Genomic DNA, 114,648 nt, shown 5'->3' with positions numbered 1-114,648 from the left:
CCCATCTGAGCACACTGGACAACTGGGGGGCGAACCCGGTGGATAACCAGCCTGTGGATAAACGCCGTTTCCACCCACAGGTTATCCGATAGCGCAGCACAGGCTGAACACGGTTTTCCACTGTAGTTGTCATTCTCTGTACAGTGCTGAAAACAAGGCCTCGAGTCAGTTATCCACAGATGAGGCCGGGCCTAGCTTTTATAAGCTTTACAGAAAAGCTTTAAATACTTCGCTTCTTTATTTTTATATCTGGCAGGACGGAATTCACGAGCTGACAGCTCTGGAGATCTATTTATAAGGAAACGTTGGTTGGAAATTGACCTATTGGCTTGCTTTCTCTAGAATCCCCGGTCTCTTAAAACGGGGGCCATTCCGGCCCGTTGTGGACGAACCAGGTAACACGACATGAAACGTACTTTCCAACCAAGCACTATCAAACGCGCTCGTACCCACGGTTTCCGTGCTCGCATGGCTACCAAGAACGGTCGTGCAGTACTGTCGCGTCGTCGCGCCAAAGGCCGCGCACGTCTGGCAGTTTGATAATCCGGCACTGGAGGTGAGTCAGGACTTCAGTCGGGAAAAGCGTCTGCTTACTCCCCGGCATTTCAAGGCAGTCTTTGACTCCCCTACCGGCAAGGTTCCGGGGAAAAATCTCCTGCTCCTTGCGCGCAACAACGATCTCGATCACCCCCGTCTCGGGCTGGTTATCGGGAAAAAGAGCGTAAAGCTCTCCGTCGAGCGCAATCGCCTCAAACGTCTGATGCGCGAATCGTTTCGCCTGCACCAGGATTCACTGGTCGGCTGGGACATCGTTATCGTCGCGCGCAAAGGTTTGGGTGACGTAGAAAACCCCGAATTGATTCAGCATTTCGGCAAACTCTGGAAACGTCTGGCACGCAACAAGCCGGTACCAGCAGTCAAAACCGAAACTGTAGGGGTAGACAGTCCAGATGCGTAAACTGGCACTCGTTCCGATCCAGTTTTATCGCTACGCCATTAGTCCCTTGATGGCCAGTCACTGTCGTTTCTACCCCAGTTGTTCTTGCTACGCGTATGAAGCCATCGAAAATCATGGCCTTCTGCGCGGTGGCTGGCTGACCTTTCGTCGTTTAGGTCGCTGTCATCCGTGGAATCCCGGTGGTTATGACCCGGTTCCACCTATCCCTACCTCCCGTTCTTCTTCGATGGCCGAGTAATCATGGATATCAAACGCACGATCCTGATCGTCGCCCTGGCAATCGTGTCCTACGTCATGGTTCTTAAATGGAACCAGGACTATGGTCAGGCTGCCCTGCCGACTCAGAATGTTGCTTCCAGTACGACTACATCCGGTTTGCCGGACACCGCCACTGGCAATAACGCTGCCGCCAGTGACGATATTCCGCGCGCCGCAAGCGATACCAGCGCACCTGCCGAAACGCCGGTCGCCGCCAGCAAGGATCTGATCCAGATCAAAACCGACGTGCTCGATCTGTCGATCGATCCACAGGGTGGCGATGTTGCTCAACTGACCTTGCCTCTGTATCCACGTCGTCAGGATCGTCCGGACGTTCCGTTCCAGCTGTTCGACAACGGCGGCGAGCGTACTTATCTGGCGCAAAGCGGTCTGATCGGCACCAACGGTCCGGACGCAAGCCCGGCCGGTCGCCCGATCTACTCCTCGGAGAAGAAGACTTATCAACTGGCTGACGGTCAGGACCAATTGGTCGTCGACCTGAAGTTCAGCAAGGACGGCGTCAACTACATCAAGCGTTTCACCCTGAAACGTGGCCTGTATGACGTGACCGTCACTTATCTGATCGACAACCAGAGCGCTCAGCCTTGGTCCGGTTCGATGTTTGCCCAGCTGAAACGCGATGCAAGCGCCGATCCATCGTCGACCACTGCTACCGGCACCGCGACTTACCTGGGCGCCGCCCTGTGGACAAGTTCCGAGCCGTACAAGAAAGTGTCCATGAAGGACATGGACAAAGGTCAGCTCAAGGAAACCGTCACCGGTGGCTGGGTAGCTTGGCTGCAACACTACTTCGTGACTGCATGGGTTGCTCCGAAAGGCGAAAACAACGTCGTTCAGACCCGTAAAGACAGCAAAGGCAACTACATCATCGGTTACACCGGTCCTTCGTTGACCGCTGCACCGGGTGCAAAAGTCGAGACCAGCGCTGTTCTGTACGCCGGTCCGAAAAGCCAGGCAGTGCTGAAAGAGTTGTCCCCAGGTCTGGAACTGACCGTCGACTACGGCATTCTGTGGTTCATTGCCCAGCCAATCTTCTGGCTGCTGCAACATATCCACGCCATCGTCGGCAACTGGGGCTGGTCGATCATCTTCCTGACCATGCTGATCAAGGGGATTTTCTTCCCTCTGTCGGCCGCCAGCTACAAATCGATGGCCCGCATGCGTGCGGTGGCTCCGAAACTGGCTGCACTGAAAGAGCAACATGGCGATGACCGGCAGAAAATGTCGCAAGCCATGATGGAGCTGTACAAGAAAGAGAAGATCAATCCGCTGGGTGGCTGCTTGCCGATCCTGGTGCAGATGCCGGTTTTCCTTTCGCTGTACTGGGTTCTGCTGGAAAGCGTGGAAATGCGCCAGGCGCCGTTCATGCTGTGGATTACCGACCTGTCGATCAAGGATCCGTTCTTCATCCTGCCGATCATCATGGGCGCGACCATGTTCATCCAGCAGCGTCTGAACCCGACTCCTCCGGATCCGATGCAGGCCAAGGTCATGAAAATGATGCCAATCATCTTCACGTTCTTCTTCCTGTGGTTCCCGGCTGGTCTGGTGCTGTACTGGGTTGTGAACAACTGCCTGTCGATTGCTCAACAGTGGTACATCACGCGTAAGATCGAAGCGGCGACGAAAAAAGCCGAGGCGTAACTTACTCTGTGGATAACACCACTCAAAACGCCCCCTAGTGGGGCGTTTTGCTATCTGCCACTTTTGTCTGGATACCGGTTTATGAGCGCACCTCGTGAAACCATCGCAGCCGTCGCCACCGCTCAGGGCCGTGGCGGCGTGGGCATCGTTCGAATTTCCGGGCCGCTGGCCAGCGTTGCGGCCAAAGCCATCAGCGGCCGCGAACTGAAACCGCGGTTTGCCCACTACGGCCCGTTCTTCAGTGACGATCAACAGGTGCTGGATGAAGGTCTGGCGCTGTATTTCCCCGGGCCGAACTCGTTCACCGGCGAGGATGTGCTGGAACTGCAGGGCCACGGTGGTCCGATCGTCCTCGACATGTTGCTCAAGCGCTGCCTGGAACTGGGCTGTCGCCTGGCCCGTCCCGGTGAATTCAGTGAACGCGCCTTCCTCAATGACAAACTCGACCTGGCCCAGGCCGAGGCCATCGCCGACCTGATCGAAGCCAGTTCTGCACAGGCTGCACGCAACGCGTTGCGTTCCTTACAGGGTGCGTTTTCCCAGCGTGTGCATAACCTCACCGAACAACTGATCGGCTTGAGGATTTATGTCGAGGCAGCCATCGATTTCCCGGAAGAAGAAATCGACTTCCTCGCCGATGGCCACGTGCTGAGCATGCTCGACAAGGTTCGTGACGAGTTATCCACCGTCTTGCGCGAAGCCGGACAGGGTGCATTGCTGCGTGACGGCATGACCGTGGTGATCGCCGGTCGTCCGAATGCCGGCAAATCCAGTCTGCTCAACGCATTGGCCGGTCGAGAAGCCGCCATCGTGACTGAAATCGCCGGCACCACCCGGGATATCCTGCGCGAACATATCCACATCGACGGCATGCCACTGCATGTCGTGGACACCGCCGGTTTGCGTGATACCGACGACCATGTGGAAAAGATTGGTGTCGAGCGAGCGTTGAAGGCCATCGGCGAAGCCGATCGAGTGCTGTTGGTGGTCGATGCTACGGCCCCGGAAGCTGCGGATCCGTTCGCGTTGTGGCCAGAATTCCTTGAAACCCGACCAGATCCGGCGAAGGTCACCCTGATTCGCAACAAGGCCGATCTCACCGGTGAAGCCATTGCCCTGGAAGTCAGTGAAGATGGCCACGTGACCATCAGCCTGAGCGCCAAGTCTGCCGGTGAAGGCCTGGACCTGCTGCGTGATCACCTGAAGGCCTGCATGGGTTACGAGCAGACCTCGGAAAGCAGCTTCAGCGCACGCCGTCGTCACCTTGAAGCCTTGCGTCATGCTAGTGCGGCTCTTGAACACGGTCGCGCGCAGCTGACTCTGGCGGGTGCCGGCGAACTGTTGGCAGAAGATCTGCGCCAGGCTCAGCATTCCCTCGGGGAAATTACCGGGGCGTTCAGCTCTGATGATCTGCTGGGACGGATCTTTTCCAGCTTCTGCATCGGTAAATAGCCCTTCCGTTGTCCACAGACAGGTCCATTCGCGACCTGTCTGTCTCTCCTCTTTGACTTCCCTTCCTCCAGTGCCGGACAGATTTTCTGTTCCTGAGCGGATTTTCCGCGTCCGCGATTCCTTCATTCGTCCGATTTCTGTGGATTAAGCCCTGTGAATAACTGCTGCTGAGGGCAGTTGATAACAGGGCCTGAAAACTGAACATAACTGCCTCTGTGGATAACCACCTCATTCATCCACAGGCTTACACCGGTTATCCAAGGGCCTCCTGACCACATGGGCACAGGGTTTTGAATCGCTGTACATATTGAATATTAAGGCCTGTAGCAATCTATCCACAGAAATGTTGGGCAGTAAGAATAAGCTTTAAAACAAAGGTTTTATAAATTTCTCTCTTTTTTATTCTTTTAACCGCGAGTTCTCCACAGCTGGTTAATTTTTGTGCAAAGGGTTCTTTAGGAAGGGCGAAGTCCCTATACTTATCGACCAGGTCCAGAAACCTGATCTCAAACTATTCCTGAATTACCTACTTAAGCAGGCACGAGGTGCGTGGTGGATTTCCCTTCCCGTTTTGAAGTGATCGTCATCGGCGGCGGTCATGCCGGTACCGAGGCAGCACTGGCCTCAGCACGCATGGGTGCAAAAACCCTTCTGCTGACGCATAACGTGGAAACCCTCGGAGCCATGAGTTGCAACCCGGCCATCGGTGGCATCGGCAAAAGCCATCTGGTCAAGGAAATCGACGCCCTCGGCGGCGCGATGGCCATGGCCACCGATAAGGGCGGCATCCAGTTTCGCGTGTTGAACAGCCGCAAAGGCCCGGCCGTACGAGCGACCCGTGCGCAAGCCGACCGGATTTTGTACAAAGCCGCTGTCCGCGAAATTCTGGAAAACCAACCGAACCTGTGGATATTTCAACAAGCCGCTGACGACCTGATCGTCGAGCAGGAACAAGTACGCGGTGTTGTCACGCAAATGGGTCTGCGTTTCTTCGCTGATTCCGTTGTGCTGACTACTGGTACGTTCCTGGGCGGACTTATCCACATCGGTTTGCAGAATTTCTCTGGCGGTCGCGCCGGTGATCCGCCGTCGATCGCCCTGGCGCACCGTCTGCGTGAACTGCCGCTGCGTGTCGGTCGCCTGAAAACCGGTACGCCTCCGCGTATCGACGGCAAGTCTGTGGATTTCTCGGTGATGACCGAGCAACCGGGTGATACGCCGATCCCGGTGATGTCGTTCATGGGCAACAAGGAACAGCATCCACGTCAGGTCAGCTGCTGGATTACTCACACCAACGCCCGCACCCACGAAATCATCGCCGCGAACCTCGATCGTTCGCCGATGTATTCCGCGGCCGGCGAGATTGAAGGCATTGGTCCGCGTTATTGCCCTTCGATTGAAGACAAGATCCACCGCTTTGCCGACAAGGAAAGCCATCAGGTGTTCATCGAACCGGAAGGTCTGACCACCCATGAGCTGTATCCGAACGGGATATCCACAAGCCTGCCGTTCGACGTGCAATTGCAGATCGTGCAATCGATCCGCGGCATGGAAAACGCGCACATCGTGCGTCCGGGTTATGCGATCGAATACGACTACTTCGATCCGCGCGACCTGAAGTACAGCCTGGAAACCAAAGTTATCGGCGGTCTGTTCTTCGCTGGCCAGATCAACGGCACCACCGGTTACGAAGAAGCCGGCGCCCAGGGTTTGCTGGCCGGCGCGAACGCCGCGTTGCGTGCGAAAGGCAAAGAAGCCTGGTGCCCGCGTCGCGATGAAGCGTACATCGGAGTATTGGTCGACGACCTGATCACCCTCGGTACCCAAGAGCCGTACCGCATGTTCACTTCCCGTGCCGAATACCGCCTGATCCTGCGTGAGGACAACGCCGACCTGCGTCTGACCGAAAAAGGTCGCGAACTGGGTCTGGTCGATGACGCGCGTTGGGCAGCGTTCTGCAAGAAACGCGAAAGCATCGAACTCGAAGAACAGCGCCTGAAAAGCACTTGGGTTCGCCCGAATACGCAGCAGGGCGATGCGATTGCCGAGAAATTCGGCACGCCGCTGACTCACGAATACAACTTGCTCAACCTCTTGAGTCGTCCGGAAATCGACTACGCTGGTCTGGTCGAAGTGACCGGGCAGGGCGCCGAAGATCCACAGGTCGCCGAACAGGTCGAAATCAAGACCAAATACGCCGGTTACATCGACCGTCAACAGGACGAAATCGCCCGTCTGCGTGCAAGCGAAGACACGAAACTGCCTGTGGATATCGATTACACCAACATTTCCGGTCTCTCCAAGGAGATCCAGAGCAAGCTTGGCGCGACTCGTCCCGAGACGCTGGGCCAGGCTTCGCGGATCCCGGGTGTGACCCCGGCAGCGATTTCGCTGTTGATGATTCATTTGAAAAAACGCGGCGCGGGCCGTCAGTTGGAGCAAAGCGCTTGAGTTCTAAGGTCACTTCGCAACACGCCGAAGAGTTATCCACAGGAGCCCGCGAGCTCGGTGTCAATCTCACTGAAACCCAGCACGAATTGCTGCTGGGTTATCTGGCCCTGTTGATCAAATGGAACCAGGCCTACAACCTGACCGCCGTCCGCGATCCGGACGAAATGGTTTCCCGTCACTTGCTCGATAGCCTCAGCGTGATGTCGTTCATCGAAAACGGCCGCTGGCTGGACGTCGGTAGCGGCGGCGGCATGCCGGGGATCCCTTTGGCGATCCTGTATCCGGACTCGCAAGTGACCTGCCTGGACAGCAACGGCAAGAAAACCCGCTTCCTGACCCAGGTCAAACTCGAACTCAAACTGGATAACCTGCAAGTTATCCACAGTCGCGTCGAAGCGTTCCAGCCTGCACAGCCGTTCAACGGGATCATTTCCCGGGCGTTCAGCAGCATGGAGAACTTCACCAACTGGACTCGCCACCTTGGCGACGCCGATACACGCTGGCTGGCAATGAAGGGCGTCCATCCGGCCGATGAGCTGGTAGCATTGCCGGCAGACTTCAAACTCGATAGCGAACACGCCCTGGCCGTACCCGGTTGCCAAGGCCAACGCCATCTGCTGATACTGCGCCGCACGGCATGATTGGGAACACAAGCAAGAATGGCTAAGGTATTCGCGATAGCGAACCAGAAGGGTGGTGTGGGCAAGACCACCACCTGCATCAACCTCGCAGCATCCCTGGTCGCGACCAAGCGCCGGGTGCTGTTGATCGATCTCGATCCACAGGGCAACGCCACCATGGGTAGCGGTGTGGATAAACATGGCCTGGAAAACTCGGTCTACGACCTGCTGATCGGCGAATGCGATCTGGCCCAGGCCATGCACTACTCCGAACACGGTGGTTATCAACTGTTGCCGGCCAACCGCGATCTGACGGCGGCCGAAGTGGTGCTGCTGGAAATGCAGATGAAGGAAAGTCGTCTGCGCAGCGCGCTGGCGCCGATCCGTGAAAACTACGATTACATTCTGATCGACTGCCCGCCGTCGCTGTCGATGCTCACGCTGAACGCACTGGTCGCCGCTGACGGGGTGATTATCCCCATGCAGTGCGAGTACTTTGCGCTCGAAGGTTTGAGCGACCTTGTGGATAACATCAAGCGCATTGCCGAACTGCTGAACCCGAACCTGAAAGTCGAAGGCCTGCTGCGGACCATGTACGACCCGCGCCTGAGCCTGATGAACGATGTATCGGCCCAGCTCAAGGAACACTTCGGCGATCAGCTGTACGACACGGTGATCCCGCGCAACATCCGCCTGGCCGAAGCCCCGAGCTACGGTATGCCGGCGCTGGCCTACGACAAGCAATCGCGTGGCGCGCTGGCCTATCTGGCCCTGGCGGGCGAGATGGTTCGCCGTCAGCGCAAAAATTCACGCATCGCCGCTGCTCAGCCAACTTAAGGAATCCCCATGGCCGTCAAGAAACGAGGTCTCGGACGAGGACTGGATGCACTGCTGAGCGGTCCGACTGTCAGCTCGCTGGAAGAACAAGCGGCGCAGGCTGACAGCCGTGAGTTGCAGCACCTGCCACTGGACCTGTTGCAGCGCGGCAAGTATCAGCCACGCCGGGACATGGATCCGCAGGCGCTGGAAGAGCTGGCGCAGTCGATCAAGGCCCAGGGCGTGATGCAGCCGATCGTGGTTCGCCCGATTGGTGGTGGCCGCTTTGAAATCATCGCCGGTGAACGTCGCTGGCGTGCAAGCCAGCAGGCCGGGCAGGAAACCATCCCGGCCATGGTCCGTGATGTGCCGGATGAAACCGCGATCGCCATTGCGCTGATCGAGAACATCCAGCGCGAAGACCTGAATCCGATCGAAGAAGCGGTGGCCCTGCAGCGCTTGCAGCAGGAATTCCAGCTCACCCAGCAACAGGTCGCCGAGGCTGTGGGTAAGTCCCGCGTCACGGTGGCCAACCTGCTGCGCCTGATTGCGCTGCCGGAAGTCATCAAGACCATGCTGTCCCACGGCGACCTGGAAATGGGCCATGCCCGTGCATTGCTCGGTCTGCCGGACAATCAGCAGGTGGAAGGGGCGCGACATGTTGTCGCACGCGGTCTTACCGTGCGCCAGACTGAAGCACTGGTTCGTCAGTGGTTAAGTGGCAAACCCGAGCCCGTCGAACCCTCCAAACCCGACCCGGATATCGCTCGCCTCGAGCAACGTCTGGCCGAGCGCCTAGGCTCTGCGGTGCAGATCCGCCACGGGAAGAAGGGAAAGGGTCAGTTGGTGATCGGTTACAACTCTCTCGATGAGCTTCAGGGTGTGCTCGCACACATCCGCTGAAACAATTCCTCTTGTAGCGCGCAGTCGGAAATCACTACCTGACAGTTGAATAGGGGCAGAACCGCCCCTATACTCTGCGCGCATTTTGTCGGCACAAATTATGCCAAGTTATTGAATTTCGGCAGCCGACCATTGGAGAGCAATAGTGATGGAAACCCGCAAGCCAAACCGCCTGCCGTTCCATCGCCTGGCGGTTTTTCCGGTGTTAATGGCTCAATTTGTCATTTTGCTCATTGCCGCTTTGGCGCTCTGGCAATGGCACGGAGTCGTTGCCGGATACTCGGGACTTTGCGGAGGCCTGATAGCCTTGCTGCCCAATGTTTATTTCGCTCACAAGGCATTTCGGTTTTCCGGCGCCCGAGCAGCCCAGTCCATCGTCCGGTCGTTCTACGCCGGCGAGGCAGGCAAACTGATTTTGACGGCAGTGCTGTTTGCACTGGTGTTTGCAGGTGTGAAGCCACTGGCGCCGATTGCTGTATTCGGCGCCTTCGTGCTGACTCAGTCGGTCAGCTGGTTCGCTCCCCTGCTGATGAGAACAAGACTTTCGAGACCTTAGGGCGTTTGAGGCAACCATGGCAGAAACAACCGCTTCGGGCTATATCCAGCACCACTTGCAGAACCTGACCTTTGGTCAGCTACCCAACGGCGGCTGGGGCTTTGCCCACACCGCAGCAGAAGCCAAGGAAATGGGCTTCTGGGCTTTCCACGTCGATACCCTCGGCTGGTCGGTCGCGCTGGGTCTGATTTTCGTTCTTCTTTTCCGCATGGCGGCCAAGAAGGCGACTTCCGGTCAGCCAGGTGCACTGCAGAACTTCGTTGAAGTGCTGGTCGAATTCGTCGATGGCAGCGTGAAAGACAGCTTCCATGGCCGTAGCCCGGTGATTGCACCGCTGGCACTGACCATCTTCGTCTGGGTGTTCCTGATGAACGCCGTCGACCTGGTACCGGTCGACTGGATTCCTCAGCTGGCCATCCTGATTTCCGGCGATCACCACATCCCGTTCCGCGCCGTGTCGACTACCGACCCGAACGCGACCCTGGGCATGGCGTTCTCGGTTTTCGCACTGATCATTTTCTATAGCATCAAGGTCAAGGGCCTCGGCGGCTTCATCGGCGAGCTGACCCTGCACCCGTTCGGCAGCAAGAACATCTTCGTTCAGGCGCTGCTGATCCCGGTGAACTTCCTGCTGGAATTCGTGACCCTGATCGCCAAACCGATCTCTCTGGCTCTGCGTCTGTTCGGCAACATGTATGCCGGCGAGCTGGTGTTCATCCTGATCGCTGTGATGTTCGGCAGCGGCCTGCTCTGGCTCAGCGGCCTGGGCGTTGTTCTGCAGTGGGCGTGGGCTGTGTTCCACATCCTGATCATCACCCTGCAGGCGTTCATCTTCATGATGCTGACCATCGTCTACCTGTCGATGGCGCACGAAGAAAACCATTAAGACCAGTCTCGACTAGTCTGATGTCCTTCCCGGTAAAACGGGAAGGGGCTCCTCACGGGGCACCATGAAACGATTTGTTTTACCGCTTTAATCTAAAAAACCTAAACCATACGACGTAAAAGTCGGGAGGAAAGATGGAAACTGTAGTTGGTCTAACCGCTATCGCTGTTGCACTGTTGATCGGCCTGGGCGCACTGGGTACCGCAATTGGTTTCGGCCTGCTGGGCGGCAAGTTCCTGGAAGGCGCAGCGCGTCAGCCAGAAATGGTTCCAATGCTGCAAGTTAAAATGTTCATCGTTGCCGGTCTGCTCGACGCCGTAACCATGATCGGTGTTGGTATCGCTCTGTTCTTCACCTTTGCGAACCCGTTCGTTGGTCAAATCGCTGGCTAATCATTCGGATTTTCCGAGTGATTTGGTGTGATGGACAACGTAACTGCGAGGTGTTGGCGTGAACATTAATGCGACCCTGATTGGCCAGTCCGTTGCGTTCCTGATTTTTGTACTGTTCTGCATGAAGTTCGTATGGCCTCCGGTCATCGCAGCTCTGCACGAACGTCAAAAGAAGATCGCTGATGGTCTGGACGCTGCCAGCCGAGCAGCTCGCGACCTGGAGTTGGCCCAAGAGAAAGCGGGTCAGCAACTGCGCGAAGCGAAAGCTCAGGCAGCTGAAATCATCGAGCAAGCCAAGAAACGCGGTAACCAGATTGTCGAAGAGGCCGTTGAAAAGGCCCGCGTCGACGCTGACCGTGTGAAGGTTCAGGCTCAAGCCGAGATCGAACAGGAACTGAACAGTGTCAAAGACAAGCTGCGCGCCCAAGTGGGCTTGCTGGCTGTCGGCGGCGCCGAGAAGATCCTGGGTGCCACAATCGATCAAAACGCGCACGCAGAGCTGGTTAACCAACTGGCTGCTGAAATCTAAGCGAGGGCGATCATGGCAGAACTGACCACGTTGGCCCGACCTTACGCTAAGGCGGCCTTCGAGCACGCTCAGGCCCACCAGCAACTGGCCAATTGGTCAGCCATGCTCGGCCTGGCTGCAGCGGTGTCGCAAGACGACACCATGCAGCGCGTGCTCAAGGCCCCGCGACTGACGAGCGCAGAAAAGGCCGCCACGTTCATTGACGTGTGCGGCGACAAGTTTGATGCCAAGGCACAGAACTTCATCAATGTCGTTGCCGAAAACGACCGTCTCCCGCTTCTGCCGGAGATTGCTGCTCTGTTCGACCTGTACAAGGCCGAACAAGAGAAATCGGTAGACGTTGAAGTGACCAGTGCTTTTGCATTGAACCAAGAACAGCAAGACAAACTCGCCAAGGTTCTCAGTGCACGACTCAACCGGGAAGTGCGCCTGCAAGTTGCGGAGGATGCTGCCCTTATAGGTGGTGTCGTTATCCGCGCCGGCGACCTGGTTATCGATGGCTCGATTCGCGGCAAAATCGCGAAACTTGCCGAAGCATTGAAATCTTGAGTTTGAAGGGGCAGCAGAGCAATGCAGCAACTCAATCCTTCCGAAATAAGTGAAATTATCAAGGGCCGCATCGACAAGCTCGATGTGACCTCCCAAGCCCGTAACGAAGGCACTGTCGTCAGCGTATCTGACGGCATCGTGCGGATTCACGGTCTGGCCGACGTCATGTACGGCGAGATGATCGAGTTTCCGGGCGGCGTCTACGGTATGGCCCTCAACCTGGAGCAAGACTCCGTAGGTGCCGTTGTATTGGGCTCCTACCAGTCTCTGGCTGAAGGCATGAGCGCCAAGTGCACCGGCCGCATCCTCGAAGTTCCGGTTGGTAAGGAACTGCTGGGTCGCGTTGTCGACGCACTGGGTAACCCTGTTGACGGCAAAGGTCCGCTGAACAACACCTTGACCGACGCGGTCGAGAAAGTTGCTCCAGGCGTGATCTGGCGTAAGTCGGTAGACCAGCCTGTACAGACTGGCTACAAGGCTGTCGATGCCATGATCCCTGTCGGCCGTGGCCAGCGTGAGCTGATCATCGGTGACCGTCAGATCGGTAAGACCGCTCTGGCGATCGACGCGATCATCAACCAGAAAGACAGCGGCATTTTCTGCGTCTACGTTGCAATCGGTCAGAAACAATCGACCATCGCCAACGTGGTTCGCAAGCTGGAAGAAAACGGCGCCCTGGCCAACACGATCATCGTGGCTGCCAGTGCTTCGGAATCTCCTGCGCTGCAATTCCTGGCACCGTACTCCGGTTGCACCATGGGTGAATTCTTCCGCGACCGCGGTGAAGACGCGCTGATCGTTTATGACGATCTGTCCAAGCAAGCAGTGGCTTACCGCCAGATTTCCCTGCTGCTGCGCCGTCCACCAGGCCGTGAAGCTTACCCAGGCGACGTGTTCTATCTCCACTCCCGTCTGCTGGAGCGCGCATCCCGCGTTTCGGAAGAATACGTAGAGAAGTTCACCAACGGCGCAGTGACCGGCAAAACCGGTTCCCTGACCGCACTGCCGATCATCGAAACCCAGGCTGGCGACGTTTCCGCGTTCGTTCCGACCAACGTGATTTCCATCACCGACGGTCAGATCTTCCTGGAATCGGCCATGTTCAACTCGGGCATCCGCCCTGCAGTGAACGCCGGTGTTTCGGTATCCCGTGTGGGTGGTGCCGCTCAGACCAAGATCATCAAGAAGCTGTCCGGTGGTATCCGTACCGCTCTGGCTCAGTACCGTGAACTGGCGGCATTCGCCCAGTTCGCTTCTGACCTGGACGAAGCGACCCGTAAGCAACTTGAGCATGGTCAGCGCGTTACCGAGCTGATGAAGCAGAAGCAATACGCACCAATGTCGATCGCTGACATGGCGCTGTCGCTGTATGCCGCTGAGCGTGGGTTCCTGACTGACGTTGAAATCGCCAAGATCGGCAGCTTCGAACAAGCGCTGATTGCTTTCTTCAACCGCGATCACGCCGATTTGATGGCGAAGATCAACGTGAAGGGTGACTTCAATGACGAAATCGACGCTGGCATGAAAGCCGGTATCGAGAAGTTCAAGGCCACCCAAACCTGGTAAGCCGCAGCGGGAGCCGCAAGGCTCCCGCTTGCTAACCTGATAGGTGTTACATGGCAGGCGCAAAAGAGATTCGCAGTAAGATTGCGAGCATCAAAAGCACGCAAAAGATTACCAGCGCCATGGAAAAAGTGGCGGTCAGCAAAATGCGCAAGGCACAAATGCGCATGGCTGCTAGCCGTCCTTATGCGGAGCGTATCCGCCAGGTAATTGGGCATCTGGCCAACGCCAACCCGGAATACCGCCACCCGTTCATGATCGACCGCGCCATCAAGCGCGTTGGTTATGTCGTAGTGAGCAGTGACCGTGGTCTGTGCGGCGGCTTGAACACCAACCTGTTCAAGGCCCTGGTCAAGGACATGGCGGTAAACCGCGAAAACGGCGTCGAGATTGATCTGTGTGTCGTTGGTAGCAAGGGTGCGGCCTTTTTCCGCAACTTCGGCGGTAACGTCGTTGCAGCTATCAGCCACCTGGGTGAAGAGCCGTCGATCAATGATCTGATCGGCAGCGTCAAGGTGATGCTGGATGCTTATCTGGACGGCCGTATTGACCGCCTGTCCGTGGTATCCAACAAGTTCATCAACACCATGACGCAACAGCCTACCGTGGAGCAGTTGATTCCACTGGTGGCAACCCCGGATCAAGAACTCAAGCACCACTGGGACTATCTCTACGAACCGGATGCCAAGGAGCTGCTGGACGGCTTGATGGTCCGTTACGTGGAGTCGCAGGTCTACCAGGCGGTGGTCGAGAACAACGCGGCTGAACAAGCTGCGCGGATGATCGCGATGAAGAACGCTACCGACAACGCCGGTGATTTGATCAGCGATTTGCAGCTGATCTACAACAAGGCGCGTCAGGCTGCGATCACCCAAGAGATCTCGGAAATCGTCGGCGGCGCTGCCGCGGTTTAACGGTTCAAATATTCAGAGGATCCAGCTATGAGTAGCGGACGTATCGTTCAAATCATCGGCGCCGTTATCGACGTGGAATTTCCACGCGACAGCGTACCGAGCATCTACAACGCGCTGACAGTTCAAAGCGCGGCCGCAACCACTCTGGAAGTTCAGCAACAGCTGGGCGACGGCGTGGTTCGCACCATTGCGATGGGTTCCACCGAGGGCTTGAAGCGCGGTCTGGAAGTTACCGATTCTGGCGCAGCCATCTCCGTACCGGTCGGTAAAGCGACCCTGGGCCGGATCATGGACGTCCTCGGTAACCCGATCGACGAAGCTGGCCCGATTGACACCGACGAGCGTTGGGGCATTCACCGTCCAGCGCCTTCGTTCGCTGAACAGGCAGGCGGCAACGACCTGCTGGAAACCGGCATCAAGGTTATCGACCTGGTTTGCCCGTTTGCCAAAGGCGGTAAAGTCGGTCTGTTCGGTGGTGCCGGTGTAGGCAAAACCGTAAACATGATGGAACTGATCCGTAACATCGCCATCGAGCACAGCGGTTATTCCGTGTTCGCCGGTGTGGGTGAGCGTACTCGTGAGGGTAACGACTTCTACCACGAGATGAAGGACTCCAACGTTCTGGACAAAGTGGCACTGGTTTACGGTCAGATGAACGAGCCGCCGGGAAACCGTCTGCGCGTAGCACTGACCGGCCTGACCATGGCCGAGAAGTTCCGTGACGAAGGTAACGACGTTCTGCTGTTCGTCGACAACATCTATCGTTACACCCTGGCCGGTACTGAAGTATCCGCACTGCTGGGCCGTATGCCTTCGGCAGTAGGTTACCAGCCGACCCTGGCTGAAGAGATGGGCGTTCTGCAAGAACGTATCACTTCGACCAAGGAAGGTTCGATCACTTCGATCCAAGCGGTATACGTACCTGCGGACGACTTGACTGACCCGTCGCCAGCGACCACGTTTGCTCACTTGGACGCCACCGTCGTTCTGTCCCGTGACATCGCTTCCCTGGGTATCTACCCAGCGGTAGACCCACTGGACTCGACTTCGCGTCAGCTGGACCCGAACGTGATCGGCAACGATCACTACGAGACCGCTCGTGGTGTTCAGTACGTGCTGCAGCGTTACAAAGAACTGAAGGACATCATCGCGATCCTGGGTATGGACGAGCTGTCGGAAGCCGACAAGCAGTTGGTAAACCGTGCTCGTAAGATCCAGCGTTTCTTGTCGCAGCCGTTCTTCGTGGCTGAAGTCTTCACCGGTGCTTCGGGTAAATACGTTTCCCTGAAAGACACCATTGCTGGCTTCAAAGGCATCCTCAACGGTGACTACGACCACCTGCCAGAACAAGCGTTCTACATGGTTGGCGGCATCGAAGAAGCGATCGAGAAAGCCAAGAAACTGTAATCCCGGCGCCCGGCAACGGGCGCTCATTTAGGTTGAGGCAATCAGATGGCTATGACAGTCCATTGCGATATCGTCAGCGCGGAAGGAGAAATCTTTTCCGGCCTGGTCGAGATGGTGATTGCGCACGGTGCTCTGGGTGATCTTGGTATCGCTCTGGGCCACGCGCCGCTGATCACGAATCTCAAGCCGGGTCCGATCCGCCTGATCAAGCAAGGCGGGGAAGCCGAGGTGTTCTACATCTCCGGTGGTTTCCTCGAGGTTCAGCCGAACATGGTCAAGGTGCTTGCCGATACCGTGCAACGTGCCGCCGACCTGGATGAAGCTCAGGCTCAAGCAGCTCTCAAGGCTGCCGAAGCTGCTCTGCATGAGAAGAGCGCAGATTTCGACTACGGAGCTGCGTCCGCACGTCTGGCCGAGGCTGCAGCTCAGCTGCGCACCGTCCAGCAGATCCGCAAGAAGTTTGGCGGTTAATCCGTCAGCCACTTGTTGTGCGATTGATAAAAAAGGGTAGCCTCGGCTACCCTTTTTTCTTTTCCGACTTTCAAAAACCCGGTCGCAGTTGCTGACCACCCAGGATTGGTAGCCAGTCATGTCTCTTGAAATCGTTATCCTCGCGGCCGGTCAAGGCACCCGTATGCGTTCGGCACTGCCGAAAGTGCTGCACCCGATTGCCGGTGACTCGATGCTCGGCCATGTTATCCACAGTGCCCGTCAACTTGATCCCCAGCGCATTCACGTAGTTATCGGCCATGGCGCCGATGTGGTGCGCGAGCGGCTGGCCGCCGATGATCTCAATTTCGTGTTGCAGGACAAGCAGTTGGGCACCGGTCATGCGACTGCCCAGGCTGTGCCGTTCATCACCGCCGACACTGTTCTGATTCTTTACGGTGACGTGCCGCTGATCGAAGTCGAAACCCTGCAGCGTCTGCTCAAGCACGTTGTGCCAGGACAGATGGGATTGCTGACCGTCGAGCTGGACGATCCGACCGGTTATGGCCGCATCGTGCGTGATGCCAGCGGCAAGGTCGCGGCGATTGTCGAGCACAAGGACGCCAGCGAAGCACAGCGCGCGATCACTGAAGGCAATACCGGCATTCTTGCGGTGCCTGCCAGCCATCTGGCTGACTGGATGGGTCGCCTGTCGAACAACAACGCCCAGGGCGAGTATTACCTGACCGACGTGATTGAAATGGCGGTCGGTGATGGCCTGGTGGTTGCGACCGAGCAGCCCCATGATCCGATGGAAGTGCAGGGTGCCAACGATCGCAAGCAACTGTCCGAACTGGAGCGCCACTATCAGTTGCGCGCTGGCCGTCGTCTGATGGCTCAGGGTGTGACCCTGCGTGACCCGGCGCGGTTTGACGTGCGTGGTGAAGTGACCGCCGGTCGCGATGTGCTGATCGACGTCAACGTCATTCTCGAAGGCAAGGTGGTTATCGAAGACGACGTGGTGATCGGCCCGAACTGTGTGATCAAGGACAGTACTCTGCGCAAAGGCGTGGTGATCAAGGCCAACAGTCATATCGAAGGTGCAGTGCTCGGTGAAGGCAGCGATGCCGGCCCGTTTGCACGCCTGCGCCCGGGCACCGTGCTGGAGGCTCGCGCCCATGTGGGTAACTTTGTCGAACTGAAAAACGCCCGCATGGGCGAGGGCGCCAAGGCCGGACACCTGACCTATCTGGGTGATGCCGAGATAGGTGCCCGCACCAACATCGGCGCCGGCACCATCACCTGCAACTACGATGGTGCGAACAAGTGGAAAACCGTGTTGGGCGAAGATGTGTTCATCGGCTCCAACAACTCGCTGGTGGCGCCTGTGGATATCTCCGCGGGTGCAACCACCGCAGCCGGTTCGACCATTACCCAGAATGTGGATAACGCTCAGTTGGCCGTAGGCCGTGCGCGGCAGAAGAACATCGATGGCTGGAAACGGCCGGAGAAGATCAAGAAGAGCTGAGTTATCCACAGCGCTTCAATCTGAAAAATCGCTGCCTAAGGGCAGCGATTTTTTTTCATCCCCGTCTTGACGGTTTTGCTGCGATAGGTTTTGATTGCTTTCATTATCTTTCGAATCGAAACTTAGCGCGCCATGTCGAAACGCAACACACCCCAACGTCGCCACAACATTCTGGCCTTGCTCAATGAGCAGGGCGAAGTCAGTGTCGACGAGCTCGCCAAGCGTTTCGAAACCTCGGAAGTTACGATTCGCAAGGATCTGGCCGCACTGGAAAGCCATGGTCTGCTACTGCGCCGTTATGGCGGAGCGATCACCATGCCCCAGGAACTGGTGGCCGACGCCAGTCAGAACGTTTCCAAATACAAACAGGCGATTGCTCGCGCTGCAGTCACACGTATCCGTGAACACGCCCGCATCATCATCGACAGCGGCAGCACCACGGCCGCGATGATTCCCGAGCTCGGCCAGCAGCCGGGCCTGGTGGTGATGACCAACTCCCTGCACGTCGCCAACGCCTTGAGCGAACTCGAACACGAACCAGTCCTGCTGATGACCGGTGGTACTTGGGATCCCCATTCGGAATCCTTTCAGGGCCAGGTCGCCGAGCAGGTACTACGCTCTTACGACTTCGATCAGTTGTTTATCGGTGCCGATGGCATCGATCTGGTGCGTGGCACCACCACGTTCAATGAACTGCTCGGCCTGAGCCGGGTGATGGCGGAAGTGGCGCGGGAAGTGATCGTGATGGTCGAGGCCGACAAGATCGGCCGCAAGATTCCAAACCTGGAGCTGCCGTGGAGCAGTGTCCATACCCTAATCACCGATGATCGCCTGCCGCAGGAGGCACGGGATCAGATTCAGGCTCGCGGTATCAATTTGATTTGCGCGACTGTCAGTCAGGAGAAATAAGCATGTGTGGAATTGTCGGCGCGGTAGCTGAACGTAACATCACCGCCATCCTGGTCGAAGGCCTCAAGCGCCTCGAATACCGGGGTTATGACAGTGCCGGTGTGGCGGTGTACACCAATGACGGCACGCTGGAACGCACCCGTCGCGTGGGTAAGGTCAGCGAACTGGACGCAGCCCTGGCGGAACATCCGCTGATTGGCCGTCTCGGTATCGCCCACACCCGCTGGGCAACCCATGGCGCGCCGAGCGAACGCAACGCCCACCCGCATTTCTCCGGCAACGTCGCGGTGGTGCACAACGGCATCATCGAAAATCATGAAGCGCTGCGTGAGCAACTCAAGGCGCAGGGTTACGTGTTCTCTTCCGACACCGATACCGAAGTCATCGCCCACCTGCTGACCGAAAAACTCAAGGCGCTGCCGGACCTGTCCGACGCCCTGAAGGCAACGGTCAAGGAACTGCATGGCGCCTACGGTCTGGCGGTCATCCACGCGTTGCAACCGGATCGCCTGGTCGCGGCTCGCAGTGGCAGCCCGCTGGTGATCGGTCTGGGTCTGGGCGAAAACTTCCTCGCTTCCGACCAACTGGCTTTGCGTCAGGTCACCGACCGTTTCATGTACCTGGAAGAGGGCGATATCGCCGAAATCCAGCGTGACAAGGTGCAGATCTGGGACGTGACCGGCAAAGCCGTCGAGCGCCAGACCGTGCAGTACACCGACGGTGCCGAAGCCGCCGACAAAGGCGAGTTCCGCCACTACATGCTCAAGGAAATCCACGAGCAGCCATCCGTGGTGCAACGCACGCTGGAAGGTCGATTGAGCTCGGATCAGGTGCTGGTACAAGCCTTCGGCCCGCAGGCCGCCGAGCTGTTCGCCAAGGTGCGTAATGTGCAGATCGTGGCGTGCGGCACCAGTTATCACGCCGGCATGGTTGCCCGTTACTGGCTCGAAGAGCTGGCGGGGATTCCGTGTCAGGTCGAAGTTGCCAGTGAGTTCCGCTACCGCAAGGTGGTGGTGCAGCCGGATACACTGTTCGTCACCATCTCCCAGTCCGGCGAAACCGCCGACACCCTGGCCGCCCTGCGCAACGCCAAGGAGCTGGGTTTCCTGGGCAGCCTGGCAATCTGCAACGTCGGCATCAGTTCGCTGGTGCGCGAATCCGACCTGACCCTGCTGACCCAGGCCGGTCGCGAAATCGGCGTGGCCTCGACCAAGGCGTTCACCACGCAACTGGTCGGCCTGTTGCTGCTGACCCTGTCCTTGGGTCAGGTCCGCGGCACTCTGGAAAAAGGCGTTGAAGCCCGACTGGTCGAAGAATTGCGTCGCCTGCCAACTCGCCTGGGCGAAGCGCTGGCCATGGACAGCACCGTGGAAAAAATCGCCGAACTGTTCGCCGACAAGAACCACACCCTGTTCCTCGGTCGTGGTGCGCAATACCCGGTAGCGATGGAAGGGGCGCTGAAGCTCAAGGAAATCTCTTACATCCACGCCGAAGCCTATCCGGCCGGCGAACTGAAGCATGGCCCGCTGGCGCTTGTGGATAACGACATGCCGGTGGTGACCGTGGCGCCGAACAACGAACTGCTCGAGAAGCTCAAGTCCAACCTGCAGGAAGTCCGCGCCCGTGGTGGCGAACTGATCGTGTTCGCTGACGAGAAGGCCGGGATGACCAACGGTGAAGGCACCCACGTGGTGCAGATGCCGCACATCCACGACATCCTGTCGCCGATCCTCTACACCATCCCGTTGCAACTGCTGTCGTATTACGTCGCGGTGCTCAAAGGCACTGACGTGGACCAGCCGCGCAACCTGGCGAAGTCGGTGACGGTGGAATAAGTTATCCACATGGGTAACCCGCAATAAGCGGTCACAACCTGGAGGCCCATTGGGGCCTCCAGGTTGTGGCATGTTCCCCACTTTTTGTTACCGAACACCCCAGCAAGGCGCAACGCCACGCTTCTGTAACAGTCTCCCGCCGCTCAAAACACTCCCTGTAAAAAAAACTGAAATGCGCCGCAACCCTTGATTTTGGCGCTCTCCAGCCATGTCTGCAGTTCTTGTTGGATAGCTTCTCAGCAAGTTGGCCGTTCAATTGCATATGCTTGTATGTACAAGTAAAGACGTATGCATACGAGTTGAAAGAAACCGAGCATCACGTCCACTGATTCGCTTGTCGCGCCAAGGGGCGCACAAGCCGCTTGCCCATCGCCAGGGTTGGTTTGAATTGATCGCTGAGGAGTCTTTTTCGTGACTGACAATAAGCCTACAAAATTCCGCAATGTCGAAATCCGCGCTGCCCGCGGCAACAAGCTGACCGCCAAGAGCTGGCTGACCGAAGCGCCGCTGCGCATGCTGATGAACAACCTCGACCCGGAAGTGGCCGAGAATCCGAAAGAACTGGTGGTTTACGGTGGCATCGGCCGCGCTGCGCGCAACTGGGAGTGCTACGACAAGATCGTCGAAAGCCTGACCAACCTGAACGACGACGAGACCCTGCTGGTGCAATCCGGCAAGCCGGTCGGTGTGTTCAAGACCCACAGCAATGCGCCGCGCGTACTGATCGCCAACTCCAACCTGGTGCCGCACTGGGCGACCTGGGAACACTTCAACGAACTCGACGCCAAGGGCCTGGCCATGTACGGCCAGATGACCGCCGGCAGCTGGATCTACATCGGCAGCCAGGGCATCGTCCAGGGCACCTACGAAACCTTCGTCGAAGCCGGTCGCCAGCATTACAACTCCAACCTCAAGGGCCGCTGGGTCCTGACCGCCGGCCTCGGCGGCATGGGTGGCGCTCAGCCGCTGGCCGCGACCCTGGCCGGTGCCTGCTCGCTGAACATTGAATGCCAGCAGGTGAGCATCGATTTCCGCCTGAAAAGCCGCTACGTCGACGAGCAGGCCAAAGACCTCGACGACGCGCTGGCGCGCATCACCAAGTACACCAAAGAAGGCAAGGCGATCTCCATCGCGCTGCTGGGCAACGCTGCGGAAATCCTCCCGGAACTGGTCCGTCGCGGTGTGCGTCCGGACATGGTCACCGACCAGACCAGCGCCCACGACCCATTGAACGGTTACCTACCGGCCGGCTGGACCTGGGACGAATACCGCGCCCGCGCCAAGACCGAACCGGCCGCTGTGATCAAAGCCGCCAAGCAATCGATGGCCGTGCACGTCAAGGCGATGTTGGACTTCCAGAAGCAAGGCATCCCGACCTTCGACTACGGCAACAACATCCGCCAGATGGCTCAGGAAGAGGGCGTCGAGAATGCCTTCGACTTCCCGGGTTTCGTCCCGGCCTATATCCGTCCGCTGTTCTGCCGTGGCATCGGCCCGTTCCGCTGGGCGGCGCTGTCGGGTGATCCGCAGGACATCTACAAGACCGACGCCAAGGTCAAAGAACTGATCCCGGACGACGCCCACCTGCACAACTGGCTGGACATGGCCCGCGAGCGCATTAGCTTCCAGGGTCTGCCGGCGCGTATCTGCTGGGTCGGCCTGGGCCAACGCGCCAAGCTCGGCCTGGCGTTCAACGAAATGGTCCGTCGCGGCGAGCTGTCGGCGCCGATCGTGATCGGTCGCGACCACCTCGACTCCGGCTCGGTCTCCAGCCCGAACCGTGAAACCGAATCGATGCAGGATGGCTCCGATGCCGTCTCCGACTGGCCACTGCTCAACGCCCTGCTGAACACCGCGAGCGGCGCAACCTGGGTGTCGCTGCACCACGGTGGCGGCGTCGGCATGGGCTTCTCGCAGCACTCGGGCATGGTGATCGTCTGCGACGGCACCGATGAAGCGGCCGAGCGTATCGCTCGCGTGCTGCACAACGACCCGGGCACCGGTGTGATGCGCCATGCCGACGCTGGTTACCAGATCGCCATCGACTGCGCCAAGGAGCAGGGCTTGAACCTGCCAATGATTACTTCGGTTAAAGGAGCCTGAACATGACTGCACTGAACCTGATCCCTGGCCAACTGAGCCTGTCCCAACTGCGTGATGTCTACCAGAACCCGGTCAAACTGAGCCTTGATTACAGCGCTGCTGCGCAGATCGAAGCCAGCGTCGCCTGCGTCGAGCAGATCCTCGCCGAGAACCGCACTGCTTACGGCATCAACACCGGTTTCGGCCTGCTGGCCTCGACCCGCATCGCCAGCGAAGACCTGGAAAACCTCCAGCGTTCGCTGGTGCTGTCCCACGCCGCCGGCGTCGGCCAGCCAATCAGCGATGAGCTGGTGCGTTTGATCATGGTGCTCAAGGTCAACAGCCTCAGCCGTGGTTTCTCCGGCATTCGTCGCGTGGTGATCGATGCGTTGATCGCCCTGATCAATGCCGAGGTTTACCCGCACATTCCGTTGAAAGGTTCAGTAGGCGCATCCGGCGACCTCGCGCCATTGGCGCACATGTCGCTGGTGCTGCTGGGTGAGGGCAAGGCGCGTTACAAGGGTGAGTGGATGGAAGCGACCGAGGCGCTGAAAGTCGCCGGTCTGACCCCGCTGACGTTGGCGGCGAAAGAAGGTCTGGCGCTGCTCAATGGCACTCAGGTTTCTACGGCATTCGCGCTGCGCGGTCTGTTCGAAGGTGAAGACCTGTTTGCCGGTGCACTGGCGCTGGGCGGTCTGACGGTGGAAGCGGTGCTCGGTTCGCGCTCGCCGTTCGACGCGCGTATCCACGCCGCCCGTGGCCAGAAAGGCCAGATCGACACCGCTGCTGCCTACCGCGATCTGCTCGGTGAGCGCAGTGAAGTCTCCGACTCGCACCAGAACTGCGAAAAGGTCCAGGACCCGTACTCGCTGCGTTGCCAGCCGCAAGTCATGGGTGCGTGCCTGACTCAGTTCCGTCAGGCTGCCGAGGTGCTGGTGATCGAAGCCAACGCCGTATCCGACAACCCATTGGTATTCGCGGCTGAAGGCGACGTGATTTCCGGCGGTAACTTCCACGCCGAGCCAGTGGCCATGGCCGCTGACAACATGGCATTGGCCATCGCCGAAATCGGTTCGCTGAGCGAACGTCGCATCTCGCTGATGATGGACAAGCACATGTCGCAACTGCCGCCGTTTCTGGTGGCCAATGGCGGCGTGAACTCCGGTTTTATGATTGCCCAGGTGACTGCGGCCGCCCTGGCCAGCGAGAACAAGGCACTGGCTCATCCGCATTCGGTGGACAGCCTGCCAACCTCCGCCAACCAGGAAGACCACGTGTCGATGGCCCCAGCTGCCGGTAAGCGGCTGTGGGAAATGGCCGAAAACACCCGCGGGATTCTCGCGGTGGAATGGCTGGCGGCGGCGCAAGGTCTGGACCTGCGCAACGGCCTGAAGACCTCGACCAAACTGGAACAGGCCCGGGGGATTCTGCGTCGCGAAGTGCCGTTCTACGAGAAGGACCGCTTCTTCGCGCCGGACATCAATGCAGCGACCGAGCTGCTGGCTTCGCGGACTCTGAATGAGTTGGTTCCGGCGAACTTGCTGCCGAGTCTGTAAGTGCCTCATCGCCAACAGGCTGTCTTCCACTCTGCGTGGAGGCCGGCCTGTTGGCGTTTCGATTTTTGCGTCGAATAACAATAAATAAGGACGAAAAATGCAGCAGCCAGCAAAAGGTTTGAAACGCGGGCTTTCGGCCCGACACATTCGCTTCATGGCCCTGGGATCCGCGATCGGTACCGGGTTGTTCTACGGTTCGGCCTCGGCCATACAGATGGCCGGTCCTGCCGTTCTGCTCGCTTACCTGATCGGTGGCGCGGCGGTGTTCATGGTCATGCGCGCCTTGGGCGAGATGGCGGTGCACAACCCGGTCGCCGGCTCGTTCGGGCATTACGCGAGCACCTATCTCGGCCCGATGGCGGGCTTCATCCTCGGTTGGACCTACGCGTTCGAAATGGTCATCGTCGGCATGGCCGATGTGACGGCGTTCGGCATCTACATGGGCTTCTGGTTTCCGGAAGTCTCGCGCTGGATCTGGGTGCTGGGCATCGTTTCGGTGGTCGGCGGCCTGAACCTGTGCAACGTCAAAGTCTTCGGTGAAATGGAGTTCTGGCTGTCGTTGCTCAAGGTCGCGGCTATCGTCGCGATGATCCTCGGCGGCTTCGGCATCATGTTGTTCGGCATCAGCACCGCCCCCGGTCAGGCGACCGATATCAGCAACCTGTGGACCCAGGGCGGTTTCATGCCCAATGGCATAGGTGGCCTGATCGCCTCGTTTGCGGTGGTGATGTTTGCCTTCGGTGGTATCGAAATCATCGGTGTGACTGCCGGTGAAGCCAAGGACCCGCACCGTGTGCTGCCCAAGGCGATCAACGCCGTGCCGCTGCGCATCCTGCTGTTCTATGTGCTGACGATGCTGGTGCTGATGTCGATCTTCCCGTGGCAGCAGATTGGCAGCCAGGGCAGCCCGTTCGTGCAGATTTTCGACCACCTGGGCATCAGCTCGGCGGCCACGATTCTGAACATCGTGGTGATCTCGGCGGCGGTGTCGGCCATCAACAGCGACATTTTCGGTGCGGGCCGCATGATGTACGGCCTGGCTCAGCAAGGGCATGCGCCGAAAGGTTTCGCGCGCCTGTCACGCAATGGCGTGCCGTGGCTGACGGTGATTGTGATGAGCTGCGCGCTGCTGCTGGGCGTGTTGCTGAACTACCTGATCCCGGAAAACGTGTTCCTGCTGATCGCTTCCATCGCGACCTTCGCCACGGTGTGGGTCTGGCTGATGATTCTGTTCACCCAGGTGGCCATGCGTCGTTCCATGACGGCCGAGCAGGTGGCGCAACTGAAATTCCCGGTACCGTTCTGGCCGTATGCGCCGATGGCGGCGATTGCCTTCATGCTGTTCGTGTTCGGCGTGCTGGGTTACTTCCCGGACACCCAGGCAGCGCTGATCGTCGGCGTGGTCTGGATCGTGTTGCTGGTGCTGGCTTATCTGACGTGGGTCAAACCGGCGGCCGGGCAGGCTGCGCGGGTGACCAGCGATCAGCCGGTTTCTCAGCCTTGATCTGATCGAAGGGGGCGCCCGGGATATACCGGCGCCCCCTTCACGCATCACTTCTTCGGCGATTTGCTGCCGTTGGGGATGTGCAGGTAAGACATCACGCTTTCGGTCAGCTCGGTCGCCAGTTTGACCGCTTCCTTGTTGCGCGCCATCACGCCTGCGACCAGTCCCTCGATCAACGCCAGCATGGCCACGTTGGAGCTGGTCAGCACCGGATGATCGCAGGGTGCAAACAGCACATGCTCGGCAATGCTGGTGAGCGGCGAGGCCGGTGAGTCGGTGATGGCCAGTACCGACGCGCCGCGTTGGTTGGCGAATCGGGCGAGTTGCAGGGTGTCGAGGGAATAACGCGGCAGGGAAATCGCCAGCAACACATCCTGATCGGTGATCGCGGCCAGTCGGTACGCGGCGTTTTCGTTGCCGCCCTCCATGCTGATGGCGGTGGCGTCGGCGCAGAACGGCATCAGGGTCGAGGCGGCGAGGCCGGCGAAGTAGACGCTGTTGCCGAATCCGAGGATGTAGATCTTGCGCGCAGTGGTCAGCCGGGTGACGAACGCTTCGAAGGCCTCGGCGTGGTTATTGGTCGCCGCCGTGGCCAGGTTGCTGCTGGCGCTTTCGATCTGCTCATGCAGGCCAAACGCTCCGCCCGGACGATGAGCCAGTTCATTGCGCAGCTTGTCGACCGGCGACACCATCTGCTGCAACGTCGCTACCAGTTCAGCCCTCATGCCCATATAACCACCGAGGTCCATCGCCTTGGCCAGTCGGTTGACGGCGGCGGGCGAGGTCGATGTTTCGTGGGCCATTTCCTCGATCGTCAGCGTCGCGGCTTTCAGCGGATGACGCAGGATGAAGTCAGCCACCTTGCGCAGCGACGGCGGCAGATCGGCAACGATTTCCGCCAGTTTGCGCATGACTGGTGCGGCGTAGACCGTGGTGTCTTTCGATGGGCTGGGCATATCCGGATCAACAGTTCCTGAAAGTGAGAGAAGGGCTGCGCCTGACAAGGTTGGCTGGAGTGTATCCGAAGCCAACCGTTGCAGGACAACGCCGAGCGAAGCGGTCGGGCTTACTTCAGGCTCCCGGCCAGAAACTGCTGGAGGCGTTCTGACTGCGGATTGACCAGCACTTCACGTGGATCTCCGCGCTCCTCGACCAGCCCTTTGTGCAGGAACACCAGTTGGTTGGAGACCTCGCGGGCGAAGCCCATTTCGTGGGTCACGACCACCATGGTACGACCCTCCTGGGCGAGGTCCTGCATGACCCGCAGCACTTCGCCCACGAGTTCGGGATCGAGCGCCGAAGTCGGTTCGTCGAACAGCATCACTTCCGGTTCCATGGCCAGTGCGCGGGCAATCGCCACGCGCTGCTGTTCGCCACCCGACATGTGGGCGGGCCAGGCATCCTTGCGATGCGCCACGCCGACTTTGTTCAAATAGTGCTCGGCCTTTTCCCGGGCCTCTTTCTTGCCCACGCCCAGTACATGCACCGGGGCTTCCATGACGTTTTCCAGGGCGCTCATGTGCGACCACAGGTTGAAATGCTGAAACACCATCGACAACCGTGAGCGCATGCGTTGCAACTGCCGGGGTTCGGCTGCCTTGAGCCCGCCCAGTTTGTTCGCCACCAGTTTCAGCGGTTCGCCATTGAGCACGATGCTGCCGGCGTTGGGTTGTTCCAGCAGGTTGATGCAACGCAGGAAGGTGCTTTTGCCTGACCCGCTGGAGCCGATGATGCTGATCACGTCGCCAGCCTGGGCCTGCAGGGACACGCCCTTGAGCACCTGGTGGGCGCCGTAGCTTTTGTGCAGGTCCTGAATTTCAAGTTTGTACATGGTGTGAACTCTCTGGCATCAGTCGCTGAGCAAGCGGCCTTGGCGAATAGGGGTGAAACCGGCGACCTTGGCCAGCCACAGACCGGGTTGGGCAAAGCGCAGGCGTTCGCGGGCATAGAGCACGCCGTCGGTGCAGGCGCGGACGATGCTGTGACGGTCGTTGAGCGGGTCATGGACTTCGAACAGCGGATCGCCGACCTTGACCCGCGCGCCCAGCGGTTGCAGGAAACTGACCACGCCCGGGTGCGGTGCACAGGCGTACTGCGCGCCGGCGAACGGCATCGCTTCGCAACGACTCGACGGCGCTGGCGGCCATTCACCGCTGATCAACCCCTGTTCGGCGAGGTAGCCGAGAATCGCCTGCGCACTGTGGGTGCATTGCTCGCGTTCGGTGTCGGCCATGCCGCGCAATTCGATGGTGGTCGCCGCGCAGGCCAAGGGAATGTTGGCTTCCGGGAACAGCTCGGTCAGGCGCAGCCACGGCACCGCGCAAGCCTCGTCGAAAGCACTGCCGCCAGCGTCTTCGGCCAGCAACGTGACCTCGGCACCCAGGCGTGCGGCCAGCGAATGCAGGCGCCCCCAGTGTTGCGGCATGGTGTAGAGCAACATCACCGACTCGAAATCGCAGTGCAGGTCGAGCACCACATCGGCGTCACAGGCATGTTGCAGCAACAGGCGACGCAGGCCATCGAGTTCCGAGGTCGGTGGCGGCATGTCGGCGAGGGTGTCGATCAAGGCGCGGCGGATCAGCACGATGTTGGCGTCGGCGTCATCGCCCAACCGGCCTTTGAGCAGCGGCGCCACGGCTTCGGCCAGCTCCGGGAAGTCGCGATTGAAGTTCTTGCCGCTGGCGAACTCGAAGCGACCTTGATGGGTGGCCTGGAACATCTGGGCGATGCCGATCGGGTTGGCCATCGGCACCAGCTCGATCACGCCGTTCAGGCGACCCTGTGCTTCCAGTTCCAGCAGGCGGCGCTTGAGCTCGACGGCTACGCGCATCCCCGGCAGCTCGTCGGCATGCAGGGAGGCCTGGATGTACGCCTTGCGCGGGCCGGCGCCAAACCGGAACACCGACAGTGACCGTTCGGTGCCCGAAGCGCTCCACGGCAACAGGTATTGAATCTTTTCCATGTCAGCTCCTTAGTGCTTGCGCGGTGCCAGGTAGGCCAGCCAGCGGCGTTCGGCCAGCTTGAACAGGCGCACCAGAATGAATGTCAGGGCGAGGTAGACGAGGCCGGCGGTGATGAACGCTTCGAACGGCATATAGAACCGCGAGCTCACCGTGCGCGCTGCGCCGGTGATATCCACCAGCGTGACGATGGAGGCCAGGCTGGTGGTTTGCAGCATCATCAACACTTCGTTGCTGTACTGCGGCAGTGCCCGGCGCAAGGCTGAGGGCAGCAAGATGCGGCGGTACAGGGTCAGGCGGGACATGCCCATCGCCCGGGCGGCTTCGATTTCGCCGTGGGACGTGGACTTCAGGCTGCCCGCCAGCAACTCCGCGCTGTAGGCACTGGTATTGATGGCGAACGCCAGACAGGCACAGAACGTGGCGCTGGAGAGGTAGGGCCAGAGCACGCTTTGGCGTACCGATTCGAACTGCGCCAGGCCGTAATAGATCAGGAACAGTTGCACCAGCATCGGCGTGCCGCGAATCATGTAGGTGTAGAGCCACGCCGGGAAGCTGAGCAGCGGCGAGCGCGACACCCGCATCAGCGCCAGCGGAACCGCCAGGACCAGCCCCAGGCTCAGGGAAATGAGCAGGACTTTGAGGGTCAACAAGGCGCCGTCGAAATACAGCGGCAGGTTTTCCCAGATCAGGTTGTAGTCGAGAATCATCGGCAGGTTCTCCTCACAACTCGGCGGCTTTGATGCCGACCGAATAGTGTTTTTCCAGAGCGCGCAGCACCAGCAGCGACACGCTGGTGAGCATCAGGTACAGCGCCGCCACCGCAATGAAAAACGTGAACGGCTCGTGAGTGGCGTCGGCGGCGTTCTTGGCCTTGAACATCATGTCCTGCAGGCCGATGACCGAAATCAGCGCGGTGGATTTGGTCAGCACCAGCCAGTTGTTGGTGAACCCCGGGATGGCGAAGCGAATCATCTGCGGCACCAGAATCCGCCAGAACACTTGCGTGCCGCGCATGCCATAGGCCGCACCGGCTTCCGCCTGACCTTTGGGGATGGCCATGAAGGCACCGCGAAAGGTTTCCGAGAGATAGGCGCCAAAAATGAAGCCCATGGTGCAGACGCCAGCGATGAAGGGATTGATGTCGATGTAGCGGGTGTAACCGCACGCCAGTGCGATGCGGTTCACCAGATCCTGGCCGCCATAGAAAATCAGCAGGATCAGCACCAGATCGGGAATGCCGCGAATCAGGGTCGTGTAGCCCTCCCCGAGCATGGCCAGCCATTTGAGCGGCGACAGGCGAAACGCCGCGCCGATCAGGCCCAGGGCAATGGCCAGCGACATGGAGGTCAGGGCCAGGTTGATGGTCAGCCAGGCACCATCGAGAATGCTCGATCCGTAGCCGTGGAGCATGATGAAGTTCCTCAAGCGTGCGCCCGAAGGCGCGCAAGACAAGCCCGAAGGGCGCCTGCAGCGGGCCGGCGCCGGGCGGAGGCGACGGTTTATTCGCCGTAGATATCGAAGGCGAAATACTTGCCCATCACTTGCTGGTATTTGCCGTTGGCGCGGATGGCGTCGATCGCCGCGTTCAGGCGCGCCGTGTTGGCGACGTCACCTTTGCGCACCGCGATCCCGGCACCACGGCCGAAGTATTTCGGGTCGTTGATGTCCGGCCCGGTCAGGGCGAAACCTTGTCCGGCCGGTGTCTTGATGAAGCTTTCGTCGGTGTTGACGATGTCGGCGAGGGTGGCGTCCAGGCGACCCGAGGCAAGGTCGAGGAAGGCTTCGTTCTGCGAGCCGTAGCGCACCACGACGACGCCGGCTTTTTCCAGTTGCTCGGTGGCAAACCGGTCATAGGTCGATGAGCGTTGCACGCCGAGTTTCTTGCCCTTGAGGTCCACCAGCGGGTCGTTGATCACGCTGCCGGCCTTCATCGCGAACTTGCCCGGCGTGTGGTAGTACTTTTTGCTGAAGTCGACCGACTTCATCCGGTCTTCGGTGATCGACATCGACGACAGCACGGCGTCGATCTTGCGCACCTTGAGCGACGGAATCATGCCGTCGAACTCCTGAATGACCCACTCGCACTTGACCTTCATCTCTTCGCACAAGGCGTTGCCGATGTCGTAGTCGAACCCGCTGACACTGCCTTCTGGCGTTTTGTAGGAAAAGGGTGGGTAGGCGGCTTCGATACCGATACGCAGGCTGTCTTCATCGGCATGGGCCATGAAGCTGAATGCGCACAGCGCCAGAGCACCTAGAAGTTCTGTCTTGTTCATTTTGTCGACTCCTGGGAGGGCGTTAGGAAAACAGGTGCCCGCCATCCGGGTGGCGCGCTGGATCATTCCTGTGATCGGCGAGGCTATAAATGACACGAAATAAATCATTCATCAATACAACTGAAAATAAAAATATCAATTCTGGATCGGCGGTCGTTCGGCCATGCCCGTTGAAGATCGGGTACTGCCTATAATGCGAGGCGGTTTTTCATCCACTTCGGGGACACCATGGATCGCTTCCAGGAAATGCAGGTTTTCGCGGCCGTTGCTCAGGAGCAGGGCTTTTCCGCGGCGGCGCGGCGCTTGGGTCTGTCGGCGGCCAGCATCACCCGGGCGGTGGCGGCGCTGGAGCAGCGGATCGGTACGCAATTGCTGATTCGCACCACCCGCAGCGTGCATCTGAGCGAGGCGGGCCAGCGTTACCTGGAAGACTGTCGGAGGATTCTTGCCGAGGTGCAGGAAGCGGAAGACTCCGCCGCCGGCAGCCACACCCAGCCCCGTGGGCAATTGACGGTGACTGCGCCGGTATTGTTCGGTGAGCTGTTTGTCACACCGGTGATGGCGGGTTATCTGACGCAGTACCCAGACGTTTCCATCAACGCCTTGCTGCTGGATCGCGTGGTGAGCATGGTCGAGGAAGGGGTCGATGTGGCGATCCGCATCGGTGACTTGCCGGACAGCAACCAGCATGCGATCCGGGTCGGTGAGGTGCGCCGGGTGATCTGCGGCTCGCCGGGGTATTTTGCCGTTCACGGTCGGCCAACCCATCCACAAGCGCTGGCGGGCGCGCCGGTGGTGGCGACTTCGGCCATCGGCCAACTGCGCAGTTGGCCATTTCTGGAGGACGGTGAACCCTTGAGCGTCAGGCCCGAGCCTCGGTTGGTGGTCACCGCGAATCAGGCCGCGATTGCGGCCGCTTGCCTGGGACTTGGATTGACCCGGGTGCTGTCTTATCAGGTTGCCGGCAAGATCGCCTCCGGTGAGCTGGAAATCGTTCTCGCCGAGTACGAGTTGCCGCCGCTGCCAATCCACGTGGTGTATCAGGGCGGGCGCAAGGCGCCGGCCCGGGTGCGCAGTTTTGTCGATTACACCGTGAACGCCTTGCGTGAGCATCCGGCCCTGAAAAACGCGGCGTTATTTCATCCAGAGAAATAATGGATTGCATTTGCTGGTGATTCTGTTGTTTTCGCGATAGGTGGAAGATGGCTGCCACGGCCGCCGACCCTCCTGAGCGGCACCTAAGCCCTGCGGAGTCGACCATGCAAGCGATCAAACTCTACAACTTCCCGCGTTCCGGCCACGCCCACCGGGTCGAGCTGATGCTGTCCCTGTTGCAACTGCCGACCGAACTGATCTTTGTCGATCTGGCCAAGGGCGAGCACAAACAACCTGATTACCTGGCGATCAACAGCTTCGGGCAAGTGCCGGCCATTGATGACAACGGCGTGGTGCTGGCCGATTCCAATGCGATTCTGGTGTATCTGGCGCAGAAGTACGGCAACGGTCGTTGGCTGCCGAGCGACCCGGTCGGCGCGGCGCGCGTCCAGCGTTGGCTGTCGGCAGCGGCGGGGCCGATTGCCTTTGGTCCGGCAGCGGCTCGTTTGGTTACGGTGTTCGGGGCGAAACTCAACGCCGATGAAGCGATCACCCGTGCGCACAACCTGCTGAAGGTGATGGATCTGGAACTGGGCAAGACCCCGTATCTGGTCGGAAACGAGCCGACCATCGCCGACGTCTCGGCCTACAGCTACATCGCCCATGCGCCGGAAGGCAATGTGTCGCTGGACGACTATGCCAACGTGCGCGCCTGGCTGGCGCGGGTTGAAGCATTGCCCGGTTTTATCGGCATGCCACGTACCGTCGCCGGTCTGCAAACCAGCGCCTGAGATTCACCATCCAGACTGCGCCGCTGGCGTGGGGGAGAGGTCGTCATGGAACGTTCACCCTGGCACGCCGGCGAGCGACAACTGCAAGCGCAGGTCGGCGTTGCCGAGCGCATGGAGGAATTCGGTCGTAAGGTGATTCGCACCTGGATGCCGGATCAGCACCGTCAGTTCTATCAGCAATTACCCTTCATGTTGTACGGCGCGGTGGATGCCGATGGCCGTCCCTGGGCCAGTGTGCTGGAGGGCGAGCCGGGTTTCGCGCACTCTCCCGAACCGACGCAATTGCACTTCGACAGTCTGCCCGCCGTTGATGACCCGGCGCAGTTACAGGCCGGTGCGGCCATCGGCCTGCTCGGCATCGAGTTGCATACCCGTCGGCGCAATCGCCTCAACGGCCACATTGGCAACCTGGGTACGAGCGGCTTCGACTTGACGGTCGATCAGTCCTTCGGCAACTGCCCGCAGTACATTCAGTTGCGCCAGTTCCAGCGAGTGCCGCTGGCAGACCCGCGAACCCGGCGTGCCGAGCATTTCGATGGGCTCGATGACGCGGCGGTCGCGCTGATCGAAACAGCCGACACCTTCTTCGTCGCCAGTTACGTCGATGTCGACGGCGAGCGCTCGGTGGATGTTTCCCACCGTGGCGGCCAGGCCGGTTTCGTGCGAGTGGAGGGCAATCGCCTGACCATCCCGGATTTTGCCGGCAACCTGCACTTCAACACTCTCGGCAACCTGTTGCTCAATCCCCGGGCCGGCTTGCTGTTCATCGACTTTTCCACAGGTGATCTGTTGCAGCTCAGCGGCCGTACCGAGGTCATTCTCGACGGGCCGCAGATCGCAGCCTTCCAGGGCGCCGAGCGGTTGTGGACGTTCGAGGTGGAAAAAGCGGTGCGGCGTCCGGGCGCGTTGGCCCTGCGCTGGCGCTTCGACGGCATGTCGCCGACCAGTCTGCTGACCGGCACCTGGGCTCAGGCCGACGCACGTTTGCAGGCCCGGGCCCTGGGAGACAGCTGGCGGCCGCTGCGGGTGGCGCGGATTGAAGCGCAGAGCCAGCACATTCGTTCGTTCTACCTCGAACCCGTGGATGGGGCCGGTTTGCCGGTGTTTCAGGCCGGGCAACATCTGCCGCTGCGCTTCAATCTCGATGGCGAGGTGTTCATCCGCACTTACAGTCTGTCGGGTGCGCCGTCGGATGATTTCTTCCGGATCAGCGTAAAGCGTGAAGGGCGGATATCGACGCACCTGCACGATCAGGTGCGCGTCGGTGATGTACTGGAGGCGCGCTCGCCCCAAGGGCATTTCACCGTGGCGCCGCTGGAGCGTCGGCCCTTGGTGCTGCTGGCGGCCGGGGTCGGGATCACGCCGTTGCTGTCGATGCTGCGTGAGGTGGTGTATCAGGGCCTGCGCACCCGGCGGATTCGTCCGACCTGGCTGATCCAGAGTTCTCGCAGTCTTGCCGACCAACCGTTTCGCGCGGAGCTGGACCGCTTGTTGGAGGACACCGGCGATGCGGTGCGGGTAATGCGCCTGCTCAGTCAACCCGAGCCCGACCTGGTCGAAGGCGAGGATTACGATCTGCACGGGCGCATCGACGGCTCATTGCTGAGGAACCTGCTGGACGTCGAGGACTTCGATCAGATCGACTTTGTGCTTTGCGGCCCCGGCGGCTTTACCCAAGGCCTTTACGACAGCCTGCGTGAACTGGACGTGCGCGATGACCAGATTCACGCCGAAACCTTTGGCCCCTCGACCCTCAAGCGGCAGGCCGATCCGGACGCCATCGTGATCGAACAATTGCCGGCCGCCACCACCTCGGTGCCGGTGGTCTTCGAGCGTTCGGCCAAGGAAGCGCGGTGGCAGCCCGATGGCGGCAGCCTGCTGGAGCTGGCGGAAAGTCGTGGCTTGCGCCCCGAGTTCAGCTGTCGGGGTGGTTCGTGCGGCACCTGCAAGACGCGGCTGATCAGCGGTGCGGTGAATTATCCACAGCCCCCGGCCGAAGTGCCGGAGGAAGGACAAGTGCTGATCTGCTGTGCGGTGCCGGCGCAAAGTGCCCAGCCGCTGGTGCTGGATCTGTAGAGGATCAGGCGTAGGACAGCGCCTTTTCCTCCAGCAATTCCTGATACAGCGCCGTCCACTTGCGACCCATTTCGTCGGCTGTGAATAACTGCCGGTAACGGGCTTCAGCCTTGACGCCCATTTCGGCGGCGCGAGTCGGGTTTTCCCACAGGGTGCGCATCGCTTCGCGAAACGCCTGTGGATGACTTGGCGGCACGACCAGTCCGGTTTCGTTGTGGATATTGATGTAGCTGGTGCCGGTGCCGATCTCGCTGGAGATCATCGGCTTGCCGTACATCGCGCCTTCCAGCAGTGAAATGCCGAACGCTTCCGAGCGCAGGTGCGACGGGAAGACAATGGCGTAGCTCAATTGCAGCAGGGCGACCTTGTCTTCATCGCTCAGGCGTCCGAGGAAGTGGATATTGCGCAGCCCCAGCGCAGCGGCCTGGGCGTGCAGTTCCTGCTCCAGCGGGCCGGCACCGACGATCACCACCGGGTAGTCCACGTCTTTCAAGGCATCGAGCAGGATGTGCAGGCCCTTGTAGTAGCGCATCACCCCGACGAACAGGAAAAACTTATCCCCAAGCTGCTGGCGCCAGCGGTTCATGCGCTCGACGTCGGGTTGTGGATAACCGGCCTTGTTCAAGCCGTAGGGGATGACGCGGGTCTTGTCCTGGAACTGCTGCAACACATCGCTGGTGTGCAGGTAGTTCGGCGAGGCCGCGACAATCCGGTCGGCGCTGGCGAGGAAACGGTTCATCAGCGGACGATAGAGTTTGAGCAGGTTCTTCTGGCGAATGATGTCCGAGTGGTAGGTCACCACGCTCGGTTTGTTCACGCCGCTGGCGAAATGCACCAGATCCATGAACGGCCACGGGAAGTGATAGTTGATCACGTCGGCTTCGGCGGCCAGTTCGCGAAACTGTTTGAACACGCTCCAGGAAAACCCGGTGGAAGCGAACTGGATATCGAGCCTGGCCCGATGCACTTCGTGCTGGCCCAGTTGCAGCACCGCCGGCTCGGGATTGGCGCTGAGGGTCAGCACCTGGCCTTCGATACCATGCTGGGCACCGCTTTCGCAGAGCTGGAAGATCACTTGCTCGATGCCGCCGACCGAGTCAGGCAGGTACGTCTTGAAAAAATGAAGAACTCGCATTCAACCTCCCAAAGCCTGGCGGTAGGCGCCGGCCGTGGCCTGCGCGCAACGCTTCCAGGAAAAAAGCCGTGCCTGCTGCAATCCGGCTTCTCGGCATGCCTGCCAATGCACTTGATCGTCGATCAGGCGGCTCAGCGCATCGCGCAAGCCTTCTGCATCGTCAGCTTCAATATAGTTGCCGGCAGCACCCGCGACTTCCGGCATCGCCGAGGATCGGGTGACCACCACGGGCGTGCCACTGGCCATCGCTTCCAGCACCGGCAGGCCAAAACCTTCATACAACGAGGGAAAAACCAACGCCCGGGCGCCGGCCAGCAATTGCGCCACCTGCTCATCCGGCAAGTAGCCGAGCAGGCACACATGACCGCTGGCCAGGGCCTGACGCAATTCGTCACTGAACTGCTCACGCTGCCAGCCGGCCATGCCGACGATCAACAGCGGGAAGCGCTGGCGCACGGCTTCGGGCAATAGCGCGTGGGCGCGCAGGGCCAGGACTAGGTTCTTGCGGGGCTCCAGGGTGCCGACACACAGGAAATACTCCCGCGCCTCCACGGCATGGGCCTTGAGCACCGCGTCGATGGCTTGCGGCTCGCGCGGATGAAAGCGCTCGGCGACACCCAGGGGCGCCACCACGAAGCGTTCGGCGGGCAGTCCGAAATAGTCTTGGGCTTCGTCGGCGATGGCTTGCGAGTCGGTCAGAATCACCCGCGCCTGCCGGATGCCGTCGGCCAGCCGCCGCTCGATTTCCTTTAGTCGTGCCTGCGGCTGGGTGTCCGGGAAATGCAGGTGCGTCAGGTCGTGCAGGGTGATCACGGTCGGGCCGTCGAAGGCCAGCGGCCACAGGCTCGGTTCGTGGTAAAGGTCGATGTCGGGCGTGCGGCCCTGATCGAAGCGTTTCTGCTCCAGCCAGCGGCGGGCCTGATAGGCGCCGGGGATCTTGCGCAGCATCGGGGTCAGGCGCGAGTAACCGGGCATTGCCGCTTCCGGCAACTGCGAACTCCAGCCCCAGCCGTGGAACAGCGCCACGTCGATATCGGTCTCGGTGTGCAGGGCGTTCACCAGCTCGACGACGTAGTGGCCGATCCCGGTGCGTGGTGCCTGGAGAATCCGCGCGTTAAGGGCTATGCGCATGGGACCTCGCTTGCGCCGCAGGCGCTTGCAGCACATGGCGTGCGGTGCGTTCGGCCAGTTGCTGACTGGCTTCGCGCCAGCCGATCCATTGCCAGTCGGCCACATTGCGGGCAGCGGGGAATTGGCCGCTGCGCTCGAAGGCGATCACCAGGTCGGCGAGGCATTGCGGGTCCTGCAAATCGAAATAGGCCATGAACTCGCCGCCGATCTCACGGAACACCGCGATATCGCTGCCCATCGCCGGCAATCCGCGCTGCATGGCTTCCACCAGCGGCAGGCCGAAGCCTTCGACGAACGACGGGAACACCAATGCGCTGGAATGGGCATACGCGTGTTCCAGGCTGGTGTCGCTCAGGTCGTTGAACATGAACAGGCGCCGGTTCAGTTCGCCGTGGTTGCGCACCCGGGCGAGCAGGGCGTCGCACTTCCAGCCGATGCGTCCGGCGACGCACAGCCGAGCATTCGAACCGGCCGCCCAGGCACGTTCGAAGGCATCCAGCAGATAGTCGTGGTTTTTGCGCGGTTCGATGGTGCTGACCATCAGGAACACCGGCTCCGGCGTGGCGAACAGGCGTTCCAAGCGCGGCTCGACAGCGGCGTCGACGCTCTGCAGATCCAGCTCCGACCCGAGGTGGAAATAGTCGAACCAGCGTTTTTCGACCTGTGCCGAACCGAGGCGGCGCTGCACTTCCTCATGAACCTGATCGCGCACCGTGGCGGAAATCGCCAGGTAGCCATCGGCGGTGCGGGTAATCCAGTCGAACCATTCGCTGAAAACCTGCACCAGCCGCGTGTCGTAAAACTGCGGGTGGGTCAGGGGAATCAAGTCGTAGATCACTGCAACGATGCCCACGCCTTCGCGTTTGAGCCGTTCGGCATGCAGGAAAAAGTCCGAGTGCCAGGACGAATCCAGCAACACCAGGTGATCGCCCGGCCGGTGTTGCAAAGGCTCGCAGCGCTGGGGCAACTGAAAGCGGTTGACCTGCTCGACCAGCCGCAACGGAATGCCGAACAGGCCGAACGACGCCAGGCGATAGCTGACGTATAGCGCACGTCGTGTCAGTTGGGTCCGGCAACGACTGTCGAGGCGCTGATGCAGTTGCCAGAAACGATGGGCCAGCCGCTCCAGGCGCTCGCCAAACGTGACGACGGCGTTGAGCAGCGGCGAATCCAGTGGCGCCAGACGTGTCACGCGGTACAGCTTGCCCTTGAGCAAGACCACCGGTACGCACTCGACACCTTCGGCGCTCGGCGGCAATTGCTTGATGACGTTGCGCACCACCCGCTGAATCCCAGAATTGATTTTCGGGTGCCGGAACACGTGGGTGCATTCGACCAGCAACCGGGTCATGGCGCGCGCTCTGTCAGAGCAGCACCGGCATTGCGGGTTATCGAGGCCTTGGCGTTGAGCCACGAGCCACCGACAAAATCCTCCTGGCGGCCGTTGATCACATGAAACACCAGGCCATAGTCGCGCCACTCGAAGTTTCGATCCAGATGGGAGTCCAGGCGCGAAAGACTCAGCGATACCGAGTAATTGCCCTTGCCCAGTCCCATCACGAAGGCAAAGCGATAGGTGAAGCGCTCTCCGGCGTGCAAGTCCGTCAGTGCCTTGTCGAGGCGATGGGTATTGATGCCATACATCATCATGCCCAGGCGATCCTTGATCAGGAAGCCGAGCACCAGTCGTTCAATGTCGCTGCGTACTTCGACCTGCACTTCCAGCACCACCGGCTGACCGACCTCGACAGCATCGATGGAACGCTCCTGTTCATCCAGCAGGCGCACCCCGAGAATGACGGCCTCACCGGTGCCGGACACGGTCCGCACTTCGCCGCCGGTGAGTTTTTCCTGACGCACGACCTGGCCTTCGCGTTCGGCCATCACGGCGTTGTAATAATCGAGTACCACTTCCGGCTTGTCGTACATGGCCATGTGGCCGTCCTTGAGCAGGATGGCCGAGTCGCAGATCGACTGGATCGCAAAGCGGTCGTGGGACACGATCAGCAATGTGGTGCCCGCCTTGCGGAAGCTGCGAATGCGGTCGAAGCTTTTGTGCTGGAAGTAGGAGTCACCCACCGACAGGGCTTCGTCGACGATCAGGATATCCGGTCGCCGTGCGGTGGCGACGCTGAAGGCCAGGCGCATCTGCATGCCGCTGGAGTAGGTGCGGACGGGATGGTCGATGGCCTCGCCGATTTCTGCGAAATGTTCGATGTCGGGCATCAACGCTTCGATTTCGTCGACCTGCATGCCCAGCAGCTGCCCGGCCATGATCGCATTCTGGCGGCCGGTAAAGTCCGGGTGAAACCCCATGCCCAACTCCAGCAATGCGGCGACGCGACCTTCAGTCTCGATCTTGCCGCAGGTGGGTTGGGTGGTGCCGGTGATCATCTTCAGCAACGTGCTTTTACCCGCACCGTTGGCGCCGACGATGCCCACCGCCTCACCGGGGGCGATTTCGAAAGCGACATCCTGCAACACCCAATGCTGGCTGTGGCGCAGGGGGGAAAACGGGATCAGCCATTCCGCCAGGCGACTCCAGCGTGTCGGAAACTGTTTGTAAGCCTTGCCCAGGCCGGTTACGCGGATATGCCCCATCAGAGTTCATCCACCATTTCACCGACGCGCCTGCGAAACAGGCGCAGGCCGATCAGGCACATCACCAGCGCGGCAATGAACACTGGCAGCAGGGAGTTCCAGACGGGCCACTGCCCGTACAGGAACAGGTTCTGATAGCTGCCGATCAGGTTGGTCAACGGGTTGAGTTGCAGCAGGCGCTGGACCCACTCCGGGAGGATGCTCATCGGGTACACGATCGGCGTCAGCCAGAACCAGAACTGCAGGCAGATGGCGAAGAGCTGGCCGACATCGCGAAAGAACACGTTCAATACGCCGAGGACCATGCCCAGCCCTGCGCAGAACATCATCTGCAGCGCAATCAGGGGGATCAGCGCCAGCAGTGCCATGCCCGGCCAGCGCCCGGTGATCAGCAGAAACCCGAGGAACAGGCCGATGATGATGGCAAAGTTGATCGCCGCGTTGCAGAGCACAATCACCGGCAGGCAGATTCTGGGGAAGCTGATTTTCTTCAGCAGGTTGGCGTTGTCCAGAAACATGTTCTGGCTGCGCAGGGTGATTTCGGAAAACAGCCCCCATGCCAGCAGACCGGCGCAGAGGTAAATGCTGTAGGCCATGCTGTCATCCACGCCCGGCAAGCGAGCGCGCATGATGTGGGAAAAGATCACGGTGTAAACGATGATCATCGACAGCGGATTGAACACGGGCCACAAGGCCCCCAGCAGTGAATTGCGATACCGCGATTGAAACTCTCGCTGCACGCTGCCGAGAATGAACCCTCGATAGTCATGCAGCGAGCGGTACAGGGAAAACAGCATTTAAACCGTCCTGCCGTATTGGTCTTCGAAGCGGACGATGTCGTCCTCTCCCAGGTATTCGCCGCTTTGCACTTCGATGATCACCAGATCGATCACACCGGGGTTTTCCAGACGATGCTTGTGCCCGGCGGCGATGAACGTCGATTCGTTCTTCGCCACCAGCGTGGTGCCACTGCCGTTGTTGGTGACCTTGGCCATGCCTTCGACCACCACCCAGTGTTCGTTGCGGTGATGGTGCATCTGCAACGACAACTTGCCGCCAGGCTTGACCACGATGCGCTTGATCTTGAAGCGCGGGCCTTCCTCGAGCACGGTGTAGGTGCCCCACGGACGGCTGACCGTGCGATGCAGGCGATAGGCTTCGTGGGACTTGTCCTTGAGCTGCTTGGCCACCCGCCGAACGTCCTGCGCACGGTCGGCGTGGGCCACCAGCACGGCGTCGGCGGTGTCGATGACGATCAGGTCTTCCACACCCACGGCGGCCACCAACCGGCCTTCGCTTTGAACGAAATTGTTGCGGCTGTCGATGAAGATCGCTTCGCCGCTGGCGCGGTTGTTGTCGGCATCGGCCGGCACCAGCGCCGCGACGGCGCCCCAGGAACCGATATCGCTCCAGTCGAAACTGGCGGGTACGACCACGACTTTTTCCGAGCGCTCCATCAACGCGTAGTCGATGGAAATGTCAGTGATCTCGGCGAACAGCGCCGGTGACAGTTCCTGTTGCAGGTAACCGGTGGTCTCCAGCGGCTCGCTCGCCGCCATGCAGGTCCGGGTCTGTTCGAGCAGTTCCGGAGCGTGCAGTTGCAGTTCGGCGATCAGCGTTGCAATGGAGAAACAGAACATCCCCGAGTTCCACAGGAAATTGCCGCTTTCCAGGTAGTGGGTGGCGGTTTGCAGATCGGGTTTTTCCACGAAACGCTGCACTTTGGCCGCGCCCCTGGCATCCAGCGGCGCACCGGTCTCGATGTAGCCGAAGCCGGTTTCCGGGGCGGTCGGCACCACGCCGAAGGTCACCAGATAACCGTCCTTCGCCAGATTGACCGCGTGTTCGACCGCACTCTTGAGCGCGTCCTCGTTGACGATCAAGTGGTCGGCGGGCATCACCACCATGATCGCCTCGTCGCCGTGCAGGGCTTGTAGTGCCAGCGCCGCAGCCGCGATGGCCGGGGCGGTGTTGCGCCCGGTGGGCTCAAGCAAAAAGTGCCCGCGATGCCGGGACAGGCGCGCGGCCTGATAGTGATCCTTGCTCTGGAAGTAGTACTCGCGGTTGGTCACCGTGACGATGTCGCCCCAGCCGTCCAGCAGACCGGCGGCACGCCGATAGGTCTTGCCCAGCAGCGACTGGCCGTCGGGCAGGGTCATGAACGGTTTCGGGTGACCCTCGCGGGACACCGGCCACAAACGGGTACCGGCACCGCCGGACAGAATCACGGGGATCAGCATGGCCTACTCCTTGGCGACGCGTTTCATGTCCGCATCCATCATCATGCGGATCAGGGTGTCGAGGTCGGTTTTCGGTTTCCAGCCCAGCACGCGCTGGGCCTTGGTCGGATTGCCGAGCAGCACTTCGACTTCGGCCGGGCGGAAGAACGCCGGGTCGATCTTCACGTAGTCGCGGTAGTTGAGACCCACGTGATCGAAGGCGATGTGGCACATCTCGCGCACGGTGGTGGTCACCCCGGTGGCGACCACGAAGTCGTCAGGCTTGTCCTGTTGCAGCATCAGCCACATGGCCTCGACGTAATCGCCGGCAAACCCCCAGTCGCGCTTGGCGTCGATGTTGCCCAGGGCCAGTTCCTGCTGTTTGCCCTGCTTGATCCGGGCGGCCGCGTCGGTGACCTTGCGGGTCACGAATTCGATGCCGCGCAGTGGCGATTCATGGTTGAACAGGATGCCGCTGCTGGCGTGCAGGTTGAAACTTTCACGGTAGTTGACGGTGATCCAGTGGCCATAGAGTTTGGCCACGCCGTACGGGCTGCGCGGGTAGAACGGGGTGTTCTCGTCCTGTTGCTCGGCCTGGATCAGACCGAACATTTCGCTGGTGGACGCCTGGTAGAAACGCGTGTGCGGGCTGAACTGGCGGATGGCTTCAAGCAGGTGAGTCACGCCCAGGCCATCGACGATGCCGGTGGTCACCGGTTGATCCCAGGACGCAGCGACGAAGCTTTGCGCGGCGAGGTTATAGACCTCGTCCGGCGCCGACTTGATGACCGCGCGCTGCACCGAGCAGGCATCGGCCATGTCGCCGTCCAGGTACACGATGTCGGCTTCAACGCCCATTTCCCGCAGGCGCCAGCGCGAGTCGCTGCTGCGCCGCGCCACCAGGCCGTGAACCTTGTAACCCTTGTCGAGCAGCAGTCTGGCCAGATACGCGCCGTCCTGGCCGGTGATCCCTGTGATCAGTGCACTTTTTGTCATTCTTGTCGTACTCGCTTCTCCCAGTCGGACAGGATCGCCCGCAGGGATTGTTGTATAGAGATTTGCGGCGTCCATCCTGTGGTCTGGGCGAGCCGTTGATGGCTGCCGCAGACACGACGCTGATCCGCGCGGCGCATGCGCGCGGGGTCCTGAACCAGTTGCAGCTCGACCTCGGCCAGGTCGCCCATCTGCTCGATGAGGCTGCGGATGCTTTGCTCATGGCCCGAACAAATGTTGTAGACCTGTCCCGGCGTGCCTTTTTCCAGCAGCGCGAAATAGGCCGAAACCACGTCGTCGACGTCGAGGAAGTCCCGGGTGACATCGATGTCGCCGACTTCCAGTTGCGGCGCTTGCAGCCCCTGCTTGATGCGGTTGATCTGCCGCGCGGCGCTGGCGATGACGAAGCTGTCTTTCTGCCCGGTGCCGATGTGGTTGAACGGACGCGCCACCAGCACTGGCCAGCCTTCGCTCAGGCCCCATTGCAGGCTGAGGAATTCGGCGGACAGTTTGCTCACTGCGTAGGGATTGCGTGGGCAGGGCGGCTGTTGCTCGGTGATCGGCAGTGCGGATTCGTCGACCTGACCGTACACGTCGCCGGAACTGACATACAGAAACGGGCCCTTGAAGCCTCTGGCCTTGAGCGCCTGCAACAGGTTCAGGGTGCCGAGCAGATTGATGTCGAAGGTGCGGGCCGGATCGCGGAACGCCTCGGGGACGAATGTCTGACCGGCCAGGTGAATCACGGCGTCAGGCAATTGCGGCCAGAGGTCGATGAGGCTTTGCGGGTCCGTCAGGTCGAAGGGCGAAGCGGCAGGCAGCAGTTCCCACACCGAGTCATCGAGCATCAGGCGCGACTGGATATGTTGTCCCACGAACCCGCTGAGGCCCGTGATGAACAGACGTTTTTTCAAACAGCGACCCCTTGGTCTTTAACTTTCACCGCTTCCCACAGGCTTTGAGGGGATGTCTGTCTGACCGGGTAAAATTCCGGTCGCAAGACGGGTGAAGTCGTTGTTGTAGTTGTTTGGTTGCCAATCTGTGCCAATTGCTCGGCAATTTCAACCGACCAAACCGTGACCGGTCAGTTCTCGTCAGCGTAGCCCGGTTTTTCTCGCCGGGCGGTTCACGAATCCTGAACGGATGTGTTTAGAATGCCCCTCGTCGCGGTTTCCCGAGCGTTGCCCAAGTGGCTGCGCAATACGGTGAAACTGACCACTAAAACAAGAACGACGACGTGCTTCGGACACAGGACGATTGTCGGCCATGCCGACCCGATCCGATGCCTGGCCGTCATAGCGTGAGGCTGCCGGGATGGCGGTCGCACCGTGGGATGCCATGAATTTCATTCTCTACTCGGACGTCAACGACCGCTCCATCAGCCAGAGTCTCGGGCGTCCTGAATACAGCTATTACTTCGTGCTCAAGGCCTATCGCCCGGTGCTCGAAAGTCTGGGGCGGGTGCATGTGGTGTCCGCCCGCGACGAAGTCGATCCACTGTATCGACAACTGCTCGCCTCCGGCGAAAGCAGTGTGTTCCTGTCCTTCACCCCGCCGCAAAATACCCCGACCGATCTGGAATGCCCGACGATCTGCGTGATTGCGTGGGAGTTCGATTCCATCCCCGATGAGTCATGGGACGGCGATCAATGTCAGGACTGGACGCAAATGCTTGCCCGACAGGGACGGGTCATCACGCTGTCGAGCCACACTGCCCGGGCAATCCGACGAGCCATGGGCGAAGACTTTCCGGTCCTGGTATTGCCGACCCCGCTGTGGGAGAACTTCGCGGCCATTCGTGAGCAACATGTCAGCGCGCCGATCAATCCCGGGGCGACGCTGGCGATCAAGGGCTGCATTTTCGACAGCCGCACGCTGGGACTCTCTGCCGATGACCTGCTGCCCAAACCGCTGACCGCCGAGCAACTGGCGGACATCGAGGCGCGCCGCCCGCCACCCCTGACACTCAAGCGTCGACTGGTCATTGCCCGTCATTACCTGCGTCTGTGGGTGTTGAACCCTAGCGATCAACCCGAGCCCATGGCCCGTGTGAAATACCTGCATCACGGCTACTGGGAAGGCTTTCGCGATCTGTTCTCGAACAAGGCCCATGCCTGGCTCGAACGACGCCTGCCGAACATTGCCGGCCCCCATGAAGTGGCGGTGGACGAACCACCACCGCTGGACTTGCCGGAGACCTCGGGGGTGGTCGAAACCACGGTCGATGGCGTGATCTACGTGACCGTGTTCAACCCCAAGGATGGCCGCAAGAACTGGCATCACTTGATCACGGCGTTCTGCTGGGCCTTTCGCGAAACGTCTGACGCAACGCTGGTGCTGAAGATCACCCAGAACGATCTGGCGTCCTATTACAGCGAACTGATGACCTTGCTCGCGCAACTGACGCCGTTCGCCTGCCGGGTGCTGGTGCTGCACGGCTATCTGGACGATCCGCAGTATGCGCGGCTCTACCAGGCTGCCAGTTTTTACGTCAATGCTTCGCGCTGCGAAGGCCTGTGCCTGCCGCTGATGGAGTTCATGTCCAGCGGTAAACCGGTGATCGCTCCGGATCACACGGCGATGGAAGACTACATCGACGATTCGGTGGCCTTTGTCGTCAAGTCCAGCGAAGAGCTGACGATCTGGCCGCAGGACACCCGCATCATCTACCGCACCCTGCGTCACCGACCGGACTGGGGCTCGCTCAAAAGTGCCTACGAAAACAGTTACCGGATGGCCAAGGCGCAACCGCAGGACTATCGCCGAATGTCGGTCGCCGCCGTCGAGCGCATGCACGACTACTGCGCCTTCGCCCCGGTGCAGCAGCGCCTGGCGGACTTCTTCGGCCTTGAGCCAGCGGCCGCCGATGCCGCCCCCGTGACGGACAACGCCTCATGCTGATCATCATTCATTCGGAAACCAACCAGCACACCATCGCGCAGAATCTTGGCCGTTCCGAGTACAGCTATTACTTCGTGCTCAAAGAATACCGGCCGGTGCTCGAGCGTCTCGGGCGGGTGGTGGAAGTGACGGACCCGGCCCGCGAAGTCGACGCGCTGTATCTGGAATGCCTGGCCCGTGGCGAGCCGTGCGTGTTCCTGTCGTTCTCGCCGCCCCATCGCACACCGATTCATCTGGCTTGCCCGACGTTGCCGGTGTTCGCCTGGGAGTTCAGCACTATCCCCAACGAGCCTTTCGACGGCGAGCCACGCAATGACTGGCGCACGGTGTTGCGCGCCTGCGGGGCGGCGATCACCCATTCCAGTTACACGGTCGACGCGGTGCGCGAGGCCATGAGCGACGATTACCCGATTGTCGCGGTGCCGGCGCCCGTGTGGGATCGCTTTGCCGCCCGGGGCGCCCAACTGCAAGGCCAGCCCTCGACGGGGCCGGTGCGACTGAAGATCAAGGGACTGGTGGCCGACAGTCGTCAGCTCGATCTCGACGCCTTCGGCCCGAAGCATCTGCGCCGTGGCAAAGGCATCGACTTCGAGGCGCCGGTCCGCGAGCAAGAGTTGTTGCTGGATGGCGTGGTGTACACCTCGGTGTTCAACCCCGGCGACGGACGCAAGAACTGGGAAGACATGCTCAGTGCGTTCTGCGTGACATTCCGTGAGGTCGAGGACGCAACGCTGGTGCTCAAACTCACCCACCACGATGCCGAAGAGGCCCTCAGCGACATCCTTCATCATCTGTACAAAAACCGCTCCTACCGCTGCCGCATCGTGCTGATCTACGGCTACCTCGCGGACGCGGACTACGAGCGACTGGTGCAGGCGACCCGTTACGTGGTGAACACGTCCTACGGCGAGGGCCAGTGCCTGCCGCTGATGGAGTTCATGTCCTGCGGCAAACCAGCGGTGGCGCCACGCACCACGGCGATGATCGATTACCTGAGCGAGGACAATGCGTTCCTGGTCGAGTCCACCGACGAACTCACCGCGTGGCCCCACGATCCGCGCAAGGCGTTCCGCACGCTGCGTTACGTGACCAACTGGGCGTCGGTCTGCGTCGCCTACCGCGACAGTTACGACGTGGCGAAAAACCAGCCACAACGTTATGCACAAATGTCGTCTCAAGCCGTGCTGAGCCTGCAAGGATTCTGCAGCCAGGCCGTGGCCGAGCAGCGCTTGCAGGACTTTCTGGCGCAGCTGTTCGAACATCGTGAGATGACAACCGTCGAGGTCTCCGGCTCATGATCCGCGTGCTGACTCGAAGCTTGCGACCTCGTCCGGTGATCATCGCCCGCCAACCGCTGCAAACCCTTTCGCCCAACGTCGACCCTTTTTCTGGAGCCAACCCATGCTGAGACTTTTGAAGAAACTCACGGCATCGACGCCTGCACAGCCTGCCGCGCCGGTGGTCGAGGACGTCGACACGTTCCAGCTCGGCTTGCGCGATGCCATGCTCAGCGGCTGGTTCAATCATGACACCGGCGAGCTGTACAAAGGCTTCACGGTGGGCCCCGAGGACACACTGGTCGACGTCGGTTGCGGCGACGGCGGCAACATGCAGTTCTGCGGGATGCGCGGGGCGCGGATCATCGTCGCCGACATCGACGCAGCCAAGATCGAAGCCGCCCGCCAGCGGCTCAGCGAAACCTCGGCCCGCAGCGTCGAGTACCACGTCACCGACGGCAATCCGCTGCCGATCGCCGACAACACCGCGACCCGCGTGGTGTCCACTGAGGTGCTTGAACATGTCGACGATCCGGCACAGTTCCTCGCCGAACTGGTGCGGATTGGCCAGCCGGGCGCCCTGTATCTGCTGAGCGTCCCGCACCCCAGTTCCGAAGATGTGCAAAAAGGCATCGCCATACCGGAGTACTTCGAAAAGCCCAACCACATTCGCATCATCAGCGAGGAGCAGTTCAAGGCCATGGTCAGCGAAGCGGGCCTGGAGATCGTCAGCCACAGCCAGTACGGTTTCTATCGGTCACTGTGGATGTTGCTGTTCTGGGAAGCCAACGTGGATCTGGGCAGCCCCGATCATCCGTTGCTCAATCAATGGACCAAGACCTGGGAGACCGTGCTCAATTCGCCGCGTGGCACGCAGATCAAACATGCGCTGGACAGCGTCATGGCGAAAAGTCAGGTCATCATCGCCCGTAAACCGTAGCGCGTTTTTTCCGGGAGCGGCCGCGCTCCCGTCGGTTTTGTGTAACCTTGCAGCCTTGTGTTGCCAGGGATTTGCACGTCATGCGGTTTCTTTTCGGGCTGTCGGCATTGCTTGCCACAGCCCTGCTGCTGTCTGCCTGTGAGCGTCAGGAAGCAGCGCCTCTCGATCAACAACTCTACGTCTGGCAACGCCAGTGGACGCCGGGCCATGAGGCGGCGCTCAAGGGCAGCCGCACTGATTTCTCGACCTTGCGGGTATTGGCGTTGCAGGCCTTCCCTCAGGCGGGCTGGAGCCGGGCGCGGATCGATCCGCAATTGCTGAAAAGCGATGGCCGGCCGCTGATCGCGGTGATTCGCCTCGATGGCCAGCTCAAGGCGCTGGATCAGGATCAGGTCACGGCGCAGATCCTTCAGGTGATCGATGACTGGCAAACCCAGGGACTCACGCTGGCCGGGGTCGAGATCGATCACGATGCCGGCAATGCGCGGCTGCCCGCGTACGCTGACTTCCTCCTTCATCTGCGCGCAGCGTTGCCGTCATCACTGCCCTTGAGCATCACCGCATTACCGGCCTGGCTCGACAGCCCGCAACTGCCGGCGCTGCTGGCAACAGTCGACAGCAGCGTGCTGCAGGTGCATGCGGTCAGCGATCCGCGACGCGGTCTGTTCGACCCTGAGCAGGCGCGCGACTGGGCGAAGCGCTGGGGGCGGATCAGCGACAAACCGTTCTACCTGGCCCTGCCGGCTTACGGTGTAGCGTTGTTGCCGGACAGCGGTGGCGCGCCGGTGGTGGAAAGCGAAGTGACGCTGGAGCGAGGTGGCGAGCGCCGCGAATTGCTGGCCGATCCACAGCAACTGAGCCGACTCGCCAAAGCACTGCGCGAGGATCGACCGGCGCACCTGGCCGGGCTGATCTGGTTCCGCCTGCCGCTGGCCAATGACCGCCGGGCGTGGAGTCTGACCACGTTGCGTGCGGTGGCCCGAGGCGATGCGCTGTCCAGCAAACTCGACTTGAGCTTCAAGGCGCAGGACGGCCTCTACGACATCACGCTCGGAAACGCCGGCAACCTTGATAGCCCCTGGCCTGCGCGCGTTCGGGTAAAAGCCAGCGGCTGTGAAGGCGCCGATGCGCTCGCCGGTTATGCATTGCAACAGACTGCGGATCTGCTTACCTTCACCCGCTTGCGCGACGGCCGATTGCCGGCGGGCGGACAGCGTGCGATCGGTTGGGCACGTTGCGCAAATATTGATCAAGGAGGTTCGCATGTTGACCCGTAACTGGCCCCGCCATCTGCTTTGCCTGAGCCTCAGCCTGCCGCTGGGATCGGCGCTGGCCTGCGGCCCGGATTTCCCGATGCGTCTGCTCGACGATCGCGGGCAATCGCTGGCGGAACTGCCGGAGGGCAACTTCAAGTTCGAGATCAATCGCCTCGGCAAAACCATTGCCGGGCTGAAGAACGTCACGGCGGTCACCTACAACCCGGATGACATCTATGGCGAACCCAAGGAGCCCGCTGAACTGCGTGAGAAGGCCGAGCAGCAGGGCCTGAGCGTGGAGCAGCAGGCGCTGGTCAAGCAACTGCGCAGCCTGACCGATGCACGTCAGGTCGAGGTGCAGGGCGCGAGCCTGCCGGCGGAACTGCGTCTGTATGTGGCGGGCGCCGTGGCGTTCGGCACCGGTGATCATCAACTGGCCGTCGAGTACTTCCGCCAGTTGTTGGCGCTGCCGGCCGATCAACGCGCGTTGCGCAGCACCTGGGCCGCTTATTCGCTGGGCCGGGCGTTCTTTGCCATGAGCAGCGAAGCAGGCGATACGCTCGACGCGTTGGAAAACGCCATCGAAGCCTTCCGCCAGACGCGACAACTGAGCATCGACGGTTTCAGCGATCCGCTGGAACTCGGCGTGGCCAGCCTCGGCGAAGAAGCACGAGCGCTGCGCACGGCGGGCAGTTGGGACAAGGCCATCGAACTCTATGCCACGCAAAACCTGCACGGCTCGAACGTCGGCTACACCTCGCTGAAGCTGTTGATGAATGATCTGGCCGAAGAACCCGAGGATCGACTGGAGAAGTTGCTGCGTGGCAAAGCGGTGCAGCAACTGGTGACCGCTTCGCTGATCAGCCGGATCGGCTGGTCATTCGGCGATGAGCCGCCGAATGAGAAAAAACTGATCAAGGCGTTGCAGGAGAGCACGCGCGGCAGCCTCGATAACGCTGATCGTCTGGCGGCCATGAATTATCAACAGGGCGACTACGCCAGCGCCAAGGCGTTCCTCGAACACGCCGGCGACAGCGGCCTGGCGTGGTGGCTGCGGGCGAAACTGGCGGTGCGCGATGGCGACAAGGTCGCGGCGGCTGCGGCCTATGCGAAAGCTGCGCAGGCCTTCCCGCAGGGTGAATCCTGGGGCGAGCGGCGTACCGCCGACTGGAATCTCGAATCCCTTCAGCCCAAATGCCGGGTCGAGGGTGAAAGCGCGATTCTGGCGCTGCAACGTGGCGAGTACCTGCAGGCCTTCGATCAGTTGTATCGCAGCCAGAGCATTTACTGGTTCGACGCTGCGACCGTGGCCGAGCGGGTGCTGACGGTCGAGGAGCTGAAAAACTACGTCGATACCAACGTCCCGGCACCGCCCGCGCTGAGCCAGCAGGATCGTGACAATTACGTGCCGCTGCCAGTGGCCGCGAGCCTGCGCAATCTGCTGGGTCGGCGTTTGTTGCGTGAAGGGCACTACAAAGAAGCGGTCGGTTATTTCGACAATGCCGATCTGCAGAACAAGGCCCGGCTCTATGGCGAGCAACGTCTGAAGGCCGATTCGGCGTGGTGGCCGACCAAGCGTGCCAGCGCATTGTTCAATGCGGCGTGGACGGCCCGAGAGTGGGGCATGGACATCCTGGGCTACGAAATGGCGCCGGATTACGCGACCTTCGGCGGCAACTACAGCCTGGAAACCGCTGAGCTGAAAGTCGGGCCGCTGGTGAGCGAGGCCGAAGTGCAACGCCAGAAGGCCAGCGAAGCGCAGCCGGATGAGCGATATCACTATCGGTTTGTTGCCACAGCGCTGGCCAACCGTGCGGCGGATAACTTGCCGCACACCAGCCAGGCGTTCGCCGCCGTGCTGTGTTCGGCCGCCGGCTGGAACAGCAGCCTGGAAGAACAGAGCGCGTTGTACAAACGTTATGTCGACGAAGGGCCGTACGTTCTGTGGGCCGTGGATTTCGGCCATCAGTGCCCTTATCCGGACTTCGAAAACGCTGACAAGCGCTATGTCACTCAGGTGACCGACTCGGTGCGTTCGACACTGCGGCCATACAAGTGGCCGGTGCAGATCGGTGCGATTGTGGTCTTCACTGCGGTGGCGTTGTTGCTGATTGCCCGCCGCCAGCGCAAGGCCCGCAAAGCCTAAGCCTGCTGGACGAACGTCAGGCGCACGGCGAAGCCGATCAACAGGCTGCCGAACAACCACTGCTGCACGCGTTGGGCCGTTGGGCTGTGTTTCAGCCAGCGGCCCAGCGCCGTGCCGAGCAAGGCATAGGCGCTGTCGAACAGCAATCCAGCGGCCACCAGCATCGCACCGAGCACCGCAAACTGCGTCAGCACCGGTGCGCCATCCGCCACGATGAACTGCGGCAGCAGCACCGAGCAGAACAGCAAGGCTTTCGGGTTGAGCAGATTGGTCAGCAGGCCACGACGGATTGCGGCGCGCCACTGCCCATGGCCGTCCGTTACGGTGCCGGCGTTCAGATCAGGCAGCAGCGTGGTGCGCAGGCATTGAATGCCGATCCACAGCAAGTACGCCGCCCCGGCCATCCGCACCGCATCGAACGTCCACGGTGCAGCCTTGAACAGCGCCGCCAGCCCCAGCGCCGCGAGTGCGACATGACAGCCTCGGGCAACCGCCAGCCCCACCGCCGTGGCAAGTGCTGCGCCGCGACCCTGGCGGGCACCGGTCTGCAACAGCAGGATCATGTCCGGGCCGGGCAGCAGATAGACCACCGCCAAAGCCAGGAAAAACAGCCAGAGACTTGCCATGTCGCACCCCTTTCGTTGTCGATTCGGTGCAACCAGTCTATGACCGAGGGGCAGGGCAGGTGCTTGCGTAGTTCGCTTCTATAACTGTTGAGATTGGCATAACCTGCTTTCTTTTTGCGGTTACACCATCAGGATCTGCCAACCATGAAACTCGACGCCTTCGATCGCAAGATTCTCGCCGCGCTGCAACGGGACGGGCGCCTGAGCAATGTGCAACTGGCGGACGAGATCGGTTTGTCCGCGTCGCCGTGCCTGCGCCGGGTGCGGATGCTCGAAGAGGCGGGGGTGATTCGCGGTTATCAGGCGAACCTGGACCGTGATGAGGTGGGGCTGGGGCTGACGGTGTTCGTCGGGGTCAAGGTGGAACGACACAACGATGAACAGGCCGAGGCGTTTCACCGGGCGGTGACAGCGTTGCCGGAGGTGATTTCGGCGTTTCTGGTCTCTGGGGAATCGGACTTCCTGCTGCAAGTGGTGGTGCCGGACCTGCGCGCCTACGACCGTTTTTTAACCGGTTGTCTGCTGAAGTTGCCGGGGGTAAGCGACATCCGCAGCAACTTTGCGATTCACACGGTGAAGACCCCGGGAGCGTTGCCCTTGGGGCATTTGCCGTCCTGATACTTCCCGCATTGCGCGGGAAGTATCCGCGAAGTGCTTACATCTGCGTTGCCATGCCCTCGACATTCATCGCTGCCTGACGCAACGCCTCGGAACGGGTTGGGTGAGGGTGGCAGGTCAGCGCAATGTCTTCGGCCGACGCGCTGAACTCCATGGCCACGCAGTACTCGCCGATCATTTCACTGACGCTCGGGCCGACCAGGTGCACGCCGAGGACTTCGTCGGTGTGCGCGTCGGCGAGGACTTTGGCAAAACCTTCGGTTTCGTGATTGATCTTCGCCCGGCTGTTGGCGGTGAACGGGAACTTGCCGACCTTGAAGGCCCGGCCTTCAGCCTTGAGCTGCTCTTCGGTCTTGCCGACGCTGGCCAGTTCCGGTCGGGTGTAGATCACGTTGGGGATCAGGTCGTAGTTGACCTCGCCCGCCTTGCCGACGATCTGCTCGATGCAGGCCATGGCTTCGTCTTCGGCCTTGTGCGCAAGCATCGGCCCTGAGGTGACATCGCCGATCACCCAGACGCCGGGTGCTTCGGTGCGATGGTGTTTGTTGGCGAGCATGCCGCGTTTGTCGGTGCTCAGGCCGACGTTCTCCAGGCCCAGGCCTTTGGTATAGGGGCGGCGACCGATGGCAACCAGCACGTAATCGGCTTCCAGCAGCTCGGCGGTGCCGCCGGCTGCCGGTTCGATGCTCAATTGCACGCCGTTGGCCGAAGACGTGGCGCTGGTGACTTTGGAACTCAATTTGAAACTGATGCCCTGTTTGCTCAGCGAGCGTTGCAGGGTCTTGCCGGCCTCGCCATCCACGCCGGGGCAGATGCGGTCGAGGTATTCCACCACCGTCACCTGCGCGCCGAGTCGCCGCCAGACCGAGCCGAGTTCGAGGCCGATCACGCCGGCACCGATCACCACCAGATGCTTGGGCACCTCGCTCAAGGACAGGGCGCCGGTGGAATCGAGAATGCGCTGGTTGTCGATTGCCACGCCGGGCAGGGGAGTGGGCTCGGAACCGGTGGCGATGACGATGTCGGTGGCGGTCAGTTCGATGCGGCTGCCCTGATCGCCGGTCACGCTGACTTTTCCGGGACCGTCGATGTGGCCCCAGCCCTTGATCCAGTCGACCTTGTTCTTGCGGAACAGGAACTCGATGCCTTTGGTCAGGCCGGCGACGCTTTCGTCCTTCTGCTTCATCATTTGCGCGAGGTTGAGCGTCGGTTTGACCTCGATGCCGAGGTTGGCGAATTCCGCCCCCATCGCCGCATCGTACAGTTCGGACGCATGCAACAGCGCCTTGGACGGCATGCAACCGACGTTGAGGCAGGTGCCGCCCAGCGTGGCGCGGCCTTCCACGCACGCGGCCTTGAGGCCCAACTGGCCGGCGCGGATCGCCGCGTTATAACCGCCGGGCCCACCGCCCAGAATCACTACGTCATAGTTGCTCATGCGCTTACTCCTGGCTGAAGAATGCGGATCGCTAAAAATTACGTACGTAATATGTGCGTTTCCGGACATTTCGGTCAAGGCTTCAGGAACGCGACAGGTTGGGCATCCTTGAATGTGAAATTGAGTACAAATATTTCACGGATTTCGTTATATCGTAACGAGTTGTGCAGTGAGCCAAGGGTTTTGGGGGGTTATGCAAGTCGATCTGGACGTTGATGGCACGCAAGTGACCGGTTTGCCGCGCTTTCAGCAGGCGGCGGCTCAGGGTCGCCGATTGCGCCGGTTGGCCATCGGACTCGGCGGGTTGGCCGTGGCCGGAGGGGTGCTGGCGTTTTTTGTTGGCCTGTTCGCCTCGCAATCGCTGTGGCCGGCGCTGTTGGTCAATCAGAGCGCGGCGTTGCTGGTGCTGGTCGCCGGGCTGCAATCGGCGTGGTGGGTGGCCGATTGGCGGGCGCGGGTGATCAACCCGGTGGTGCCGGTGACTGTCGAGGCAGAAACGCCGGGGCCGGACGGCTGGTACGAGCGACTGCTGGATCGATTGAGCCGACGCAGCCTGCATGTGCTGGGACAGATCGGCGCGGCAACCCTGTGGCTGGGCGGTCTGGCGCTGTTGGCGTTGCTCGGCATCGAGCAGGTGTGGAACCTGGCATTGCCTTCGGCTGCGGTGGGTTTGTCCGCTTCCGTCAGCGCGGCGATTGCGCTGCTGCTGGCGTTCGGTCTGCTGGTGCTGGAGCGGCAACTGGCTCAGGAAAACCCGGCGCAATGGCCCGAGGCGGGGGCGCTGGCGCAGCTGGTTCGAGTGGTCATCATCAGTCTGGTACTGGGTGCATTGTGCTTGCTGTTTGCCAGCGAGAATTCGGTCTGGCCTGTGCGGCTGGCGGTGTTGATCGGCATCCTGCCGGGGCTGGTCGCGCTGGAGTTGTTGCTGCGTGCCGTGTTGTCGCTGTTCAGTCCGCGCCGCGAACAACTTGAACCGGTACTGCTCGCCCGCAGTTTTGTTGCCGATCTGCTGCGCTGGCCGCCGCAACCATTGCTCGCCTTGCAACACGAATTGCACAACCGCTTCGGTATCGATCTGCGGCAGATCTGGGCCTTCAGTTACATGCGCCGGGCGTTCCTGCCGGTGTTGGTGCTGGTGGCGGCGGTGGGCTGGTTGCTTACCGGCATTCATGAAATCCCGCTGCAAAGCCGTGGGATCTACGAGCGCTTCGGCAAACCGGTGCAGGTGTTCGGCCCCGGTTTGCATGCCGGCCTGCCTTGGCCGCTGGGCCGGGTGTTGAACGTGGAGAATGGCGTGGTGCATGAACTGGCGACCAGCGTGGGCGAAAATCCGGCGCCCGTGCTGCCGGATCCGGCGGAAGGTCCGGCCCCGATCACCGCTAATCGTCTTTGGGATGCCAGCCACGTCAACGATAAATCCCAGGTCATCGCCAGCAGCCGTGGCGAGCAACAGAGCTTCCAGATCGTCAACATGGACGTGCGTTTCGTCTATCGCATCGGCCTCAGCGATCAGGCAGCGTTGGCCGCGACTTACAACAGTGCGGATGTGCCGACGCTGATCCGCAGCACTGCGAGCCGGATTCTGGTCCACGATTTTGCGTCACGCACCCTCGACGGTTTGCTGGGGCAAGACAGGGTAGGGCTGGCAGATGAAATCGGCCGCGCTGTGCAAAACGATCTTCAGAAGCTCGACAGCGGCGTAGAAATTCTCGCCACGGTGGTCGAGGCGATTCACCCGCCGGCCGGTGCGGCCAACGCGTACCACAGCGTGCAAGCGGCGCAGATCGGCGCCCAGGCGTTGATCTCTCGTGAGCGTGGCGCAGCTGCCGAAGCGAGTAATCAGGCGCAGTTGCAGGCCAGTCTCGCGCGCGATCAGGCCAGCGCCAATGCCCACGAAACCAGCTCGACCGCCCGCGCGGCGGACCTGAAATTCAGCGCCGAGCAAAAAGCCTACGCCAGCGCCGGACAGGCCTTCGTGCTGGAGCAATACCTCAGCCAGCTCAGTCAGGGACTGGGCAAAGCCAAACTGTTGGTGCTCGACCATCGTCTGGGCGGCAGCAGCAACGCGCCGACCATCGACCTGCGTACGTTCACGCTGCCGGCTGACCCGACGCCGGCGCGCACCACCGCTCAACCAGGAGCCACCCATTGAGCCAGTCGCATACACACGATCACCTTGGCCACAGCGGTCACGACCATGCTCATGGCGGCCATCACCATCACGGGCATCACCACCACCATCATGGTGCACCGGAAGAGGCGGGGCCTTTCCCGTGGCGACGCATGGGCTGGGCTGTGTTGCTGGTGGCGTTTGCCATCGCAGCGGCAAGTCTGGTGCAGGTGCGCTCCGGCGAAGCCACAGTCATCACCCGTTTCGGCAATCCGTCCCGGGTGTTGCTGGATCCGGGACTGAGCTGGCGTTGGCCGGCACCGTTCGAAGCAGCGATCCCGGTGGATCTGCGCCTGCGCACCACCTCGAGTGGCTTGCAGGACGTCGGTACCCGCGACGGTTTGCGCATCATCGTGCAAGCGTACGTCGCGTGGCAGGTGCAGGGCGACGCGGACAATGTTCAGCGTTTCATGCGCGCAGTGCAGAATCAGCCGGACGAAGCGGCGCGGCAGATTCGCACCTTTGTCGGCTCGGCACTGGAGACCACCGCCAGCAGTTTCGACTTGGCCAATCTGGTCAACACCAATGCCAACCAGGTGCACATCGCCGATTTCGAAGCGCAGTTGCGTCAACAGATCGATCAGCAGTTGCTCGCCACTTACGGTGTGCGCGTGGTGCAAGTGGGTATCGAGCGATTGACATTGCCGTCAGTGACACTCACCGCGACGGTCGACCGGATGCGCGCCGAGCGTGAAACCATCGCCACCGAACGCACGGCGATCGGCAAGCGTGAAGCCGCGCAGATTCGTTCCGGCGCTGAACGTGATGCGCGAATCGTCCAGGCTGACGCGACGGTGAAAGCAGCCGAAATCGAAGCGCAATCGCGGGTCGAAGCGGCACAGATTTACGGCCGCGCTTATGCCGGATCGCCGCAGCTGTACAACCTGCTGCGTTCGCTGGATACCCTTGGCACTATCGTCACGCCGGACACCAAATTGATCCTGCGCACCGACGCCGCGCCATTCCGTGTGTTGGTGGACGGTCCGCCGAATATGGACAGTAAGACCGGAACGCAGCCATGAGTGAAGTTCCACGTGGAACAAATTCGTTGAACAGTCCGTGGATTCAGGCGGGACGTCTGGCGTTTTTTGCCCTGTACGCGGTGACGGTGTTGGCGGCGTTGGCCTGGGCGTTTTCCAACGTGCGGCAGATCGACCCGCAGAATCGCGCAGTGATCATGCATTTCGGTGCACTGGATCGTATTCAGAATGCCGGGTTGTTGTTGGCCTGGCCGCAGCCGTTCGAACAGGTTGTTTTGCTGCCGGCGGCGGATCGGGTCATCGAGCGTCGAGTGGAAAACCTGCTGCGCAGTCCTGCTGCAATACAGGCCGATCGCGTCGCGACATTCGCCACACCGTTGAGCGATGCATTGGCCGGTTCAGGCTATTTGCTCACCGGTGATGCCGGGGTGGTGCAGCTGGATGTGCGGGTGTTCTACAAGGTCACCGATCCCTATGACTTCGTGCTGCAAGGTGACCATGTGCTGCCGGCACTGGATCGACTGGTGACCCGCAGCGCAGTAGCTCTGACAGCAGCGCGGGATCTGGACACCATTCTGGTGGCGCGACCGGAACTGATCGGCGCTGACAATCAAGCCGCCGAACGACGCGAGCGGTTGCGCGGCGATCTGGTTCAGGGCATCAATCGTCGCTTGGCCGAATTGAAGGCGAGCGGGCAGGGCATCGGTATCGAAGTGGCGCGGGTCGATGTGCAATCGAGTCTGCCCGAGCCGGCGGTCGGTGCATTCAATGCCGTACTGACTGCCAGCCAGCAGGCCGACAAAGCGGTGGCCAATGCCCGCACCGACGCTGAAAAAATCACCCAGACCGCCAACGAACTGGCCGACCGTACCTTGCAGGTCGCCCATGCCCAGGCCGGTGAGCGGTTGGCAAAAGCCTCCGCCGATACCGCGACCGTATTGAGTCTGGCCCAGGCCCGACAACAGGGCACCGACCCGCAAATGCTGTTGCGCCTGTACCGCGAGCGGATACCGAAGATTCTCGGCCAGGCCGGTTCGGTCACCACGGTCGATCCGAAAGACGATTCCCGCCTGATCATTCAGGGAGCCAGTAAATGACCGCCACTACCGCCGCACCGAGCCTGTTGTCCTCGGCCGAGCAACGTCGCGCTGCGCGCCAATTGACCCTGGCGATGCTCGCCCTTGGCTTGCTCGGGCTTGGTTTGATCTGGCGCTGGTTGATGCCGGAGCAAACCGGTGTCAGTCAGTTGCTGCTCGGTGTTGCTTCTTTGCTGGTCGCAGTGCCGGTGATGCGTTCGGCGTGGTTCAGCCTGCGTTACCCAAGCCTGCACGGCATCACCGACCAATTGATCGCACTGGCGATGCTCGGCGCCTGGGCCACCGGTGACCTGCTCACCGCCGCGCTGTTGCCGATCATCATGATCTTCGGCCATGTGCTGGAGGAGCGCAGCGTGATTGGCTCGCAGGAGGCGATTCACGCGTTGGGTCAACTCACTCGCAGCCATGCTCGGAAAATCCAGGCGGATGGCACTGTGATCGAAGTCGATAACGGCACGCTCAAGGCGGGTGACACCGTTGAAGTCCGCGCTGGTGATCGGGTGCCAGCGGACGGTCGGGTGTTGTCCGGCCAGGCCAGCCTCGACACAGCGTCGATCACCGGTGAGTCGGTGCCGGTGGAGGCGGGCGTCGGAATGACCGTGTTTGGCGGGGCGATCAACCTCGATGGTTTGCTGCGTATCGAAGTGACCCGCACCGGCGATGAATCGACCCTGGGCAAGGTCATCGCGCTGATGCAGAACGCCGAGCGTTCCAAACCACCGATCACCCGGTTGCTGGAACGTTACGCTGGTAGTTACATGGTGCTGGTGTTGCTGCTGGCGGCGGTGACCTGGTTTGTCACCAACGATGCTCAGGCAATGTTGGCGGTGCTGGTCGCAGCCTGTCCTTGCGCGCTGGTGTTGTCGGCACCGGCCACGGCGATTGCTGGTGTGGCGGTCGCGGCGCGGCACGGGATTCTGATCCGCAGTTCGGCCTTCCTTGAAGAGTTGGCTGACCTCACGTCCCTGGTGGTCGACAAGACCGGCACGCTCACCTACGGCACGTTGCGTTTGCAGTCGATCAACAGCGCGCAGGCGGATCACGATTCGGTGATGGCGCTGGCTGCCAGTCTTGGCGCTGCCAGCAGTCACCCGGTCAGTCGTGCACTGGCGGGTCTGGTTCATGCGGACAACGTGCTGGTACTGACCGACATTCACGAACGACAAGGTTTGGGTGTGGTCGCCAAGACGGAGCAGGGTGAAGCGGCACTCGGTCGCCCGGAACTGTTTGCGCAACTGGGCATCCCGACCACATCGGTTCCCGATCACGACGGCCCGATCGCCGGCCTGGCCTTGAACGGTGAGTTTCTCGCCTGGCTGTTGCTCGCCGACAGCGTCAAACCGGAAGCACGATTCGCCTTGAGCGAACTGCGCGAATTGGGCCTCGGTCGGCAACTGTTGTTGACCGGCGACCGTCAGAGCGTGGCGCAAACCCTGGCGCGGGATGTCGGCCTGCATGAAGTCGAAGCCCAGGCCTTGCCCGAAGACAAACTCAATCGCGTGTTGAAGGAAATCGACAACGGATTCCGGCCGATGGTGGTCGGTGACGGCATCAACGATTCGCTGGCACTCAAGGCGGGTGTGGTGGGGGTTGCGATGGGAGCGGGCGGTGCGGACATCGCATTGGCGTCCGCCGACATCGTGCTGATCGGCAGCGATCTGCGCCGTCTCGGCACTTGTGTGCGCCTGAGCCGCCAATGTCGGCGCACGCTGCAGGTGAACGTGATCATCGGTCTGGGCTGGACGCTGGCCATCGTCGTGTTCGCCGCGTTCGGCTGGCTGGGCGCCGCCGGGGCGATGATCGCAGCGTTGCTGCACAATCTCAGCACACTGCTGGTGTTGGGCAATGCCGGTCGCTTGTTGCGATTCCAGGAGCCCCTGTTGAAGCTGAACGAGCAGAATTGATCATTTTTCGAACTGTGCGCCGGTCTTGAAGTCTTCAGAGAAGGCGCACTGAAGCACGGAGATCGGTGCCGTTGCAGCCACGTTGGCTGATAGGTGGCGACTATCGAATCGATAGCCAGCTAATTTTCAAGGATGGTCTACCCTCAGATCAGACGTCTGAAACCAGGGGGATATTCCATGCTCGCGCAACTTCCACCGGCCTTACAGAATCTGCAGCTTCCGCTTCGCCTGCGACTCTGGGACGGCCATGAATTCAATCTGGGCCCGACGCCCAGCGTCACCATCGTGGTCAAGGACCCGTCGATGGTGACCCAGTTTACCCATCCAAGTCTTGATGCGCTGGGGGCGGCGTTCGTCGAGGGCAAGCTCGAACTCGAGGGCTCGATCAGCGAGGTCATCCGGGTCTGCGATGAATTGAGCAACGCGTTGCTCGACGAGGACGAAGACAGTCAGCCGGTGCGAACCGTGCACGACAAGGAAACCGACGCCAAAGCCATTTCCTACCACTACGACCTGTCCAACGCGTTCTATCAGCTGTGGCTGGACAGCGACATGGCGTATTCCTGCGCCTATTTCGAAACCGGCAGCGAAACCCTGGAGCAGGCCCAGCAGGCCAAGTTCCGGCACCTGTGTCGCAAGCTGCGCCTGCAACCGGGTGACTACTTGCTGGATGTGGGTTGCGGTTGGGGCGGTCTGGCGCGTTACGCCGCCCGTGAGTTCGGTGCCAAAGTCTTCGGTATCACCCTGAGCAAGGAACAACTGGCGCTGGCTCGGGAGCGCGTCAAAGCCGAAGGCCTGGAAGATCAGATCGAACTGCAACTGCTCGATTACCGCGATCTGCCGCAGGACGGTCGTTTCGACAAAGTGGTGAGCGTCGGCATGTTCGAGCACGTGGGTCACGCCAACCTGGCCGAGTACTGCAAAACCCTGTTCGGTGCGGTGAAAGAGGGCGGTCTGGTGATGAACCACGGCATCACCGCCAAGCACACCGATGGCCGTCCGGTGGGACGCGGTGCCGGGGACTTCATCGAAAAATACGTGTTCCCCAACGGCGAGCTGCCACACCTGGCGATGATCTCGGCCGAGATCAGCGAGGCCGGTCTGGAGGTCGTCGATGTCGAAAGCCTGCGTCTGCATTACGCGCGCACGCTGGACCATTGGAGCGAGCGGCTGGAGGACAACCTCGAAGCGGCCGGCAAACTGGTGCCGGATCAGGCCCTGCGTATCTGGCGCCTGTACCTGGCCGGTTGCGCCTACGCGTTTGCCCGGGGCTGGATCAATCTGCACCAGATTCTCGCGGTGAAGGCCCACCCCGATGGCAGCCATGAACTGCCGTGGACCCGCGACGACATCTATAACCCTTGAGCTAGAGAATCGGTGAAATCAGCCGGGCGATCCGCATGCCGAGTTGTTGCAGGCGGTGGATCTCCCGGCCTTCTTCCTTGGCGATTTCGTAGGCCTGGGCAAAGTCTTCATTGAGCATCTGTTCCACGTGGCCGGCGAATTCGCTGTCGACCGTCAGCAACATCACTTCGAAATTCAACCGGAACGAACGGTTGTCCAGATTGGCGCTGCCGATGGCGCTGATTTCGCTGTCGACCAACACCACTTTCTGATGCAGGAAACCCGGTTCGTAGCGGAACACCCGCACCCCGGCGCGCACCGCTTCGAACGCATAAAGGCTCGACGCGGCGTAAACGATGCGGTGATCGGGGCGCGACGGCAGCAGCAATCGCACATCGACACCGCGCAGCACCGCGAGGCGCAATGCGGCGAAAACCGCTTCGTCGGGGATGAAGTAAGGGCTGGTGATCCACACACGTTCAGTCGCGGCATGGATGGCTTCGACGAAGAACAGCGAACAGGTTTCGTAGGCATCCGCCGGGCCGCTGGCCAGCAGTTGGCAGAGCACGCCGTCTTCCGGATAGACGTCCGGCAGGATCAGCGGCGGCAGCGTACGTGCGGCCCAGAACCAGTCTTCGGCAAATGACTCCTGCATACACGCGACCACCGGGCCGCACACCTGAACGTGGGTGTCGCGCCAGGGTGCCAGGGGTGGTTTTTCGCCCATGTATTCGTCGCCGACGTTATGCCCGCCAACGAAGCCGATCATTCCGTCGACCACGACAATCTTGCGATGGTTGCGGAAATTCACCTGGAAGCGATTGAGCCAGCCGCTGCGGGTAGCGAACGCTTTAACTTCGACTCCGCCATCGCGCAGGGCCTGCACGTAACTGTGGGGCAGGGCGTGGCTGCCGATGCGGTCGTACAGCAGATGAATCGCGACGCCTTCTGCGGCTTTCTTCAGCAACAGCTCGCGCAGACGCTGGCCGAGGCGATCGTCGTGAATGATGAAAAACTGAATCAGCACGGCTTCCCGAGCCTGGTCGATTGCGTGGAAAATCGCGTCGAAGGTGGCGGTGCCGTTGATCAGCAATCGCACTTCATTGTTGGCCAGGCACGGCATGCGGCCCAGCTTCGGCATCGCCCGTAGTGAGTCGTAGGCATTCGAGGCGCGAGCGGTCAGGGCTTCCTCTACCCACGGCCGCCAGTTGAGTTCGGAAACGGCCTGACGCATCTGTTCGTTGGCCTGACGCCGGGCCTTGATATAACCGTCGAAGGTGCTGCGACCGAACACCAGGTAGGGAATGAGGGTGAGATAGGGAATGAAGATCAGCGACAGCGCCCAGGCGATCGAGCCTTGCGCGGTACGGACGGTCAACACCGCATGGATGGCGGCAATCGTGCCCAGACTATGTATCAGAGCGATCAGATAACCGAAGATGTGCGGTCCAAAATAATCCATGGGGCAACCTTGCTCCTGAAGATTCAATGCTTAACAGACCATGTTCCTTTGCGGTTGTCGCTATTTTCTTTTTAGCCATGAAAGCAGGCCATGAACCGAAACAAGCGGCCGGCGTCTAACGGCCACTACTGATCAGGAGTTTTTCAATGAACGTTCGTCTGCTGGGTTTGGCGCTGGGTCTGGGGTTGGCCTTGCCGTTGGTTGCTCAGGCGCAAATGCTGCAGCCGGGGTTGTGGGAAATGACGTCGAGCAACGTAAAGGTCGATGATCAGGCCATGGACGTGCAATCGATCCTCGGCCAGATTCAGGGCCAGATCTCCCCGCAACAGCGGGCGGCGCTGGAGAAGCAAGGGATCAACATCGGTGGCAAAGGCATCCGTGCCTGCCTGACGCCGCAGCAAGTGGCGACCAACGATATTCCGCTGGCAGACCCGCAGTCGGGCTGCAAACAGCAGATCACCGAGCGCAACGGCAACCAATGGAAATTCCGTTTCAGTTGTCCGCGAGCCTCGGGCACCGGTGTGGCGACGTTCGTCAGCGATCGTGAGTTCACCACCATCGCCAACGGCACGTTCAATGCCATCGGCATCAACCAGAAGGGCAGTCTGGAAACCCGCGCCGTGTGGTTGGGCCAGGACTGCGGCACCGTCAAACCAAGAGCCTGAAAATCGAACCGCCCCCACAACAGTGTGGGGGCGGTTTTTTCTAGCGCATGAATCGCAACGGCAATCCCTGACACCCGTCATGCAGCCGATTGTCGTGCCACGCAACCTGTCCCGACACCAGCGTCGTACTCACCCGATGGCGAAAGCTTCGGCGAGCAAACGGCGTCCATCCGCACTGTGACAGGATCGGTTGTCGTGATACCGCGACACCCTCGGGCTCTGGCTGAATCAATACCAGATCCGCCCAATAACCTTCCCTCAAATAACCGCGATCCGGAATGGCAAACAGGTCGGCCACCCGATGGCTGGTCTTTGCCACCAGCGTGGTGATCGGCAGCACGCCATCCGCTACCAGTTCCAACAACGCCGGCAACGCATGTTGCACCAGAGGCAGGCCGGACGGTGCCTGGGCATACGATAGCTGTTTCTCCGCCCAGGTATGCGGAGCGTGATCGCTGCCGATCACATCCAGTCGATTGCTCGACAAGGCCAGACGCAGGGCATCGCGATCAGCCTGGCTTTTGATCGCCGGGTTGCATTTGATCTGGTTGCCGAAGTCCGGATAGTCGCGATCATCGAACAGCAGATGATGCAGGCAAACCTCCGCCGTGATGCGTTTGTGCGCCAGAGGTTTGTCCTCGAACAGTTGCAGTTCCCGAGCGGTGGTCAGGTGCAGCACGTGCAGGCGAGTGCCATGGCGTTTGGCGAGATCTACCGCCAGTGAAGAAGAGCGATAGCAGGCCTCGGTATTACGGATCAGCGCATGGGCGTCGGGAGGGAGATGATCACCGAACTGATCGCGCAACCTGACGGTGTTGGCCTCGACGCTCGGTGTGTGTTCGCAATGGGCCAGCAGGATCGTCGGCACCTCGGCGAACAATCGTTCCAGCGTTTTGGGGTCATCAACCAGCATGTTGCCGGTCGACGCCCCCATGAACACTTTGACCCCGGCCACTTCACTGGGATTGAGCGCTGCGACGGTGTCCAGGTTGTCGTGACTGACGCCGAAGTGAAAGCCGTAGTTGGCCACCGAGTTGATCGCCGCTCGACGCTTTTTGTCGGCCAGCGCTTCGAGGGTGAGGGTGGCCGGGTTGGTGTTGGGCATGTCCATGAAACTGGTGATGCCGCCGGCCACAGCTGCGCGGGATTCGGTGTAGATGCTGCCTTTGGTTGGCGAGCCCGGCTCACGGAAATGCACCTGGTCGTCGATCATTCCCGGCAGCAGCCATTGGCCGTTGGCGTCGATTTCCAGTGTGGCGTTTTCTCCGAAGATGCTGCGGCCGATCTTGACGATGCGACCGTGGCTGACCAGCAGATCGGCGTAGAACTCATGCCCGTCATCAACCAGGCGCGCATTGCGAATCAGCACACTGTTCATGGGATCAGAACTCGTTCTGCAGGGCTTTGTAGCCGCGCACCAGATCGACGTTGGTGCGCGCCACGTCTTCGGAAAACTCCGAAGCGCTGACGCTCACCGGCGGGAATTGCGAAAGGTCGGTGTTCGGGCCGATGCGGGTGGTGGAGGGCACGTAGAACGCATCCGGCAGATCCCGGCCATCCACCACCGAGTTGTGCCGCACCACGCAACCGTTGCCGACCACGCAGTTGAACAGCACGCTGTTGAAGCCGATGAACACCCGGTCGCCGACCTTGCATGGCCCATGCACGATCGAGCGGTGGGCGATGGAGCTGAACTCACCGATGGTCACCGCCGCGCCGGATTTGGAGTGGATCACCACGCCATCCTGGATGTTCGAGTTGGCGCCGATGGTGATCGGCTCCATCTCGCCCGAGGCGTCTACTTCATCGGCGCGAATGACGGCGTAGGGGCCGACGAATACGTTTTCGCCGATCACCACTTTGCCGCAGATGATCGCGGTTTTATCGACGTAGGCAGACTCGGCAATTTGCGGCAGATCGCCGGAAGGATTTTTGCGGATCATGGTTGGCTCAGGGCGTCGTAAAGGGTGTTGAGGTTGTATTCGAAGAGGCCGGTGAACGTGCTGGCCGGACCCGACGCGGCGAGGGCATCGGAGTACAGCGTGCCGCCGATGTGTGCGCCGCTTTCATCGGCAATCTGTTTGAGCAGGCGCGCGTCTTTGATGTTTTCCATGAACACCGCTTTGACCTTGGCCTGGCGGATCTGGGTGATCAGTGCAGCGACTTCGGCGGCGGAAGGTTCGCGCTCGGTGGACAGACCTTGCGGCGCCATGAAGTCGATCCCGTAGGCTTGCCCGAGATAACCGAAGGCGTCGTGGCTGGTGACGATCTTGCGGTTGCCCGGCGGCAGGGAGCCGAGCTTGGCCTTGGCTTCGGCGAGGAGGGCGTAGATCTGTTTCAGGTAGGCCTTGCTGTTGCGTTCGTAGTCGGTTTTGTTCGCTGGGTCGGCGGCGATCAGTGCCTTGGTGATGTTGGCGACATACAGCTCGGTGTTGGCCAGGTTGTGCCAGGCGTGAGGGTCGGGAACGGTTTCGCCATCTTCATCCAGAGAGCGGGGAATCACGCCGTGGCTGGCGCTGATGACGGTGGCTTTGGTGTCGGTGCTGGTCTCCAGCCGATCCAGCCAGGGTTCAAAACCCAGCCCGTTCTTGACGATCAGTTTGGCTTTCAGAAGTGCCTTGGCATCGTCCGGCGTCGGTTCGTAGGTGTGGGCGTCGGCGTCCGGGCCGACCATGTTGGTGATCTGGATATGCTCGCCGCCGACCTGATGCACCATGTCGGCAAGGATACTGAAACTGGTGACCACCGGCAGTTTCTCCGCCGCCGACAATGACATCGACAGCATCAGGCTGAACAACACAAGTAGAGCGCGCATCGGGAAACACCTCATTGGGATGTGAGCAAGGGCGGGCGGCGCAGCAGGCCGTGAACCGGCCCGAGCACGACGGACAACAGGTAACCGATGCCCGCGACCAGCACGATGGCCGGACCGCTGGGCAGCGAGTAGTAGAACGACAGCAACAGACCGAGCCATACCGACAGGCAACCAATCACGGCGGCGATGGCGATCAGGATTGGCAGGCGCCGGCTCCAGAAGCGTGAAGCGGCGGCGGGCAGCATCATCAGTCCGACTACCATCAGCGCACCGATGGCCTGGAAACCGATGACCAGGTTGAGCACCACCAGAGTCAGGAACACGCCGTGGGCGATCGGGCCGAGTCGGCTGACGGTGCGCAGGAACAGTGGATCGAGAGTGTCGAGCAGAAGCGGGCGGTAGATCAGCGCCATGGCAATCAGACTCAGCAGCGAAACGCCCAACATGCCGTTGAGGGTCGGTCCGTCGACCGCCAGTGCCGAGCCGAACAGCAAGTGCAACAGGTCGAGCCGTTTGCCGGCGATGCCCAGAATCAATACGCCGCTGGCCAGGGAGATCGGGTAGATGGCCGCGAGGCTGGCGTCTTCGCGCAGGCCTGTGCGTCGGGTGATCCATGCGGCGAGTCCGGCCATGCTCAGGCCGGCACCGAGGCCGCCGAGGGTCAGCGCGGGAAGACTCAGTCCGGCAAACCAGAAGCCGAGCGCGGCACCGGGAAGGATGCCGTGGGCGACGGCGTCGCCGATCAGGCTCATGCGTCGCAGGATCAGGAACACGCCCAATGGCGCAGTGCTGCACGCCAGCAGCAAACCGCCGAGCAGTGCTCGGCGCATGAACACGAACTCAAGGAACGGTTGCCAGAAATGCGCGGCGGCGTGCATCAGGCCACCTGCACGTTGGGTGTTTGCTGGATCAGTTCGACACTGGGGCCGAACACGCAGCCGCTGTGTTTGATCAGCAGCGTTTGTGGAATGTGTTGGCGGACAGCGGCGAGGTCGTGGCCCACCATGACCAGTGTCCGGCCTTGCGCATGCCAGGTATGCAGGTGTTGCCAGAGCAATGCCTGACCCAGTTCATCGAGAGCGGCATGGGGTTCGTCGAGCAGCAGCAAAGGCGTGTCGGCGAGACTCAGGCGAGCGAGCAGGGCGCGTTGCAGTTCACCGCCGGAGAGGGCCATCAACGGGCGCTGTTCAAGGCCACTCAAGTGCCAATCTTCAAGTGCCTGGGTGAGGCGTTGTGCGCGCAATTGCGTTGACAGTCGACGCCCCCAGAAACCGGCGGCTACCAATTCCTGAAGACTGATCGGGAATTGTCGGTCCAGGTGCTGTTGCTGAGGGAGGAATGACAAGCCGCTTTGGCGAGGGACGCCTAATGCAACGGCGCCGGCCAAAGGTCTCTGCAGTCCGGCGATGACTTTCAGCAGGCTGCTTTTGCCGCTGCCGTTGACACCGATGATGGCGGTCAGGCTGCCGCGTTCCAATTGAAGGCTCAGGGGTGGAGTGAGGGGTTGGCCGGGTGATCCCCAACTCAAGGACTGGAAACGAATCATGCGGTCTCCCGGCGCCAGTGACTTTCTGCGACCGCGTCGTGGGCGTGGAGGCTTTCGGCGTGGATCACGCATAGGTGGAATTCGCGGATGCCGGGTGAGCGACGCAGCGCCAGATTCAGGCGGCGCGCGGCGTCTTCGCAGAACATCAGGTTCTGGCCATTGGCGAGGGCGAAGGCTTGTTCGTCGGCGCGTTTCACTGCGGTTTGCACGGCGGTGCCCAGGGCGGCTTCGGCATCGTTGATGGTCGAGGTCAGCGGCAAACCATCGACGAATTCATCCAGGTGCAGATGCAGTTGTGCGGTGCTGCGTTGGCTGTGGGGTGTTGCGACGATCCCCTGTGTCGAGCCCAGCCAGGCCAGAACCTCGGCATGTTGCAACGGCTTGTTGGCGAAATCGTCGACGAATTGCTGCTGGATCAATTGCCTCGCCAGAGCGGCAGAGCAGGGGCAAGTCGAGGAATAGGCCACCTCGATTTTCAGTTCCACGTGGAACACTGTGTTTTTCAGCGTGGCTGCAATGGTCACCGGATAGGTTTTCCATCCTGCCAATGGGCTGACCAATGCGGGCCTTCTGAGCAGCAAATCCGTATGGATATTCAAATAGGCGCTGTTGGCCAGGCCTTCATGGCTGTCGAGAAAACGCTGCAAAACCTGGTGCAGAAGTGCGGGATTGAGGTTCTGTTGTTCCAGCCTTTCCAGCGCCAGATACAACCGTGACATGTGAATGCCACGGGCTTCGCCGTCATCGAGGCTGACACCCGCATCGGCTTTTGCTGCCAGGCGTTGGCCCTCGATAAAGACAGGTAGAGCGATGCCACGCATTCCCACCCAATCAAGCGGCAAAGCTTGGCGGGCGGCTTGCGCGGCGATATCCGGCAGCGTCAGCGCATTCATGTTCAGTACCATCGTGTTGATTGAATTTGATGTTACATTATAACAATTCAAATCACGATGCCTTTTTCATGAACGGGCTTTCATATGCACAGACGCCATTTGCTTAACCTGATGTTGGCCAGCGCTGCTTTGGCTTTTCCTTTCAGTGTCAGCGCCACACAAATTCGCAATGCACGCCTCTGGCGTTCGGATGACAAGCTTCGGTTGGTCTTCGATTTGAGCGGGCCAGTGAGCTACAAGACGTTCACGCTGAGTGCGCCGGATCGTCTGATAATCGACTTGAGTGGTGCCAGTTTGAGTGGCAATTTCAGCCAATTGGCGCTCAGCGAAACGGTTATTCGCAGCATCCGCTCCGGGCACTTTGGTAAGGGTGATACCCGAATCGTTCTGGATTTGAGTGGTCCGGTTCAGCTCAATACCTTCCTGCTGGCACCTCAGGATGGGCAGGGGCATCGCCTGGTTCTGGATCTTTTGAGCGATTCAAAAGTGGCAGCGGCGAGCGTTCCACGTGAAACACCCGGGAAAACCAATCATCCAAAACGAGACATTATTGTCGTGGTCGACCCTGGTCATGGCGGTAAAGACCCTGGTGCAGTCGGTGCAAAAGGCGAGCGTGAGAAAGACGTTGTGCTCTCGATTTCACAGCTGCTCGCCCGTCGGTTGAAGCGGGAAAAAGGCTTCGATGTGAAGCTTGTACGCAACGACGACTTCTTTGTGCCGCTACGCAAGCGCGTTGATATTGCCCGTCAGCACAAGGCCGACATGTTCATTTCGGTGCACGCGGATGCCGCGCCGCGTCTGACCGCTTCTGGCGCATCTGTGTATTGCTTGTCTGAAGGTGGCGCGACGTCGGCCACTGCGCGCTTCATGGCGCAGCGGGAAAACGGCGCGGATCTGCTCGGTGCAACCAGCCTGCTGAATCTGAAAGACAAGGACCCGATGCTCGCCGGGGTCATCCTCGATATGTCGATGAACGCCACGATCGCCGCCAGTTTGCAGTTGGGCAGCACGGTGCTGGGGAGTCTGGCGGGCATTACCACGCTGCATCAAAAGCGTGTGGAACAAGCAGGATTTGCGGTGCTGAAGTCACCCGATGTGCCGTCGATTCTGGTGGAAACCGGGTTCATTTCGAACGCGCGGGACAGTCAGCGGCTGGTCACGGCACGCCATCAGCAAGCGGTGGCTGATGGATTGTTTGAAGGGTTGCAGCGCTATTTCCAGAAAAACCCACCGGCTGACAGCTACATCGCCTGGCAGCAGGAGCAGCAACAAGCGCGTGTCTAGCAGCCTGTGAGTCGGCTGCAGGTGAACTTCCCGGTGCTTCCGCCGGAGCTGGAGAAGCGGTTGATCGTCGTCCAGCCCACCCGGCGGTTGTAGCCGACCCAGGCTTCGCCGTCGGAAGCGATCCCGGTGAAGAACGTCAGTTGCCCGTAAATGCTGTTGGTTTGCGCCCAGTAACGTTGGCCAATCTTCTCGAAACCCCGCAAATAAATCGTCTTGCCGGCGGTGTTGACGCTATAGGCGTTGCCATTGGCATCGACACACGCCAGCAGGTTAGCGCTGCGCGTGCAGGTAGCGAGCCCCGGGACTTGTGCCCATACGTCGAAGGCCAGCAAGGCGAGACCGAGGAGTGAGCATTTCAGCGCAGTTTTCATGAGGCGGCTCAAGGGCGAAGTGTTTCCAGCTTCCAGCCCTTTGTCATTTCCGGCAAGAAGAAAGTGGATCTTTAATATTGTTATACTATAACATAAATTCAATCGGGCTTTCCGTGGCTCCTGTTTTCAAGCGTCTGCTTCTCTGACGGTCTCGTCGAAGCCCAAGAACGCCTGCCGCCGAGAGCGTTTCCTGCGTTTAGCTTCCGTTTGATGAGGTTTACCCCATGTCTTCCCCGCTTCCCGTGACCGTTTTATCCGGCTTTCTCGGTGCCGGAAAAAGTACACTTTTGAATTACGTACTACGTAACAGAGACGATCTTCGTGTGGCGGTGATCGTCAATGATATGAGCGAAATCAATATTGATGGCAGCGAAGTTCAGCGTGATGTCGACCTGAACCGCGCAGAAGAAAAGCTCGTGGAAATGAGTAACGGCTGTATCTGCTGTACGTTACGCGAAGATCTTCTGGAGGAGGTCGCCAAACTGGCCCGGGAAGGTCGATTCGATTATCTGCTGATCGAATCCACCGGCATTTCCGAGCCACTGCCGATTGCCGAGACCTTCACCTTCCGCGACGAGCAGGGCCAAAGCCTCGCGGACATCGCTCGCCTCGACACCATGGTCACTGTAGTCGACGGCCTGAATTTCCTGCCTGATTTCCAGGCCGCCGAAAGCCTGGCCTCCCGTGGCGAAATTCTTGGAGAAGAAGATGAGCGTTCGATCACCGATCTGTTGATCGAACAGATCGAGTTCGCCGACGTTCTGTTGATCAGCAAGATCGATCTGATCAGCAGCAGCGAACGGGAAGAGCTGATGGCGATCCTCAAGCGGCTCAACGCTAACGCCGAAATCATCCCGATGGTGATGGGCGAAGTGCCGCTGGAGAAGATCCTCAACACCCACCGCTTCGACTTCGACAGGGCTGCAACGGCCCCGGGCTGGCTTCAGGAATTGCGGGGTGAACATGTGCCGGAAACCGAGGAATACGGCATCGCGTCCACGGCCTACCGCGCGCGTCGACCCTTTCATCCTCAGCGTTTTTTCGACTTCATCGATCGGCCCTGGCTGAACGGCAAGCTGCTGCGCTCGAAAGGTTTCTTCTGGCTTGCGAGCAAACCCACGGATGCCGGCAGCTGGTCCCAGGCGGGCGGTTTGATGCGCCACGGTTTCGCCGGGCGCTGGTGGCGCTTCGTGCCAAAGAATCAGTGGCCACAGGATCAGGAAAGTACCGCTGCGATCATGGAAAACTGGACCGCCAGCGTAGGAGACTGTCGTCAGGAGCTGGTATTTATCGGCCAGAACATCGATTTCGCACAACTCAAGTCAGCCCTGGATGACTGCCTGCTCACCGATGCCGAGATGGCGCTCGGTGTTGAAGGATGGCGATTACTGGCCGATCCGTTCGGCCCCTGGCATGACGAGGCCGCGTGATGCTTGCCCTCAAACCGTTGCAAAACAGAACGCGTCAGCAAGTCCTCGGCCCGACCCCACAAGCGCTGGCGAGCATCCTGGAAGATGAAATCAACCTTGCCGTCTGGCAGCGGCAGCTTCCGTTGCATGTCGCCGATTTCGCGAGATTGTTGCTGTCATTGGATGAGCCCTACGCCGAAGCGCTGAGCCTCGAATTACACGACGAAGACACCGAACCGGACCTGACGGGACTGGCCAGTGGATTCCGTGATCTGGAAGGCTACGAAGGTTTTATCGCCGACCTGAAATGGCTGGTCGGCGCCTTCGCCTGCCTGCTCGGGGCACGGCGGATCGGCCTGCGCTTGCGTGTGCTGGACAAGGCGATGTGCCCGCGTTTTCACGTTGATCATGTGCCTGTCCGGCTGATTACCACCTACGCCGGTATTGGCAGCGAGTGGCTGAAGGAAGGGGAAATGGATCGCCGGCAACTGGGTAAACCACTCGCCGAGCCGCAGGAAAAATCGCGGATTCAGCAACTGACGAGCGGCGAAGTGGCGCTGCTCAAAGGAGAAAAGTGGCACGGCAACGAAGGTTTCGGCCTGATCCATCGTTCTCCGCAACCGGCTTCGGGTGAACGGCGTCTGATGCTGACCCTCGACTGGCTGGGCTGATGCCTCAAGGCTTGAGCCAGTTGCCCTGGCTCTGGCTTTCGCAGTACGGCTTCAAATAGGCCGCATCGGTGGCTACGCCGTAATAGTGGATATCCTGGCGATAAGGCATATTGGCGACTTGCGCGTTGCTGCACACGCCAAAAGCCCCGGTTGGGCACTGATCGACGTACTGCACGTCGACTGTCTGCCCCGCCAGAGTGGGTTTGCAGAAGCCGTCATTGAACAGTTTCTCCGGGATGTTGCGGTTCTGCTGGCAGACCTTCACGTCGAGGCGTTCCGCCTGGCTGTGCACCACACAGGCCTGGGCCAGCGCCTCGCCCGATACCAACGCCAACAGCAACGACCATCCCATCCACCGCATTCCCGACCTCCAGAAAACCTTGATCATGTTGCAGAGCATTCCCACCCACGTCATCGCAGGTCCCTTGGGCGCCGGAAAGACCAGCCTGATCCGCCAGCTCATGGCGCAGCGACCGGCCGGTGAGCGCTGGGCGGTACTGATCAACGAGTTCGGCCAGATCGGCCTCGACGCTGCGCTGTTGACCCGGGACGCCGATGGTATCGCACTGGGCGAAGTGGCCGGGGGCTGTTTGTGTTGCGTGAACGGTGCGCCGTTTCAGATCGGGCTGGGCCGTTTATTGCGCAAGTCTCAGCCGGATCGCCTGTTCATCGAGCCTTCCGGATTGGGGCATCCGGTGCAGTTGCTGCAACAACTGAGCGAGGCGCCATGGCAAGGCGTTCTCGCCGTCCAGCCCTGCGTTCTGGTGCTGGACGCCCAGGCACTGGTGGCGGGCAAGACACTGCCTCCGGCTCAACAGGAGGCGATCCCGAATGCCGGCCTGCTGGTGTTGAACAAGGCAGAAAGCCTCGATGAATCCGAGCGTGAGCTGATCGTCCGCCAGCTACCGCCGGTCAGGCTGATCTGGACACAACAGGCGTCGTTGCCCCTGAGCGAATTACCGGGTGTGACAGCTCAAGCGCAAGCAGGTGTGGATAAGTTGATCGTGCCCAAGGGGCTGGCGCAGATGCCGGCCGTCTGGAGCGATCCGGCTTTGCCGATTTGCCTGAGTCAGGCGCAGGAGGGCGGCTGGAGCATCGGCTGGCGCTGGCACCCAAGCCAGACGTTTGACGTGATTCGCATCACTCAGTGGCTGGAATCTCTGCACTGGCGCCGGGCGAAGCTGGTTATCCACAGCCAGGATGACTGGCGGTCAGCCAATGCGCTGGATAACACCCAACTGGACTGGCAGCCCAGCGAGTGGCGCAAGGATTCACGGATCGAGCTGATTTTCGACCAGCCGCAGGCGATCGACGAGTTGCAGGCAGGATTGGCCGGCTGTCGGATTCAAGCGGCCTGACTCAAGGCTTCCACTTGGTGTGTTCCTGGCGCCACTGGCTCAGCTCGATCACTTGCGCGGTCGGCTTGGCCACTTCCACCACCGGTGGGGTGTCGTCGAACGGTGCCGGGTAGGGCGCCAGTTCGATCTGAGCGCTGTGGGGGCCGAACTGGGTAATGGTGCCGTTGTGACGGGTTTCGCCGGTCACGGTGAATTCGAAGTTGTAAACCCGGGCCAGACGTCGACGGCCGCTGGCATCTTTGATGAAACCGATCTTCTTCAGCGCCACGTTGCCGTCGAGCAGTTCGACGCCGACATTCACGCAATGCTGCTTGACCCGTTCCAGCGCCCGCTCACGCAGGCCGTGGTTGTGCCACAGCCACGCGCCGGCAACGGCGAACAGCATCAGCACGAAAATGTTTTCCAGGGTCAGCATCAACAAGAAACTCCAAAAGTTGGCATCAGCTTAACTGCGTCGCCGGTCTGTCGTACAGGCTGCGTTTCGTCGCATACTGCGCGGCTTGAATTTCAATCGTTTTACGGAAAAACCCGAATGAAACGTACGCCTCATCTGCTCGCCATCCAGTCCCATGTGGTGTTCGGCCACGCCGGCAACAGCGCTGCGGTTTTTCCGATGCAGCGGGTCGGGGTCAATGTCTGGCCGCTCAACACCGTGCAGTTCTCCAACCACACTCAATACGGCCAGTGGGCCGGGGAAGTGCTGGCACCGCAGCGGATCCCGGAACTGGTTGAAGGTATCGCCGCCATCGGTGAATTGGGCAATTGCGACGCGGTGCTGTCCGGCTATCTCGGCAGCGCGGCGCAGGGCCGGGCGATTCTCAGTGGCATCGAGCGGATCAAAGCGGTCAATCCCAAAGCCTTGTACCTGTGCGACCCGGTGATGGGTCATCCGGAGAAAGGTTGCAGCGTGCCGGCCGAAGTCAGCGACTTCCTGCTCGACGAAGCCGCAGCGGTGGCTGACTTCATGTGCCCGAACCAGCTCGAGCTGGACAGCTTCTCCGGGCGCAAGCCGCAGTCGCTGTTCGATTGCCTGGCGATGGCGTGGGCGCTGCTGGCGCGCGGGCCGAAGGCGGTGTTGGTCAAACATCTGGATTACCCGGGGAAACCGGCGGATGGCTTCGAGATGCTGCTGGTGACGGCTGAGGGCAGTTGGCACCTGCGTCGTCCGCTTCTGGCGTTCCCACGTCAGCCGGTCGGTGTGGGCGATCTGACGTCCGGCCTGTTCCTGGCGCGGGTGCTGCTCGGCGACAGTCTGGTGGCGGCGTTTGAATTCACCGCAGCGGCGGTGCATGAAGTGCTGCTGGAAACCCAGGCCTGCGCCAGCTATGAGCTGCAACTGGTGCGGGCGCAGGACCGGATCGCTCATCCGCGGGTGAAGTTCGAGGCGACGGCGATCAGCCTCTGATCATTGCAGCGCTCGCAGGCATGGCCCGCGAGCGCTCTGTCACTCAGGCGTCGCCCTTGATTTCCTGATAGCGCTTTTCCAGCTCCTGGCGAATCTGCCGGCGCTGCTGGGCCTGCATGTAGCGACGTTTGTCTTCGCTGTTCTGCGGTTGCAGCGGCGGTACGGCGGCCGGTTTGCGCTGATCGTCCACCGCAACCATGGTGAAGAAGCAGCTGTTGGTGTGGCGCACCGAGCGCTCGCGAATGTTCTCGGTGACCACTTTGATGCCGACTTCCATCGAGGTGTTGCCGGTGTAGTTGACCGACGCCAGGAAGGTCACCAGTTCGCCGACATGGATCGGCTCGCGGAAAATCACCTGATCCACCGACAGGGTCACCACGTAGCGGCCGGCGTAGCGGCTCGCGCAGGCGTAGGCCACTTCGTCGAGGTATTTGAGCAGGGTGCCGCCGTGGACATTGCCAGAGAAGTTGGCCATGTCGGGGGTCATCAGTACCGTCATCGACAGCTGGGCGTTTCCGGGTTCCATAACGTTCTCACGGGTCAAGGCAGGGTTGCTGGAAGAAGCACCTCTGCGGGTGCCTGGTCGCTTTTCAAAACCACCGTTATCGGGACGCCGGGCAACTGGCCGCCGTCACGCCCGGATCGATCTGTTTCCATATATTGCACCGCCTTTCAGCCGGAAGTCGCGGTGTTACCCTGCAAAAGCCCACCCCAAGGGCGATTCCTACACCTAAAGCGGATTTTTACTCAGCTCGCCCAGACGTTTTCAGACGCCTGCCGCGAGCATCGTCATTCAAGGAGCCCACGCCATGCATGCCATCAGCTTTATTCAGGATCTGGCAGTGATCATGCTGGTCGCAGGCGTGGTGACCGTGCTGTTCCACCGTTTCAAACAGCCGGTAGTGCTCGGCTACATCGTCGCCGGCTTCATCATCGGCCCGCACACGCCGCCGTTCGGCCTGATCCACGACGAAGAAACCATCAAGACCCTCGCCGAGCTGGGGGTGATTTTCCTGATGTTCTGCCTGGGCCTTGAGTTCAGCCTGCGCAAGCTGTTCAAGGTTGGCGCCACGGCGTTTATCGCGGCGTTCCTGGAAATCATCCTGATGATCTGGATCGGCTACGAAATCGGCCGCTGGTTCGACTGGAACACCATGGATTCGCTGTTCCTGGGCGCGATCCTGGCGATTTCCTCGACCACCATCATCGTCAAGGCGCTCAACGACCTGAAGATGAAGAACGAGCGCTTCGCCCAGTTGATCTTCGGTGTGCTGATCGTCGAGGACATTCTCGGCATCGGCATCATCGCCTTGCTGTCGAGCATCGCGGTCAGCGGCACGGTGAGTTCCGGCGAAGTGTTTTCCACGGTCGGCAAACTCTCGCTGTTCATGATCGTCGCGCTGGTCATCGGTATTCTGCTGGTCCCGCGATTGCTGGCCTATGTGGCGAAGTTCGAAAGCAACGAGATGCTGCTGATTACCGTGCTCGGGCTGTGCTTCGGCTTCTGCCTGCTGGTGGTCAAGCTTGAATACAGCATGGTGCTCGGCGCATTCCTGATCGGCGCGATCATGGCCGAGTCGCGGCAGTTGCTGAAGATCGAACGCCTGATCGAACCGGTTCGCGACCTGTTCAGCGCGATCTTCTTTGTCGCCATCGGCCTGATGCTCGACCCGATGATCCTTCTGCAATACGCGTGGCCGATTGCGGTGATCACCGTCGCCGTAGTGCTGGGCAAGATGTTGTCCTGCGGCCTCGGTGCGTTTATCGCCGGCAATGACGGACGCACCTCACTGCGGGTCGGGATGGGCCTTTCGCAGATTGGCGAATTCTCCTTCATCATCGCCGCGCTGGGCATGACGCTGCAGGTGACCAGCAACTTTCTTTATCCGGTCGCCGTGGCGGTCTCGGTCATCACTACGTTGCTGACGCCGTACCTGATCCGCGCGGCCGATCCGCTGTCGATCAAGCTGTCTGCTGCCATGCCGCAGCGTCTCGGGCGGGTGTTCGGGATGTATGGCGAATGGCTGCGCAGCATTCAGCCGCAGGGCGAGGGCGCGATGCTGGCGTCGATGATCCGGCGGATTCTGTTGCAGGTCGGGGTCAATCTGGCGCTGGTGATTGCGATCTTCTTTGCCGGCGCGTTCTTTGCCGGGCGCCTCTCGACGTGGCTGCAGGACTGGATCAGCGATCCGAGCTGGCAGAAGGCGTTGATCTGGGGCGGGGCGTTGCTGCTGTCGCTGCCGTTCCTGATCGCGGCCTATCGCAAGCTCAAGGCGCTGTCGATGCTGCTGGCCGAGATGGGCGTGAAGCCGGAGATGGCGGGGCGTCACACACAGCGAGTGCGCCGGGTGATCGCCGAAGTGATCCCGATCCTCTCGCTGCTGGTGATTTTCCTGCTGCTGGCAGCCTTGTCGGCCAGTATCTTGCCGACCAACAAGTTGCTGGTGCTGGTCGCCGTCGTCGCGGCCGCCGTGGCGGCGCTACTCTGGCGCTGGTTCATCCGGGTACACACGCGGATGCAGGTAGCCTTGCTGGAAACCCTCGACAACCACAAGGAATCGTCGGGGCATTGATCCGGCGGGGCGGCTGGGGGGATCAGCTTTCCAGCCAGACGTCCCGTGCCCAGTGCCAGACCGATTCCCAGGACTCTTCGGTGATCAGCTCTTCTTCACCGGACCACAACACCACGGTGCCGTCTTCTTCGACGCAGTAGTAGTTGTCGCCGTCCTGGCAGATCGGGATCAGGTCGCGCGGCACGCCGGCGTCCCAGGCGTTGGCCGCCACATCCGGCAGGTAGGTGTGGGACTGCGGGTCGGTGACGGTCACCGGCTCCAGGCTGCCGTAAACCACGTCGCTGACGGTCAGCAGAAATTCCTTGAAGACAAACGGGATGTTGATGAAGAGCTCTTCTTCGACTTCCACCAGTTGGTCTTCGTCAGGCAACTCCAGGGGAACCGGTACGGGTTCGTTGGCTTCGCGCAGTTGTTCGATGATTTCTTCCACGTCCGGGATCCTCTTGCTTGAATGGCGCGGTTTATATGGGGCGGTTTATACAGTAGCTCGCTATAGATGCAACCGCGAAATAGAAAACCCCGGCCGAGGCCGGGGTTTTTATTGCTGCGGGTAAAACGTCGGAGGTGATCAGCCGTTCTGGCGGATACCGGCGACCAGCCAAGGCTGGTTGTCGCCCTGCGGACGTTCCATGTTCCAGCTTTCGTTGAACACTTCGCCCTGGTCGAAACGCGAGGTTTTCGACACACCGGTGAAGGTCAGGGTCGCGATGGTCTTGTCCGCACGATCATCCACGCCATCCAGTTGAACCTGAAGGTTGTCGATGTAGGTGGACTGGAAGCCATCACCCAGATCCGCACGCTCACGCTTGAGGAAGTCGAGCATTTGCGGGGTCACGAACTCGGCGATCTTGTCCATTTCGTTGGCGTCCCAGTGCTGCTGCAACGCCTGGAAGTGGCTGCGGGCGGCTTCGAGGAAGCGCTGCTCGTTGAACCAGGCCGGTGCGTTGATCACCGGACGGGCGGCAGCCGGAGCGGCCGAACCACCGAAGATCGAACCCATGGCAGCCGGCTTCTGCTCGAACACTTCACGCTGCATCGGCGCGCCGGCTGGAGCGAACTGCTCCTGCTGCTTGCGGCGACGAGCGGCGATGAAGCGGAAGATCACGAACGCGATCACGGCCATGATCAGGATGTCGAAGATCTGCATGCCCTGGAAGCCGCCGCCCATGAACATGGAAGCGAGCAGGCCACCGGCGGCGATGCCGGCCAGAGGGCCGAGCCATTTGGAAGCGCCACCGGCCTTGGCGGCGGCGCCAGCGGCACCGGCAGCGCCCGCGGTCGCTGCCGCGCCGCCGACGCTTGGAGAAGAAGGAGCCATCTGGCTGGTCTGGTGCGTCGGCGCAGCGCCGGCGCTTTTGCCACCACCAAAGCGCTTGGCGTTGGCGTCGAGGCTCATCGTCAGGCCGATGCACAACGCCATGGCGATGCTAAGAAAACGTTTCATAAAGGGAATTCCCGTTTGTGGAGACACGCGCGCCATGTTGCACAGCTGAAATGTCACTGGCTAGCGAGAGAGTGTTTCGGGCTTTTGCCTGACAGGTTACGTTCAGCTCGGTCGAGGCAATAAGGCCATGTACTTTTGTCTGTAGGAAAAGTAGGTACGTTCAGTGGGAAATTGATCAGCGTCGAAACGCCAACATCACCACGCCAGCCGTGATCAGGCCGATGCCGCCCCATTGGCGCAGGTCGAGTTTCTCACCCAGCAGGATCACACCGAGTACCGCCACGAGCACCACGCTGAGCTTGTCCACCGGGGCGACCAGCGAGGCCGGTCCGACTTTCAATGCCCGGAAGTAGCACAGCCACGAAGCCCCGGTACCCAGACCCGACAGCAGCAGGAACAGATAGCTCTTGGCAGAGATCGATCCCAAGGACTGATATTGGCCCGTGGCGTACAAAATCAAGGCCAGACTGACGAGTACCACGATGGTGCGCAGCAGGGTGGCGAAGTCGGAGTTGACGTTTTCGATGCCGACCTTGGCGAAGATCGCCGTCAGCGCGGCGAAGGTGGCCGAGAGCAGGGCCCAGAATGTCCAGGAGGAAAAGAAGCCAGAGCCCATGTTTCGTACCTTTCAGGATTGAACCGTTGCCGTGTGATCGTTCCCACGCAGACGCCTCGACGTGGGAACGATGAGCAACTTTAGATCGCTTCCAGCTTCGCGTAACCCAGCATCAGCCACTTGCTGCCTTCGCTGAAGTTCACCTGAACCCGCGCCTGGGCGCCGGCGCCTTCGAAGTTGAGGATCACGCCGTCGCCAAAGATCGAGTGCCGTACGGCCTGGCCGAGGCTGAGACCGGTTTCCGGGATCTCGGCGCCGTTGAACAAGTTGCTGCCGCTCATCGACTGGTTGCCGCCGAACGGTCGGCTGACGCTGTTCGACAAGCGCACTTCCTGAATCAGGCCTTTCGGTACTTCCCGTACGAATCGCGACACCTTGTTGTAGGTTTCGCTGCCGTACAGGCGTCGGGTTTCAGCGTAGGTCATCACCAGGTTCTGCATCGCCCGGGTGATGCCGACGTAGGCCAGGCGCCGTTCTTCTTCAAGACGTCCCGGTTCTTCCAGGCTCATCTTGTGCGGGAACAGGCCTTCTTCCATGCCCACCAGGAACACATAAGGGAATTCCAGGCCCTTGGCGCTGTGCAGGGTCATCAACTGAATGCTGTCTTCGTGCTCGTCGGCCTGGGTGTCGCCGGCCTCCAGCGAAGCGTGGCCGAGGAACGCCGCCAGTGGCGTCAGGTCTTCGTCTTCTTCGGTGTTCTCGAAGTTGCGCGCGGCGCTGACCAGTTCCTCAAGGTTTTCCACCCGGGCCTGGCCTTTCTCGCCTTTTTCCGCTTCGTGGTAAGCGATCAGGCCGGATTGCTCGATGACAGTCTGAGTCATCAGGTGCAATGGCATCTCGGCGCACTTGGCGGCGAGGTTCTCGATCAGCTCGATAAACGCGCCGAGGGCGCCGGCGGCACGACCGGTCAGGCCTTTATTGGCCACCAGTTGGCGCATGGCTTCCCACATCGACACATCGCTGTGACGGGCATGGTCGCGAATCGCTTCGACGGTTTTTTCGCCGATGCCGCGAGCCGGGACGTTGATGACTCGTTCCAGCGCCGCATCGTTGCCGCGACCTTCCAGCAAACGCAGGTAGGCCATGGCGTTCTTGATTTCCGCCCGCTCGAAGAAGCGCTGGCCGCCATAGATGCGGTACGGAATGCGTTCGCGCAGCAAGGCTTCTTCCAGAACGCGGGATTGGGCGTTGGAGCGGTAGAGAATCGCGATATCGCTGCGGGCCAGGCCGGTTTTCAGCGCGCTTTCGATGGTTTCGACAACGTAGCGTGCTTCATCGTGTTCGTTGAACGCGGCGTACAGGTTGATCGCTTCGCCGTCGCCGCCGTCGGTCCACAGTTCCTTGCCCAGACGCCCGGTGTTGTTGGCGATCAAGGCGTTGGCGGCTTTCAGGATGCCGGCGGTGGAGCGGTAGTTCTGCTCCAGACGGATGGTCACCGAGTCCGGGAAGTCGGAGGAATACTGGTGAATGTTCTCGATTTTCGCGCCGCGCCAGCCGTAGATCGACTGGTCGTCGTCGCCAACCACCATCAGGCTGTCACCGCCCTTGCCGAGCAGACGCAGCCAGGCGTACTGCACGGCGTTGGTGTCCTGGAACTCGTCCACCAGAATGTGCCGGAAACGCTTCTGGTAATGCGCCAGCAGGCCCGGATGGTCGCGCCACAGGTCGAGGGCGCGCAGCAGCAGTTCGGAGAAGTCGATGACGCCGGCGCGCAGGCAGGCAGCCTCGTAGGCTTCATAGATGCCGCGCATGGTGGCCAGGTACAGATCGCCGCTGGCCTGAATGTGTTGCGGACGCAGACCTTCGTCTTTCTGCCCGTTGATGAACCATTGGGCCTGACGGGCCGGCCAGCGCTGTTCGTCCAGCCCCAGCTCACGGATCACCCGTTTGACCAGTCGTTGCTGGTCATCGCTGTCGAGGATCTGGAAGGTCTGGCTCAGCCCGGCTTCCTGCCAGTGCGCCCGCAACAGGCGGTGCGCCAGGCCGTGGAAGGTACCGACCCACATGCCGGCCGGGTTGATTCCCAGCAAGTGCTCGATGCGGTGACGCATCTCGGCAGCGGCCTTGTTGGTGAAGGTCACCGACAGGATCGAGTGGGGCGAGGCGTTTTCGACCTGGATCAACCAGGCGATACGGTGCACCAGCACTCGGGTTTTGCCGGAGCCGGCACCGGCCAGGACCAATTGACGACCAACGGGAGCCGCTACGGCCTGGCGTTGGGCATCGTTGAGGGAGTTCAGCAGAAGGGAGAGATCATCGCGCATCGGGGCATTCTAGGGTGCGCCGCAGGCCCGGGCAAACCGAGCTTTGCATTAGCCGATGAAAGTGCTGCCAATGACGACCGGTCGGTCACCGGCTACAGGCGTTGGCCCGCCTCGCTTCGGGGCTTTCGCGGGTGTCGGGAGGCCGAAAAGTTTCGGCGAAATTATGATCTGGAGCAGTTTGGCAAGTGGTTGGGCTTGTGTATGCTCCGTCCACGTTTCCGGGCGCATGCTCACACTTATAAGAACAAGAACGTTGCCTATGACCCTCAGCTTCGACCTGTCGGGCCCCTCTGTGGAACCCCGGGTGATCCGCAAGCATTACGCCACCCAGATGGCGGTCGAGCGCACGCGCCTTCTTTATCAGGGTTCGCTGTTGCCCACCCTGTTCATGTTGATCAATGGTCTGGTCTGCGCCGGTCTGCTCTGGAGCCCGCAGCGTTACTTCGTGGTCAGCGTCTGGATGGTGTGGCTGCTGTCGCTGGTGGCACTGCGGGTGATTCAGGTCGCGGCCTTCGATTCGGCGATTCCCGATCGCCAGGCCCAGCCGATCTGGGGGCGGATGTTCCTGCTCGGTTCGACCATGACCGGCCTGACCCTGGCCGGCGCCGGCATCGCCCTGGTTCCGGCAGACAACTTCATGCAGCAAGCCTGGGTGTTCGGCCTGATCGGTGCCGCGACCCTGTCGGCCAGCGTGGCTTACGCCGTGAGCATTCCGGCCTTTCTTTCCTTTACCTTGCCGTGCCTGCTGCCGGCCATCGGCTATCTGTTCTGGGGCGGTGACGAACAGGCGCGTGGCTGGGGCTGGCTCGGGCTGATTTTGCTCGGCTCCCTGAGCGTGGTGGCGTGGCAGGTCAATCGGCTGATCGACCGCGGTTTGCTACGACGCTTCCAGAATCAGCACCTGATCGAGCATCTGCAACAGGCGCAATCGCGCAGTGAACAGCTCAATCAGGAGTTGGCGAAAGAAATCGAACACCGCCGCTGCGCCGAGGGCAAATTACGCGAAGCCCAGGTCGAACTGGAAGATCGTGTGGCCCAACGCAGCCGTGAGCTGGACGCCGCCAATCAGGCCCTGAGCAAAAGCGAAGCGCGCCTGGCGCTGGCGTTGAAGGCCAGTGAGCTGGGGCTGTGGGACTGGAACCTGCAGACCGATGAGGTTCACCACACGCAGATTCAGGAGCTGTTCGGCATTGACCCGGAATACGTCACCGGGCTGCTCAGGCATCTGCGCCCACGCTTGCACCCGGAAGATGTTCCGGCCCTCAAGCGAGCACTGATCGAGCATTTGAAGGGGCGCACCGAGGATTATCAGATCGAGTACCGCGTGCGTCATGGTGACGGCCACTGGGTCTGGATCGAAGACCGGGGGCGTGCGGTGGAGCGCGACGACAGCGGACGGGTGATCCGCATGGTCGGCACCCGGCGCGACATCAGTGTCAGCAAAAGTCTGGAGGCCCAGCAGCAATTGGCGGCCACGGTATTTGAGGCCGCCAGCGAAGGCATTGTGATCCTCGACCCGAACTATTCGCTGATCGCCATCAATCAGGCTTTCAGCCGGGTCACCGGTTACGACATCGACGATATGCTCGGGCGCAACGTCGTTGAACTGCCGTGCAGTCGCGATGCCCGCCGACATTACGTTGCCATCCGCCACGCGCTGGAGCAGCACGGCAGCTGGCAGGGCGAACTGGTGGAGACCCGCAAGAACGGCGAGTTGTACCCGCAGTGGCTGCAACTGAATGCGGTGCGCGACAGTCGGGGAAATGTGAGTCATATCGTCGGCTTCTTCGCCGATCTGTCGGCGCGCCGCGAATCCGAAGAGCGCATGCGCTACCTGACCCACTACGACGAACTCACCGGCCTGGCCAACCGCTCGCTGTTCCGCGAACGCCTGCACGAAGCCCATCAGCGCGTGCGGCAGGGCGGGCGGCGGAGTCTGGCGCTGCTGCACATTAATCTGGATCGATTCAAGCTGCTCAACGACAGCCTTGGCCACGAGATTGCCGACCAGTTGCTGCAAAGGATGTCGCGGCGTCTGGTCAGTGCCTTGCCGGAAGCCGACACCATTGCCCGGTTGTCCGGCGACGAGTTCGCGGTGCTGTTCGATGCCTATGGCAACCTGTCGAGCCTGGCGCGGGTCGCCACGCGGCTGTCGGCCAAACTGCGCCTGCCACTGACGGTAGAGGGGCATGAACTGGTGGTCAGCGCCTCGATGGGCATCAGTATGTTGCCGGACAACGCCCGGGAGATTTCCGCGCTGGTCAGCCAGTCGAATATGGCCATGCAACATGCCAAGCATCTGGGCGGCAACAACTTCCAGTTCTACACCGACAGCCTGCAAGCCAGCACGCTGGAGCGTTTGCAGCTGGAAAACCAGCTGCGCAAAGCCATCGAAGACCAGCAACTGAACGTGTTCTACCAGCCGAAACTGTGTCTGGCGACTGGCCGTCTCAATGCGGCCGAAGCGCTGGTGCGCTGGGATCACCCGACCATGGGCCGGGTGCCGCCGGGGGACTTTATCGGTCTGGCTGAAGAGACTGGGTTGATTGGTCCGATTGGCGAGTTCGTGTTGCGCCAGGCCTGTTGGCAGGCTTGCGAATGGCAGCGTCAGGGGCTGGCACCGATCCGGGTTTCAGTGAACCTGTCGGTGCATCAGCTGCGCCAGGGAAAACTGGTCAGCCTGGTGCGACAAGTGCTGGAGGAAACCGGCCTGGCGCCGCACTACCTCGAACTGGAACTGACCGAAAGCCAGTTGCTCGACAGCGTCGAACACATCATCGCCACGTTCCAGCAGCTGCGGGATCTGGGGGTGAAACTGGCGATCGACGATTTCGGCACCGGCTATTCATCGCTGAGCTATCTGAAGCGGATTCCGGTGGATTACGTGAAGATCGATCAGGCCTTTATCCGTGGGTTGGGGGAGGGCAGCGAGGACGCGGCGATCACCCGCGCGATCATCGCCATGGCCCATGGTTTGTCCTTGAAAGTGGTGGCCGAAGGCGTCGAACGGCCGGAGCAACTTGAGTTCTTGAAGGCCGAAGGCTGCGACGAGGTGCAGGGGTATCTGATCAGCCGTCCGGTGGAGGCTGCCGGTCTGGCCGGGTTGTTGCGCCAGCAGGAAACTCCCCGGTAAAGGGCTACATGCAGCGCATGTCGCCTGATCCGGGGCGATCCAGTTACGCATTGAGCAGGCAAAATGCGGATTCATGTAGTATAACTACAAGCTTGCTACATCCTTGGCATCTGGCCAAAGCACATCTTTCCATAACAAGAGTCCAGCCCCTTGAATCTGCTGCAACACATCGCCCAGTCACGTCACCTGTTACGCAAGTCGGAGCTCAAGGTCGCCGACCACGTGCTGCTTGACCCTGCGGCAGTGATGCACAGTTCCATGGCCGACCTGGCCCACAGCGTCGGCATCAGCGAGCCGACCATCGTGCGCTTCTGTCGCGCCATCGGTTGCTCCGGTTTTCAGGACCTGAAACTCAAACTCGCGCAAAGCCTCGCGGCCGGTGCCAGTTTCGGTCAGTTCGCGATCCATGAAGACGATTCCGTCGCCGACTACAGCCTGAAGATTTTCGACACCACGTTGCACACGCTGATGGAGGTTCGCGAGAAGCTCGATCCGCTGGAATTGCAGCGAGCAGTGACGCTGATGTCCCAGGCCCAGCGCGTCGAGTTCTATGGTTTTGGTGCGTCGGGCGCGGTGGCGGCGGATGCGCAGCACAAGTTCTTCCGCCTGCTGCTGACTGCGGCGGCGTATTCCGACCCGCACATGCAGGCGATGTCGGCAGTGACGCTGAAGCCGACCGATGTGGCGATCTGCATTTCCCAGTCCGGCCGTTCCAAGGACCTGCTGATCACCGCCAACCTCGTGCGCGAGAGCGGTGCATCGCTGATCACCTTGTGCCCGAGCCAGACGCCACTGGCCGAGCTGTCGACCGTCAACCTGGCAATCGATGTTCATGAAGACACCGAAATCTATACGCCGCTGACCTCGCGTATCGCCCACCTGGTGGTGATCGACGTGTTGGCGATGGGCGTGGCCATGGCGCGCGGGCCGAGCCTGGTCAACCACCTCAAGAGCGTCAAACGCAGTCTGCGCAGCTTGCGGCTGTCGCCAAAATCGGTGAAAGCGCTGGATGACTGATGGTCATGGGGTGAAGGCAATCTTCATCTGCCTGTAACCCCGACGCAGCCAAACCGTCATCCCTCGCGCCTATCGTGAAACTCCCGTAATCGCCTTGGGAGACTCGAAATGGCTCAGCCTTACGAAGAACGCAACAGCGCCGCGAAAACCCGTCGTCAGCAGGAAGACCAGCGCCGCATGGAATTTCGCCGCGCTATCGAAGATCGCTTCGAACTCCGTCAGCTTCAGGCCGAAATCGGCGATTTTCCCGAGGACATCAATCACTGGCAGGCAGCGCCTTCAGCTTCCCGTCGAAGCGCTCAACCAGCGCGCTGATCTGCACCCGTTCGCTGCGGATAAACGCCAGGAAGGCGTGGGCCACCGGTGACAACCGTTTGGCTTTGGCTTGCACCAGGCACCAGCTGCGCAACAGCGGCAACTCTTCGACCGGCAGCTCCACCAGGCCGCCGGTCGCCAGCTCCAGGTTCAGGGCGTGGCGCGTCAACAGTGCCAGGCCCAGACCTGCCAATACGCACTCACGCTGAGCTTCCGCCGATGCCACTTCCTGGGTCTGGGTGAAGTGCACGCGCTTCTCCTTGAAGTACTCCTCGCAAGCCAGTCGCGTTCCCGAGCCGGGTTCGCGAATCAACAAGGTGTAGGGCTCAAGATCCTGAAGGCGAAGCGGCCCCATGTGTGCCAGCGGATGGTCCGGTCGGGCGGCCGCCACGATCGGGTTGTTGAGGAAGGGGAGGAACTCCAGACCCATGTCCTGCGGCACCATCGACATGATCACCAGATCGTCGCGGTTGTCGGAGAGTCGGCGGATCACCTGGCCGCGGTTGACCACCGTCAGTTGCAGATTCACTTCCGGATGCTGGCGTTTGAACGCTGCAAACAGGTGCGGTACGAAGTATTTGGCGCTGGATTCCACCGCCAGTTTCAACTGGCCCTGCAGCGAGCCCTGCATGTCCGACAGCTGCATGTCGAGGTTTTCCAGGCGGCCGAAGATGTCGCGGCTGGCGCGCTGGAGTGCTTCGGCCGCCTCGGTCATGTAGAGTTTTTTGCCGACGTAATCGAACAGCGGCTGCCCGATCAGCTCTTCGAGCTGACGAATCTGTAGGCTGACGGCCGGTTGTGTGAGAGACATTTCCTCGGCTGCGCGGCTGTAGGAGCGCAAATCACACACTTCGTTGAAGATCTGCAATTGACGCAATGTCATACGCATCAAGGACTTACGCATTTTCTACAGGCTCTGGCCGCTGGCTGGTGCAACGACTATAAGTCTTTACTTATGCCTGACCCAATTTTTATTCATTTTTGTTAATCCCTTGTGAGCGCTAGTGTGAAGGCGCGACCAGATTGAAACATTTGGTCACGCGTCGACCTGGGTCTAGCAGGTCGTGGGTACCACCGGCTCAAGGGAACCTCCAAGTGATAACAAAGATCCTGATCGCCAACCGTGGTGAGATTGCCGTACGAATCGTGCGTGCCTGCGCCGAGATGGGCATCCGCTCGGTTGCGATTTTTTCCGACGCCGACCGGCATGCCTTGCATGTGAAGCGTGCGGACGAGGCCCACAGCATTGGTGCCGAGCCGCTGGCCGGTTACCTGAACCCGCGCAAGCTGGTGAACCTGGCCGTGGAAACCGGCTGCGATGCACTGCACCCCGGCTACGGTTTCCTTTCGGAAAACGCCGAGCTGGCAGACATCTGCGCCGAACGCGGTATCAAATTCATCGGCCCGTCGGCGGAAGTCATCCGCCGCATGGGCGACAAGACCGAAGCACGCCGCAGCATGATCAAGGCTGGCGTACCGGTGACGCCGGGCACTGAAGGCAACGTCTCGGGCATTGAAGAGGCGCTGACCGAAGGTGATCGCATTGGTTACCCGGTGATGCTCAAGGCCACCTCCGGTGGTGGCGGTCGCGGTATCCGTCGCTGCAACAGCCGCGAAGAACTCGAACAGAATTTCCCCCGGGTCATTTCCGAAGCCACCAAGGCCTTCGGTTCGGCAGAAGTGTTCCTGGAAAAATGCATCGTCAATCCGAAACACATCGAAGCCCAGATCCTCGGTGACAGCTTCGGCAACGTGGTGCACCTGTTCGAGCGCGACTGCTCGATTCAGCGCCGCAATCAGAAGCTGATCGAAATCGCCCCGAGCCCGCAACTGACCCCGGAACAGCGCGCCTACATCGGCGACCTGTCGGTGCGCGCGGCCAAGGCCGTGGGTTACGAGAACGCCGGCACCGTGGAGTTCCTGCTCGCCGAGGGCGAGGTGTACTTCATGGAGATGAACACCCGGGTGCAGGTGGAACACACCATCACCGAAGAAATCACCGGGATCGACATCGTCCGCGAACAGATCCGCATCGCCTCCGGCCTGCCGCTGTCGGTGAAACAGGAAGACATCCAGCATCGCGGTTTTGCCCTGCAATTCCGGATCAACGCCGAAGACCCGAAAAACAACTTCCTGCCGAGCTTCGGCAAGATCACGCGCTACTACGCCCCCGGCGGCCCGGGCGTGCGGACCGACACGGCGATCTACACCGGCTACACCATCCCGCCGTTCTACGACTCGATGTGCCTGAAACTGGTGGTGTGGGCACTGACCTGGGAAGAGGCGATGGACCGTGGTCTGCGCGCCCTCGACGACATGCGTCTGCAAGGGGTCAAGACCACCGCCGCGTACTACCAGGAAATCCTGCGCAACCCGGAATTCCGTAGCGGCCAGTTCAATACCAGCTTCGTTGAAAGCCACCCGGAACTGACCAACTACTCGATCAAGCGCAAACCCGAAGAGCTGGCCCTGGCCATCGCCGCCGCCATCGCCGCCCACGCAGGCCTGTGAGGAATAGAACAATGACTAAAAAGATTTTCGTAACCGACACCATCCTGCGCGACGCCCACCAATCGCTGCTCGCCACCCGCATGCGCACCGAAGACATGCTGCCGATCTGCGACAAGCTGGACAAGGTCGGCTACTGGTCGCTGGAAGTCTGGGGCGGCGCGACCTTCGACGCCTGCGTACGATTCCTGAAAGAAGACCCGTGGGAGCGCCTGCGCCAACTGCGCGCCGCGCTGCCCAACACCCGTCTGCAAATGCTCCTGCGCGGCCAGAACCTGCTGGGCTATCGCCATTACAGCGATGACGTGGTCAAGGCGTTCGTCGCCAAGGCCGCAGTCAACGGTATCGACGTGTTCCGCATCTTCGACGCGATGAACGACGTGCGTAACCTGCGCGTGGCCATCGAAGCGGTGAAGGCTGCCGGCAAACACGCCCAGGGCACCATCGCCTACACCACCAGCCCGGTGCACACCATCGACGCGTTCGTCGCCCAGGCCAAGCAAATGGAAGCCATGGGTTGCGACTCGGTGGCGATCAAGGACATGGCCGGTTTGCTGACCCCGTACGCCACCGGTGAACTGGTCAAGGCACTCAAGGCTGAGCAATCGCTGCCGGTGTTCATCCACTCCCACGACACCGCCGGTCTGGCCGCAATGTGCCAGTTGAAGGCCATTGAAAACGGTGCCGACCACATTGACACCGCGATCTCCAGCTTCGCCTGGGGCACCAGCCACCCGGGTACCGAATCGATGGTCGCAGCCCTCAAGGGCAGTGAGTTCGACACCGGTCTGAACCTGGAACTGCTGCAGGAAATCGGCCTGTACTTCTACGCCGTGCGCAAGAAGTACCACCAGTTCGAAAGCGAATTCACCGCCGTCGACACCCGTGTTCAAGTCAACCAGGTACCGGGCGGGATGATTTCCAACCTGGCCAACCAGTTGAAAGAGCAGGGCGCGCTGAACCGCATGAACGAAGTGCTGGCAGAGATCCCGCGCGTGCGCGAAGACCTCGGCTTCCCGCCGCTGGTGACCCCGACTTCGCAGATCGTCGGCACCCAGGCGTTCTTCAACGTGCTGGCCGGTGAGCGTTACAAGACCATCACCAACGAGGTGAAGCTCTACCTGCAAGGCGGCTACGGCAAGGCGCCGGGCACCGTGAACGAGAAGCTGCGTCGTCAGGCCATCGGCAGCGAAGAAGTGATCGACGTACGTCCGGCCGATCTGCTCAAGCCGGAAATGACCAAGCTGCGTGCCGATATCGGCGCACTGGCCAAGTCCGAAGAAGACGTGCTGACCTTCGCCATGTTCCCGGACATCGGCCGCAAATTCCTCGAAGAGCGTGCCGCCGGCACCCTCACCCCGGAGGTGCTGCTGCCGATCCCGGAAGCAGGCAAGGTGGCTTCGGCCGGCGGCGAAGGCGTGCCAACCGAGTTCGTCATCGACGTCCACGGCGAAACCTACCGCGTGGACATCACCGGTGTCGGCGTCAAGGCCGAAGGCAAGCGTCACTTCTACCTGTCCATCGACGGCATGCCGGAAGAAGTGGTGTTCGAGCCGCTCAACGAATTCGTCGGTGGCGGCAGCAGCAAGCGCAAGCAAGCTTCGGCACCAGGTCACGTCAGCACCACCATGCCGGGCAACATCGTCGATGTGCTGGTCAAGGAAGGCGACACCGTCAAGGCGGGCCAGGCTGTGCTGATCACCGAAGCGATGAAGATGGAAACCGAAGTCCAGGCCGCGATTGCCGGCAAGGTCACTGCCATTCATGTTGCCAAGGGTGACCGGGTGAACCCGGGCGAAATCCTGATCGAGATCGAAGGCTGAGATAACGGCCTCGATACAACGCTTTAAACCTCGGGGGGGCATGTGCTCCCCTTTTTTTTGCCTTTCAGGCGCTGCCGCAGTGAGCGGCAGCGCCCGACCGGGGCTCAGAACGCCATTCGCCACTGGCCCGATACGCCGTGGTTGCGACTGTCGGTGCCGATTTCTCCGGTCAGACCGACACCCACAGCGTGGCTGTTCGAGATCGCCAGATCCAGCCCGGTGTCGAGCTGCAGACTGTTGCGATCCAGTTCGGCGCCGTAAACGGTGTAGTCATGGCCGCCGGTGGCCAGCCGTTGGCGGGTGCTGGTGTAGGTTTCGCCGTAAACGTGTTTCCACCCCGCGCTGAATCGTGGCGTGAGGCGCATGCCGTTATCCAGCGTGCTGACTTTCGCCATGCGCAGGCCGACAGTGGTGTTGAAGTTGCCTTGGGATTGGGCGTGAACCTTGAGCGCCGCAGCCCCACCTTTCTCGGTGTAGCCGTCACGCTGGTAGCGTTGGTAGCCGAGGCCGGCAAACGGCTCGATGCTGACGTTGGCCCGGCCCAGGTTGTATCCCGACTCGATGAACGCTTGCTGGGTGCTGGCGTGGTAGTCGCCCTTGAGCCGGTCATGGAAGCGATCGAACGAGACTTCGCGACGGGTGCTGCCTTCATGGCTGCTCCAGGTTGCACCGAGCCGAAGTGACAACGGACCCGTCTGGCGCAAGGCATAAGCGCCCAGGTGCCAACTGTCGAGATCGCCGTCCAGTTCTTGGCTGTCGATGCGCGTGTCGGAGGTGCCGCCCATCAATCCCAGACGCCATGCTTCATCGATGCGCCAGTCCGCACCGAGTAGCAGTCCCTTGGTGGAGTGCTGCATGGGCTCTACATCGCGATCCAGCTTCCCGCCGTGTCCGAGGGCTTGCAGCCAGACCCTGCCGGTGTCTGCGTTACCGGCCGCATGGCGTGGTGAGTTTCCCGGTGAGTCGTGGGCATTATCGAGTTGGTGCATGGCCGACAGCAGGCTGGCGCTGACCGGCGTGACACTGCTCAGGGTTGCCTTGGCGAGGTTGGCGTTGCTGCCGCCGGCGAGTTGATCGTAGGCGATGGGGGCCGTGGTTTCGTCGGCAGCGAGCAGGGCTTCGATAGCTGTGTTGCCGGCGGATGGAGGGGAATCCGTTGACGGTGGTTGGTCAACCACTTGGGTTTGTTGAGCTGCGGGCGTTTCGGCCAGAACCGGTTCCGGTAAGGGCGTTGGTTTTTCGATGCTTTCTTCGAGCGCGCTGCCGCTCTCTGTTGTGGCGACTTTCTTGGGTTGAATGTCATCGGATGTGTGCGCGGGTACTGCCGGAACCTCAGTGCTGACGGGGTTTGTTTCGGGTGTCGGAACGATCCTTTCTTCACGCGGTGTTTCTTCGGCGAGACTGAGTGGAGCAGGTATTTCCTTCTTCTTGCGCGGCTTTTTGACCTTCACCTCGATATCGACGTGCGCGTCGGGTTCTGATTGCTCCGCCAGTGAAAATTCTACGCAACCGATAGCCAGCGCAACCGCCAGGACAAGATGTTGGAGCTTGTATTTGCATTGAATGGGCATTCAGTTTGGCCTCATGAAGGATGAGGCCAAACTGTAAAAGTCGAGGCCGGTACACCGATGCCGGGCGATTCCGAGCCGGGCGCAGGGGATGACGTCTGCTTTTGTAGCCCGGTCGGTGGCGAGTGATGAGCCTGCCCTGGTTTACCCGGTCGACCAGATGCCTTTGCCTACAACCCCCGCTGAAGTATCGATTGGCGAAACCTCAGAAACTCATCTGCCACTGCCCGATCAACCCGTGATTGCGACTGTTATTGCCAATCTCGCCGCTGTAGCCGAGCCCCAGCGTATGCCGCGCCGAAACGCCCAGGTCCAGCCCAGCCTCGAGAACCAGGCTGTCACGATCCAGCGAGCTGCCATCGACGCTGAACGCGGTACCGCCCACGACAAATGCCTGACGGGTCGAGCTGCTGACATCGCCATACGTGTGTTTCCAGCCTGCGGCCATGCGCGGGGTCAGGCTCATACCGTTTTCGAGCGAGTTCAGGTGCGCCAGGCGCAGACCGACGGTGCTGCTGAAGTTGTCCTGAGTCTGACTGTCGACTTGTAACGCCGCCGCGCCACCCTTTTCCTGATAGCGGTCGCGGTGATAGCGCTGGTAGCCGAGGCTGGCGAACGGTTCGGCGCTGAGCCGCCCGCTGCCCATGGCGTAGCCGAGTTCGGCGAAGGCTTGCTGGCTGTTGGCGTCGTAATCGCCTTTGGGGCGGTCACTGAAACCGTTGAACGCAATTGTGCGTTTGCTCTCGCCCTGATGACCGCTGTAAGCCGCGCCCAGACGCAAGGCTATCGGGCCGTTTTGATGCTGGGCATAGACCCCGGCGTGCCAGCTTTCGACATTGCCATCGACGCCGGTGGCGTCCAGATCGGTCTTCGAATAGCCACCGAGCACGCCCAGTCGCCATTGTGGATTCAGCGCCCAGTCGGCACCGAGTACGCTGCCCTTGGTGCGTTGTTCCAGACTGCCATTGCCATGTTCGCCATCGAGCTTGCCGTAGCCGCCGATGGCTTGCAGCCAGAGCCGGCCCTGAGCATTGGGATCATTCAGGTTTCGGGCTGCGGCCGGTACGCCGTTGGCGGCGAGGATCGGTGTGTCGCGCTGATCGAGGCCGACCATCAAGCCGGGACTGCCGCCCATCTGTTGCATCGCCGAGAGCATGCTGCTGCCGACCTGGCTGCTGGCGCCGAGGGTGGCGCTGGTCAGGTTGGCGTTGCTGGCGCCGGCCAGTTGCTCGATGGCTGCGCCAGCACTGCTTTGAGTGGTGTTGAGCAAGGCGTTGTACAGCGCATTGTTCTTGCCCATCGAGGCCAGGCTGTTGGCCGCGTTGCTGCCGTTACCGGTGGCGGCGAATTCATTGAACGCCACGTCGTTGCGGGTGTAGGTCAGGTCGACCTGAGTCGGCGTGTAAGCGAGGGTTGGCGTGAGGAACGCGTAGTCGCTGGTGACCGCGCCAAACGTACCGTTGACCCGCGCAGCCTGCAGCACCGTGTAATGGCTCTGCCACGGATACGTGCCGCTGCCGGGATTGACTGCCAGCGTCGCGCCATTGAGGTTGGCCGTGCCGCCGACCTGGACCGGCGCGCTGCTGCCATCGGCGTTGACGCCGTAGGCGAGGGTGGATGCGCTGCCCATGTTCAAGTCGTGCACGATGGTTGCTGTACCGAGCCGGGTGTCAGTGCGCAACGTGCCATTCAGGTTCAGGTTGCCCACCGAGCCGCCGCCGGCATAAACGCCGCCGGCGTCCACGGTCAGGTTGCCGGCGATGCCGCCCTGGTTGATCAGGGTGGCGCCGTTGCGCACGGCACCGCCGTCGCTGAAATCGCCGCTGCCGGTGAGGGTCCAGGCGCCTTGTTTGACCTCCAGCCATTCGAAATTGCGGCTGGCACCGAAGCTGCCGCCCGCCGCGTCGTCCATCACTACCCGGTCGTAACCGGTGCCGCCATCGACCACGCCGACAAAACGACTGCCGTTGCGCAGTGTCAGGCTGTCGTTGCCACCGCCCAGGTCCAGCGCCAGACCGTTGCTGCCGGTGATCGTGCCGCCGTTGATCACGTTGTCGGCGAACTCACCGACGAACTTCACGCCGAAACCGTCGAGCCCTTGAATGGTGCCGTAGTTTTCCAGCGTGGTGGCCGCCAGTCCCGAACCGCCGCTGCCGTCGTCCACCAGAATGGCGCTGTTGGCACCGCTGATCAGGGCACTCTTGGCGTTGAGAATGTAACCGCCGCCCAGCGCGATGCCTTCACTGCCGTTGGCGAAACCGCCCTTGTCCACACCGCCGGCGCCAACGCCTTGAATGGTGCCGTAGTTTTCGATGTGGGCGATTTTGTCGATGTCCACGCCGTCACCGTCGCCGTTGGGCTGCAACCCGGAATACGCACCAGTGATGGTGCCGTGGTTGATCACCGTGCCGTCGCCGTCGGAACCGAAACCGGAACCATTGCGCCCGGTGATCTGCCCGTAGTTGACCAGCGTCGCCCCGAGGTCGGTGGTGATGCCATGTCGGCCGCCGGAAATCACGCCGTAGTTGGTCACGCTGACACCGGTTGCGGTGTCGATATCGATGCCGTCGAACTTCTGGTCGGCGTTGTGCGAGTCACCGGTGGAGATCTCGCCATAGTTGCTGATGGTCGCGTTGGCGCCGGTCTTCATGCCGTCGCTGGCGTCGCCGCGAATCAGCCCGCCCGCACGGTTGATGATGGTGGTTTTCACCCCGTTGCTGCGCAACGCATCCAGATCCAGGCCCTGGCCGGTGGTCGAGCGAATGGTGCCGCTGTTGTCGATCAACAGGCTGCCGCTGACGAAGTTGCTGTCGATGCGAATCGCGTCGTTGGAGCCGAGAATCTGCCCGCCGCTGCGGTTGTAGATGGCGTAATTGCGCGCCTGGGTCAGATCGCCACTGCTGTCGATGGCCCGGCCACCGGTGGAGATAATCTTGCCGGCGTTGTCGATGATCACGCCGACACCGCTGGTGCCATCCTTGAGACTCACGGCCTTGCCGCTGTTGGTAATGCTGCCCGGCGCCGAAATCGTCAGGGTGTCGTTGCCGCCCAATGTCTGCGACACGGTGGTGGCGGTGTCGATTTGCACGGTCTTGCCGTGGGCGGCGCTCGTGGCGATCAACAGGGCGGTGGCGAGCGACAGGCGCTGAGGCGGGAACGACATGGTGAGAACGTCCTTTTTGTTCTAAGCGGGGCGTTCTGTATAGCGGAGGGTTTTTACAGAATGATGTCCGTGACGAACTCGGCTGCATCTGCATTATTTTGCATCTATCGCGAAGTTCAGATGCCTTATCTGCACTTTATTGCAGATAAGGTGCCTCATTTTTCTTCACGAATGCACTATATTGCAGTTTAGATCGACGAATTATTTGTCGGAATGCATTTAATTGCAGGTGATGACCGCATGCACAACCTGACATTGCAGATATTCGACGCCGGCAAATGGCACGACGCGATGGTGTTGAGTTTCGACGCGCCCGACAAAGGTTTCGAAAGCCGTTGCAGTTTTGGTTATGAGACGGCGTATCTGGTCTCAAACATTGAGGCCATCGGATCTCCTTTTTCCAAGGCCGCGAGTGCGTTGTATCCCCTGGATTGGGAAGGTCGGCGATCCATCACGCCTGCATTCATGCATGACATTGCACCGGCAGGCGCCGCTAGAAGGTTTCTCCTCGCACGTCTGGGGCAGGAGAAACCTGCAGACATCGGTGCCGATCTTTATCTGCTCGGACGCTGCACTCCGGCTCCGATCGGCAACATGCGAATAAAAGAATCAGCCGAGGTTGTCGATGAGCGCAAGCCCATCGGGTTTGAGCGCCGGGAGGTCATCAGCCGTGACCACCGGTTTCTTGAATACGCCTATGAAATGGGGGCTGCGATTGGCGGTGCGACAGGGGCCGGAGGCGAAGCGCCCAAGATTCTTCTGGCTGAGGATCGCGCCGGTCTTTTGTACCCCGATGCAGTGCTGGATGATGAAAACGTCCGCCAGCATTGGTTTGTGAAATTCGCCCGGAATAAAGGCAGTCAAACCGATCAAGACATCCTGCGCAGCGAGTTCCACTACTACCAGGCGCTTCAGGCGCTTGGTATCGAAACCGTCGCAGCAGAAGGTCTGGCGTTAGAGGAAGCGAACAAGCCCAGCTTGTGGATGCAGCGTTTTGATCGCCAGGTGACAGAGCAAGGTGTAGAGCGTTTTGCCGTGGAGTCGATCTACTCGCTGGCCGAGGTGACGACGCCGGGAAGCGCTATGAATCATATGGATGTCATTCGCATGCTCGCCAAGCTGTGGCGCAAAGCGGGGCAAGCGGATCAGATTCCGGCGTTGGTGGCGGACTATTTACGCCGGGATCTGATCAACAAAATTCTTGGCAACTCGGATAACCACGGTCGCAACACTGCAATCATTCGCGATGTGGACTCGTATCGTCTGGCCCCCATTTATGACCTGGCTCCCATGGTCATGGATGACGAAGGGGTAACTCGCACGACCAAATGGCCAAAAGAGCTGGAGAGGGCGGGGGATGTCGATTGGCGGGGCGTATGCCGCGCATTGGCGGACATTTCCGATCCTGATGATCCATTGGCAGCGTTGTCCGACGCGCCGGAGTCTTTCGAGCGATTGCGTGAAGATGCGCAGTGCCTGGCCGAGTTGCCGGACATCTTGAGCGCCAGCGGTTTGCCTGAGCGGACAATGAATCATCCGGGCGTTCACCTGAAAAACCTGGAGCAACGATTGAAAGAGTGGGATCTGAAATGAGCATGACCGTCGCCGAGCGCACCGTGCTCATCGAAAGCATTCAAGAAGCACTGGCTCAAGGAACAGTGGAGATCGGTGAAGCCGTTCGCCGTTTGCGCGTGGAGGTGACCGGGTTGCATCAGACCCAGTTCGCGAGGATGTGCAAGATTTCGGTGCGTACGTTGGTGCACATCGAACATGGAGAGGGTAATCAGACGCTTAAATCGCTGAACGCCGTGTTTCGCCCGTTCGGGCTGAAGATGGGTGTGGTGCGGGTTCGACGCGATAACAACTGAACCCGCAACGCAACATACTTGATTTCGATTGAGCTTTAAGCGCGGCACTCAACCAAGCCTTTCACCTGCCCCTCCGCCGTCTGATTCTCATCGCTCAACCAGCGCTCGAACCCGGCCGCAATCGCGGGCCATTCCGAATCCAGAATCGAGTACCACGCGGTGTTTCGGTTCTGGCCCTTGACCACCATGTGCTGGCGGAACACGCCTTCGAAGCTGAAACCCAACCGCTCGGCCGCGTATTTGGAGCGGGCGTTGCCGTTGTTGCATTTCCATTCGAGGCGACGGTAGCCGAGGGCGAAGGATTCCTTGGCCAGCAGGTAGACCGCCTCGGTGCTTTTCGGCGAGCGCTGCATCGGCGCGCCGAAGGTGACGTGGCCGATTTCGATGCGGCCCTGGGCCGGGACGATCGACATCAGGCTGAGGATGCCTTGCACCTGGCCGCTGGCGCGGTCGATGACGCTGAAGAAGTACGGGTCGCTGTGGGCAGCATGGTTGTTCAGCCAGTCATTGAAAGCGCTGCGCTCCGGAAACGGGCCGTAGGGCAAATAGTCCCAGAGTTTCGGGTCGGCGCCCGGGCCTTGCAGGGCGTTGAACAGGTCGTCGCCGTGGCGCGCCGGGTCGAGTTTTTCCAGGCGGATGAAGCGGCCTTCGATCAGGGTGGTGGAGGGCGGCGGCACGCCTTTCCAGTCGGCGAGAGAAATCGTCATGCGCGTGGCTCCTTAAATGGCTTTGCGAAACTGGATGAAACCCGGACGCTCGGCGATGCGCTCGTAGAGCTGGATCGCGGTGGCGTTGGTTTCGTGGGTCAGCCAGTGCACCTTGCAGCAACCGTCGGCCTTGGCGGTGGCGTAGACGTGTTCGATCAGCAGACGACCGACGCCGGTGCCACGGGTTTGCGGCTCCACCAGCAGGTCTTGCAGGTAGCAGGAGTTTTCGATGCTCCAGTTCGAACGATGGTAGATGAAATGAACCATGCCCACCGCTTTGCCGTCGGCCCAGGCGAGGGCTGCGTGGGCCGGTTCGTTCGGGTCGAGAAAACGCTGCCAGGTGCTTTGGCTGACGGCGTCCGGCAATTCAGTGTTGTAGAAGCGCAGGTAGGCCTGCCACAGCGGCAGCCAGGCCGCGTGATCGGCGGCGCTGACCGGACGGATGTCGATCTGACTCATGGTGATTTCCTTAACGCATCAAGTGAGCGAGGGTTTGATCGTTGATGTCGGGGCTGGCGGCCAGGCCTTCGCGTACGCCGGCAATGTCTTCGGGACTGCGGTTCTGGCTTAGCTTGCGCTTGCCTTCGAGACGGTCGATCGGAATGGCAAACCCGACGATGGCCTTGAGCATGCCGTCGATGTAATCGGCCGGTGCATCGTCGACCGACCAGGGCTGGGCGCGGCCGGCCTCATGGCGATTGGTGAGGGTGCTGACAATGTCCAGCAGACGACCGCCATCGCTGAAGGTTTCGGCGTGGCCATAGGCGTGGACGGCGACGTAGTTCCAGGTCGGCACGACTTTGCCGTGCTCGGCCTTGCTCGGGTAAAAGCCCGGGCTGACATAGGCATCGGCACCGGGAAAAATCAGCATGGCCTCGGCGCCGTCGCGCAGGTCTTTCCACTGTGGATTGGCCTTGGCCAGATGCCCGTACAGCGTGCCGTTCGGGCCTTGTTCACGATGCAGCAGCACCGGCACGTGGCTGGCCTGCAAGCCCTGTTCGCCGTGAGTCACCAGAATGGCGAGGCGGGTGGCGAGGATCAGTTCGTGCAGTTGGGACAAGTCGTCGATGGCAAAGGCGCGGGGCGTGTACATGGAGAAATTTTCCTTGGCGAATGCCTGCATCGTAGGCAGGCTATTGGTCTGTTGTAAGAGCCATTGATGACCAATTTCATAGGTCCATTGCCATGCCCGATTCGACCACGCTGTCGCTGCCATTCAACCCTGCCGGCATTGAACTCGACCGTCGCAAAGGCCTGAGCCGTCAGCTCTATCAGGCCTTGCGCCTGCGGGTGCTCGACGGGCGCCTGGCCAGCGGCACACGCCTGCCGGCCAGTCGCGATCTGGCGGCAGCGCTGGGGATTTCCCGCAACAGTGTGGTGCGCGCCTACGATCAGCTGTATGCCGAAGGTTTCATCGAAGGGCGGGTCGGGGACGGTACTTATGTGGCGCAGTTGCCCCAATCGACGACACCGACGAAAAAATTATCCACAAAAGTATCCACAGGGTTTTCAACAGGCTTACCCACAGCCTTATCCACAAAACCGGTCGATTCCACTGGGGATTTATCCAGCAAAGTTATCCACAGCGGTGCGATGCAGCGGCTTGAACAGAACCATTTGCCTACGCCGCCGAGTGGTCCGCCACGGGCTTTCAGGGTGGGTGTTCCGGCGTTCGATCTGTTCCCGTTCGACGTCTGGGCCAAGCTGAATGCGGCGTTCTGGCGTAAACCCGATTTGCAGCAACTGTGTTACGGCGACCCGGCGGGCGATGCGCGGCTGCGCGGACTGATCGCTGCCTATTTGCGCAGTTCGCGCGGCATGCAGTGCTCGGCTGAGCAAATTGTGATCACCAGTGGCGCACAGCAGGGAATCAGCCTTTGTGCACAGTTGCTGGTGGAGCCGGGCGCCGGGGTGGGCATCGAGAATCCCGGCTACCGCGCAGCGGGTCATGCGTTTGCATTGGCCGGTGGTCGATTGCACGGCATTGCGGTGGATGAGGAGGGCATCGATTGCGCAGCGCTGTCTGCCGCCGAAGATTGCCGGGTGGCTTATGTCACGCCATCTCATCAATACCCGACAGGGGTGGTGATGAGCCTGGCGCGACGCCTCGAACTACTGGCCTGGGCCGAGCGCACCGGTGGCTGGATCGTCGAGGACGATTACGACGGCGAGTATCGCTACACCGGCGCCCCCTTGGCTCCGCTGGCTGCGCTCGATCGCCAGGGTCGCGTGCTGTACGTCGGCACCTTCGGCAAAGTCGCGTTCCCGGCGCTGCGCCTGGGTTATCTGGTGTTGCCGCCGGGGTTGGTGGAGGCCTTTGCACAGCGGCGCGCGGTGGATGTCCGGCATTCCGAGGTGAGCACCCAGGCGGTGATGGCCGAGTTCATGGCGGCCGGGCACTTTCAGCGGCACATCCGGCGGATGCGCCGGGCTGCACTCAGCCGGCGCAATGCGCTCATCAATGGTTGGCCCCAGGGTTTGGCGGGTGTCGGCGAACTGCCGGCCGTGTCCGCCGGACTGCATTTGACGGTGGCGGTCGACAGCGTGGCCCGCGAACAGCAATTGATCGAACAGGCCGCCAGCGTCGAGGTGGAAATCCACGGCTTGAGCAAATACTGGCTGCCGGACTCGACGACGCCGATCGATCAGCGCGCCGGTCTGGTGCTGGGTTTCGCAGCAGTACCGGAGCCGGCGATCGAGTCGGCTCTGGCCCGCTTGCGCGAAGTCTGGCGCAGTTAATCATCTTTCGGTCGAGCGTCCGCCTGTGGTTTGAGGAACAGGTCGCGCACCTGCGGATCGACGATACGCCGTAGCGCATTGTCGACGGCGTCGAAGGTGTCCAGTGTCTGGCGGGTTTTATCATCCAGCGTTTGCAGATACGCATCGGCGAATTTCAGATGGGCAATGGTGTACAGCTCATCCGCATCCCCGAGCTGGTCGTAATGAAAGTGCGCGACCCATAGCGGTTTGTTTGCGTTGGCCTTGTCGAGAATCCGGTACTCCTGAAAGTAGTCCCCGCGATGCCGGGTGCGAATGCGTCCGCGTGGGTCCTTGATCACGTTGACCTGCCCGTTGTCGTGCAGCCAGTGGAAATAGGTTTCCCGAGGTTTGCGTTGTTTAAGCATGGCAGCGTAGGTCGCAATGCCGTCGGCGTGGGTGCGGGTTGCGCCTTCGCGCAGGCTTGGGATGAGGGAGGCGATGGGCCAAGGATCCTTCCTGGCATTTTTTCTTCGGGTGATCGCGCTGTCGACGTCGATGGCCATTTGTTTGAGGCGTTCGACTTGCTGTTCGAACATGTCGCGGATGTCAGCGGGAATACGCCCCGGTCGCTTGGCGTCCTCGCGGGTTTTCCTGTTGAAGCTCTCGATGTTCGCTTCAAGCGCCATTGCCGCTGAAACAATATCCTCGTCATCGGCGGGCGCCGTCGGTTCGGGTCTTTGCGCGGTGAGTTTGACGAACGATGTCTCGGCCTCCGACTCGCCGCTCTGGGCCTCTGGGGCCGATTCACCCGTTTCGGGGCGAGGACGGCTTTTGGTGACCTTCACCTTGGGCTGCGACGTTGAAGGCAGCGGCCGGGACTTGACGGGCGCGGGTCGTTCTTCCGGTTCGGGCAATTCTGTGGTCAGGCGTTCGCGAGCCACTGCATGAAACTCGCCGATCAGCTCGCGAACCCTGTCGAGCCTGGTCTGGACGAACTGGCCGGGATGGGCCGCAGGCAATTGCTCCACGCGTTCACCGAGGCTGGCGAAGAGGTCGTTCCACTGCGATAAACGTTCGATCCGCGCCGGCTGTCCATCCGCGATCACCGCGGTTTTACTCAGCAGGATCAGCTCATGACTGGCATCGGCAGCCGTGGCCGTGATGATCCCGATCGCGGCGCGGGCGGCGTCCATGGCGGCTCCCGGCGTCTCCTCCACACAGCGCTCGTAGGACATGCCGATTTCATTGGCCTTGAGATCGAGTGTGTTGAAGTCTGGCAGCAGCAATTCCAGCCTCGTGGCCACCTCTCTGGCCTTGGCTGAATGGCTGTTCAATATCTGGAGCGAGCGATCCAGGGTCTGTAGGGTGCCAATCATTTCGTCGCTCAACGCGGTGGCGACGGTGGCGATTTCGATCTGTTGCTTGCGCGGTACCAGTGTGTGTTGGTTCGCGCTGTCGACAAAGATCTGTGTGGTCTTGGCGTACATCCGCATTTTCACCCGCAGCCACGAGCCGAAACAGCGGTGCTGACCCAGGGTCAGGCTCATCAGTCTGGCCTGGTGTACCGAGCCACCGCCACCCGCCAGACGCCAGTTTTCGAGTTGGTCCAGCGCCTGGGTGTACTCATTGCCCAGCTTCGTGGCCCTGTCCAGATAGATGGACGCGGAGTGCTCGAATCCGGCTTCGCTGGTGTCCCGTGGAAGGGCCACCAGCGCTCGCAGCAGTTGTGTTTTCGCCTCGGTTTCGCGGGCTTCAAATCGCTCCAGCTCAGACCAGGCAGCCTCCATTGACTGCTTTTTGGAGCGGCGGAACGCCTCGATCCGGCTTTTCGGCATGCCGCCGCGCAAGCGCAGTTTCGGGTCCCAGTGCCATTGCCCGGCAGTTTCATCGTATGTCAGCGCCATGCCGATACGCAGTGGATCGGCCGGATCGACGATGTGCACCGGCTCGTCTGCCCGGGCGATCACCTGGAACCAGCGCGTGCCGACCCGGGCGCAGGTCTTGCCGTCGAGGTTGTACAGGTGAGTGACCGGTGAGGCTCGTTTCCCGCTCAAGTCAGGTGCGGAGATCTTGAAGCGGTCGAGCATCGCGATGAAGCGTGCGCTGGAGTCGGGTCGCAGCAGTGTCCCCTGTTCGAGTTGAGTGAGATGCCCGGCAGGCACCTCGCCAGTGATGGCAACCGGGTCGAGCGTGACTGACGGTGTGACTTCTGGTGCGGACTCCTCTTTCTCCGGCGACAGTCGGGCCGTTTCGCGGGATTCCTTCTGGTGTGGCAGCCACGAGCGGTTGCGTCGCGCCACGACGCGTTGGGTCAGGATGATGCCGAGCGTCAGCAGAACATCGGCGGTGGATTGCCAGGCCACGAGGGTGTCGTCGCGTTCATGGGCATCGATCGCCTGCTGGATCTGCGTGATGGTCTGCCAGACCCAGACGGCGGTACCCGCCGCGCCGCTCATGAAGTTCGCAGCAACGCTGAACATCGCCCAGCCGCTGTCCGCCAGAAGTGCCCAGCGTCGTTCGCTGTTGGACTGCGACTGGCGGTTTGCAAGATCGACCAGTGCCTGGCTGTTGGCGGTGTACAGCGAGGCAAGGATGTCGCCGCCGAGGGGGGTGTCCGCCAGTTCGATCGGGCCGGTCAGGTCAAGGTGCATGAACGGTTCGGTGGCCAGTTGAGTGACGATCCACGGGGAGGGCAGGCCGACCGGGAAGGCGTACTGCGAGTACTCGAAACTCAGTGCTGCACTGCCCAGCCAGGCCAATACCGAATTGCGCAGTTCGCCATCCTGATACAGCGCGTACATCAGGTTTTGCAGAGAGGCGAACTGCATCAACGGGGTATCCAGCAGCGGCCGGTACAACAGGCAAGAGCCCTGGGTATGGTCTCGCGGACAGATGATGAACATGTTGGCGACAACGTCCGAACGCCTGCTCAAGCGGCGGCGAGGGACGAATGCCAACGGACGGATCGTCACCGAGTGTTCGGCTGTTGGAAGTTTGCGGGTGATGGCATCCATCAATTGGCAGACGTAGTCATAACCTTGCTGATCGACGTCGCCCTGGTGCTGGAGCTTGCATTCCAGTGCAAGCATCGGCAGGAGTGTCGGCAGCTGGCGCATGTAGCGGGTCTTTTGCTCGACCGCCCGGATCGGGTCATCGATCAGTGCGCGTTTGATCAGTTGCGGGTAATGACCGCCGATGTCGACTTTTTCGGCGATGGTGGTCAGAAAATCCACAGTCAGCCAGGCCGGTACGGCGTGGCCATCATCGAAGGCGACCGTGGCCAGATAGGGCGGGGCGTTTTGCAGGGCGAACTCACCCAGGGTCTCGTGTATTCGGTCAAATGGATTGGGCAGGGTGAAACCACCGGTTTCGAGGCTGTTGGTCACACTGACCCGCAGGTGTTCCAGAGGCAGTTCGGCGGCGCCCTCGGCGCTTTTGTCGGCGATGATTGCTTCGCGCATGCGGCGTTCGGCGTAGGGCTTGATCAGGGGAATGTCGTCATCCCTGAAAACACCCTTCTCGACGTCGTCACGCAAGGTGCCGAGCTCGGCAATGTAGCGACTGTAGTCCTGCAGATCATGGAGGGAGCCGGCTTGCAGCCAATCGGGAATGGCCTCTTCCAACTGGTCGAGCCGGGCTCGTTCGAGCGGATTGAAACGACCGCGGCTCTGTCTTGCGGGGGAGGCATGGGCACTGATTGACTGGTTGGCGGGGTCAAGTGCCTCGATCGCGCCGAGCTGATTGCTGATCAGCGCCTGTGCAACGGCGTCGAAGATATGCCCTTCGGGTTCGATCAGGCGCCATTTCAGGGAGCGCTCGGACAGCTCGGGATCGAGTCGCTGTGGCAATGTTTCGCCCAGCGCGACCAGCGACTCGAAGGACTCATAGCCATCGGCAACGGTGTACATCAGGATCCGTTGCCGCTGTTTGACGGTGGCAGTCAGCACCAGTGCGCCGGCAATGAGCAGGTGCGTGCTGTCCTTGCCGTCAACCAGGTCGATGTCCATCAGGCAGGCTTTCAGCCCGCTGAAATCGCTGTTCACTGTCGAGCGTTCTGCCCGATCCGGATGCTGCGCAACAAATCGCGCCAGTGCGCACTCGTCGGCATCCCAGCCACTGGCCGTCTGCACATTCGCGGCCGAACACAACAGGTCGGACAGCTCTTGCCAGCGCGGCTGGGTGCCGGCGGACTCATTCCAGTAATCGAGTTGGCGCTGCTGGTATTCGAGGAACAGAAACGGTGCAAGGTCGTTCACCAGCGAGGTGACGTCGTCCATGCTCACCGGCAGGAGGATGGGCGGAGTGGCGTCGGGTGTGCGGGTCAGGAAGTGCTCGCCTTCGATGTAATCGGCCGTGGTTCTGTTCAAGCAGTGCTGGATAAAGGCATGGGTCAGGGATTCGAAGGCAAAGACCCCGGTGGCGTTCTGTGTGGCATCGGTTTCGCGCAGAGGCGTCGCGAGCATCGTGCGATCCGGATCGATGTGTTGGTCGGGATGGCTTTTCATCAGTGCTTCGCGCAACAGCGCCGAGGCGACTTGATGCAGCGAGTCGCCCCGGCCGGTCAGTTCGACCAGCCGGCTCTGTTTCAGCAAGGGAGGGGAAACGCTGGGCGTAGCGGCGGCGGCAGGTTCAGTCATGGTCGTGTCCATGGGAGAAAACCGGCACATTAAAATTCCGGCCACGGCACGCGGCGGTACATAGATCTTGCAGGCAAAAAAAGACCCGCGGAGGCGGGTCTTGGTGGGGCGGAACGTTTCAGGTGCCGGACTTGATCTTGGTCCACGCCCGGGTGCGTGCCCGTTCTGCATCACGCGGCAACGGTTGCAGGGTGTACAGCGTATTCATCGCCGCATCCGTCGGGTACAGGTTGGGGTTGTTGCGGATTGCCGGATCGACGTGTTCGGTGGCGTCCTTGTTTGGGTTCGGGTAACCGACAAAGTCGCTGACCGGCGCGATCACCTGCGGTTGCAGCAGGTAGTTGATGAAGGTGTAGGCGTCCTGCGGGTTCTTCGCTCCTTTCGGGATGGCGAGCATGTCGAACCAGATCGGCGCACCTTCCTTCGGCAGGCGCATGTCGACCACCACACCGTTCTTCGCCTCTTTGGCGCGGTTGGCGGCTTGCGAGAAGCTGCCCGAATAACCGACCGCGACGCAGATGTCACCGTTGGCGATATCGGCCATGTACTTGGACGAATGGAAGTAGGTCACGTACGGACGAATCTTCATCAGCAAGGCTTCGGCCTTGGCGTAATCCGCCGGGTTCTTGCTGTTGGGATCGAGGCCGAGGTGTTGCAGGGCCAGCGGCAGGATCTCCGATGGCGAGTCGAGCAGGGCGACGCCGCACTGCTTGAGCTTGCTGATGTTCTCCTCCTTGAAGATCAGGTCCCAGCTGTCCACCGGCGCGTTGTCACCCAGTGCAGCCTTGACCTTGGCCGGGTTGAAGCCGATCAGGATGGTGCCGTACATGTAAGGCACGGCGAACTTGTTGCCCGGGTCGTTGGCCTCGATCAGCTTCATCAGTTTCGGATCGAGGTGGTTCCAGTTCGGCAACTGGCTGCGATCCAGCGGCTGGAACACCCCGGCCTCGATCTGCTTGGCCAGGAACACGTTGGACGGCACCACCACGTCGTAGCCGGAGTTGCCGGTCAGCAACTTGGCCTCCAGTGCTTCGTTGGTGTCGAAGATGTCGTAGACCAGTTTGGTCTGGCTGTTCTGCGCCTTGAAATCTTCCAGTGCCTTGGGGGTGATGTAGTCGAACCAGTTGTAGACGCGCAGGGTGCGTTCTTCGGCGTGTGCGGCGCCGCTCAGCAGTGCCGCACAAAGCGCGGGCGCGATGAAGTGCTTGAGTCTGTTCATTGTTCGAAACCTTCGAGCACGTTCACCGCGTTGATGCCGATTTCTTCCACCGCGTAGCCACCCTCCATGACGAACAGGGTCGGTTTGCCGAGAGCGGCGATGCGCTTGCCCATGGCCAGGTAGTCCGGGCTGTCGAGCTTGAACTGCGAGATCGGATCGTCCTTGAAGGTGTCGACGCCCAGCGACACGACGATGATGTCGGCGCCGTAGTTGTCGATCTCCTGGCAGGCCTGATCCAGCGCCGCACTCCAGACATCCCAGCCGGAACCCGCCGGCAGCGGATAGTTGAAGTTGAAGCCTTCACCGGCCCCTTCGCCGCGCTCATCTTCATAACCGAGGAAGAACGGGAATTCCGCTTCCGGGTGGCCATGGATCGAGGTGAACAGCACATCGCTGCGCTCGTAGAAAATCGACTGGGTGCCGTTGCCGTGGTGGTAATCGACGTCGAGAATCGCGACCTTCTTGTGGCCCTGATCGAGGAACGCTTGCGCTGCGATGGCGGCGTTGTTGAGGTAGCAGTAGCCGCCCATCAAATCGCCGGCGGCGTGGTGTCCCGGCGGACGGCACAGGGCGAAGGCTCCGCGCGCACCGCGCTGGATTTCCGCTTGTGCGGTCAGCGCCACTTGCGCTGCGCTGTACGCGGCTTGCCAGGTGCCGGCGGTGATCGGCGCGCCGCCGTCGAAGCTGTAATAACCGAGCTGGCCGTGCAGGCTGGTCGGCTTGACCTGACGCAAGGTGCGCGCCGGCCAGGTGTAGGGCAGTAAGTCGCCGTCGGTGTTGAATTCGGTCCAGCGCGCCCAGGCGCCTTTGAAGAAGTCGAGGTAGTCGCGGCTGTGGATGCGCTCGATCGGCCCGAGGCCGAAATCCTTCGGTGCTTCGACCGGGCCGAGGTTTTGGTTTTTCACCCGTTGCAGCACGTGGTCGGCGCGCGACGGCATCTCGAAGCAAGGCTTGAGCTGGCCGTCGATCAATTCGCAGCGGCCATGGTGCAGGTGGTGATCGTCAGAGTAGATCGTCAGCATTTGTTGTTCTCCGCAGGGGCTGATTCGGTTGACCCCAGTGTTGCGGCGCGGGGCGAATCGGAGAACGTCAGGAGCGGCCAAAAGGGGATCGATATGGCCAAAAGAACTGACCGAAATTCGCCCCTTGGATGGATAAGGCGCCCCAGGAAGAGGCGCCGTTCGGATTCAGAGGCGAGTAGCGGTTTTGCCAATGGCGGCTTGATGGCGATCAAGTACCTCAAGCCAATCCGGACGCTGTCGTTGTTCCAGCATCTTGCGCAATGCGCTGTAGGCATCGTCCGTACAGGGCTCACCCAGCGTTGGGTCGGCCCCTTTTTCCAGCATCAGCGTGAACAGCTCAAGGACCTGCTGGTGGTCGATCTCTCGATCCATGTCGCCTCTGGGGGCCTGGCTCGCGAGGAGGTACAGAACCGAATCCAGGCGGTCTCGTTCATGGCAACGTCCGGCAGGGTAGACAAGATTCAGCTGCGCACCGGCTTCAACCAGACGTTTTGCTGCCGAATAGTTGTTGCGGTAGATCGCTTCGTACAACGCGGTTCTCTGTTCTTTGCTTTGTCGGCGATCGAGGTTCTGAGGATGCTTGAGCAGCCAGTTGAACAGCTCGTCATCTTTACCCGATGTACGTTGCATCAGCAGGGTCTCACCCCGTGCATCGGGCTCGTCGATGGCGGCGCCGGCATTGAGCAGAAACTCGGTTCGCTGGCCCTGTTGCGGATCCTTGTCGGCTTTGAGGTCTTTGTTGAATGCTTGCATCACCAGCGGTTCGCTGCCGTTGATGCCGCTGGTTTCAGCCCCACGGTCGAGCAGCAGGCGGGCGATGGCGAAGTTCGGCGCATCCAGTGCGTGCAACAAGGCACTTCGGCCGTCCTCGGCCAGGGTTTTGGCCTGGAGGCCACTGTCGAGCAACTGCCGTACACGCGGTTCGTCCTGCTGGTCCACGGCCTCGATCAATGGCCATTGTGCCTGGCAGGCCTGAGGTTCGGCCCGGGCTAGTCCCAGCCTCTGAACCACGCGCTCCGGAACGCTCAGATTTCGCTGCAGGCGCAGACCGCAGTAAATCCGGTAATACTCCTGCGCCAATGCGTACTGGGTCGTGTAGGCGGGTGCTTTTTCATAGCCTTTCCAGGCCTGATCCGCGAGGTTGAGATAGGCCGGAATGCGTTGTGGTGCGCGACGTGCTACTTCCAGCAGCCATTGCCGGGAACCTTCATCTGGCGCCAGGTCACTTTTCCAGTAAGCAATGTCGTTGAGCTGGCCGGGGAAGTCTTTCTGATCGGCACCGATTCGGCGAAAGTCCTGGTTCAAAAACAGCTCATCGACCTTCTTCAGTCCAGGGCCTTTGTCGCTGGCCTTGCTCAGTTGCTGGTGCAGCTCCCACAGTTGCAGGGCGCCGTCGCCAGCCTGGTAGGGCTGTGGATCGACTTCGATACTCAGAGGGGCGTCGGGTACGCTGTAACGCATGGCGTCCCGGGCACCCTCGATGCCTTTGAGCCAGGTGTCGAGCACGGTTGCAGAGGTTTCCTGCAGCGGCTGGAACGACAGCAGGTGATCGTTGCGTACCCGCCCCAACGCCATCAATGGTTCACCGGGCGTGCGCCAGTCGATCAGCAGGTAGCGCTTGGTTTCCCAGCCACTGGTTTTGACACAGTCGAAACTCAGGGTATCGACCACGATACCCGGCGCGATGTCGGTGCGCATGGCCGACGAGCTCAGATTCATGTACTGAAACTCGGTGATGCAACTGTGAAACTCTTCGGCGGTGAGCAATGGGATCGGTCCCAGTTTGTGCACACGTTCGCGGTAGTTCTCATCGCTGTAAACGTTCAGGTAGAACAGACCGCGAAAGCTGCTGAGCAAGCCTGTCAGAGGTTTCGCAACTCCGGGCGTTTCAGCCGCGGCGGGGATCGGAATGATGGTTTTGCCATATTCGGGTGCGTCAACCACCGAGTGCGGCGGGAGCCCCCACCAGTTCAGTTCGATGGCCTGCGCGGCCAATGGCAGGTTGAACAGTGCAGCGAGCAAGGCAAGGCGTGAATAGCGACGGAAAAGAAGCATCAAGCAAAAACACCGGCAATGGGGGCGGGCCGCGTAATGTAGTGCAGTCAGTGGCGCGATGCCTGATTTATCTCAAGCGCGGAACTGACTCGGCGCCACACCGCTCCAGCGCATGAAGGCATGGCGGAAGCTCGCGGTCTCGCTGAAACCCAGGGTTTCGGCGATGCGGTAGATCGGTAGTTGATCTTCGCAAAGCATCTGCTTGGCCCGTTCGAAACGCAGTTCGTCGAGCAGTTCCTGATAGCTGCAACCCATGTCTTTCAGATGCCGGCGCAAGGTGCGCGGCGAGCAGTTCATCTGTTGCGCCAGACCTTCCAGCCCCGGTGCGGCGTTGAGTTGTGCGGTCAGCAACTGGCGGATTCGCCCCAGCCACGCCTGCCTGCCGGTGAACTCGGTGTTCTGTTTGCGGCAACGTTCGGCCATGGCCTGGTGGGTGATGATGTCGGCCAGCGGCAGCGGCTGATCGAGCCAGCGCCGGTCGAAGGCAAAGGCGTTGTCCTTGGCACCAAAGTGCAGGGGCGCGTTGAAGTGTTCGGCGTAGCTGTCGCGGTAATCCGGCGCGGCGTGTTCGAAACGGGTGGCGAGTAGTGGCAGTGGATGGCCGAGCAGGTCATCGCAGATGACTTTCAGCGACACCAGACAGAACTCCGCGTTGAACACCGCCATCCCCGGGCTTTCGCGGTAATCGGCAGCGACGAACCAGATGCGTTCGCCGTCGTCCTCCAGGCTCAGCTCGAAAAGTGTTCCCAGCAGCGCCGGATAACGGATCGCCAGGCGCAAAGCGTCACCGAAGGTGGCACAGGTCAGCAGCGCGTAACCGAGGATGCCGTAGCAGGAAACGTGCATGCGCCGGCCCAGTTCAAGGCCGATGTCGTGCTTGAGCGCGACTGCGTTGGCGCAGACCTGCATCTCCTGATTGGTGGTGATGCGGGTGTCGGCCCGGCTCAGGTCCGCCGCGCTGATGCCGCTGCCGGCGAGCAGCGCTTCACTGGACAAGCCTTCGGTCTTGAACGTGTTGAGGATCAACGAGACCGCATTGAGTGTGGTGAGGTGGGAGTGGAGCATAAGATCTTCCAGCCTTGGGATGCTGGAAACGGCAGCAAGTTGCATGCCGGGCTGTGGGAGCAGAGGGGCTCCCACAGCTTGTTGCGATCAGATGAGTTCGCCGCACAGGTCGAGTTCGACCAGACGCCGCACTTCGGCCGTTTCAAGGCCTGCACCCAGCAAAGCATTCAACTTGCCGAACGCCGCCTCACGGGTCATGCCGCCACCGGACAACACGCCAGCGCCACGCAAGCGGCTGCCCGCTTCGTAGATATCCAGTTCCACACCACCTTCATGGCACTGCGTGACCGCAACCACGACGACACCTTTATCCCGCGCACGGCCGAGGCTGGCGAGGAACTCTGGATTGTCGCTCGGCCCGGTACCGCTGCCGTAGCACTCCAGTACCAGACCCTGAATGCCGCTGTCGAGCAGGCCGTCGATGATCCCGGAGCCGATGCCCGGGAACAGCGGCAACACGGCAACCCTGGCCAGTTGCTTGGGCTGGTTGTAGTTCAGCGCGGCTGGCAGCGAGGTGGCTTTCACGCCGCCGCCCTGACGTTCCAGGCGTTTGAACGGATGACGGCCGAAGCTGCGCACTTTCGCGCAACGGGTCGGGGCCAGCAGTTCGCCGTGGAAATACAGATGCACACCCGGCGCCAGGCCTTGGCCGAGGGCGACCAGCGCGCCGCTGAGGTTTTCCCAGGCGTCGCTGTCGGTGACGCCGGCCGGCAGCATCGAACCGGTGAAGCACACGCGGGCATGCAGGCCGAGCAACTGGAAGCTCATGGCGGCGGCGCTGTAGGCCAGGGTGTCGGTGCCGTGCAGAATCAGCACGCTGTCGCAGCCTTGCACATCGACGGCGTCGACGACGGCTTCACGCAGTTGCTGCCAGTAGGTCGGGGTCATGTTGGCGCTGTCGATCAGCGGCGACATCTCGCGAAAGCGCCACTGCGGCACCACCAGCTCAGGCTGACTGTGCAGGTAATCGCGCATCCGCGCTTCGAAACCGGAGGCCGGGGCCAGGCCATTGGCGCTGGCCTGCATGCCGATGGTGCCACCGGTGTACAGCACCATGACGTGCTGGGCGGCAGGGTAGGTCGAGGAATTCATGGGGAGTTCTCCTGAACGAAGACAGCATGCGGTCGAGCATGACGCCGACCGCCGCTTGTGTCACGCCGGGCGCAAGACCTGCGCCCGGTTTTTACCCGATCAGCGTTGCGCTGCGGGGATGCCTTGCGGCTGAGTGTTGGCCTGGGTGTCGGACGACGGATTGGTCGGCCAGGCCTTCAGGTCCAGGTCCAGATCGGTAAATTTGCTGGAGTCGAACACTGGCTGGCTGACGCCGGCGCGGCGCTGCTCGTCGTAGTCACGCATCACGCGCATGCCGACCTTGAACAGCATGGCCAGGGCTATCAGGTTGACGAAGGCCAGGCAGGTCATGGTGATGTCGGCGAAGGCGAACACGGTCGACAGATCCTGCATCGAACCCCAGACCACCAGCGCCAGCACCAGGCCGCGGAAAGTCATCAGCGCAGCGCGGTTGCGGGTGAGGAACTGCAGGCTGTTCTCGCCCAGGTAGTAGTTGTAGAGGATGCAAGTGAAGACGAACAGCGACAGCGCGACGCTGACGAACATGCGACCCCAGTCACCGACCACGGCGGCCAGCGAGTTCTGGGTCAGGACGATGCCGTCACCTTCGAAGCCCGGGGTGTAGAAGCCCGACAGCAGGATCAGCAGCGCGGTGCAGGTGCAGATCACGAAGGTGTCGAGGAACACACTGAACGCCTGAACCACGCCCTGAGCGCCCGGGTGCTTCACGGCGGCCACGGCGGCGACGTTCGGCGCACTGCCCAGGCCCGCTTCGTTGGCGAATACGCCACGTTTCACGCCCATGACAATCGCGCTGCCGAGCAGGCCGCCGAAGGCCGGGTCGAGACCGAAGGCGCTCTTGAAGATGGTTTCCAGCATGGCTGGCACGTGTTCGATCTGGGTGCCGATCACGTACAGGGTCACGCCGATATAGGCCAGGGTCTTGATCGGTACCAGCAGGTCGGACACCGAAGCGATGCGCTTGATGCCGCCGATGAAGGTGATGGCCAGCAGCACTGCCAGGACGATACCGGTGTGTTGCGGGTCGAACGCAAAGGCGTTTTGCAGCGAGTGGGTCACGGTGTAGGACTGCAGGCCAATGAAGGCGAAGCCGTAGGTGACCAGCAACAGGATCGAGAACACCACCGCCATGCCTTTGAGCTTCAGGCCGTGCTGGATGTAGTAGGCCGGGCCACCACGGTACAGACCGTCGCCATCGGCGCGCTTGTAGACCTGGGCCAGGGTACATTCGAAGAAGCTGCTGGACATTCCGACCAGTGCAGTCACCCACATCCAGAACACCGCACCCGGACCACCGAGGGTCACGGCGATGCCGACACCGGCGATGTTGCCTGCACCGACGCGGCCGGCGAGGCTGAGCATCAGGGCCTGGAACGAGCTGAGTTGCCCGGCGCTGCCTTTGAGGCTGTCGCGGAACACCGCGAACATGTGGAAGAAGTGACGCAATTGAACGAAACGCGAGCGAATCGTGAAGTAGCTACCGAGCCCGACAATGAGCACGATCAGTACTTTCCCTGAGAGGAAGTCGTTGATGACTTCGAGCATGGATTTTTCCTCGCTGTTTTTTGTGTAAGCAAATACTGGATGGTCGGAAACATCGCGTTACACCGGTGTGCGTTCGGCACGACAGGCGAGGCGAGGGTTTCGTCCCGGTTCCATTTCGCGGGTTTGTTATTAGTTCGGGTTTCGCATGGGTTATGGCCTCGTTACCGACGACCGCTCACGCGAAGAGGGGCGGCACTATACCGATCAGTGCGGCGCCCGTCTGCACGGTTGTGGTGCAAGCGACGAAACGAGGCTTTGAAACACCCGACGTTACCGGCGTCGGGCTTTTGCGGGATGGCTCCCACAGAAGACGTTTGTCCTTTCAAATAGTTAAAAAAAAGGGCTTGGAGAATGATCTCCAAGCCCTCAAAAGGTGAGAGGTGTCTAGTCCCTCGACCTGGTGAGCGGTGCTACAAGTAACGCGTCGGATCAGCCTTTCAGAGGCACCAGACGCGGAGCAATCATGTTTTCCGGGCGCAGGATGTCGGCGAGCATGGCTTCGTCGAGCAGACCTTCTTCGCGCACCAGTTCCAGCACGCCGCGGCCGCTTTCAAGGGCGATACGGGCGATGCGGGTGGCGTTTTTGTAGCCGATGTACGGGTTCAGTGCGGTGACCAGACCGATCGAGTGTTCGACCAGTTCACGGCAGCGCGCTTCGTTGGCGGTGATGCCGACGATGCAGTGCTCGCGCAGCAT

98 protein-coding genes (1 of these 98 only partly in view) are annotated in these 114,648 nt (G+C 60.9%); 53 read left to right on the top strand and 45 right to left on the bottom strand.

The annotated features are described in order from the left end of the window. Positions 1 to 405: 405 nt before the first annotated feature. The 24 genes from rpmH (at position 406) to AC1RME_RS03055 (ending at position 25,762) form a co-directional block, all read left to right on the top strand. Entirely contained in the window at positions 406 to 540 is a 135-nt protein-coding gene (gene rpmH / locus AC1RME_RS03170; RefSeq protein ID WP_003213577.1) for a 50S ribosomal protein L34, read from the top strand. 16 nt (positions 541 to 556) lie between these two features. Further along, positions 557 to 958 carry a ribonuclease P protein component gene (rnpA, locus tag AC1RME_RS03165; RefSeq protein WP_011336726.1) on the top strand — a complete coding sequence of 134 codons (402 nt, stop codon included), beginning with the start codon at positions 557 to 559 and terminating at the stop codon, positions 956 to 958. Further along, positions 951 to 1,196, top strand: a complete 246-nt coding sequence (yidD, locus tag AC1RME_RS03160) for a membrane protein insertion efficiency factor YidD (protein ID WP_010465488.1) — start codon at positions 951 to 953, stop codon at positions 1,194 to 1,196. The genes rnpA and yidD overlap by 8 nt, the downstream gene beginning before the upstream one ends. 2 nt (positions 1,197 to 1,198) lie before the next feature. Next, a complete protein-coding gene (yidC, locus tag AC1RME_RS03155; RefSeq protein ID WP_096822381.1) occupies positions 1,199 to 2,881 on the top strand; it encodes a membrane protein insertase YidC in 1,683 nt (560 codons plus the stop codon). A gap of 81 nt (positions 2,882 to 2,962) precedes the next feature. Next, positions 2,963 to 4,333 (top strand): tRNA uridine-5-carboxymethylaminomethyl(34) synthesis GTPase MnmE, encoded by a 1,371-nt coding sequence (gene mnmE / locus AC1RME_RS03150; protein WP_493070396.1) that lies wholly within the window; start codon positions 2,963 to 2,965, stop codon positions 4,331 to 4,333. 552 nt (positions 4,334 to 4,885) lie between these two features. After that, entirely contained in the window at positions 4,886 to 6,784 is a 1,899-nt protein-coding gene (gene mnmG / locus AC1RME_RS03145) for a tRNA uridine-5-carboxymethylaminomethyl(34) synthesis enzyme MnmG (RefSeq protein WP_096822379.1), read from the top strand. Beyond that, positions 6,781 to 7,425, top strand: a complete 645-nt coding sequence (rsmG, locus tag AC1RME_RS03140; RefSeq protein WP_007911906.1) for a 16S rRNA (guanine(527)-N(7))-methyltransferase RsmG — start codon at positions 6,781 to 6,783, stop codon at positions 7,423 to 7,425. Before mnmG ends, rsmG begins: the two co-directional genes overlap by 4 nt. Before the next feature lie 18 nt (positions 7,426 to 7,443). After that, positions 7,444 to 8,241: a ParA family protein gene (locus AC1RME_RS03135; RefSeq protein WP_007954142.1), complete on the top strand. Its 798-nt coding sequence runs from the start codon at positions 7,444 to 7,446 to the stop codon at positions 8,239 to 8,241. Positions 8,242 to 8,250: 9 nt separating this feature from the next. Then, the gene (locus AC1RME_RS03130) at positions 8,251 to 9,123 is read left to right on the top strand and encodes a ParB/RepB/Spo0J family partition protein (RefSeq protein WP_064600630.1); all 873 of its coding nucleotides are present in this window, start codon (positions 8,251 to 8,253) and stop codon (positions 9,121 to 9,123) included. Between the two features lie 148 nt (positions 9,124 to 9,271). Beyond that, positions 9,272 to 9,679 (top strand): F0F1 ATP synthase subunit I, encoded by a 408-nt coding sequence (locus AC1RME_RS03125; protein ID WP_003229783.1) that lies wholly within the window; start codon positions 9,272 to 9,274, stop codon positions 9,677 to 9,679. Positions 9,680 to 9,695: 16 nt separating this feature from the next. Further along, positions 9,696 to 10,565 (top strand): F0F1 ATP synthase subunit A, encoded by an 870-nt coding sequence (gene atpB / locus AC1RME_RS03120; protein ID WP_007954148.1) that lies wholly within the window; start codon positions 9,696 to 9,698, stop codon positions 10,563 to 10,565. A gap of 134 nt (positions 10,566 to 10,699) precedes the next feature. Next, complete coding sequence (gene atpE / locus AC1RME_RS03115) at positions 10,700 to 10,957, top strand: F0F1 ATP synthase subunit C (RefSeq protein ID WP_003097235.1); 258 nt, start codon at positions 10,700 to 10,702, stop codon at positions 10,955 to 10,957. A 58-nt stretch (positions 10,958 to 11,015) separates the two neighbouring features. Next, complete coding sequence (locus AC1RME_RS03110) at positions 11,016 to 11,486, top strand: F0F1 ATP synthase subunit B (protein ID WP_007954149.1); 471 nt, start codon at positions 11,016 to 11,018, stop codon at positions 11,484 to 11,486. 12 nt (positions 11,487 to 11,498) lie between these two features. After that, positions 11,499 to 12,035 (top strand): F0F1 ATP synthase subunit delta, encoded by a 537-nt coding sequence (locus AC1RME_RS03105; protein WP_007911956.1) that lies wholly within the window; start codon positions 11,499 to 11,501, stop codon positions 12,033 to 12,035. A gap of 21 nt (positions 12,036 to 12,056) precedes the next feature. Beyond that, on the top strand, positions 12,057 to 13,601 hold the full coding sequence (atpA, locus tag AC1RME_RS03100; protein ID WP_096822378.1) for a F0F1 ATP synthase subunit alpha: 1,545 nt from the start codon (positions 12,057 to 12,059) through the stop codon (positions 13,599 to 13,601). Between the two features lie 50 nt (positions 13,602 to 13,651). Continuing rightward, positions 13,652 to 14,512: a F0F1 ATP synthase subunit gamma gene (gene atpG / locus AC1RME_RS03095; RefSeq protein ID WP_092297368.1), complete on the top strand. Its 861-nt coding sequence runs from the start codon at positions 13,652 to 13,654 to the stop codon at positions 14,510 to 14,512. Positions 14,513 to 14,539: 27 nt separating this feature from the next. After that, positions 14,540 to 15,919 carry a F0F1 ATP synthase subunit beta gene (gene atpD, locus AC1RME_RS03090; protein ID WP_096822377.1) on the top strand — a complete coding sequence of 460 codons (1,380 nt, stop codon included), beginning with the start codon at positions 14,540 to 14,542 and terminating at the stop codon, positions 15,917 to 15,919. Between the two features lie 45 nt (positions 15,920 to 15,964). Beyond that, a complete protein-coding gene (locus AC1RME_RS03085; RefSeq protein ID WP_007954164.1) occupies positions 15,965 to 16,390 on the top strand; it encodes a F0F1 ATP synthase subunit epsilon in 426 nt (141 codons plus the stop codon). A gap of 118 nt (positions 16,391 to 16,508) precedes the next feature. Next, positions 16,509 to 17,876: a bifunctional UDP-N-acetylglucosamine diphosphorylase/glucosamine-1-phosphate N-acetyltransferase GlmU gene (glmU, locus tag AC1RME_RS03080; RefSeq protein WP_096822376.1), complete on the top strand. Its 1,368-nt coding sequence runs from the start codon at positions 16,509 to 16,511 to the stop codon at positions 17,874 to 17,876. 132 nt (positions 17,877 to 18,008) lie between these two features. Further along, on the top strand, positions 18,009 to 18,785 hold the full coding sequence (locus tag AC1RME_RS03075) for a DeoR/GlpR family DNA-binding transcription regulator (RefSeq protein ID WP_096822375.1): 777 nt from the start codon (positions 18,009 to 18,011) through the stop codon (positions 18,783 to 18,785). Between the two features lie 2 nt (positions 18,786 to 18,787). After that, a complete protein-coding gene (gene glmS, locus AC1RME_RS03070) occupies positions 18,788 to 20,620 on the top strand; it encodes a glutamine--fructose-6-phosphate transaminase (isomerizing) (RefSeq protein ID WP_096822374.1) in 1,833 nt (610 codons plus the stop codon). Between the two features lie 411 nt (positions 20,621 to 21,031). Then, the gene (hutU, locus tag AC1RME_RS03065; RefSeq protein WP_493090454.1) at positions 21,032 to 22,723 is read left to right on the top strand and encodes a urocanate hydratase; all 1,692 of its coding nucleotides are present in this window, start codon (positions 21,032 to 21,034) and stop codon (positions 22,721 to 22,723) included. Between the two features lie 2 nt (positions 22,724 to 22,725). Beyond that, the gene (gene hutH, locus AC1RME_RS03060; protein WP_493090452.1) at positions 22,726 to 24,258 is read left to right on the top strand and encodes a histidine ammonia-lyase; all 1,533 of its coding nucleotides are present in this window, start codon (positions 22,726 to 22,728) and stop codon (positions 24,256 to 24,258) included. A gap of 97 nt (positions 24,259 to 24,355) precedes the next feature. Next, complete coding sequence (locus tag AC1RME_RS03055; RefSeq protein WP_096817036.1) at positions 24,356 to 25,762, top strand: amino acid permease; 1,407 nt, start codon at positions 24,356 to 24,358, stop codon at positions 25,760 to 25,762. Between the two features lie 47 nt (positions 25,763 to 25,809). Here AC1RME_RS03055 and AC1RME_RS03050 read toward each other — a convergent pair whose 3' ends face one another. The 6 genes from AC1RME_RS03050 to AC1RME_RS03025 all read right to left on the bottom strand — a co-directional run bounded on the left by AC1RME_RS03050 (position 25,810) and on the right by AC1RME_RS03025 (position 31,001). After that, positions 25,810 to 26,718: a MurR/RpiR family transcriptional regulator gene (locus AC1RME_RS03050; RefSeq protein WP_096817037.1), complete on the bottom strand. Its 909-nt coding sequence runs from the start codon at positions 26,716 to 26,718 to the stop codon at positions 25,810 to 25,812. A gap of 110 nt (positions 26,719 to 26,828) precedes the next feature. Further along, entirely contained in the window at positions 26,829 to 27,593 is a 765-nt protein-coding gene (locus AC1RME_RS03045; protein ID WP_096817039.1) for an ABC transporter ATP-binding protein, read from the bottom strand. A gap of 18 nt (positions 27,594 to 27,611) precedes the next feature. Next, the gene (locus AC1RME_RS03040; protein WP_493090449.1) at positions 27,612 to 28,724 is read right to left on the bottom strand and encodes a succinylglutamate desuccinylase/aspartoacylase family protein; all 1,113 of its coding nucleotides are present in this window, start codon (positions 28,722 to 28,724) and stop codon (positions 27,612 to 27,614) included. A 9-nt stretch (positions 28,725 to 28,733) separates the two neighbouring features. Beyond that, on the bottom strand, positions 28,734 to 29,432 hold the full coding sequence (locus tag AC1RME_RS03035; RefSeq protein ID WP_493090447.1) for an ABC transporter permease: 699 nt from the start codon (positions 29,430 to 29,432) through the stop codon (positions 28,734 to 28,736). Positions 29,433 to 29,445: 13 nt separating this feature from the next. After that, a complete protein-coding gene (locus AC1RME_RS03030) occupies positions 29,446 to 30,135 on the bottom strand; it encodes an ABC transporter permease (protein ID WP_096817045.1) in 690 nt (229 codons plus the stop codon). Positions 30,136 to 30,224: 89 nt separating this feature from the next. Then, on the bottom strand, positions 30,225 to 31,001 hold the full coding sequence (locus tag AC1RME_RS03025) for an ABC transporter substrate-binding protein (RefSeq protein WP_493070384.1): 777 nt from the start codon (positions 30,999 to 31,001) through the stop codon (positions 30,225 to 30,227). A 228-nt stretch (positions 31,002 to 31,229) separates the two neighbouring features. On the opposite strand from AC1RME_RS03025, the gene AC1RME_RS03020 reads away from it, so the two are divergent. The 3 genes from AC1RME_RS03020 (at position 31,230) to AC1RME_RS03010 (ending at position 34,963) form a co-directional block, all read left to right on the top strand. Next, positions 31,230 to 32,156 carry a LysR family transcriptional regulator gene (locus tag AC1RME_RS03020; protein WP_102622633.1) on the top strand — a complete coding sequence of 309 codons (927 nt, stop codon included), beginning with the start codon at positions 31,230 to 31,232 and terminating at the stop codon, positions 32,154 to 32,156. A gap of 104 nt (positions 32,157 to 32,260) precedes the next feature. Beyond that, positions 32,261 to 32,887 (top strand): glutathione S-transferase family protein, encoded by a 627-nt coding sequence (locus AC1RME_RS03015; RefSeq protein WP_192559373.1) that lies wholly within the window; start codon positions 32,261 to 32,263, stop codon positions 32,885 to 32,887. Positions 32,888 to 32,932: 45 nt separating this feature from the next. After that, entirely contained in the window at positions 32,933 to 34,963 is a 2,031-nt protein-coding gene (locus tag AC1RME_RS03010) for a 2Fe-2S iron-sulfur cluster-binding protein (RefSeq protein ID WP_493090445.1), read from the top strand. 4 nt (positions 34,964 to 34,967) lie between these two features. Here AC1RME_RS03010 and AC1RME_RS03005 read toward each other — a convergent pair whose 3' ends face one another. The 8 genes from AC1RME_RS03005 to AC1RME_RS02970 are packed head-to-tail and all read right to left on the bottom strand — an operon-like array spanning position 34,968 to position 43,956. Further along, positions 34,968 to 36,098, bottom strand: a complete 1,131-nt coding sequence (locus tag AC1RME_RS03005; RefSeq protein ID WP_096817053.1) for a glycosyltransferase family 4 protein — start codon at positions 36,096 to 36,098, stop codon at positions 34,968 to 34,970. Further along, entirely contained in the window at positions 36,099 to 37,229 is a 1,131-nt protein-coding gene (locus tag AC1RME_RS03000; protein ID WP_493090443.1) for a glycosyltransferase family 4 protein, read from the bottom strand. Then, positions 37,213 to 38,580: a glycosyltransferase family 4 protein gene (locus AC1RME_RS02995; protein ID WP_493090441.1), complete on the bottom strand. Its 1,368-nt coding sequence runs from the start codon at positions 38,578 to 38,580 to the stop codon at positions 37,213 to 37,215. Before AC1RME_RS02995 ends, AC1RME_RS03000 begins: the two co-directional genes overlap by 17 nt. Continuing rightward, a complete protein-coding gene (locus AC1RME_RS02990; protein WP_493090439.1) occupies positions 38,577 to 39,830 on the bottom strand; it encodes an ABC transporter ATP-binding protein in 1,254 nt (417 codons plus the stop codon). The genes AC1RME_RS02995 and AC1RME_RS02990 overlap by 4 nt, the downstream gene beginning before the upstream one ends. Continuing rightward, positions 39,830 to 40,627 (bottom strand): ABC transporter permease, encoded by a 798-nt coding sequence (locus tag AC1RME_RS02985; RefSeq protein WP_096817060.1) that lies wholly within the window; start codon positions 40,625 to 40,627, stop codon positions 39,830 to 39,832. The genes AC1RME_RS02990 and AC1RME_RS02985 overlap by 1 nt, the downstream gene beginning before the upstream one ends. Continuing rightward, complete coding sequence (locus AC1RME_RS02980; RefSeq protein WP_096817061.1) at positions 40,628 to 42,070, bottom strand: mannose-1-phosphate guanylyltransferase/mannose-6-phosphate isomerase; 1,443 nt, start codon at positions 42,068 to 42,070, stop codon at positions 40,628 to 40,630. Between the two features lie 3 nt (positions 42,071 to 42,073). Next, a complete protein-coding gene (gene gmd, locus AC1RME_RS02975) occupies positions 42,074 to 43,045 on the bottom strand; it encodes a GDP-mannose 4,6-dehydratase (protein ID WP_493070369.1) in 972 nt (323 codons plus the stop codon). After that, positions 43,042 to 43,956 (bottom strand): GDP-mannose 4,6-dehydratase, encoded by a 915-nt coding sequence (locus tag AC1RME_RS02970; RefSeq protein ID WP_493090437.1) that lies wholly within the window; start codon positions 43,954 to 43,956, stop codon positions 43,042 to 43,044. The genes gmd and AC1RME_RS02970 overlap by 4 nt, the downstream gene beginning before the upstream one ends. 424 nt (positions 43,957 to 44,380) lie before the next feature. Between AC1RME_RS02970 and AC1RME_RS02965 the strand changes: the two genes are divergently transcribed. From AC1RME_RS02965 to AC1RME_RS02945, 5 genes are all read left to right on the top strand, one after another. Next, on the top strand, positions 44,381 to 45,943 hold the full coding sequence (locus AC1RME_RS02965) for a glycosyltransferase (protein ID WP_255261892.1): 1,563 nt from the start codon (positions 44,381 to 44,383) through the stop codon (positions 45,941 to 45,943). After that, positions 45,937 to 47,241, top strand: coding sequence for a glycosyltransferase (locus AC1RME_RS02960; RefSeq protein ID WP_096817069.1), 1,305 nt, complete (start codon positions 45,937 to 45,939; stop codon positions 47,239 to 47,241). Before AC1RME_RS02965 ends, AC1RME_RS02960 begins: the two co-directional genes overlap by 7 nt. Before the next feature lie 103 nt (positions 47,242 to 47,344). Further along, positions 47,345 to 48,160, top strand: coding sequence for a class I SAM-dependent methyltransferase (locus AC1RME_RS02955; protein WP_096817070.1), 816 nt, complete (start codon positions 47,345 to 47,347; stop codon positions 48,158 to 48,160). An 80-nt stretch (positions 48,161 to 48,240) separates the two neighbouring features. After that, positions 48,241 to 49,437 (top strand): DUF3142 domain-containing protein, encoded by a 1,197-nt coding sequence (locus AC1RME_RS02950; protein ID WP_096817072.1) that lies wholly within the window; start codon positions 48,241 to 48,243, stop codon positions 49,435 to 49,437. Beyond that, a complete protein-coding gene (locus AC1RME_RS02945; RefSeq protein ID WP_096817073.1) occupies positions 49,424 to 51,562 on the top strand; it encodes a tetratricopeptide repeat protein in 2,139 nt (712 codons plus the stop codon). The genes AC1RME_RS02950 and AC1RME_RS02945 overlap by 14 nt, the downstream gene beginning before the upstream one ends. Here AC1RME_RS02945 and AC1RME_RS02940 read toward each other — a convergent pair. Then, the gene (locus tag AC1RME_RS02940) at positions 51,559 to 52,188 is read right to left on the bottom strand and encodes a LysE family translocator (RefSeq protein WP_096817074.1); all 630 of its coding nucleotides are present in this window, start codon (positions 52,186 to 52,188) and stop codon (positions 51,559 to 51,561) included. The two genes, AC1RME_RS02945 and AC1RME_RS02940, sit on opposite strands and share 4 nt — an antisense overlap. Positions 52,189 to 52,332: 144 nt before the next feature. Between AC1RME_RS02940 and AC1RME_RS02935 the strand changes: the two genes are divergently transcribed. Beyond that, positions 52,333 to 52,806: an Lrp/AsnC family transcriptional regulator gene (locus AC1RME_RS02935; RefSeq protein WP_007954205.1), complete on the top strand. Its 474-nt coding sequence runs from the start codon at positions 52,333 to 52,335 to the stop codon at positions 52,804 to 52,806. A gap of 37 nt (positions 52,807 to 52,843) precedes the next feature. On the opposite strand, the gene lpdA is transcribed toward AC1RME_RS02935, so the two are convergent. Then, a complete protein-coding gene (gene lpdA, locus AC1RME_RS02930) occupies positions 52,844 to 54,244 on the bottom strand; it encodes a dihydrolipoyl dehydrogenase (RefSeq protein ID WP_493090434.1) in 1,401 nt (466 codons plus the stop codon). Positions 54,245 to 54,437: 193 nt separating this feature from the next. Here lpdA and hflK (AC1RME_RS02925) point away from each other — a divergent pair, with 193 nt between their 5' ends. The 5 genes from hflK (AC1RME_RS02925) (at position 54,438) to cfaB (ending at position 61,760) form a co-directional block, all read left to right on the top strand. Beyond that, entirely contained in the window at positions 54,438 to 56,396 is a 1,959-nt protein-coding gene (gene hflK / locus AC1RME_RS02925; RefSeq protein ID WP_493090432.1) for a protease modulator HflK, read from the top strand. Continuing rightward, positions 56,393 to 57,436, top strand: coding sequence for a protease modulator HflC (gene hflC / locus AC1RME_RS02920; RefSeq protein ID WP_493090430.1), 1,044 nt, complete (start codon positions 56,393 to 56,395; stop codon positions 57,434 to 57,436). The genes hflK (AC1RME_RS02925) and hflC overlap by 4 nt, the downstream gene beginning before the upstream one ends. After that, a complete protein-coding gene (gene hflK, locus AC1RME_RS02915; protein ID WP_493090428.1) occupies positions 57,433 to 58,491 on the top strand; it encodes a protease modulator HflK in 1,059 nt (352 codons plus the stop codon). The genes hflC and hflK (AC1RME_RS02915) overlap by 4 nt, the downstream gene beginning before the upstream one ends. After that, a complete protein-coding gene (locus tag AC1RME_RS02910) occupies positions 58,488 to 60,395 on the top strand; it encodes a heavy metal translocating P-type ATPase (RefSeq protein ID WP_096817080.1) in 1,908 nt (635 codons plus the stop codon). Before hflK (AC1RME_RS02915) ends, AC1RME_RS02910 begins: the two co-directional genes overlap by 4 nt. A 177-nt stretch (positions 60,396 to 60,572) precedes the next feature. After that, the gene (cfaB, locus tag AC1RME_RS02905) at positions 60,573 to 61,760 is read left to right on the top strand and encodes a C17 cyclopropane fatty acid synthase CfaB (RefSeq protein ID WP_096817081.1); all 1,188 of its coding nucleotides are present in this window, start codon (positions 60,573 to 60,575) and stop codon (positions 61,758 to 61,760) included. A gap of 1 nt (position 61,761) precedes the next feature. Here the strand turns inward: cfaB and cls are convergent, their stop codons facing one another. Next, positions 61,762 to 63,201, bottom strand: a complete 1,440-nt coding sequence (cls, locus tag AC1RME_RS02900) for a cardiolipin synthase (protein WP_493090426.1) — start codon at positions 63,199 to 63,201, stop codon at positions 61,762 to 61,764. A 146-nt stretch (positions 63,202 to 63,347) separates the two neighbouring features. Between cls and AC1RME_RS02895 the strand changes: the two genes are divergently transcribed. Further along, positions 63,348 to 63,866, top strand: a complete 519-nt coding sequence (locus AC1RME_RS02895) for a DUF3617 domain-containing protein (RefSeq protein WP_096817084.1) — start codon at positions 63,348 to 63,350, stop codon at positions 63,864 to 63,866. Positions 63,867 to 63,906: 40 nt separating this feature from the next. Here AC1RME_RS02895 and AC1RME_RS02890 read toward each other — a convergent pair whose 3' ends face one another. Genes AC1RME_RS02890 through folE2 form a run of 6 tightly spaced genes read right to left on the bottom strand, consistent with a single transcriptional unit; the run spans position 63,907 to position 69,120 of the window. Continuing rightward, the gene (locus AC1RME_RS02890) at positions 63,907 to 65,244 is read right to left on the bottom strand and encodes a dihydroorotase (RefSeq protein WP_493090424.1); all 1,338 of its coding nucleotides are present in this window, start codon (positions 65,242 to 65,244) and stop codon (positions 63,907 to 63,909) included. A 4-nt stretch (positions 65,245 to 65,248) separates the two neighbouring features. Beyond that, complete coding sequence (locus tag AC1RME_RS02885; protein ID WP_096817088.1) at positions 65,249 to 65,809, bottom strand: gamma carbonic anhydrase family protein; 561 nt, start codon at positions 65,807 to 65,809, stop codon at positions 65,249 to 65,251. Continuing rightward, positions 65,806 to 66,681, bottom strand: coding sequence for a metal ABC transporter substrate-binding protein (locus tag AC1RME_RS02880; RefSeq protein WP_493090422.1), 876 nt, complete (start codon positions 66,679 to 66,681; stop codon positions 65,806 to 65,808). The genes AC1RME_RS02885 and AC1RME_RS02880 overlap by 4 nt, the downstream gene beginning before the upstream one ends. 11 nt (positions 66,682 to 66,692) lie before the next feature. Beyond that, positions 66,693 to 67,559 carry a metal ABC transporter permease gene (locus AC1RME_RS02875; RefSeq protein ID WP_102620635.1) on the bottom strand — a complete coding sequence of 289 codons (867 nt, stop codon included), beginning with the start codon at positions 67,557 to 67,559 and terminating at the stop codon, positions 66,693 to 66,695. After that, a complete protein-coding gene (locus AC1RME_RS02870) occupies positions 67,559 to 68,227 on the bottom strand; it encodes a metal ABC transporter ATP-binding protein (RefSeq protein WP_096817093.1) in 669 nt (222 codons plus the stop codon). Before AC1RME_RS02870 ends, AC1RME_RS02875 begins: the two co-directional genes overlap by 1 nt. Beyond that, positions 68,224 to 69,120, bottom strand: a complete 897-nt coding sequence (folE2, locus tag AC1RME_RS02865; RefSeq protein WP_102620637.1) for a GTP cyclohydrolase FolE2 — start codon at positions 69,118 to 69,120, stop codon at positions 68,224 to 68,226. The genes AC1RME_RS02870 and folE2 overlap by 4 nt, the downstream gene beginning before the upstream one ends. A gap of 84 nt (positions 69,121 to 69,204) precedes the next feature. Here folE2 and AC1RME_RS02860 point away from each other — a divergent pair, with 84 nt between their 5' ends. Further along, positions 69,205 to 70,404, top strand: a complete 1,200-nt coding sequence (locus AC1RME_RS02860; RefSeq protein ID WP_493090420.1) for an N-acetylmuramoyl-L-alanine amidase — start codon at positions 69,205 to 69,207, stop codon at positions 70,402 to 70,404. On the opposite strand, the gene AC1RME_RS02855 is transcribed toward AC1RME_RS02860, so the two are convergent. Next, positions 70,401 to 70,775 (bottom strand): glutamine synthetase, encoded by a 375-nt coding sequence (locus tag AC1RME_RS02855; protein WP_096817097.1) that lies wholly within the window; start codon positions 70,773 to 70,775, stop codon positions 70,401 to 70,403. The two genes, AC1RME_RS02860 and AC1RME_RS02855, sit on opposite strands and share 4 nt — an antisense overlap. A 224-nt stretch (positions 70,776 to 70,999) precedes the next feature. Here AC1RME_RS02855 and zigA point away from each other — a divergent pair, with 224 nt between their 5' ends. Both zigA and AC1RME_RS02845 read left to right on the top strand, forming a co-directional pair. Then, the gene (gene zigA, locus AC1RME_RS02850) at positions 71,000 to 72,205 is read left to right on the top strand and encodes a zinc metallochaperone GTPase ZigA (RefSeq protein WP_096817098.1); all 1,206 of its coding nucleotides are present in this window, start codon (positions 71,000 to 71,002) and stop codon (positions 72,203 to 72,205) included. Next, a complete protein-coding gene (locus AC1RME_RS02845) occupies positions 72,205 to 72,855 on the top strand; it encodes a DUF1826 domain-containing protein (RefSeq protein WP_096817100.1) in 651 nt (216 codons plus the stop codon). Before zigA ends, AC1RME_RS02845 begins: the two co-directional genes overlap by 1 nt. Before the next feature lie 4 nt (positions 72,856 to 72,859). Here AC1RME_RS02845 and AC1RME_RS02840 read toward each other — a convergent pair whose 3' ends face one another. Then, positions 72,860 to 73,216, bottom strand: coding sequence for an NADH:ubiquinone oxidoreductase (locus AC1RME_RS02840; RefSeq protein ID WP_096817102.1), 357 nt, complete (start codon positions 73,214 to 73,216; stop codon positions 72,860 to 72,862). Between the two features lie 25 nt (positions 73,217 to 73,241). Between AC1RME_RS02840 and AC1RME_RS02835 the strand changes: the two genes are divergently transcribed. Continuing rightward, positions 73,242 to 74,213, top strand: coding sequence for a CobW family GTP-binding protein (locus tag AC1RME_RS02835; protein WP_096817104.1), 972 nt, complete (start codon positions 73,242 to 73,244; stop codon positions 74,211 to 74,213). Between the two features lies 1 nt (position 74,214). Here the strand turns inward: AC1RME_RS02835 and AC1RME_RS02830 are convergent, their stop codons facing one another. Next, the gene (locus AC1RME_RS02830) at positions 74,215 to 74,628 is read right to left on the bottom strand and encodes a DUF3301 domain-containing protein (protein ID WP_096817106.1); all 414 of its coding nucleotides are present in this window, start codon (positions 74,626 to 74,628) and stop codon (positions 74,215 to 74,217) included. Positions 74,629 to 74,745: 117 nt separating this feature from the next. On the opposite strand from AC1RME_RS02830, the gene pdxY reads away from it, so the two are divergent. After that, the gene (gene pdxY, locus AC1RME_RS02825; protein WP_096817108.1) at positions 74,746 to 75,618 is read left to right on the top strand and encodes a pyridoxal kinase PdxY; all 873 of its coding nucleotides are present in this window, start codon (positions 74,746 to 74,748) and stop codon (positions 75,616 to 75,618) included. A 43-nt stretch (positions 75,619 to 75,661) separates the two neighbouring features. On the opposite strand, the gene AC1RME_RS02820 is transcribed toward pdxY, so the two are convergent. After that, positions 75,662 to 76,144, bottom strand: coding sequence for an acyl-CoA thioesterase (locus AC1RME_RS02820; RefSeq protein ID WP_003229693.1), 483 nt, complete (start codon positions 76,142 to 76,144; stop codon positions 75,662 to 75,664). 283 nt (positions 76,145 to 76,427) lie between these two features. Between AC1RME_RS02820 and AC1RME_RS02815 the strand changes: the two genes are divergently transcribed. Beyond that, the gene (locus AC1RME_RS02815) at positions 76,428 to 78,191 is read left to right on the top strand and encodes a cation:proton antiporter (protein ID WP_085708788.1); all 1,764 of its coding nucleotides are present in this window, start codon (positions 76,428 to 76,430) and stop codon (positions 78,189 to 78,191) included. Positions 78,192 to 78,213: 22 nt separating this feature from the next. Here AC1RME_RS02815 and AC1RME_RS02810 read toward each other — a convergent pair whose 3' ends face one another. The 4 genes from AC1RME_RS02810 to uvrD form a co-directional block, all read right to left on the bottom strand. Further along, the gene (locus AC1RME_RS02810) at positions 78,214 to 78,621 is read right to left on the bottom strand and encodes an SMI1/KNR4 family protein (RefSeq protein ID WP_007995855.1); all 408 of its coding nucleotides are present in this window, start codon (positions 78,619 to 78,621) and stop codon (positions 78,214 to 78,216) included. 138 nt (positions 78,622 to 78,759) lie between these two features. Then, positions 78,760 to 79,635: a Tim44 domain-containing protein gene (locus tag AC1RME_RS02805; protein ID WP_096817109.1), complete on the bottom strand. Its 876-nt coding sequence runs from the start codon at positions 79,633 to 79,635 to the stop codon at positions 78,760 to 78,762. Between the two features lie 175 nt (positions 79,636 to 79,810). Continuing rightward, positions 79,811 to 80,251 (bottom strand): EamA family transporter, encoded by a 441-nt coding sequence (locus AC1RME_RS02800; protein WP_016984014.1) that lies wholly within the window; start codon positions 80,249 to 80,251, stop codon positions 79,811 to 79,813. Between the two features lie 80 nt (positions 80,252 to 80,331). Beyond that, positions 80,332 to 82,515 (bottom strand): DNA helicase II, encoded by a 2,184-nt coding sequence (gene uvrD, locus AC1RME_RS02795; protein WP_096817111.1) that lies wholly within the window; start codon positions 82,513 to 82,515, stop codon positions 80,332 to 80,334. 259 nt (positions 82,516 to 82,774) lie between these two features. On the opposite strand from uvrD, the gene AC1RME_RS02790 reads away from it, so the two are divergent. The 3 genes from AC1RME_RS02790 (at position 82,775) to AC1RME_RS02780 (ending at position 86,980) form a co-directional block, all read left to right on the top strand. Continuing rightward, positions 82,775 to 85,648 (top strand): GGDEF domain-containing phosphodiesterase, encoded by a 2,874-nt coding sequence (locus AC1RME_RS02790; protein WP_096817113.1) that lies wholly within the window; start codon positions 82,775 to 82,777, stop codon positions 85,646 to 85,648. Positions 85,649 to 85,798: 150 nt separating this feature from the next. Next, positions 85,799 to 86,665 (top strand): transcriptional regulator HexR, encoded by an 867-nt coding sequence (gene hexR / locus AC1RME_RS02785; RefSeq protein WP_007954250.1) that lies wholly within the window; start codon positions 85,799 to 85,801, stop codon positions 86,663 to 86,665. Positions 86,666 to 86,773: 108 nt separating this feature from the next. After that, positions 86,774 to 86,980, top strand: a complete 207-nt coding sequence (locus AC1RME_RS02780; RefSeq protein WP_096817116.1) for a PA3496 family putative envelope integrity protein — start codon at positions 86,774 to 86,776, stop codon at positions 86,978 to 86,980. Here AC1RME_RS02780 and AC1RME_RS02775 read toward each other — a convergent pair. Beyond that, positions 86,922 to 87,884, bottom strand: coding sequence for a LysR family transcriptional regulator (locus AC1RME_RS02775; RefSeq protein WP_096817118.1), 963 nt, complete (start codon positions 87,882 to 87,884; stop codon positions 86,922 to 86,924). The two genes, AC1RME_RS02780 and AC1RME_RS02775, sit on opposite strands and share 59 nt — an antisense overlap. A 191-nt stretch (positions 87,885 to 88,075) precedes the next feature. On the opposite strand from AC1RME_RS02775, the gene AC1RME_RS02770 reads away from it, so the two are divergent. Then, positions 88,076 to 89,491, top strand: a complete 1,416-nt coding sequence (locus tag AC1RME_RS02770) for an acetyl-CoA carboxylase biotin carboxylase subunit (protein WP_096817120.1) — start codon at positions 88,076 to 88,078, stop codon at positions 89,489 to 89,491. A gap of 11 nt (positions 89,492 to 89,502) precedes the next feature. After that, a complete protein-coding gene (oadA, locus tag AC1RME_RS02765; protein ID WP_096817122.1) occupies positions 89,503 to 91,311 on the top strand; it encodes a sodium-extruding oxaloacetate decarboxylase subunit alpha in 1,809 nt (602 codons plus the stop codon). A 104-nt stretch (positions 91,312 to 91,415) separates the two neighbouring features. Here oadA and AC1RME_RS02760 read toward each other — a convergent pair whose 3' ends face one another. Both AC1RME_RS02760 and AC1RME_RS02755 read right to left on the bottom strand, forming a co-directional pair. Continuing rightward, positions 91,416 to 92,489, bottom strand: coding sequence for an autotransporter outer membrane beta-barrel domain-containing protein (locus AC1RME_RS02760; protein ID WP_493090416.1), 1,074 nt, complete (start codon positions 92,487 to 92,489; stop codon positions 91,416 to 91,418). Between the two features lie 595 nt (positions 92,490 to 93,084). Further along, on the bottom strand, positions 93,085 to 96,042 hold the full coding sequence (locus AC1RME_RS02755; RefSeq protein WP_096817127.1) for an autotransporter outer membrane beta-barrel domain-containing protein: 2,958 nt from the start codon (positions 96,040 to 96,042) through the stop codon (positions 93,085 to 93,087). Between the two features lie 240 nt (positions 96,043 to 96,282). Between AC1RME_RS02755 and AC1RME_RS02750 the strand changes: the two genes are divergently transcribed. Together AC1RME_RS02750 and AC1RME_RS02745 are read left to right on the top strand one after the other, a co-directional pair. After that, entirely contained in the window at positions 96,283 to 97,635 is a 1,353-nt protein-coding gene (locus tag AC1RME_RS02750) for a HipA domain-containing protein (protein WP_096817130.1), read from the top strand. Continuing rightward, complete coding sequence (locus AC1RME_RS02745) at positions 97,632 to 97,910, top strand: helix-turn-helix domain-containing protein (protein WP_096817132.1); 279 nt, start codon at positions 97,632 to 97,634, stop codon at positions 97,908 to 97,910. The genes AC1RME_RS02750 and AC1RME_RS02745 overlap by 4 nt, the downstream gene beginning before the upstream one ends. A 35-nt stretch (positions 97,911 to 97,945) precedes the next feature. Here AC1RME_RS02745 and AC1RME_RS02740 read toward each other — a convergent pair whose 3' ends face one another. From AC1RME_RS02740 to AC1RME_RS02730, 3 genes are read right to left on the bottom strand one after another with little or no spacing between them, the layout of a single operon-like run. Then, positions 97,946 to 98,617, bottom strand: a complete 672-nt coding sequence (locus tag AC1RME_RS02740; protein ID WP_493090413.1) for a GNAT family N-acetyltransferase — start codon at positions 98,615 to 98,617, stop codon at positions 97,946 to 97,948. Between the two features lie 12 nt (positions 98,618 to 98,629). Then, on the bottom strand, positions 98,630 to 99,076 hold the full coding sequence (locus AC1RME_RS02735) for a GNAT family N-acetyltransferase (RefSeq protein ID WP_096817134.1): 447 nt from the start codon (positions 99,074 to 99,076) through the stop codon (positions 98,630 to 98,632). 10 nt (positions 99,077 to 99,086) lie between these two features. Then, positions 99,087 to 99,710, bottom strand: coding sequence for an FMN-binding negative transcriptional regulator (locus tag AC1RME_RS02730; protein ID WP_096817136.1), 624 nt, complete (start codon positions 99,708 to 99,710; stop codon positions 99,087 to 99,089). A gap of 92 nt (positions 99,711 to 99,802) precedes the next feature. Between AC1RME_RS02730 and pdxR the strand changes: the two genes are divergently transcribed. Further along, positions 99,803 to 101,356: a MocR-like pyridoxine biosynthesis transcription factor PdxR gene (gene pdxR / locus AC1RME_RS02725; RefSeq protein ID WP_096817138.1), complete on the top strand. Its 1,554-nt coding sequence runs from the start codon at positions 99,803 to 99,805 to the stop codon at positions 101,354 to 101,356. Here the strand turns inward: pdxR and AC1RME_RS02720 are convergent. From AC1RME_RS02720 to aspA, 8 genes are all read right to left on the bottom strand, one after another. Beyond that, positions 101,353 to 105,954: a dermonecrotic toxin domain-containing protein gene (locus AC1RME_RS02720; RefSeq protein ID WP_096817140.1), complete on the bottom strand. Its 4,602-nt coding sequence runs from the start codon at positions 105,952 to 105,954 to the stop codon at positions 101,353 to 101,355. The two genes, pdxR and AC1RME_RS02720, sit on opposite strands and share 4 nt — an antisense overlap. Before the next feature lie 118 nt (positions 105,955 to 106,072). Beyond that, positions 106,073 to 107,173 (bottom strand): polyamine ABC transporter substrate-binding protein, encoded by a 1,101-nt coding sequence (locus AC1RME_RS02715; RefSeq protein ID WP_096817142.1) that lies wholly within the window; start codon positions 107,171 to 107,173, stop codon positions 106,073 to 106,075. Continuing rightward, positions 107,170 to 108,195 carry a histone deacetylase family protein gene (locus tag AC1RME_RS02710; RefSeq protein WP_007954279.1) on the bottom strand — a complete coding sequence of 342 codons (1,026 nt, stop codon included), beginning with the start codon at positions 108,193 to 108,195 and terminating at the stop codon, positions 107,170 to 107,172. The genes AC1RME_RS02715 and AC1RME_RS02710 overlap by 4 nt, the downstream gene beginning before the upstream one ends. A 165-nt stretch (positions 108,196 to 108,360) precedes the next feature. Further along, positions 108,361 to 110,250, bottom strand: coding sequence for an ankyrin repeat domain-containing protein (locus tag AC1RME_RS02705; RefSeq protein ID WP_096817144.1), 1,890 nt, complete (start codon positions 110,248 to 110,250; stop codon positions 108,361 to 108,363). Between the two features lie 72 nt (positions 110,251 to 110,322). After that, positions 110,323 to 111,315: an AraC family transcriptional regulator gene (locus AC1RME_RS02700; protein WP_096817146.1), complete on the bottom strand. Its 993-nt coding sequence runs from the start codon at positions 111,313 to 111,315 to the stop codon at positions 110,323 to 110,325. 87 nt (positions 111,316 to 111,402) lie between these two features. Beyond that, positions 111,403 to 112,407 carry an asparaginase gene (locus AC1RME_RS02695; protein ID WP_096817148.1) on the bottom strand — a complete coding sequence of 335 codons (1,005 nt, stop codon included), beginning with the start codon at positions 112,405 to 112,407 and terminating at the stop codon, positions 111,403 to 111,405. Positions 112,408 to 112,506: 99 nt separating this feature from the next. Beyond that, positions 112,507 to 113,952 (bottom strand): alanine/glycine:cation symporter family protein, encoded by a 1,446-nt coding sequence (locus AC1RME_RS02690; RefSeq protein WP_096817150.1) that lies wholly within the window; start codon positions 113,950 to 113,952, stop codon positions 112,507 to 112,509. Positions 113,953 to 114,381: 429 nt separating this feature from the next. Beyond that, positions 114,382 to 114,648, bottom strand: the final stretch of a protein-coding gene (gene aspA, locus AC1RME_RS02685) for an aspartate ammonia-lyase (protein WP_096817152.1). It continues 1,158 nt past the right edge of the window; 267 of the gene's 1,425 nt are visible here — the last part of the coding sequence; its start codon lies off the right edge, out of view; it ends in the stop codon at positions 114,382 to 114,384.

The organism is Pseudomonas sp. GW822-FHT03F08, from assembly GCF_058801265.1.
The sequence above is the reverse complement of the archived record's forward strand: the minus strand, read 5'-3'. Positions and strand labels throughout refer to the sequence as shown.

What these genes read in the sequence shown, in the direction of transcription:
- rpmH (WP_003213577.1), top strand. Translation starts at nt 406, where the DNA reads ATGAAACGTACTTTCCAACCAAGCACTATCAAACGCGCTCGTACCCAC.
- yidD (WP_010465488.1), top strand. Translation starts at nt 951, where the DNA reads ATGCGTAAACTGGCACTCGTTCCGATCCAGTTTTATCGCTACGCCATT.
- yidC (WP_096822381.1), top strand. Translation starts at nt 1,199, where the DNA reads ATGGATATCAAACGCACGATCCTGATCGTCGCCCTGGCAATCGTGTCC.
- mnmE (WP_493070396.1), top strand. Translation starts at nt 2,963, where the DNA reads ATGAGCGCACCTCGTGAAACCATCGCAGCCGTCGCCACCGCTCAGGGC.
- AC1RME_RS03135 (WP_007954142.1), top strand. Translation starts at nt 7,444, where the DNA reads ATGGCTAAGGTATTCGCGATAGCGAACCAGAAGGGTGGTGTGGGCAAG.
- AC1RME_RS03130 (WP_064600630.1), top strand. Translation starts at nt 8,251, where the DNA reads ATGGCCGTCAAGAAACGAGGTCTCGGACGAGGACTGGATGCACTGCTG.
- AC1RME_RS03125 (WP_003229783.1), top strand. Translation starts at nt 9,272, where the DNA reads ATGGAAACCCGCAAGCCAAACCGCCTGCCGTTCCATCGCCTGGCGGTT.
- atpB (WP_007954148.1), top strand. Translation starts at nt 9,696, where the DNA reads ATGGCAGAAACAACCGCTTCGGGCTATATCCAGCACCACTTGCAGAAC.
- atpE (WP_003097235.1), top strand. Translation starts at nt 10,700, where the DNA reads ATGGAAACTGTAGTTGGTCTAACCGCTATCGCTGTTGCACTGTTGATC.
- AC1RME_RS03105 (WP_007911956.1), top strand. Translation starts at nt 11,499, where the DNA reads ATGGCAGAACTGACCACGTTGGCCCGACCTTACGCTAAGGCGGCCTTC.
- atpA (WP_096822378.1), top strand. Translation starts at nt 12,057, where the DNA reads ATGCAGCAACTCAATCCTTCCGAAATAAGTGAAATTATCAAGGGCCGC.
- atpG (WP_092297368.1), top strand. Translation starts at nt 13,652, where the DNA reads ATGGCAGGCGCAAAAGAGATTCGCAGTAAGATTGCGAGCATCAAAAGC.
- atpD (WP_096822377.1), top strand. Translation starts at nt 14,540, where the DNA reads ATGAGTAGCGGACGTATCGTTCAAATCATCGGCGCCGTTATCGACGTG.
- AC1RME_RS03085 (WP_007954164.1), top strand. Translation starts at nt 15,965, where the DNA reads ATGGCTATGACAGTCCATTGCGATATCGTCAGCGCGGAAGGAGAAATC.
- glmU (WP_096822376.1), top strand. Translation starts at nt 16,509, where the DNA reads ATGTCTCTTGAAATCGTTATCCTCGCGGCCGGTCAAGGCACCCGTATG.
- AC1RME_RS03075 (WP_096822375.1), top strand. Translation starts at nt 18,009, where the DNA reads ATGTCGAAACGCAACACACCCCAACGTCGCCACAACATTCTGGCCTTG.
- glmS (WP_096822374.1), top strand. Translation starts at nt 18,788, where the DNA reads ATGTGTGGAATTGTCGGCGCGGTAGCTGAACGTAACATCACCGCCATC.
- hutH (WP_493090452.1), top strand. Translation starts at nt 22,726, where the DNA reads ATGACTGCACTGAACCTGATCCCTGGCCAACTGAGCCTGTCCCAACTG.
- AC1RME_RS03055 (WP_096817036.1), top strand. Translation starts at nt 24,356, where the DNA reads ATGCAGCAGCCAGCAAAAGGTTTGAAACGCGGGCTTTCGGCCCGACAC.
- AC1RME_RS03050 (WP_096817037.1), bottom strand. Translation starts at nt 26,718, where the DNA reads ATGCCCAGCCCATCGAAAGACACCACGGTCTACGCCGCACCAGTCATG.
- AC1RME_RS03045 (WP_096817039.1), bottom strand. Translation starts at nt 27,593, where the DNA reads ATGTACAAACTTGAAATTCAGGACCTGCACAAAAGCTACGGCGCCCAC.
- AC1RME_RS03040 (WP_493090449.1), bottom strand. Translation starts at nt 28,724, where the DNA reads ATGGAAAAGATTCAATACCTGTTGCCGTGGAGCGCTTCGGGCACCGAA.
- AC1RME_RS03035 (WP_493090447.1), bottom strand. Translation starts at nt 29,432, where the DNA reads ATGATTCTCGACTACAACCTGATCTGGGAAAACCTGCCGCTGTATTTC.
- AC1RME_RS03030 (WP_096817045.1), bottom strand. Translation starts at nt 30,135, where the DNA reads ATGCTCCACGGCTACGGATCGAGCATTCTCGATGGTGCCTGGCTGACC.
- AC1RME_RS03025 (WP_493070384.1), bottom strand. Translation starts at nt 31,001, where the DNA reads ATGAACAAGACAGAACTTCTAGGTGCTCTGGCGCTGTGCGCATTCAGC.
- AC1RME_RS03020 (WP_102622633.1), top strand. Translation starts at nt 31,230, where the DNA reads ATGGATCGCTTCCAGGAAATGCAGGTTTTCGCGGCCGTTGCTCAGGAG.
- AC1RME_RS03015 (WP_192559373.1), top strand. Translation starts at nt 32,261, where the DNA reads ATGCAAGCGATCAAACTCTACAACTTCCCGCGTTCCGGCCACGCCCAC.
- AC1RME_RS03010 (WP_493090445.1), top strand. Translation starts at nt 32,933, where the DNA reads ATGGAACGTTCACCCTGGCACGCCGGCGAGCGACAACTGCAAGCGCAG.
- AC1RME_RS03005 (WP_096817053.1), bottom strand. Translation starts at nt 36,098, where the DNA reads ATGCGAGTTCTTCATTTTTTCAAGACGTACCTGCCTGACTCGGTCGGC.
- AC1RME_RS03000 (WP_493090443.1), bottom strand. Translation starts at nt 37,229, where the DNA reads ATGCGCATAGCCCTTAACGCGCGGATTCTCCAGGCACCACGCACCGGG.
- AC1RME_RS02995 (WP_493090441.1), bottom strand. Translation starts at nt 38,580, where the DNA reads ATGACCCGGTTGCTGGTCGAATGCACCCACGTGTTCCGGCACCCGAAA.
- AC1RME_RS02990 (WP_493090439.1), bottom strand. Translation starts at nt 39,830, where the DNA reads ATGGGGCATATCCGCGTAACCGGCCTGGGCAAGGCTTACAAACAGTTT.
- AC1RME_RS02985 (WP_096817060.1), bottom strand. Translation starts at nt 40,627, where the DNA reads ATGCTGTTTTCCCTGTACCGCTCGCTGCATGACTATCGAGGGTTCATT.
- AC1RME_RS02980 (WP_096817061.1), bottom strand. Translation starts at nt 42,070, where the DNA reads ATGCTGATCCCCGTGATTCTGTCCGGCGGTGCCGGTACCCGTTTGTGG.
- gmd (WP_493070369.1), bottom strand. Translation starts at nt 43,045, where the DNA reads ATGACAAAAAGTGCACTGATCACAGGGATCACCGGCCAGGACGGCGCG.
- AC1RME_RS02965 (WP_255261892.1), top strand. Translation starts at nt 44,381, where the DNA reads ATGAATTTCATTCTCTACTCGGACGTCAACGACCGCTCCATCAGCCAG.
- AC1RME_RS02960 (WP_096817069.1), top strand. Translation starts at nt 45,937, where the DNA reads ATGCTGATCATCATTCATTCGGAAACCAACCAGCACACCATCGCGCAG.
- AC1RME_RS02955 (WP_096817070.1), top strand. Translation starts at nt 47,345, where the DNA reads ATGCTGAGACTTTTGAAGAAACTCACGGCATCGACGCCTGCACAGCCT.
- AC1RME_RS02950 (WP_096817072.1), top strand. Translation starts at nt 48,241, where the DNA reads ATGCGGTTTCTTTTCGGGCTGTCGGCATTGCTTGCCACAGCCCTGCTG.
- AC1RME_RS02945 (WP_096817073.1), top strand. Translation starts at nt 49,424, where the DNA reads ATGTTGACCCGTAACTGGCCCCGCCATCTGCTTTGCCTGAGCCTCAGC.
- AC1RME_RS02940 (WP_096817074.1), bottom strand. Translation starts at nt 52,188, where the DNA reads ATGGCAAGTCTCTGGCTGTTTTTCCTGGCTTTGGCGGTGGTCTATCTG.
- AC1RME_RS02935 (WP_007954205.1), top strand. Translation starts at nt 52,333, where the DNA reads ATGAAACTCGACGCCTTCGATCGCAAGATTCTCGCCGCGCTGCAACGG.
- lpdA (WP_493090434.1), bottom strand. Translation starts at nt 54,244, where the DNA reads ATGAGCAACTATGACGTAGTGATTCTGGGCGGTGGGCCCGGCGGTTAT.
- hflK (WP_493090432.1), top strand. Translation starts at nt 54,438, where the DNA reads ATGCAAGTCGATCTGGACGTTGATGGCACGCAAGTGACCGGTTTGCCG.
- hflK (WP_493090428.1), top strand. Translation starts at nt 57,433, where the DNA reads ATGAGTGAAGTTCCACGTGGAACAAATTCGTTGAACAGTCCGTGGATT.
- AC1RME_RS02910 (WP_096817080.1), top strand. Translation starts at nt 58,488, where the DNA reads ATGACCGCCACTACCGCCGCACCGAGCCTGTTGTCCTCGGCCGAGCAA.
- cfaB (WP_096817081.1), top strand. Translation starts at nt 60,573, where the DNA reads ATGCTCGCGCAACTTCCACCGGCCTTACAGAATCTGCAGCTTCCGCTT.
- cls (WP_493090426.1), bottom strand. Translation starts at nt 63,201, where the DNA reads ATGGATTATTTTGGACCGCACATCTTCGGTTATCTGATCGCTCTGATA.
- AC1RME_RS02895 (WP_096817084.1), top strand. Translation starts at nt 63,348, where the DNA reads ATGAACGTTCGTCTGCTGGGTTTGGCGCTGGGTCTGGGGTTGGCCTTG.
- AC1RME_RS02890 (WP_493090424.1), bottom strand. Translation starts at nt 65,244, where the DNA reads ATGAACAGTGTGCTGATTCGCAATGCGCGCCTGGTTGATGACGGGCAT.
- AC1RME_RS02885 (WP_096817088.1), bottom strand. Translation starts at nt 65,809, where the DNA reads ATGATCCGCAAAAATCCTTCCGGCGATCTGCCGCAAATTGCCGAGTCT.
- AC1RME_RS02880 (WP_493090422.1), bottom strand. Translation starts at nt 66,681, where the DNA reads ATGCGCGCTCTACTTGTGTTGTTCAGCCTGATGCTGTCGATGTCATTG.
- AC1RME_RS02875 (WP_102620635.1), bottom strand. Translation starts at nt 67,559, where the DNA reads ATGCACGCCGCCGCGCATTTCTGGCAACCGTTCCTTGAGTTCGTGTTC.
- AC1RME_RS02870 (WP_096817093.1), bottom strand. Translation starts at nt 68,227, where the DNA reads ATGATTCGTTTCCAGTCCTTGAGTTGGGGATCACCCGGCCAACCCCTC.
- folE2 (WP_102620637.1), bottom strand. Translation starts at nt 69,120, where the DNA reads ATGAATGCGCTGACGCTGCCGGATATCGCCGCGCAAGCCGCCCGCCAA.
- AC1RME_RS02860 (WP_493090420.1), top strand. Translation starts at nt 69,205, where the DNA reads ATGCACAGACGCCATTTGCTTAACCTGATGTTGGCCAGCGCTGCTTTG.
- AC1RME_RS02855 (WP_096817097.1), bottom strand. Translation starts at nt 70,775, where the DNA reads ATGAAAACTGCGCTGAAATGCTCACTCCTCGGTCTCGCCTTGCTGGCC.
- zigA (WP_096817098.1), top strand. Translation starts at nt 71,000, where the DNA reads ATGTCTTCCCCGCTTCCCGTGACCGTTTTATCCGGCTTTCTCGGTGCC.
- AC1RME_RS02845 (WP_096817100.1), top strand. Translation starts at nt 72,205, where the DNA reads ATGCTTGCCCTCAAACCGTTGCAAAACAGAACGCGTCAGCAAGTCCTC.
- AC1RME_RS02840 (WP_096817102.1), bottom strand. Translation starts at nt 73,216, where the DNA reads ATGCGGTGGATGGGATGGTCGTTGCTGTTGGCGTTGGTATCGGGCGAG.
- AC1RME_RS02835 (WP_096817104.1), top strand. Translation starts at nt 73,242, where the DNA reads ATGTTGCAGAGCATTCCCACCCACGTCATCGCAGGTCCCTTGGGCGCC.
- AC1RME_RS02830 (WP_096817106.1), bottom strand. Translation starts at nt 74,628, where the DNA reads ATGCTGACCCTGGAAAACATTTTCGTGCTGATGCTGTTCGCCGTTGCC.
- pdxY (WP_096817108.1), top strand. Translation starts at nt 74,746, where the DNA reads ATGAAACGTACGCCTCATCTGCTCGCCATCCAGTCCCATGTGGTGTTC.
- AC1RME_RS02820 (WP_003229693.1), bottom strand. Translation starts at nt 76,144, where the DNA reads ATGGAACCCGGAAACGCCCAGCTGTCGATGACGGTACTGATGACCCCC.
- AC1RME_RS02815 (WP_085708788.1), top strand. Translation starts at nt 76,428, where the DNA reads ATGCATGCCATCAGCTTTATTCAGGATCTGGCAGTGATCATGCTGGTC.
- AC1RME_RS02805 (WP_096817109.1), bottom strand. Translation starts at nt 79,635, where the DNA reads ATGAAACGTTTTCTTAGCATCGCCATGGCGTTGTGCATCGGCCTGACG.
- AC1RME_RS02800 (WP_016984014.1), bottom strand. Translation starts at nt 80,251, where the DNA reads ATGGGCTCTGGCTTCTTTTCCTCCTGGACATTCTGGGCCCTGCTCTCG.
- uvrD (WP_096817111.1), bottom strand. Translation starts at nt 82,515, where the DNA reads ATGCGCGATGATCTCTCCCTTCTGCTGAACTCCCTCAACGATGCCCAA.
- AC1RME_RS02790 (WP_096817113.1), top strand. Translation starts at nt 82,775, where the DNA reads ATGACCCTCAGCTTCGACCTGTCGGGCCCCTCTGTGGAACCCCGGGTG.
- AC1RME_RS02780 (WP_096817116.1), top strand. Translation starts at nt 86,774, where the DNA reads ATGGCTCAGCCTTACGAAGAACGCAACAGCGCCGCGAAAACCCGTCGT.
- AC1RME_RS02775 (WP_096817118.1), bottom strand. Translation starts at nt 87,884, where the DNA reads ATGCGTAAGTCCTTGATGCGTATGACATTGCGTCAATTGCAGATCTTC.
- oadA (WP_096817122.1), top strand. Translation starts at nt 89,503, where the DNA reads ATGACTAAAAAGATTTTCGTAACCGACACCATCCTGCGCGACGCCCAC.
- AC1RME_RS02755 (WP_096817127.1), bottom strand. Translation starts at nt 96,042, where the DNA reads ATGTCGTTCCCGCCTCAGCGCCTGTCGCTCGCCACCGCCCTGTTGATC.
- AC1RME_RS02750 (WP_096817130.1), top strand. Translation starts at nt 96,283, where the DNA reads ATGCACAACCTGACATTGCAGATATTCGACGCCGGCAAATGGCACGAC.
- AC1RME_RS02745 (WP_096817132.1), top strand. Translation starts at nt 97,632, where the DNA reads ATGAGCATGACCGTCGCCGAGCGCACCGTGCTCATCGAAAGCATTCAA.
- AC1RME_RS02740 (WP_493090413.1), bottom strand. Translation starts at nt 98,617, where the DNA reads ATGACGATTTCTCTCGCCGACTGGAAAGGCGTGCCGCCGCCCTCCACC.
- AC1RME_RS02735 (WP_096817134.1), bottom strand. Translation starts at nt 99,076, where the DNA reads ATGAGTCAGATCGACATCCGTCCGGTCAGCGCCGCCGATCACGCGGCC.
- AC1RME_RS02730 (WP_096817136.1), bottom strand. Translation starts at nt 99,710, where the DNA reads ATGTACACGCCCCGCGCCTTTGCCATCGACGACTTGTCCCAACTGCAC.
- pdxR (WP_096817138.1), top strand. Translation starts at nt 99,803, where the DNA reads ATGCCCGATTCGACCACGCTGTCGCTGCCATTCAACCCTGCCGGCATT.
- AC1RME_RS02720 (WP_096817140.1), bottom strand. Translation starts at nt 105,954, where the DNA reads ATGACTGAACCTGCCGCCGCCGCTACGCCCAGCGTTTCCCCTCCCTTG.
- AC1RME_RS02715 (WP_096817142.1), bottom strand. Translation starts at nt 107,173, where the DNA reads ATGAACAGACTCAAGCACTTCATCGCGCCCGCGCTTTGTGCGGCACTG.
- AC1RME_RS02710 (WP_007954279.1), bottom strand. Translation starts at nt 108,195, where the DNA reads ATGCTGACGATCTACTCTGACGATCACCACCTGCACCATGGCCGCTGC.
- AC1RME_RS02705 (WP_096817144.1), bottom strand. Translation starts at nt 110,250, where the DNA reads ATGCTTCTTTTCCGTCGCTATTCACGCCTTGCCTTGCTCGCTGCACTG.
- AC1RME_RS02700 (WP_096817146.1), bottom strand. Translation starts at nt 111,315, where the DNA reads ATGCTCCACTCCCACCTCACCACACTCAATGCGGTCTCGTTGATCCTC.
- AC1RME_RS02695 (WP_096817148.1), bottom strand. Translation starts at nt 112,407, where the DNA reads ATGAATTCCTCGACCTACCCTGCCGCCCAGCACGTCATGGTGCTGTAC.
- AC1RME_RS02690 (WP_096817150.1), bottom strand. Translation starts at nt 113,952, where the DNA reads ATGCTCGAAGTCATCAACGACTTCCTCTCAGGGAAAGTACTGATCGTG.